Here is a 115,343-nt window from a genome sequence, read left to right as displayed (position 1 = left end):
ATGACTGGAAAACTGCTCCGCCACGACTTCCCACGAAAATGGGTTCAAATTGTAACTGAGAATATTTTTAAGAAAACCTCCATCCGTAAGCCAATAACAAACCGCAAGTCCTAGCAAACCAAGCAACAGGGCAAAAACACACACGCGAAAGGTCGTTTTGGGATACGCAAACAAACCAAAAACAGCGCACGCAATAGGCGCACTGAGTAAGGTTTGTTTGGCAAAAGCAGCCAGGACGAACAGAAACATAGCAAAATACTGCCCCGGCTCCCGCTTGCCCGAAAGAATGTAAACAGTGAGACCGGCATACATCAACAGCATTCCCAGCATATCAACACGCATGAGACTGGCCCATCCGATCACACTTCCGGTCGAAAGCACCAGAGCAGCGCCCAATGCACCGCTTGCCAAACGCCAAAGACTTGGAAATGAACTTGGAATGCTTCTGAAAATGAGCATTGCGATAACCGCCGCCAGTCCGAATGTGCTTACCAGCGACACACTGCGACCCGCTAGCAGTAGACTACCAGTCCCAAAACTGACGATTTTGGAAACGATCAGATACAAAGGCGGATATGGAAAAATGACATAGGGCAGCCTATCGAGTGGCTTGTAGGAGATTGCCAGATTGGTAACTTGCTGCGACATCCAAAGTGTATGCCCTTCGCCATAATCACGAAGCACCTGAACGCCCATCAGCCTGAGCTGAATGGCTAGAAACAACAAGCCGGCCAGCACAGAGCCACCGATTACACAAAGGCAAAAAATCCGCCCGGAAACATTATTTGAACGCTTTTTCATTGTTGAAGAATCTTCGCGGCGAGCATTCTTGCCCTGCTGATAGCCTGGTCCATATCGTAATATCGATATTCGCCCAGTCGTCCGCAAATTAGTGTATTCGGCTCCTGTTCGGCCAGTTGTGCGTATTTTTTGAATAAAGCGCGGTTCTCAGCGTCAGGGAAAGGATATTCGTAATGGTCTGGCGATCTAGGTGTTATCGTCTCTTCTCTGGTGAGCAGCGTGCCCGAAATTTGTTTGGCATTTTGTGGTTGGAGCATGTGTTTCCATTCCAATGTCCGGATATGAGGCCCGTTATGCAATTGTGGATTGTTGACCTGAGGCCAGGGCTGCGCATAATCCACATTCGGTAAATATTTATGGGAGCGCACTTGTCCGCGATATTGCAGCTTACCCAAACTAAACCCGAAAAACTCATCAATGGGTCCAGTAAAAACGAGCAAACGCCTTGCTTGAAATGCTTCGCGATTTTTCAGATAATCTACATTCAATGTCGTCGGAATTCCTTCCAGCATATTGGCCATCCAGGTTGCATAGCCATCGGTTGGGAGGCCTTGATATTTGTGGCGGCTAAACCGGGGATCATCGTCCGACCTGACATCAAATCGCTTCGCCAGGTCCGCCGATAACTGGCTGGCGGCCACGCCCCATTGTTTTTCACTATATCCTTTCACAAATTTTTCGTAGATCGCCTTTGGCATCATGGCCAGCGAAGCTTCTTCAAAATTACGCGGCACACCCTCATATCCCGGTTTCCAGGGAACACCGACGGACTTTCGAATGTAGGCTTCGTCGACGGGCCATTGCTCGTAAGCGTCGTCCACCCACGATTTCACCCGCGCTTCAAATCGGTAAAATGAGCTGAAACGGTTTACATAAGTCCAAAGTTCATCAGAATTGGTTCGAAAATAATGGGGTCCGTATGTGTGCATACGTATGCCGCTCGGGTGTAGCTGGTCATGCACATTGCCGCCACCGTGCGGACGCCTGTCAATAACCATAACTTCCCGGTTGTTGTCGGCCAGATGCCGGGCTATGGTTGATCCGGTGAGCCCGGAGCCAACGATCAGATAGTCAACTTTCATTGGATGCTTTTTGCCTGGTTGGTCAACATTACTTGAATATCGCGATACAATTCGATGGCTTTCTTGCCAAAAAGCGGAAGTTTCACACTTGGCTCGCCGCCATATCGCTCCCTGAAACCAATCGGAACATATGTGTGCGTGACCGATTTGTCTCGCCGCAGCAGGACAGCGAGCGCAACATTGGCGAGGTGAAAATCGCCAGGGATTTGACGAATAATGCTTTGAATAACCTCCGTTTGCATCAATCGGTAAGGAACATTGGCATCCGGACAGTCTACCTGAAAAGCCAGCAATAGCATTAACCGCAGTGTTTTGGTTACGATAATGCGTTTCCATCCATCATCGCGACTCGTTCTGATGCCCGAGATGATTAACGCCTGGTTGCGGGCTTGCCAAAAAGCCGCAAAATACCGCGGGTCACATTGCCAGTCGGAATCAATTTGAAGAACGAGGCGCGCGCCCAACTTGCTCGCGCGGTGATATCCTTCCAGACAGGTTTGCCCATGGCCGCGATTCGGCCGGGTTATGACGAGCAGGCGTTGTCCGAACTGCGCTTGTAACTGATGTAAAATTGCCAGCGAATTGTCGCGGGAGCCGTCGTCGATGGCCAGAATGACAAAGTTATGACACCACTTTTCCAGTTCGGGAATCCATTCCTGGATGACCTTCTGAATAGCGTCCTGCTCATTGTAAATCGGGATTACGACAGCGAGTTCAGGTGGTGTTGGGTTGGGGGCATGCGGGTCTAAGGCAGAATTCATTAAGAAGTTCCTGTTTGGTGCGTAACTCGAAAAACGTTAAGTAAAAGTGTGGCAAGCAACTTTGCGGAAATTGCATAGCCGCTCGCAATATAGTTTGAGGAAATTGAGACTATCCAGATTATTGCTGCAATGGTTGGTCAGACAACATTATATTTATTTAACGGTAAAATTTGGACCATTTCGCCGGTTCTACGGCTAGCGTTTTTCTTTTTTGCATCAACTATCCAATCTTCCAAATCATCGATTTGCCCAATAAGTTGATTTGAAAAGGTTTATTTATTTAGAAACAGCTCCTTGACCATTAAATAAATTGTTTGGAACAAAATCAGCCTTGCCGGCTTTTAAATGAGGGTGATGACCTAAATTGAACAATTTACTCAACTAGATAAAAGCAATGTGATAAGCACTGATTGTCATATTATTTTATTGAAATTATCCTATAATATGAGCTCAACGAAAGATCGTTTTTTACATTCGCCGAAGGAGAACATTAAAAATTTAGGTTGGCTGTTAACGGTCTGTTTTATAGGAATGACTTTTATCCCGAGATCGCTCGATCATGTGCTGTTTATGGATGGTCTGGCATATGCGGCCATCTCGAGAAACATGGCTTTCGGGCAGGGCACATTTTGGGAGCCGCATTTCGCCGATTCATTTTGGCTGCCTTTCAATCACTGCTCCTTTTTCTGCGAACACCCGCCATGGATGTTCGGACTCGAATCGCTATTGTTCAGGATCATGGGCGACACAACGGCCGTTGAGAATGTCTATAATGCCATCATATTGATTGCCAGCATGTGGCTGATTTATAGTATTTGGCAAAAGTTGTTCGAGCATAACAGTCAAATTAAAGATCAGGCATGGCTCCCGATTTTACTCTGGTACGGACTCAGAATTGTGTGGTGGAGCGTGCCGAATAATTTATTGGACACCACAATGGCTGTCTTTTGTCTATGTTCCTGCTATTTGCAATTGATAGCGATATCGGGTGACAAATTCAGACCCGGCTACTGGCTGCTTGCCGGGATTATGATCTTTTTTGCGTGCATGACCAAAGGACCTGTTGGCATTTTCCCGCTTGCATTCCCCGCGATCTATTTCTTGGTTTATGGAAAAAGCTTTTTCAAAACTGCTGTTTACGGCACTTTAATCGTATCCGCAGCTTTTATTGTTTCAATGTTCCTGATTCTCCAATATCCGCCGGCCAATTACTTTCTCAACAATTATTTTGAAGGACAAGTCATGGCGGCGCTCCTCAAAAAACGGGAGAAAGTTGGCAATGACTGGACCGCACATTTTCACCTGCTAAGGTTATTGATCATCAATGTCGTTCCGCATATTATGTTGTTTCTGGGGCTTATTGCAGGAAATCTTTATTTAAAAGTTGGACCAAATATGACTACTCAGACAAAAAAAGCAAGTCTTTTGGCATTTTTGCTAACGACCTCGGTTGTTCTTCCCATGCTGGCCAGTGTAAAGCAGGGTGATCACTATTTGTTGCCGGCTCTCCCGTTTGTCGGACTGTTTTTTGCAGCGTGCACGGTCGAGCTGCTTTTGCCAATAACATTAAAATTTTCTGCGGCAACACGCCTTTCATTTGTGGTCCTGTCCATGATCGCGGTGAGCCTGATGACTTACAGACTTGTATATCCCGAAACGGATCGCATGTTTGATATTTCAAAAAGGCTTTCCGAACACGTGCCGCCTAATTCCAAGATTTATCTCCCAGACAGAATCTCTAGTTATCCCGAAATCCACACAACTTTTCAGCGATACAGCCGCTTATCCATCGCCTACAATCCCAAGGAAACAAAATATCTCTTTTTCGAAGAATTTGACAATAGCATGCTCGATTCCATCAAGCGAACCAATGCATATCAGATTATTGACCTGGGGCTGAGTGCAACGCTCGCGATTCATAAGAAATGATGGAAAATCGCATCCATAAAAACATCCCATAAATTTCATTTTACCCGCCAATGAAAACATACCCGTCGGTTTAAACCGACGGAAATATAAAAACGTATATATATTAGCGGACATAATATTTTGGCCATTTATCGCTCGCCTTTTGGATTATGAAATTGTTAAATAGCTATTCTGTTAAAGTAGTTGTTATGGTAATTATTGAATTTTGCGGCGCAAAGTGACCGCATTTTTTAATTCATCCATCTACTATTTATCAAAATTTACTCCATGCATAGCTGCAAGAACCGGTGGACCTTTTCGGGGGACACCTTCAAAAAATCGCTCGCCTGCTTTGCGTTGATCTTATTGATTGGCGGCAACGGTTGGGCCAAAAATTCATTCGAAACGGAGGCGACAATGATGTCGTCGAAGGCAAATGCAGACCGCCAAGTTACTGGCAAAGTGACCGATGGAACTTCTCCGGAGGGATTGCCTGGTGTCAACGTCGTGATCAAAGGAAGCCAGACTGGCACGGTAACAGACGCAGACGGAAACTATACGCTCACAATTCCGGACGAGGGGGCTGTTTTGGTGTTTTCTTACGTGGGTTATCTCAGCCAGGAAGTGAATGCTGGAACTAAGTCGACCATTGATTTACAGTTGGTTGCCGATGCAAAAGCCCTAAGCGAGGTGGTCGTTGTCGGATATGGAACGCAGAAGAAAGTGAACCTGACTGGCGCAGTGGACCAAATAGGGCCGGAGGTATTTCAGAACCGTCCCATTCCCAACATTGCCCAAGGGCTTGTAGGGGCTGTTCCTAACCTCAATATCAGAATGTTGGACGGAAAACCGACACAATCGCCAAGCTTCAATGTTCGTGGGACGACCTCGATTGGACAAGGCGGAAGTGCATTGGTTTTGATCGATGGTGTGGAAGGTGATCCGCGCGTGCTGAACCCGAACGACATTGAAAGCATATCCGTACTGAAAGACGCTGCTTCCGCCTCGATTTATGGTGCGCGGGCTGCATTCGGTGTGGTGCTGATTACAACCAAAATGCCGGTTGAAGGCAAAGTATCTGTTTCTTATTCAGCCAATTACTCTATCAAAGCACCCACTGAGGTTCCTGATAACATCACCGATTCCTATCCCTGGGCTCAGGGGTTCAGCGATGCGTGGTCGAGATGGAATGACAATGGCAGCACACCCACGGCGATCAACAAAACGATCAGCTTTTCACCTGCCTATCTTGCCGAACTCAAAAGACGTTATGAAGATCCGTCTCTGCCGAGAGTAGAAGTGAATCCTACCACGGGCGAGTATCAATATTATTACAGCACAGATTGGTATAAAGAGCTTTACAAGAAGAATTTCAGCGCCCAGGATCACAACCTGTCCATTTCCGGCGGGAGCGAAAGGGCCACATTCTTGTTAAGCGGCCGTTATAATGGCCAAAGCGGTTTGTTTCGTTATAACAGCGATGATTATCAGATGTATAACCTGCGTGCAAAAGGAAGCATTCAGGTTGCACCGTGGCTTCGCATTGACAACAACACAGAATATTCGTCGCAGAAATATCATCAGCCACTCAATGTAGGAGAAGGCAGCGGAATTTACCGGAACATTGCCGATGAAGGACACCCGCTGGCTCCGCTATTGAATCCGGACGGAACACTTTCTTTCTCAGCAGCTTACACGGTTGGGGATTATTATCTTGCCAAAAGTGGGATTGACAACACGCAGCGGTTTTTGAAAAACCAGATTGCAGCGAAAGCACAATTTTTCGATAATGCATTGTCGGTGCGTGCCAACCTGACATTCCAGAGCACAGATATCGGCACCCAGCAAAACCGCGTTCAGGTTCCTTACAGTCGTTCAAAAGGCGTGATCGGTTACACGGGAACCAACACAAATGACATTTTGCAAAGAAAAAGAACGACCAATTACCTGGCGACCAACTTCTACGCTGATTATTCCAAAACAATTAATGAATCGCATAACTTCACATTGCTGGCGGGGATCAACTACGAGCAATCTGTGTACAACAACATTGCTGCCCAGCGCAATGGCATCGTCTATTCCGATGCCAACGACATTAACCTGGCATTGGGACAAAGCATTGTTACCAATGGTGGTTATCAGAAATGGGCGATTGCGGGCGGTTTTTTCCGTGTGAACTATAACTTCCGCGAACGCTATTTGCTTGAAGTGAACGGACGTTACGACGGCTCTTCCAAATTCCCGACCGATCAGCAGTGGGCGTTTTTCCCATCGGTCTCGGCTGGGTGGCGGGTATCGGAGGAATCTTTTTGGAAAGTGAGTCCAAAAGTGCTTTCTAATGTGAAATTGCGTGCTTCCTACGGATCGCTCGGAAATGGAAATATTGATCCGTATACATTTAACGAAAGGTTCTCGATTGGACAGTCGGGAAGGGTTATCAATGGAATCAGACCGCAGGCCACGCGCCAGCCGAATGTTGTTCCCGACGGACTTACCTGGGAAACTTCCACAACGGGGAACATTGGTCTGGAATTCAGCAGTTTGAACAAGCGCCTTACATTTGTAGGCGATATGTATCGCCGCTGGACATCGGATATGTTCACAGTTGGTCCGACAGTTCCAGCCGTGTTCGGTACAACTGTTCCAAAAGGCAATTATGCTGATCTGAAAACCTCTGGTTGGGAGCTTTCTGTAAACTGGGCGGATCATTTTACAATGGCTTCAAAACCATTCAATTACAGCGTGCGGCTTATTCTTGCAGATTCAAAAGCGATCATTACCAAATACAATAATCCCGACAAAAACCTGACCGATTATTACGAAGGCCAGCAAGTAGGGGAGATCTGGGGTTATCGCGTCGAAGGGCTTTTCAGGTCCCAATCGGAGATCGCGGATTCGCCTTCGCAGAGTGACATTCCCAATACGAACACAAGAAAAAATTACGTAGGAGACATTAAATTCAAAAACCTGGACGGTGACAATGTGATCTACCAGGGGCTCAACCGCGTAGGAAACTCAGGCGACAAAACCATCATTGGAAACTCCGAGCCGCGTTACACATATGGTGTCAACCTTTCGGGTGACTGGAACGGGTTTTTCCTTGCCGGACTTTTCCAGGGCGTGTTGAAACAAGACTGGTATCCGTCGTCAGAAGCGCGTTTCTGGGGACAATACAACCGTCCATACAACGCGTATCCACGCTGGCAGCAGGATAACATGTTCCGTGAGGAGCTTGGTAATTTCGATGCCTATCTGCCGCGTCTTGTGGGTTACACAGCACAGGGAGCCGGTCGCGCTTTGCAGGTTGCCAATGACCGTTATTTACAGAATGCTGCTTACATCCGGTTGAGAAACTTGCAAGTGGGTTACACCATTCCGGAGCGCATTGTTTCCAAGATCCATGCCAGCAATTTGAGGGTTTATTTATCCGCAGAAAACATCTGGACATGGTCGCCTATGTACAAATGGACACGCGATACGGACGTTACCAGCATTTACGGGTCCGACCGTGATTTGAGCGGAGGCACCAGCGGCGATGGCTATAACTATCCCATGTTGAAAGCCGTATCAGTGGGTCTGACACTTAACTTTTGATCAATTATGAAAACGACAAAAATATTTAACTATACATTGGCCCTGTTGCTGATAGGCAGCGCCAGCTCCTGCGATTTAACCGAAGTTCCTGTCGACACTGCAACCAATGAGGCCGTTTTTGGTTCGGAAGGTGGTTTGGATTTGTATGCCAATTCATTTTACGACTTGCTCCCCAGCACGGATGTAGGCGTGTTTCAGGACGATGATATTTCGGACCTTGTAGCGCGAAATGGAGTGGATAACTATCTGGCTCCAAATGCGCTAAGCCCGATTACGAGCAGCGGCTGGTCCTGGACGGAACTTCGGAACATCAACTATTTTATTGAGAACGCTGAAAAGAGCACTGTGCCAGCCAAAAACCATTATCTGGGCGTGGCTCGTTTTTTCAGGGCTTTGTTTTATTTTGATAAAGTAAAAAGATTCGGCGATGTGCCCTGGATTGATCAAACGATTCTTGTAACGGACGAAGAGGCCCTTTATAGCAAACGCGACGACCGGTTTGAAGTAATGGACCATGTGCTGGCCGACTTGAATTATGCAATCGAGAACATTACACTAACTTCCGATCCAAGCGTGACCCGGATCACGAAGAATGTGGCAAGGGCTTACAAAACGAGGATTTGCCTTTATGAAGCATCATTCCGCAAATATCACACGGAGTATAACAAGCAGGCAACTGCGAATGTGTGGTATGAGGAAGTTGTGAAAGAATCAAACAGCATTAAAGGCTTTACGCTGCATGAAGGTGTGTCGCCCGAACGTGCTTACCGCGAACTGTTTATTGCCAAAAGCGCTTTTCAAGACGAAACCATTCTTTCGGTTGCATTAAGCGCAAGTTTGCAGGTTTTTAGCTCTGCCAACCGCCGTTTTATCAGCCCAACTTATGGAAACCGCCCAAGCCTGACGCGCCGTTTTGTCAACACGTATTTAAATCTGGATGGAACGCCTTTTACAAGCAAAGCGGGCTATAAAACGACCACGTTTGCAGAGGAAGTTAAAAACCGCGATCTGCGTTTGAAGCAAACCATTCGTGTCGGAGATTACAAGAGAACAGAAAATGGCATTCCAGTCGTTGCACCGCCGAATTTCAGTCAAACTTACACAGGTTATCAGCCCATTAAATGGAGCTACGACGAGCGCTTTCCTTACGATGATGAGAGCCGGAACGACAATGCGCACATCATCATGCGCTGGGGCGAAGTGTTGTTAAACAAAGCAGAAGCACTGGCCGAGTTGAACAAAATGACCGCAGCAGACTGGACAGCAACCATTGGCGCGTTGCGCAAAAGAGCCGGCATCACCGGAGCAACGCTTACCACGGTACCAACCGTGGCAGATCCTTATATGGTTGCTTTTTTTGCAGGAAAGTTTACCAATCCCATCTTGTTAGAAGTGCTTCGCGACAGAGGCACGGAAATGATTTTTGAGGGCCTGCGTCCCGACGATTTGAGAAGATGGAAGCTGGGCGAATTGTTCCAGTCGGCGCCGATGAACGGAATGTACGTTCCTGCACTTGGTGAGTATGACCTCAATGGCGACGGAACCAAAGACGTGAGTTTTTATCAGGGAACGAAGCCAACTTCGACGACGCCGAACATTGCCTTTGTCGACGTTTCGCCTTCGACAGCTGTGGGAAGATTGCAGCTTTCAAATGGAACTTCGGGTGAGATCATCTGGAACCCCGGCGCGCGCGAATGGGCTGATAAAAAATATCTGTATCCGATCCCGGAAGCCGATAGAACAAGGAACCCTGCTCTTGGGCAAAATCCAGGCTGGTAAGCTATATTAGCAAAAAACATTTTTCACAATCATCCAAAACTACAATGAGCAAGATCACCCTAAGAGACGGAACTGAACTTTATTACAAGGATTGGGGCACAGGGCAGCCCATCGTTTTTCACCACGGCTGGCCATTATCGGGCGACGATTGGGACGGACAAATGATGTTTTTCCTAAGCAAAGGTTTCAGGGTTATCGCACACGATCGCAGAGGTCATGGCCGGTCTACCCAAACGGACAAAGGCAATGATATGGACACATATGCAGCTGATGTAGCGGAACTTGCAGGTGCGCTTGACCTCAAAGATGCGATCCACATTGGCCATTCGACAGGCGGCGGCGAGGTGATTCGTTATGTAGCCAAATATGGCCAGGGACGTGTGGCAAAAGCAGTGCTCGTGAGCGCTGTAACGCCGCTTATGGCGCAGACAGAAAGCAATCCGGAAGGCATTCCACTTGCTGTGTTTGACGGAATTCGTGAAGGCACGGCGACAAACCGCCCGCAATTTTTTCAGGATTTTACAATGGCATTTTACGGATTCAATCGTGAAGGTGCCAAAATATCGGAAGGCATTCGCCACAATTGGTGGCGTCAGGGCATGATGGGCGGAATAAAGGCACATTATGACTGCATTAAGGCTTTCTCAGAAACGGATTTTACAGAAGATCTCAAAAGTGTGGATGTGCCGGTGCTTGTCTTGCACGGTGAAGATGATCAAATCGTCCCATTTGAGCTGACGGCTGTGAAGGCTGCAAAGTTGCTTAAAAATGGCAAATTAATTTCCTATCCAGGCTTCCCGCACGGAATGCCGACGACCGAAGCTGCCACAATTAATGCGGATCTTTTGGCTTTTATCAATTCTTAAAAGTTAGCGAAGCTGAAATAGAAAAAAGCTGTCAATCTGATTGACAGCTTTTTTTGCGTCTGGCGAGTAAGCATTAAAATTGTTGCAATGCCAAAATCGGATGGAATGGTATTTTATGCGCCCTGCTGCTATTCATTATCAAGCCTTATGCACGGCTAACTTAACCTTTACGTCATGAAAATTTTGCTCTGGACCGACCTGAAACAGCCTTATCAGGATGAATTTATCCGCCAGCTGCCCGAAGACTCCGAAATTATGCTAAAATCGGAGCGCTCCGATGCGGATGTTGCCAAAGCACTCGATGATGCCGATGTGCTTGTGGGCAACCCACCGGTTGAAATCATGGAAGAATATGGGAAGAACCTTAAATTCTGGCAGTTAGAGAATGTCGGTTTCGAGCAATATAAAGATCTGGACTTCAAAGGCAAAGTGGCCAACATTGGTGACATGTCCGCAGCGCCCTGCGCCGAAACGATCGTTGCCGGCGTTCTGGCATTTTATCGCGGTGTGCACAGCATGGTCAAAAACCAGCTCGAAGCCAAGTGGGTAGGAGAGCAAATTGAAGAACAAATGTCAGTTTTAGGCGAAAAGCAAGTGATCCTGCTTGGCTCGGGAGCGATTGCCGTGCACGTATGCAAGTTCTTGGAAGCATTTGGCTGCTCCGTGCAGATGACCGCAAAAAGCGACCCGAAAGCTGACATTCATTCCTACGAAGAACTGCTCAAATCTCTTCCTGAAATAGATTTGGTCATTAATACATTGCCCGGAAATCTGGATAAATATGTTGGCGGTGACTTCTTTGAAGCGATGAAAGAAGGCGCTTTGTATGCCAATATCGGACGCGGCAACACAACCGACGAAGCCGCATTGATCGATGCACTCGAAAGCGGAAAGCTGATCGGCGCAGTGCTGGATGTCACCGAAACCGAGCCGCTTCCTCATGACAGCAAATTATGGAAAATGGGCAATGTACTGCTCACCCAGCACACCGGCGCTGCACATAAGGTGCGTGACCGCGATAAAGCCGTGAAATTCACCGAAAATATCAATGAATTTATAAAAACTGGAAAAGTTAAGGACGAGATTCAACTTTCTGACGGATATTAACAGTTTAATATCCTAACCAAAGTTGAACTCACATTAAATGATGAATTTTAAAGCAAAAAATATCCTGGTGGTTGGTGGAAGTTCGGGCATCGGTTTGTCGCTGGTTAAATTGCTTCATGAAAACGGGGCAGCGGTTTACGTCATTTCCCGGAACCAAAGCACCGAATTGCCCGATGGCGTCAAACAGCTGCAAGCCGATGTTACAGGCAACCTCGAATCGGTTTCCGCATTTTTGCCTGAGCAGTTGCATGGCTTGGTTTATTCCGTCGGCAGCATTAATCTCAAACCATTTAACAGGCTTTCGGCCGAAGACTTTTTGAATGATTATCGTGTCAATGTGTTGGGCGCAGTGCAGATCATTCAACATTCGCTCAGGCAACTGAAAGGTGCATTAGGCGCTTCGGTCGTTTTGGTCAGTTCTGTTGCAGCCAGAACGGGGATGCCTTATCATGCCAGCATTTCGGCCGCAAAAGGCGCGGTGGAAGGTCTCGCAATGTCACTGGCCGCAGAGCTCGCCGGGCAACGTGTGCGTGTGAATGTTGTCGCGCCTTCGCTCACTGACACGCCCATGGCGCAGAGCTTTTTGAGCACGCCCGAAAAACGTGAAGCATCCGCAAAGAGACATCCTTTGGCCAAGGTTGGTCAGCCCGAGGATATCAGTCAGGCCATTGCATTTTTACTGTCAGAAGAAAGCAGCTGGATAACCGGACAAGTCATTGGCATCGATGGCGGTCTTGGGAAATTAAGAACGCTTTGATGAGACAGATCACAAATAAGTTTTAATGCAAAAGCCAACAATAGCCGCAGCTAAAATGATGTAAGGCTCCTGCAATTTTTTAATGTAAATCAATGACAGGATTGTAATGACGGCGATTACGGCAGATGCAGTATCAACAATTGAGCGGGTGGCGATGACAAAAACTGAACCCACAAGCGCACCGACTACGGCTGCCGTAATCCCATCCACAAACGCTTTGATGCTCGTGTTTTTGGAAATCCTTTTGAAATAAGGCGCTGGCAAAACTGTGAAAACGAAGCAGGGCAAAAAAACGCCCAATGCGGCAACAGCGGCCCCGGCAAAGCCCGACACAAGAAAACCAATAAATCCAACCGTAATGACCACCGGCCCCGGCGTAATCATTGCAACTGCCACCGAATCAAGGAATTGCTGCTCATTGAGCCACCCCATTTCATTCACCACGCCAGCCTGCAAAAAAGGAATGATCGCCAGCCCGCTTCCAAAAACGAACGCCCCGGCCTCTGTGAAGAACAATCCCAGCTTGACCAGTTCTCCCGGATTATATTCCCAAAATCCAATGCCGGCCAAAAGCACGACTGATAGGCTTGTATTTCTTCGTTGCAGCCATTTCGGAGGTGCTTTTACAATCATATAAACGAGTCCGAGCAGGACAAAAAGCCACACTTCTTCTTTTTGTGTGACGGCAGTAACAACGGCCATTGTCAAAAAGAAGAGCCATAAGATCCACCTGCTTTTGATCGCTTCCGGTTCTATTTTACTGATTGATTTGATTGACAGCTTGTAACAACTCAATGTAATGATCCCGATCACGGCAGAGCCAACGCCGTAAAACACAGACTGCATCCACGGGAGTCCGCCGTAAAGTTTGTAAGCCATGCCCAGCAAAACCACCATAACAAATGACGGGAGCACAAAAGCGAGTCCCACGAGCGTGGCGCCCCACACACCGTAATGCACATAGCCCAGAAAAATGCCCAGCTGGGCAGCCAGAGGGCCCGGCGCAAGCTGTGCGAGCGCCAGGCCTTCACGATATTCATCCTCGCTGATCCATTTTTTTTCTTCCACCAAATCCCGGTGCATATAGCCGATAAGGGCCACCGGGCCGCCGAAACCGAATGTGCCAAGTTTTAGAAAATACCTGGTGAGGTCGGCAAGGCTGTATCGTGTTGTCTGGTTTTGCGTTGTCGTTTCCATTTACTAATGGGTTGTATGCGAGCTTTTTGGCACTTTTCCTAGCACGTCCAGCGCCGACCTGAAACCTTTGGCAAGCGTTGCAGCCGGTCCACGGCCATAGTAATGCAGGAATATAATCCGCGGATTTTCACCAAACATGTGGTTATGCAAGGCAACGACTTCCAGGTCGTTGGCGCGGAGCGCTTTGATCACCGTGTTCACTTCATCTTCCAGCATGGCGATGTCGCCCGCAATGTGCGCATTGTCCTTGTTGCCCGCAAAACTTGCCCAGGAGTTAAGCCCTATCGCAGCGGTCATTTCAGCGCCCATTGCCATCGCAGTGAGGTCGTCGCGGCCAACGGTGTACTTGTATGTGGGCCCGTTCACAACGCCGGTGTATTTCACAATTGCGTCAAGGGCCGGGATATCAAAAAGTTCTTTGCCGGTTGTTGTGGCAGCTGCGGCAGGTGCGGGTTGGTTGGCAGGAGAAATTTTCGCATCCTTAATTGTTGCGGCAAATTTTTTGGCCAAATCCTGAGGCGTCCCCATTCCGTGCAAATGCATGTAAAAAATGCGCGGCTGCTCGTAAAAGAAATGGTTGTGGATCGCGCCGATTTCAAGGCCATTCGCCTGGGCTGCCGAAATGAGCGGGTTCACTTCTTCCTCCAAAAGGACCGTGTCGCTCATTAGCACGGCCGATTTTCCGTCAAGCGTTTTTTTAATGGAAGCCCAGCCGCCGAATCCGAACGGGATCGGAACGGGTTCACCTTTCACGGTTACTTTCAGGTCGTTGCGGGGCAGCGGCGTTGTGTGGACGGCTTGTCCTTCATTGTAGTTCCCTTTTTTGCCTATGGCTGCTTCAATGGCGGCAATTTCGTCCGCTGTAAGTGCCGGTGTTTTTGCGACATTACTGGCTTCCGCTAGCGATGGTTTCAGACCTAACAAGTGGGCAGAACCCAGCATTCCGCTGGCGAGAAGCCAATTTCTTCGTGAAAAAAATCTTTCTGTATTCATTCTGTTTTTGGGTGGTTGCTTTTTAATCCATGCAAGAATAGCGCAACGAGCAATCAAAAAATAGAACGAAAATGACAGATTTGTACAAGGATTACTTTTTTGGGTAAATTTTTGATGAATTGCTCTGTAACATTGTTAATTTGAGCTTTCGCCGCCTGAGCTGGTTCACTGCATGAAAACCTCCAAAATCTTAATCGTTACAGCCGGAATCATTTCGATTCTTGTGCTGCTATTTTTTTTCCAAAAACTGAAATCTTCCGACATTCCTTCCGCGGATTCCCTCGACTCGTCGTTCCATGAACCGGTGATCGGCGTTTTTGAGCTGAATGAGCAGAGCCAGTCCAAATCATTCGCGCATTTTGCATTAAAGCTCGACAAGCAAGTCGACGAGTCTTATATCAATAAATTGCTTAACCAAATCCCGGAGGCGGAACACCTAATCATCACCATTTTAATGCCCGGAACCGACTATGCCTCGGCACCCAATGCGCTTAAAGATGTGAATAATGGTGATTATGATGCCAAGATCGAGGCGTTTTGCAGTGCGTTGAAAAAACGGTCTGGCAAAATTTACTTACGCTGGAATCCTGAAATGGAAGTTCCTGTGCAGCTTTATCCATGGCAATATCAGGCGCCGAAAGATTATATCGAAGCATTCAATCACTTTGCGAAATTGGCAAAATCGGTTTTTCCAGCAGTGAAGATTGTTTGGGGAGCGGCGGGTTATCCGGGCGCTGACGAATATTGGCCGGGCGCAGAATTTGTGGATTTTGCAAGCGTGACGATCAATGGGAAATCCGAATTAAAGGCAACCGCTTTTCCCGCCGTGAAAGACTTGGAGGTCAACATCAAACGGAAGATCCAGCGCATGCGAATGTTCGGAAAACCGGTGCTTGTATTGCATTCGGGAAATGGAAATGAGTCCAATTTGAAATCGGCGCTGGCAAAGGCTGTGGCTGAAACCCGCCGCGACGCCGCGTATTTATATCCTGTGGCAAGCAGCGCGCCGAGTGCAAAAAAAGATAGAGTAGGCGTGCCGCTAATCGGCGTTTATGATCCCAAGGAAATGCTCGTGAATTCGGAATTAGTGGGTGTTGAACACCTGTTTATTGACCTGGAAAATGTGCAGACCGGCCAGTTTAAGAAGGATTTCAGTGCGATCACATCCAGAAAGCACGACGCCATTTTAACCATTGAGCCATGGCGTGACCAGAAAGTCAGAAAGGATACAAATGTGCTTAATAATGTCGTGAACGGCATTTATGATCCTGAATTTGATGAAATTTATCGAATTATCGCAGGCAGCAAGCAAACGGTTTATTTACGTTTTGCACACGAAATGGAGATCCCGATCCACCGATATGCGTGGCAAAGTCAGGACCCGGCGCTTTACATCAAGGCATTTCGTTATTTCATGAATTTTGACAAATCAAAAAACAAGCATATCAAAAAAGTGTGGGGCCCAGCGGGTGACCGCGGTTCGATGGAATGGTGGCCCGGCGAAGACGTTGTGGATTACATCAGCATTGCCATTTACGGCTTGCCCGATAAAAATATCACTGATCCTGAGAAACAGGAGTCTTTCGAAACCATTTTCAATCGGAAAGCTTACCGGATGCGGCTCGCAAACAAGCCGCTGTTTATCACGGAGTTTGGTGTGAAAGGCCCAGAAGATTTTCAGCAAAAGTGGTTACTGAAAGCCGCCAAAGTCATTGGCGGACATCCGGAAGTTCACGGTGTAAGCTATTTCAATCTGGCCGATAACCCGAAGGTTTGGGGCAACATTCCGGCTCCTGATTGGAGCGTTAGCAAGGAGACTTTTCAGCATTTTGCAAAGTCTTTGTCAGAGAGCCGATGATATCTTGGGCTCTTCCAAAGGCGTGTTGAGGCTGGAAGTGATGATGTCAATCACCGTATCGCCCTTTAACACAAATAAATAGAGCTCATAACTCGCGGGGTTTTCAGGAATGTTAAGGGTCAGGGCCGGGCCTGTTCCCGCATCAGCTGTGGAGATGGGATTGTACAAATAATTCAGCTGCACCAGTTTCCACTCAAACTTCAAATCGGTCTGCATACTTTTTGCCAGCGTCCAACTTCCATTATTTTCAATGATGGCATAATAGTCGAGCTGAGCTCCGGCAAATGTTCCCGAAGCTGGCCTGAGGATCTTGATTTTGGGCGAAGTAAATGGTTTCACACCGCCTTTCCAGCGGGACGCAAGTTGCAGATAAGTGTTCTTTTTGCGGCCACCCAGATCTTTAATCGCGTCAAAACTCACCCGCTGCGAGGTGTGCACATCCTGCCAATTTGAGATAAAAACACCACTCGAGTCGTCTGGAATGTGTTCATAATCGTCAAAGGCAGCATAGCTGATAAAATGCGGAAATTTTTTTCGGATCGCTTGTTTCGGTGCATTGCTATTGTAAACCAAGCCATAAGAAGCAATTTCCGGAACAACCGATCGAATTTTGGCAACAACGGCTGGCGTCATCCGCGTGACTTCAATGTCCAATGTGACAGGCCGCTTTGGATCGGCTTTTTTTATTTGGTTAACCAATGTTTTAAGCCAAGCCACATAAGCATCCTGCTGACGTGTAAGATCGGACCGCCGATAATGTCGGGCTAGATTTTGAAAGACATCGTTTCCAAGGTTCCAGGAAATAATGTTTGGATTGGCTTTATGCTTGCTGACGGTGCGCAATATCGTTTCGGCAAGCGTTTCCAGCGTTTTTTTATCAGCTTCAAAATCGAGGTCGTCCGCGATCCAGAATCCGTAATATAAATTCATGGCCTGCTGATTTGCGACCCTCAGTATGTTGTGATCGTAAAAACTCGGACCGTAGAACTTTACAGTGTTAATGCCAATGTGCTTCATTTCACGAAAATCTTCGACGAGCTCTTGTTTTGTAAAAGCTTGATAATCATGCCGCCAATCGGACCCTTTGAGATAATTAATGCCGCGCGCTCCCTTGAATGAACTAACGGAACTAGCAGCCGAAGAAGAATCGAAATCGGGCATCGTCCATTCCTCATTTGCCGTAAAATATGCTTTTGACCTGTTTCCCGGTGTCGGCGATTCAGTCGTTACATGCGGTGTTTTTAATCTCGAAAATTTTTCTAAAAACTTAAACTCTGCATTGTAAAGCCACACGCCCAGCAACAGCAATGTCACGAGCATTGCGGTGCTGCGGAGGCCAGTGTAAAGTTGGTGCCTGAATATCCAGAAAATGCCTTTAAGAAACTTGACATGGCTCATCAATGCATTCAGTCTAGGATTATTGGCCCGAAGCAGCCTGAATTGCTGCTGCCGGCTCGCTGCGATAGTGAAGCACATGAACAGGCAATTGAGTCCTGCAAACCCGGCCATAACCAGATTGTAAGGGTTCCAGTCTGTGAGCAATCCGTAGCCAATCGCGGCAGCGGAAACGGCCAGCACAATGAGGTTAGGCACATTTAGCGGCCAGTTATTGGCTTCATTTCCGTCTTTGGGCGTTGGCACATAAGGCACTTTTTTACCGGCAAGTGTATATACAAAGCCAAGAATAAATATCCACCAGCTTCCGATCAGCAGCAATCCTCCCACCATATGAAAACCACGTTCTTCGTCCTCCATCACCCACCATTGCACGAAATGTCTGATCAGGACAATGGCCGCAATCAGCGGAAAAACAGCCAGACCAAATTGAGTAATGTCCATATGCATCGGGCTTGTGCCAAAACAGAGCGCAATGACCGGAATCAGGAAATTGATCAGATAAATGATCCCTGATAAATAATGCATCGGAATGATGCCGTAATGCAGCTTTTGTCGCCAGGTGAACTGGCTGAATAATTTCGGATAAGCCGTGACAAGCAGATCAAAAACGCCTCTCGACCACTTTAACTGTTGCTTGTAATAAGCAGAAAGCGTCGACGGCACCAGCCCCCGAGCAACGACTTCCGGAACGTAGACAGATTTCCAGCCTTTGGCGTGCAGTTGCATGGATGTGTGCATATCTTCCGCAAGGCCGGCGGCATGTCCGCCGATAGAATCCAATGCGGCCCGTCGGAATGTGCAGTTTGCGCCTATGGCCAGGACGGTGCCATATTTGTTCATGGTCATCATCATTGGCCCGTAAAACTGGTAAGTCTGCTGGGCCGCACCTTTGGCAATCAGGCTTTCATCGCTGTTTCTGTAAGCCTGCACGACCTGCACATAACCGATTTCGGGATTAGTAAAATGCGGAACAACGGGGTCGAGAAAGTCCGGAAGCGGAACATGATCCGGATCCAGAACGACGCATAACTCGCCTTTCGATTGTTTTAGCGCATTGTTAATGTTGCCCGCTTTGGCATTTATCTTGACTGTTCTCGTAACATGATGCACGCCGAGCTGTTGACAAAATTCTTTCAAAAAGGGATCATCGGCTTCATCGCACAAATAAGTTTCATGTGGATAAGTGATTGCCTTCACGGCCGTGAGCGTTTCAATGATCATGTCATAAGGCTCACCAGCACAGAATGTTGTAAAAATATCAACTGTGAAATCTTTGGTAAGCGGCGGCGTTGGCGGAACGGTGATGTGCAGATAATGATACCACTCGTAAAGCAATTTCAGACAGGTGAAAACGAATGTGACCATCAGCATCCAGTAAAGCGGCCCATTTCCGCGCACGGACGGGTCCAGCACATGATACAGAAAGAAGGCAATGGTCATGCATCCAATGAAGATCATCACCCGCAGGGTAATAAGCTCTCTTTTTGTGGGCGGGGTAATGGAGATGCGTTTCATTGATCGCTCACGACGTAAAAAGGCGTGTTACATGTGGCGAAGTTGCCATTGTAGTCTGATATTTTTGCAAAAATACGGTAAGGTCCGGCTCTCATAGGTGATTTGAAATGCGCTTTCAATGTGGCGCCGGAGGTGATCAGGCTATCAAGAGGCGCGAGTCTACGCGTGCTGTTTTGCCGGTTCTCTTTATACCAATCTTCACTAAAAATCTCCCATTTAACGGATCTAATGCTGTCGCTATCATGCATATTCAGCTCCGAAACCATCGCTTGTCCGGGTTTTAACAGAATGTTATCTGCCGCACCTTTTTTGTTGAGCAGCATGTAACGGATCTGGGGATAATGCTCTTTTGAAGTTTTGCCGGTCCACAAATATTCCATGATCGCCACTGGCTCAGATTTTCTGCCCGATTCGTCAAACATGCTGAACCACGTGTGGGTGGTTTCCTGCTTACTGCCCCAGTAAAATATGAAATGACCCAAAAAGCGCGGGTCTTCGACAGGCATCTCCTCTTGGTAACGGTGCAAGATAACGTCAGCCTTCTTTTTGCTCGGATTTTCAATAAAAGCGCCCCAGGCAGTGTTCGCGCTTCCTTCCCACGGCCCATCGGTTCCCCATTCCAGCAGCATGTAAGGCCCGTTCCAGAACCAGGAAAAGCCGTCCAGATCCTCCCTGAGCAGTCCAATCCTGTTGAAAATGTTAAATGAAATGATATCAATGTCGCAACGGAGCTGAATGTTTGCAATATATTTTTGATTTAAATTCAGAACGGTCGTCGTAATCGGGTGGTTAGGATCTTCCTGGTGGATCATGTCCGTGAGCGCATTAAATGCATCGTAAAAATGACCATAAGCAGGTTTAAAAGGAAAGTCAAGCTCGTTGCCCAGGCACCACATTAAAAGAGCGGGATGATTTTTCAGTCTGCTAATCAGTGTTTTAAAAACAGAAAGTTGCCTGGCTGCCTTGGCAGGATCATTGTACAGAGCCAGCTGCTCGCTGTTCTGAATGGGAAGGCCGACGATAACGGCAATGTTGTGCGCCTGGGCGCTGTCCAGGAGCTGTTGCAAATTAGTGGTGTCCCACACACGAAGCGCATTCCCGCCTGCCGCTTGCAACTGGCGAAAGTTCGACATTCCGCCTGCGCCCCGAATTTCGAAGGGTCTCCCATTACGCAAAAGAATATAGCCGCTGCCGGATTTCACGATGCGAACCGAAGCGGCAACATTCGTTTCTCTGTTTTTACAGCCTACGAAGCTGAATACGCCACACAGATGAAGGCTGTACATCAAAACGAGCGCAATGTTTTTTACAGGCAAAATAAAATTTGGGGACTTGAAGACAGAGAAATACTTAGGTTCGCAGAGGCTAATTAAGTGAAAATCCCTCAAATTTAAAACATTCGGCCACTGGTTAATGAGATAAAAGTTCGCAAAGTCTTACATAACTAGTTCTTGCTCCACCAAATGTTTCGGTTTGCATGCGTGTGCAAATAACTGCCGCCTTTGAAAACCGATTATAAAAGCCGAGGTCGAGATGATGCGCTTGCAGGTAAGTCAAAAAGTGCATCCCATGCCTCGCAATTACCTGGATATGCTTCGTAATTACAAGTTTCAGACGCCCGGTCGCCGCAATTTTGCAGCCCAAATCTATTAACAAAACGAAAAATAAAATGAATGCAAACAAAGCACTTTGGGAAAAAGGTGATTTCACTCGTCTGGCAGAAACAATGCGCGAAAGCGGAGCTGCACTGGTGGCAAAATTAGACATTAAAGAAGGTCTCGAAGTGCTGGACCTCGGCTGCGGCGACGGCACCACGGCCATCCCCGCCGCCAAACTCGGCGCAAATGTGCAAGGCGTCGATATAGCGACAAATCTTGTTGAAGCGGGAAACGCCCGGGTTAAAGCGGAAGGGCTGACCAACATTACATTTCGCGAAGGCGACGCGATCGATCTGCATGACATTGCAGATGAAAGCTTCGATCTGGTTGTGAGTATTTTCGGTGCCATGTTCGCGCCGAAACCTTTTGACGTGGCCAAAGAAATGTTCCGGGTTACGCGTCCGGGCGGCAGACTCGTGATGGGAAACTGGATTCCGGGCGATCCGACGCTGGTGGCTCAGATTCTGAAAGTGAGCTCTGCTTACACGCCCGCGCCGCCGGAAGGATTTATCAGTCCAATGCTGTGGGGTTTGGAAAGCAACGTGACGGAGCGTTTCGTAGCGGCCGGGGCGTTGGAAGAGAATATCTCGTTTGAAAGGGAAACATTCACATTCCAGGCGCCATTTTCACCTGCTGTGTTTTTGGACACTTTTAGAAAATATTACGGCCCGACGATGAACGCATTTGAAGCGGCAGAAAAAAATGGAAAAGAAGCTGATCTGCATCGTGAGTTGGAAATTTTGTTCGAAAACCAAAATCAAAGCACGGACAAAAACACGACCTCAATTCCCGCCACATTCCTCAAAGTAACAGTTCGTCGGTAAGCGAGTGTAAGTCAAAAGTCTGTTCCCATCTTGCACAAGCAGTTTGGTGAACAGACTTTTTTGGTTTGCCTATTTTGAGAAATGATTGCCAAATCAAAATTGAGATATTATCAGATTCTTTTGTATTTTAGCTACACTTCTTAACTGTACAAATTTCTCCACCTTTAAATCCTTACGACAATGAAAGTCTTATTGATTGCAACATTGGTATTCGGAATGCTTGTAAGTTACTCTGGAAATGCTCAAAGCCGATCCATGGCTAAGCAAGGTGAAAAGGTTTGGGTTTTTGTAAATACGATAAAAGCTGACAAGCGCCAGCAATTTGAGCAATTCCTCCATGAAGTCTTTTGGAAGGGTGCTGAAAAGCTTAATGCAGAAGATAAAAAAGTGTTTAAACAAACACGCGTTTTGCATCCGACGGCAGCAGAAGCGGATGGTAATTACTCCTATCTTTTTGTGATGGATCCGGTTATAGAGGGCGGAGATTATGATATAGAAAGTCTGTTAAAAAAAATGTATGGTCAGGCAAAAGCGAGCGAATATATTAAAGTTTTTGAGGATGCGTCAGCTGGTGAGCAAAAAGGATATCTGTTGACACAATCACAGGATTAAATTTGTTTTTACATTCGCCAAGGAATAATAATTGTACAATGCCCTTCAAACTGGAGTGGGTAATATTGCCTATTCATCTTCAAAAACAATTTGAGTTATGAATATTACATTGGAACAGGCGGAGGCGGTTATTGCAGCTGCGAAGGCGAAGGCATTAGAAATCAATACGTTGATGAATATTGCGGTTGTGGACAGCGGCACGAATCTGATCGCTTTTGCACATATGGATGAGGCTTGGTTGGGTTCTATCGACATTGCCCAGAAAAAAGCGCGGACAGCGCGTTATTTCAATATGAACAGCGGTGAAATAGGAAAACTTTCACAGCCCGGAGGCCCGCTTTACAACATTGAACATTCCAATAATGGGCTGATTACTTTCCCGGGCGGTGTGCTCATTAAAGATGGAAGTGGTCAGATCATTGGCGCTGTCGGCGTTTCAGGTGATACGGTCGACAACGACCACATTGTTGCGCAGGCCGGCGCTGATGCGATTCAATAAGCATCTCTATTAAGCTTTTTTTGAAGGTTTTGTAAAAAATGCCGACGCGTCCTTTCATTAAGGATCTAGCGCGTCGGTATTTTCTGTTAATTGCAGTGGCCTTGAAAACCCTGCATTACGCCTCCCGCATCAAATGAATATGACATCAGAAAGTCTGTATGATCTGTACAAAATGATGAATCTTCCGCTGGATGCTGTCGATCCCAGTTCTGGTTTTACAATCCACGCGTTGAGCGAAACGTTCACCGTTCTGCCCTTTCAATCCATCACTTACCGACCAGATTATTTCAGTTTTGTTTTTGTAAAAGAGGCGAGAGGCAAATATGTGATCGATGAAATGGATTTTCCTATCGAGCCCGGCACCATTTATTTTACCAATCCTGGGAATGTGCGGCAATTTGAATGGTATAGCATTGAAGACGCATTTTTAATTACATTCAAAGAGGCATTTTTAAAAGAGCATGTGCATCACGACGTGTTCAACGATTTCTCTTTCCTATTAACAGAAATCGTTCAGCCCAAAATATTGGAACAGTCTGAATTTGATGAAATTGAGGCCTTATATTGTCAGATTTACAAAGAGCAAACCGGACATTCGCCTTATAAAAACAAAATTATCGGCAGCCTGTTTGTTGTGCTGCTTTTAAAGATAAAAGAATTTTTCTGGCAGGATTACAATCCCATTTATGAGGGCAACCGCAGCTCATCCATTGTCAAAATATTCAAGCAGAACCTTGAAAACAGCTTTCGCGATCTTCTCAATGGCAGGTCGGATAAGGCTCCGCGGGTTCAGGATCTGGCCGCTTTGCAAAGTCTGCATCCCAATTATTTAAGCTCTGTTATCAAGTCAAAAACCGGCAAGGCAATCAGCGCTTGGATTGCGGATAAGACGATTGCAGAGGCCAAATCCCTCTTGCAGCATTCAACAACTTCCATCAAAGAGATAACCTTTTTGCTCGGGTTCACCGAAGCCACACATTTCAGCAACTATTTCAAAAAGCACACGGATCTTTCTCCCGCCGCCTACCGCAGGCAATATCAAAATTCGTGATCTTAGATATTTGTAACTAATGCTTTAAAATACGTCCTTTTTTCGCAGGCCGCTTGATGACCTTTGTTGTATCAATTTAAAACAAAGAAAACATGAGCAATCTGACAGAAAAAGTAATATTGGTTACGGGCGCTTCAAGAGGAATAGGAGCGGCAATCGCACACAAACTGGCGGCAGCAGGCGCAAAGGTGATCGTTAATTATGCCGGTTCGCAAGACGTGGCGGAGCAATTGGTCAATGAGATCAAAGGACAGGGCGGTGATGCGCTTGCGATTCAGGCCGATGTGAGCAACTCAGCTCAGGTGAAAGCAATGTTTGACACAGCCATTGCACATTATGGCCGCATCGATGTCCTGATCAACAATGCGGGCATCATGATTACTAAACTCCTGAAAGACACCACAGACGAGGATTTCACGCGCCAGTTCGACATCAATGTACGTGGCACATTCAACACCATGCGCGAGGCTGCGACGCGGCTGGCCGACAATGGCACAATCATCAATTTCTCAACTTCGGTGAACCGGATTATGCTCCCAGCTTATGGCACTTATGTCGCAACCAAAGCGGCCGTTGAACAACTTACAAGGGTGTTTTCCAAGGAGGTGGGCAGCAGGGGAATCAATGTGAATTCCATTTCTCCGGGCCCTACGAACACCGAACTTTTTACAAACGGAAAATCACAGGAAGTGATCGATCGCCTGGCTTCGCTTTCCGCTTTCAACCGCATAGGTGAGCCCGAAGACATCGCGCAAGTTGTATTGTTTTTGGCGAGTGATGAAGCCAAGTGGATCACTGCACAGAACATTGGAGCGAACGGCGGCATGGCCTAATCGCTTGTCGATCAGGGACATTTGTTCCTATTAATTTACAATTGAAATCAAACATGATGAATAGTTTAAAAAATAAAGTCGCAGTCATTACGGGCTCGGCGAGGGGATTGGGAAAAGCCATTGCGGAGCGATATGCAGCATTAGGCGCCAATATTGTCATCAATTATTCTCGTGATAAAGGCTCCGCGGATGAAGTGGTGAGCAATATCAAGGCAATGGGTGTGAAAGTGATCGCCGTGCAGGCTGATGTCAGCAAAGTTGCGGACATTGAACGGTTGTTTTCGGAAGCAAAAAATGCATTTGGAAAAATTGATATTGTGGTCGCAAATGCGGGCATAGAACTTGTGGAAACGCCCGTTGTGGATTTTACGGAAGAGCAATTCGATCATGTATTTTCGATCAACACCAAAGGCGCTTACTTCACCATGCAGCAGGCAGCCAGAAATGTGGAAGATAACGGGCGCATCATTTACATTGCTTCGAGCACAACTTCTTTTCCGGTTCCGGGAATGGCCGTTTATGGAGGAAGTAAAACCACACCGCGATATATGGTCGATATTTTGTCCAAAGAAATCGGCCACCGCGGCGTTACGGTTAACACCATCATTCCGTTTGCCGTAGACCATTCGGGGATTTTTGCCGAGCCGGACAGTTATCCCGATCTGCGCAAACAGCTCCTTGACAGCTGTCCGATGGGAAGGCTCGCCGAAGTGGAAGATGTGGCCAATGTGGCTGAGTTCTTTGCCAGCGACCTTTCCTCTTTTGTAAATGGCCAGCATTTGCTCGTTAATGGAGGCGCAACGAACTAAGCAAGCGCATTATTCATTGTGGATATTACTGACGTTTCTTAAAAATTATCCGCATGAACGAGATTATAATGCTTCCTGTCGAACACCAGGGCGAGAGTTTTGAGTTGCCATTAACGATCGTGCCGCAGGGATACACTTACCAGTTGCATATCGAGGTTGAGGGCAAGACATTGATTTTGGAGAAAGACGATCAGGGTGAATATCGGGTCATCGATATGTCTGGCGGTGAAGGCGAAAAGGTGAGCAAAGGCTTGATAGCGGCGATTGTGGCGACATTGGAAGCGCTTTGAGGAAGCAAGCGGAACGATTATTTTAAGGAAAACGCGGATCGGCTATGCAGCACATGCAAAGCCAATCCGCGTTCCAACTTATAATGATATCGAAATGCTGGATAGTCTTAAAGAAGATCTTAAAAAACATGTTATCGCACAACTTAACCTGGAAGACGTGTCCCCGGCCGATATTGACGACGACAAACCATTATTTCACAGCTCAGGTCTTGGCCTGGATTCCATCGATGCCCTGGAACTGATCGTCATGTTCGAACAGCATTATGGCATTGAGGTCGTCGAACCGCAGGAAAGCAGGAAAGCGTTTCAATCCATTTCATCCATGGCCGATTACATCCGCGAAAAACGAGGTTCTGCCTTGCACGAAACCGTTTCCAGACCATCATAACGGCTTGGAAACGGCATTAACATCTTATTCTTTTGTTGCCATCGCGTCCATCAGCACATAACGTCCTTTGTGCTTATCCGTTTCCAGGCGGGTGTTTACATCAATATACATGTAATGTGCGTCACCTTCGGGTTTTACGGGCAACCATTCCGGCAGGCCTTTGCCATTAGGGTTTGTTGTTTTGATAAAATTGGCAAAATATTCCTGCATTGTTGCGGACACTTTGTGATCATCCGGCGTCCATGCATACACTTTGTTCAGTGACAGATTTCCCATTGCATATTCGATTTCAGCAGAATGGACAGCGCCCTTTGGCAATGGTGCTTTTGCAGCCGCAGGCTCCGTGCTTTTCGAAACACCACCGGCAAGGTTAGCGGACACATTGCCCATTTCAGCATTCATGGCAGGGCGTGGACGGCCATATAAATAGCGGTAAACAGGCTTTCCGCCACCCGTTTTGCTTTGAATGTCAATCCATTTCCATGTGCCAAAACCAATGAAGCGATCGCCGGCTAGATCCGTTGCCACTTGCTCAACCTCAGCATCCGATGCGGCCGCATATTCCTTCAAAACCTTTTCAGCCTGTTCTCCATATAATTTTTGAACGGCTTTTGTATAGTTTTCAAGCGTCGGCGCTTCCTTGCCCAAAATCATGCGGTAATTCATTTCCTCTGAATTCCAGCCAGCCAGTAATGGCACTTGCGATTGTTTTCCAGCCTGGAATGTTTTCAAAGGAGGCTCTGGGAAAAAATAACCATCCACCGCAGACATAAATCTTGGAACACCTTGACCAGCCGTCGCTTTTAGTAATTCTTCGCCGGAAATCGAACGCATTTCAGCCAATGTTTTTTTGCCAACCAGCTCATTGAATTTCAAGCCCGCCTGCTCCGCCTGCACCAGTGGCACCGGGGGAAGCGTTCCCAAAACAGATCCGCTTTCACCAATAGCGGCAGAAAACAGATTTTTGGAAAGCGGAGAAGCCATCAATGCGCTCACTGACAATGAACCGGCCGATTCGCCCGCAATGGTAACGCGGTTAGGATCGCCTCCGAATGCGGCAATGTTTTGCTTAACCCAAGCCAGCGCCGCAGCCTGATCCAGATATCCATAGTTTCCTGAGGCGTGGTGCGGCGATTCTTTGGTAAGATCCTCGGAAGCGTAAAAACCGAAAACACCCAGGCGATAATTTACAGTCAAGGTCACAATGCCTTTTGTGGCCATGCTTTCTCCGTCATAACGACCTTCCGAACCGTCACCGGCAACAAATCCGCCGCCATAGAAATACACCAAAACCGGCAACTTTTCACTGGCAGACTTGGCTGGCGTCCAGACATTGAGATACAAACAATCTTCGCTCATCCCGTCGGAGCGGAAACCCATGTCGCCGAAAACGGCGTTCTGCATGGCGCGGGGGCCAAACTTGTCGGCTTTCCGAACGCCCTGCCAGTTTTTAACCGGTTGCGGTTCGCGCCAGCGAAATTCGCCAACCGGCGGTGCAGCAAACGGAATGCCTTTGAATGCCCTGATCCCTGAGGACTCGGTAACGCCTTCCACGGTTCCGTTCGCCGTTTTCGCTTGCGGCGACGTTGTTGCTTTTTTGGTCTGGGCAGTTGCGACCTGCATGATTTGCAATGCCACCAGCATGGTAATAAAGATTGTTTTCATTTTGAAATGATATAAGGATGCTGTTTTGGTAAAAGGAAAATTGTCAATTATACATTGTCTGATAAAGAAACAATGATAAAACTTTATTTCGACAATCTTTCATTTTTCCAATTTTACACCCGCTTGCTGATCTTATTCATGCTGATTTGCTTTTGCGAGCTCGATTTGAATCGGGGATCTTTGGCAGTTAGTAATTTCTGATGCTTGGTCACCCGGCCCTGCACGCGCTCGCGCCACATTCTGAAACTGCTGGGTTTCATTTCGCCGCGCATTATGGCAATAACTTGCTGTTCGCTTAATCCAAACTGCGCTGTAATTGCGTCAAAAGGCGTCCTGTCCTCCCAGGCCATTTCAATCACGCGGTCAATTTCTTCCGGTTTCAAAGTCAATTTTTTGTCAAGCATATCGATAAGTTTTTTCGTGCATCATAGCTATTAACACAACAAGCATAGATTTGGTTATGTATCCCCGTTTTTTGATCAGGACCTTTGCTTCTGCAAACTAATCAAGAAAGCATTATGAAAATCATTGTAACGGGTTCATTAGGACACATTAGCAAACCGCTTACACAAGCGCTCGTTCAAAACGGGCACGAAGTCACCGTTATCAGCAGCAACCCCGAAAGGCAGGAGGCAATCGAGTCACTGGGCGCTGACGCGGCAATCGGTTCTGTGAAGGATCCCGATTTCTTAATAAAAACTTTTGCCGGAGCAGACGCCGTTTATACGATGGTCCCGCCCGTGAGTTATTTTGATCCAAGCATTGACCCGGTGGGCTATTTCAGTAAAATTGGCAACCATTACGCTGACGCGATCCGTCAGGCAGGCGTGAAGCGGGTTGTGAATATGAGCAGCTGGGGTGCGCATCTGGATAAAGGCAATGGTGGCATTGCAGGAGCGCATTATCTAGAGCAAATCCTGAATGCGCTTCCCGAGGAAGTCCTGATCACCCATATGCGCCCCACTTCTTTTTATTATAACCTCTTTGGTTTTATTCCCGCAATCAAAAGTGCCGGGGTTATTGCCGCAAATTATGGCGGGGAAGACAAAACGGTGCTGGTGGCGCCGGAAGATATTGCAGCTGCCGTAGCAGAGGAATTTGAAAAAACACCTGTCGCAAGGAACATTCGTTACGTGGCCAGCGACGAGCTGACCTGCAATGAAGTTGCCCGGATTTTGGGAGAAGCAATCGGTCAGCCAGACCTGAAATGGATTGTGGTTCCGGGCGAGCAAGTTCAAAGCCGTCTCGAAGCAGCTGGTATGCCGCCGCGCATGGCCGCCAGCCTCGTGGAATTACAGGCGGGACATCACAGCGGACGCATTGCCGAAGATTATTTCCGCAACAGACCGGCGCAACTGGGAAATATAAAAACAACTGATTTTGCCAAAGATTTTGCAGCAGCTTTTCACCAAAAATAAACATATTGCAGCATGACTTCCGGACAGCCTTACCATATCAAAAATATCAGTGAGTTTCACCATTTTCGAAAACTCCCCGGGCCGGCGCATCCGCTGGTCAGTGTGTTGCAGTTTGAGGATATGAGAGAGCTGTCCGGAAACCATCCGCAAAGTTGGGTGCTTGACTTTTACGCGATTGCACTCAAAAGGAACTTCGACGCCAAGCTGAAATATGGGCAGCAAGTGTATGATTTCGATGAGGGGATTATGACATTCATGGCTCCCGGCCAAAAGATCGGCATTGAAGCAGGGCCGGATGAAGTCCTGGAACATTCGGGATGGCTGTTGATTTTTCATCCGGACTTTCTTTGGAACACACCATTGGCGAAGACGATCAAACAGCATGAGTATTTCGATTACTCGGTCAATGAGGCTTTGTTTTTGTCGGAGCAGGAGGAGGCAGTTATCACCGGCATTATGCAAAACATCCGTCAGGAATATCACGCCCGGATCGACCAGTTTACCCAAAACATCATCATTGGCCAGTTGGAAGTGCTGCTTAATTATGCGGACCGCTTTTATCAGCGCCAGTTTACCACGCGCAAGGCGAGCAGCCACGATATTCTGATGAGGTTGGAAACGCTTCTTTCCGAGCGCTTTGATAGCGGCACATTGTCGACCAGAGGGCTTCCGACTGTTTCGGAAATTGCCGCTTCACTGCATGTGTCGCCCAACTATTTGAGCGGCTTGCTGAAAACATTGACAGGAAAAAGCACGCAAAGCCATTTGCACGATATGATCATTGCCAAAGCCAAAGAAAAGCTTTCGGGAACCAACCTAAGCGTCAGTGAAATTGCTTACGAGCTGGGTTTTGACTATCCGCAGTCTTTCAGCAAATTGTTTAAAACAAACACCAATCTCTCACCCGTCGAGTTCCGGCAGTCGTTTAATTAAATGCTGAAAAATCTAATGCGGCGCGTCAGTTTCGATAATTATTTTGAAAGAAAGACCTGAGCAATGTCATTGCAACGCCATCTGATTTCAAAGGTGGCGACAGCGGATCTTTGACGAAAGTAAGGTGTTCTTGGAGGTGATCAAATTGCTGCGTGGAAAGCGTTCGATAGCCCATGAGCCAGTCAGAAAAAGATCGCTGCTGAATTTCACCCGCATACAACCGCACCAGACTTCTGTGCCGGTCGTCCTTGCTGATCTTTTCATACAGGCCTTCAACTTTTTCCTTCGGCCCTTCAAGCACTTGAATAATGCTGCCGTTACAGTAAAGCAAAACGCCCGTTATATTCAGTGACACATTGTTTGCGTGGCTTTGTTTTAAAATCAATGAAATCTCGTCATCAGTAAACAATCCTTTTGATGAACTCAGGTATATCAGGGAGTATTCCATTTATTTAGTTTAAAAATCAAGATCACAATTGAACCGGCTGAGACAAACCATTCCGAATCGAGCGTCAGCAGATGCGGTCCGGAATGGTTCCGGACCACAAAATAGGCAATTGCGCTGATTATCTCACCGCGGTTGCTTCAAGTTCAACTTTTAATGTCTCAAATAAGCTTGTCACTTCAAGCATTGTGACGGCGGGCTTCACATTGTGCCTCGCCACCCATTCCTGGAAAATATTGAAATTTGGCCAGAGCTCGGCGGTGGAAGTGGTGTAAATGTTAAGCCGAACAATGTTGCTGCATTGAAATCCCGCCTTGCTGATCACTTGTTCCAGATTTTTCAAGGCAAGAGTTAACTGTGATTTCATGTCCTCGTTACTCGAAATGCCTTCGGCGCTGATCGCCGTTTGCCCCGAAATATAGAGCGTGCTTTCCACATTTTTTACTTCGACGGCTTGCACATAACTGCGTTCGTCCTGCCATTTCCAGGGATTAATGATCCTTTTTTCCATTGCGTGATATTTGATTAAGCGCCATTGCAGGCGCGTTGTTTAAATTACACTGCAAAGTTTGGACTAAATCCGGCGATGGACTGTTGACAAACCGCACGATTTTAGAGTGACATTTATCACACTAAGAGGTGAAACGGCTCAGCGTTTCGCGCGAAACACCGAGATAAGCAGCAAGCTGGCTTTTGGGCACGCGCTGAATCAGGAGCGGATATTGTTTAAGCAGTTGTTCGTAGCGCGCTTGCGCATTGGAAGTGAGCCAGGAAATGATGCGTCGCTGTGCGCCCAGAAAGCCAAAATTTGCCTTTTCAAGAAAGAAGCGCTGCATTTTAGGAAGGGTGTCGCAAAGCTTTTTGTAATCGGCCAATGTGAGGCAAAGGACTTCCGTATCTTCCAGACATTCGAGCGACATCGTCGCTTCGGTCTGCGTGTAATAGGCGTAAAAATCGCTTTCCCACCAATTCTCCATCGCAAAAGACACAATGTGCTGCTTTCCAGTTCCATCCGTGTAAACGAGCTTTAATAGCCCGGACAGGATGAAATAGTGATATTTAACAGGCTGGCCTTCCTGGATGAGGAATTGGTGTTTCTTATATTTTTTGTTTGTAAAATGATCCGATATGAACTGAAACTCATCATCCGTCAGCGGAACAATCTGCTCGATATGTGCTCTCAGTTTTTCCTGCATCATTTAAATCCTGCATGATACAGGCGATCAAAAAGTTATTTGGCCAGCAAGCCTGGATATAGCGTCCCTTCTGCCGACGGGAAGTCAATTTTCAGCAATTTGGCGATCAGCGGGGCGATATCCTGCAATCCCATTTCAGGAATAACCGTGCCTTGTTTGATTCCGTTTCCGAAAACTACAAAACCAGTCTGGATTTCTTTTGAATCTGGGAAAAATCCATGCGTTCCGCCGCTTGCCGGTCTGATGAAATCACCCGTAGCGGCATTGTTGAATGTAAAACCCTGCTTTGGAGCGAGTGCCAGCGCAGCATTCGGATCGGCGCCTACGACATCCAATGCGGCGCGGTCTTTCACGTCAAACATTGCTTTTTGCGCAGGGGTTAATTTGTCAAGAGCTTGCTTTACAGCCTGCAAAGTCTTGGCGTCTTTGGGATCTTTCAAATGCAGGAAAGATGAACCTGCCGAGCCATGAAAGTAAGCTTTCCAGCCTGCCTTGTTATTTGGATCGTAAAGTCCGGCTTGTGCCAGAAGCAGGTTAGGCGCGATGGATGAATGTATGTCTACAAAACCGTGATCGCCCACAATAATGAAGGTCGTTTTGTCCTTAATGCCTGCTTTTTCAACGGCCTCCATGATGGACTTGATCCCGCGGTCAACGCTGGAAAGTGCTGCACGCACTTTGTCGCCGTCGCGACCTTCTTCATGCTCAAAATGATCAACCGCAACCAGATGCAGCGCTAAAAATGAAGGCTTGTATTTACGGATAATGTATGCGCTGGCGCGAGACAAATTGTCGTCGATTCCAAGATAATCACCGCTGAAATCAATTTCTTCCAGCTTGCCAACGGCATTATCCTGCACTTCTTCGAACAGGCCTTTTGGAAAAGAAGCGTCCGACAATGCGTGCATCATATCACGATCGCCGCCTTTGGTTTTGGGTAAATACCAATATTCAGGAATGTTATAATCAGCGGGTCCGCCCAGCGAAACAGGCCAGAACACGGAAGCCGTTTTCAATCCTTTTTCCTTTGCCGCACTGAAAATCGTGGGCACTTTGATGGTTTTGTAATCCCAGATCCATTTTCCGGTAACTTCCAGTGGCTCAGCTGGTGTGTTGTAATAAACACCGTGTTTGATCGGCTTCACGCCCGTCACAATGGTAGTATGAGAAGGGTAGGTTACAGTCGGGAAAACGCCGGTAACGCCGTCGGCATAGGAGCCGGTTTTCATTGCCTGCCGCAAATTCACCATCGACCAGTTTGGATCTTTGTAAAACTCAGGTCGTAAGCCGTCAATGCTGATCAGGATGACATGCGAATCTTGCGCAAAAAGGTTACCCAGGGATAAAAATGTAATGGTAAGGAGCGAGATAATTTTCTTCATTTCAATGGTTAATGTTGATCCTGAACAAGCAATGCGATGATTTGCGCAGCATCAAAAAAGGTTGTTTAAATAATAATAACGCCAAAACTAGGGGATCGATTTTCGGGGCGTGTTAACCAAAAGTTATCGTTACGTTAAGTAAAAGTTTCCGACTTAAAACGTCTACCGTTGCAATCGTCGCGCATTCAACGGGCCAGCGCTTTTGCACAGTAATATTTGAAAAAATCCATCAGTTAAATAGACTACATCATTTAGCTTTGCCCGAAATATCATTTGCAGTTTTTTTGATTAACTGTCTGAGGCTTGAAACACATTTATCTGGTTGCCTTCTTTACATTGCTTTTTACAACTGGGAAGCTCGCCGCGCAATCGCCGGACACGTTACGGCGGGAGCTTACAGTTGATTTCGAAGCGCGGCCACGTGCAGAATATCGCGACAATTTTATGTGGACAGCTGCCGATACGATCATGCCGGATTTGTATGTGACGCAAAGGAACAGACTGAGCATTACTTACCGGAACAACTGGCTTCGCCTGCACGCATCTCCGCAGGAAATCCATGTTTGGGGCGAACCTGGGCGTTTTTCACAAATCGGCAACCTTAATTTTTTTGAGCTGTATGCGGAACCCAATATTTCCCGGAAAATTTCCGTCCGGGTGGGCCGACAGGCATTGTCACTTGATAACGGGCGCATATTTTCAGCCGCGCCCTGGGGCCAGCAAAGCCGCGCGCATGAAGGCGTCCGGTTGTTTTATAAAGGCAAGTTGGAAACCGATTTGACCATTGCGTTCACACGGCCATATGCCAAGGACTTTGATCCAGCTTATTCCCCGGTTTCGGCGCACACTTACAAATATCTTTTTGTCCACCATTTGAAATACAAATTCGCTAATCAGCTGACCTTGACGACCATTAACGCCATGGATGTGTTTCGCCGAACAACGGGCGACAAGCAATATTACGAGCGGATTACCAATGGCGGCAGGCTGGAATACACGCAGCGCTGGTTTTACGCAACGGTGAATGCGTATTATCAATATGGCGAAAATGCGGCTTCCAAAAAGATCCGCGCTTATTACATTCAACCAGAAATCAGTGCAAATACAAGCCGCACATTGTTCAGGCTGGGTGCTGAAATCCTGAGCGGCAATCGGCTCACGACTGCCAAAGAAGTGTCAGCGTCGTTCGTGCCGTTGTATGGCGTTGCCTGGAAATTCATGGGGAATATGAACCTGTTTACGCGTTTTCCAGCCGATGTGAATGATAAGGGGCTTGTTAATCCTTACTTGTTTGTCATTTACCAGGCCAGCAAAAAGCTTTCATTAAGAGGCGATGCGCATTTGTTTTACACGCAATATCCGTTGCTGACCGAGGGAAAGGAGGCGAATGGTAAATATCTCGGTTTCGAAAGCGACTTGTCGTTGAATTACAAGCCTGTGAAGAACATTGAGATCATTTACGGATTCTCTTTCACTTTTGCGGACAAGCGGATGGAACTGCTCAATAAGGTTCCAGATGCGGGTAAGATTCCCGTTTGGAGTTATCTGATGGTCTCATATGCACCGCGACTTTTGGCACGAAAATGGTTAAGCGCCCGCTGATGGTAAGGCGTCTTTTCCAGTTAAAACATGGTGTTCAGGGTGATGTGGCAAAGAATTTTGGCATAAGAGACTGGAAAAGTGTCGCCGTCACTATATTTGCCAACCAATCCGATGCGCGTAACGCTAATTTACATATGGCTCGTTATAACCATTCTGCCGACTTTCAGTCAGTGGGGGACAATCGCGTATTATCACATTAATAAGGATTACATCACGCGCGTGCTTTGCGAAAACCGCGATAAGCCGCAGCTGCATTGCGACGGACATTGTTTTCTGGCCAAAAAACTCAGAGCACAGGAAGAAAAAAAGGATAAGCAAACCAGCGAACGCGTCCAGAATTTACCCTCATTGCAGCTTTTTGCATCTCCGCTGGCCTCTTTTAATTTTTTATCAAACATTGTTGCTCAGCATCAGGAGCTGAACTTTCCTTACAACCGCGCTGCCTACCAGGCTCCGCTCTCGATCGTCGTTCCCCCGCCTTGCGCATAACCTCCACAATGCGTTACCGATTTAAAAGGATGGCCTTTGCTAGTCCTGGTTTTGCGCATTTATTTTTACTTAAAGTCTTCATTATCAAAAAGTCGTAACTGACCGCGCCTTTCGGAGCTTCCGGAAAAAGGCGTGTTCTTCAATGTATATCCGAATGAAATTTATATATCTGTCGCTGTTACTGGCATTGCTCGGTAATGGACTTGAATCCATCGCCCAAACCGAGGCGGGGACATTAAACGGGCGCATTGTTAACGCCCAGGATGAGGCGGTCGTGGGTGCTTCCATCACTTTTCAAAACACAACATTAGGCACCACAACCGACGCCGACGGCCGCTTTACCTTGTCCGGCATAGCCCCGGGATCTTACATTTTAAGCGTTTCCAATGTGGGTTACACTGCTCTTTCTCAAAGTATTAAGGTTTCGAAGGGGAAAAATCAGTTTCTCAACCTGCAACTTTCCGAAAGCAAGCAGGAATTGAACGAAGTCGTTGTCAGCGCGGCCAAGAGCGCCTATAATGTGCCGTCGTCCAGCAGCTCCACGCGATTGGACGTGCCATTGCTTTCCACTCCGCAGTCCGTCCAGGTGATTTCCTCAGCTGTGCTGCGCGACCGGCAGGCTTTCACTTTAAATGAGATCGCGGGCACATTCACGGGCATGAAAGCCAACAATGGAAATGGATCTTTTCAAATGCGCGGGTTCACGGCTTACTCGCCCAATGATGCCAGTTTTCTGCTTTACAACGGCATTCGTGGAAATCTTTTTTTGTGGAGCCAGCAGCCACTTTTGTATAACATTGAATCCGTAGAGTTGCTTCGCGGACCTTCCGGTGCATTGTTCAGCGAAGGTTCTCCGGGCGGTGTGGTTAATTTTATTACCAAAAAACCTTTAACTGAAAAAAGGGCGAATGTTGATTTATCGCTGGGGAGCTGGGGATTCGGGAGGGGATCTGTTGACTTCACTGGGCCGGTTTCGGCCAACAAAAAGCTTTTATATCGCGCTACAATCGGCTTTGATCGCTCAAAAAGCTTCCGGGATTATCAGGAAAAAAAGAATCTGTTCATCGCTCCATCGTTGACCTATCTTGCCAACGACCGGACTTCACTAAACCTTGAACTCAATTACGCATATTCAAAAGCGGTTCAGCAATACGACAACGGGAGTTTCATTTTATCGCGACCAGACGGCACATTTGATTTCAATTATTATCCCAATAACCTGACAATCCAAAGCCCAACGGATTATGGAAAAACGCAAAACGCATCGGCTACGCTGACTTTCAATCATCAAATCAGTCAAAATCTGAAATTGACGGTTGTGGAGCGCGCGGTGCGCAATGTGCTGGATTACACAGATCACATTCCTGTCGGCCGGATTCGCAATGACTCCATCAGCAGAGGATATCAGGATTGGGAAACAGACCGGTTCAGTTTGCAAACGACTGCTTTTGCAACATATGCAGCGAAAACAGGCTCGCTCGGTCACCAGCTCATTGTCGGAACGGATTATAACCGCTATGGCTGGACGCAAAATGACTATCAATACAAGTCGTCCACACGCATTTCCATTCTCCATCCCGATTACACCGGAAGCATTCCCGACGCCTCGGCTCCTGCGGAAGAATCGGACGATAACAAGCGGATTACCAACCTGATAGGTGCTTACATTCAGGATCAGGTAAGTGTGGGTGACAAATTGAAAGTGCTGCTTTCGCTGCGCTATGACAGTTACAACGGCAAGGAAACGCCATTATCCGACAGGGACGACAAACAGGGCGATGAACTGCAAACTTCGGGCTGGATTCCGCGTGTGGGACTGGTTTATTTGCCGGTAAAAAACGTTTCCATTTACGGGACTTTTCTCAAATCTTTTAATCCGCAAACCTCCAACAATGCACTTGCAGGCGGCCCGTTTCCAACGCGGCAGGCAACGCAGTATGAAGTCGGTTCCAAAGCAGATTTGATCAGCAACCGTTTATCGACGACATTGTCGTTGTATCAGATCAATTATGCCAACATTCTCACGGCTGCACCGACGGAAACGAACTCGCACCGGCAAGCAGCCATCGACGGCACGCGCAGCAGAGGCGGGGAGTTCTCGGTTGTAGGCAACCTGAACAGGCTGAGCTTGATCGCCGGATATGCGTTTAACGAGCACGTGCTGGTGAGCACGAGCACTTATGGTAAAAAAGGCGACCGCTTTGCCAATGCGCCGAAACATCAGATCAACTTTTGGGGAAAATACGCGCTTCCTTCCAACGCGCTGAAAGGCCTGGGAATCGCGGCGGGCATTCGTTATGTGAGCGATCAGGTGGGTTTGCTGAGCAATCAGAATTTCATTTTCCCATCTTACACAGTTGTGGATGCGGCAATTACGTATTCCCGCAACAGATATCAGGTTCAGGTTAATGCGTATAATTTAGCCAACAAACATTACTTCACGGGAAGCCGGTCGGGCGTGACAACCGCTGGCTTGGGTGATCCATTGAATGTGCGGGTTGGCGTTAGTTATCAACTCTGGTGAGCCTTAACGCGGATTTGATATGAAAAAAATCAATCGAAGCTTGTTCAGGCTTCATAGCTGGCTCGGGCTCATTTCGGGCGTTTTTCTGATTTTGCTGGGATTAAGCGGCTCCGTTCTGGTGTTCCGAACCGAGCTTGACCAGCTTGCAAACCGGGAATTGCTGCATGTCGCCTCTGCCGGATCTCAAAAGCTGCAGGAGCCATTAATGCGTTGCTATGAAGCCATTACGAACCGTTATCCAAACCTGGACGGCATTGCCTGGCTCAATCCTGATGCCGGGCCGGGCGATGCTTACAATTTCAGGATATATTTCAATGATGCACGATTAATGACCTACGATCTGGCCTTGATTTCATTCAACCCTTACAACGGAGCCATTCTGCGCGAAGGGCCTGCAAGTCAGTTCACGCCAAGCCTGATCGAATGGTTGTTCCAGTTCCATTTCAGCTTCCAATTGGGAATGCCCGGCGCAGCTTTGACCGCGATCTTCGGCCTCACAATGCTCCTTTCGCTCTTGACGGGCGCCATTGTTTACAAGAAAATGATTTGGAAAGTGTTGACATTTCAGATTTCGATCAAACGCAAAAACTGGCGTACAATCAGTTCGGATTTGCATCGCATTGTGGGCGTTTGGTCGTTGCTTTTCAATGCGGTTATTTTCTTTACAGGCTTCTGGATGAACATGTTTGCTTTTGACGGCAAAACCTGGGAGAAGGAATTAATGGCTGGCAAACCGAACACATTGTTTTCCATATCAGCCGACCAAATGTATCGTAATGCACTGCAAGCGATGCCGGATCTGGAACCGACTTACGTTTATCTGCCAACCCAGCCGGAGCGGAAATTTGAAGTAAGAGGCTATGAAAAGGGGCAATGGAAACTCTGGGGAGCAGGAAATTCGGTCCGGATGGATCAGCAAACGGGAGAGGTTAGCCAGGTTAATCGCTTGAAAGACAAACCCATGGGTGAAAGGATGGAAGCGACCTTCCATCCTTTACACGTTGGGAATTTTGGCGGGGTTGCTGTAAAAGTGCTTTATGTGATCATCGGGCTCACGCCCGGCTTGCTGGCAATTACAGGCTTTCTGCTCTGGTGGCGCGGGGTCGGCAAAAACAGAAATTACTTTTTCTCAACCCTTACCACTTGATTTTCAATGGGTTTTACTGTTCCCAGGTAAGCAAATATGGCAGCGAGATCTTGCTCCTTCATGCCTGCGTACATGGTCCACGGCATCGGCGTGTTCACATCTCCGGGAGCAAGTTTGGGTGAAACATAACTGCTGTCTGCATAACCTTTGAAACGCGCTACAAAAACGTCTTTGGTCCAGTTGCCGATGCCCGTTTCTTTGTGACTCGTAATGTTGGGTGAGCGCATAATGCCGGTTGGACCAGCGAATTCCATTCCGCCGCCGAACTCGGTTCCGGGGATCACGCTGCCTTTGTCCGTCTTGCTGTGACAATCCACGCAGCCTGTCGCGGTGATGAGATATTTACCATAAGCAACCTGATCCGTCTCCGAAGGCCGGGTGGTAAAAGTTGCTTTTTGCGGCATTGTGTTAATGATAAAATTAACAGGAAAATCGGGTTCTGCTTCCGGAATGTCCTTTTTCACGGGTTTCAACTCACGAATGTAAGCGATGATAGAATAGACATCTTCCTGATCAAGCTGGCCAAAACGGTGATAGGCCATAACCGGAAACAACGCTTTTCCATCCTTGCTGACACCGGTTGTGACGGCACGGAAAATTTCTCCGTCCGTCCAACTGGCTAGTGCATAGGGTGTGATGTTTCGTGCATAAAACTTGCCCGGAAAGCCCATATCCTGCGTAAACGCCTCGCCGCCAGCTCCAAAGTCACCCGAAAGCGGGCCTGCATAGCGCGACCAGTCGCGCGTGCTGTGGCAGTCCATACACACAGAGACGTGGTTGGCCAGATATTTTCCGCGTTCAAGTCGGGCGGCTGTTCTTTCGATTTTAATATCCGGAGCAGCGCCTGTATTCGGCAGGGCCGCCTTTACGTAAATCATCGCTGCGGCAATCAGAACGAGGAGGCCGGCAAAAACTTTACCGAGACTTTTCAATGCTTTCATCGCAATGTTTCTTGTTATTTTTTAGTAGGAGAGCTTGCTGATGGTGCCGTCCTGATAGCTCAGCAACAAGTAGGTGGTGTCACCTGCACGAATGATGTCGGTTGGTCTTGAAATATCGCCAAGAAGCGTTTTGCCATTTTCGTCGAGCACCCTGCCGGTTTTTGCTCCAAAGCCCATTTGTCCGAACACGCCGTGTTGAATAACGATCGGTTTGTTGTTTACCGAAAGTGTAATGCCTGTCAATGTGGTGAATTTGGACTGATAAGTGCTAACATTACCCAGGTTATCCACCTGGAAAATCTTTGCAGCATCTGGTGCGAAAGGAAATCCGGTTAATGAGCTTAAAAGGAATTTGCTGCCATCGTAAACAATGCCGGTTGGCACAGTCTCCACCCCCGCTGCAACGTCCGGAAAGTGCGCAAACAAGCTTAATGTGCCGTTTGATTTGTCTCTCTTAATAATTGCGTTACTTCCCGAATCTACAATGTATAAATGATCATCCGGTCCAAAAGTAAGATCGAAAGTGTTCGCATTGAGCGGGTTGGTCAGGGCCAGACTTCTGGCAAATGTTCCGATATCCTGCGAGGGAATGTCGGTCAGCTTGATGGGAGCATCCCCGGCTTTGAATGAAGCAATGTCGGCCGTGTAAAGTATGCCGTTAGCCCCATGCAGGAAGTACAATTTGCCTTTGTGAAAAAGAATGTGCCCGATTCCCTCGGTCGATCCTTCCTTGGTAATCGAAGCCAATCCGGTTACAAATGTTGTTTTAGAACCGGATGGTGTAATCATGGACACGCTGCCATCATTGTTATTATTGCCAGTCCCGGCCTCGGTCACCCAAATGTTATTATGGTCGTCCAGCGTCAGCCCGACCGGTGATTTCAACCCACGTACAATTGTTTCAGTGGAAAAAGATTGCGGTTCCGGAAACGGTTGCAGGTGATCGGTGCAGGAAAGGACGTAAAGAAAGATCAATAATGTTGAAAGTGAGAAAATCGACTTTTTCATTTTTTTGGTTGAATAGAGTTTATTAATAATTACAAAAACCTCGGAGAACCGGGGTTGAAGGGCGAAAAGAATGCAGCGTGGCAATGAAAACAAGTAAGGCAGGAAATGTAGCGTTTCTTCATGCACCGTAGGATTTAGGAATGCTGAGCAACTGGAAAGCCATTAAGAAAAGAAATAAACGTTGAGTAAATACAGCACAAAAGAAGGCAACTAGCGGTCACAGCGCAATAGCAAATTCTTGCTATATCGTTGATTTTGATTTACCTTATCCCCCTTATTTAAATATCTGATCTTAAAAAAATGACACTTTGGTTTGATCCAAAAATCAGATTTTAGAGTATTTTGATTAACTCTTCCTACAAATTCGGTCTGTCTCTGCATGCAGCGCAAAACTTTAAAGCTCAACGTCCTTCGTTTACCTGGAAAAATTCACTGTTTTGGATTCCTTTTCTTACTGTTCCAATGTTGTATTTACACCTGCTTTGCCCAGGCGCCGCAAACGCGGGTGAACATTCAGCTGCTGGGACCGGAGCAGGGTTTGCCCAGCCGAAACACGCGTTCCCTTGCCCAGGATGGGCGCGGTTTTATGTGGATGGGAACCGGTCAGGACCTTTGGCGATATGACGGTTATACATTTCAAAACTTCACAGACATACTGACCCGCTCCATTGGCGGCCGCACATTGATTAACCAGATCAGAACGGGTCCGAAAGGAAATATCTGGGTGACGCACAACAGCGGCATCAGTATCATAGACCCGGTAAGTCTGAAATGCACCACGATAGACCCTGCACGCAACTGGAAAGGGATCGATTCGAAACAAAATCTGGATATTTTTTTTGACAAAGAGCAAAACGGCTGGGTGGCGATTCCACGTGGGAAGCTGATTAAACTCGGGAAAGATAATCTACCGGTAAGTCTATATACGCCGCCCGCTGATTCTGCGCAGGGACCCGCCATTGGCAGTCAGGTCACACAATTTTTTGTTGATGGTCAAAACAACAGATATGCGCTCAATGACAGTAGTTTTTTGGATAAAATCAGCGAGGAAGCGAAGCTTATCCATCGTGTCAATTTGTTGAATAAAGATCTCATAACGAAGAACTTTCGGGTCTTCAGCGTAGTGCAGTTCAGCATGGACACATTGACTATTTACTACGAGCACAGAAGCAGCAGAAAAATCCGGACGCGCAAATATTCCTTTAACAATCAAGAGTTTGGCTCGTTGAGAGACGCTGACACTCCGCTTGCCCCGTATTCCATTTATCCAGATAAAAAAGGACATACATGGTACAAATCATCCGAGAAAATTGGCCTGTTAAACAACAAAACGGGCGTCTTCACGGACCTGACAGCACGGCTGCAACAGAAATCGGGTGCGAGCATTTACTTTTTCGCCGCAATGCTGAGCGCCGATGATAGCTTTTGGATTTCGTGCATGGACGGGCTTTTCAAGATCACATTGACGGAAGAGGTTTTTAAAAAGTATTTGAGCATAACACAGGAAAAACCCGGAGACATCGGCAGCAGCATTCGGGGCATTACAGAAGACAGTTCGGGAATGATCTGGGTTTGTTCTTATGGTTTTTATCGCGATGGAATTCCTTATTTACTGCACCAGATCAACCCGAAAACAGGGCTGAGCCGGCATATGGTGTTGCATCGCCCCAAGAACATTCCGGGCGACAATGTCATTCCTTATAAAGTGCTGTTTACCAAAAATGAGGTTTATGCCGTCACAGATGGCACGCAGTTCATTAAAATCGATCCCGAGACCGAGCTTTATTATCCGGTCGAATTTCCATTTGTCAGCGGCCGTGGGTTTACTTCTTTTTACAAACTGAATGACCGGAAATTCTGGCTAGGAACGTGGGGCGGCATGGCGACAATCGATACGCGGGACATGAAACCCGTGCTGCTTAACGACCGGGTGGGTCCATACGTTAAAAATGTGCGCGTAAACAATTTCATGACGTGGGCGCATAACTGCGTTCTGGTGAGCACGACGAATGGATTGTATGTTTTAAATCAGGACGCAACCATTCACGAACATTACGGACAGGATGCAAAAGACAAGATCCGGCTCCCTGCATCCGAAATATTTCACACGGTTTGGCATGAAAACGCATTGTGGGCGGGATCAGCAAAGGGGCTTATCCGCATTGATACGATTCGGAAAAAGGCCCAGCTCTTCACAACGCAGGATGGGCTGCCGGATAATAACATTTATGCAGCATTGCCCGATGCGCGCGGAAATCTGTGGCTAAGCACCAACAAAGGCTTGTCGCGGTTCAACACCCGGACGCAAAAATTCCATAATTACGGCATTGCCGATGGACTTCCGCACATGGAATTCAATCATGGATCTTATTTGAAAACAAAAGATGGAACGCTCTATTTCGGCGGGTTAAACGGCATCGTCGCGTTTAATCCGAACGAGCTCGATTTGAGTGAAAAAAAGGAAAGCGTTTTGCGGCTGATCTCGTTTTCTAAATATGCCGCGGACCGAAACCAGACCGACACGGTAACAACACACCAGCCAGGCCAAAAGATCGTTTTCAACCCCAGCGACCGCCTTTTTGCATTTGCATTCATGAGCCCGGATTATGAAAATACAGCATTGAACCGGTTCCGCTATAAACTGGAAGGCTGGGACGATGATCGGTGGCATATGTTCGAAAATGGAAATAAACTGCTTTTCAACAGTCTGCCTGCTGGAACCTACAACCTCAAAGTGCAAGTCTCCGTGGCGGGCGCCGATTGGAGTAACAATGAGTGGCAGGCGCCGATCCGGGTCATGGCGCCCTGGTATAAATCGCCATGGTTCTTCGTGCTCAGCATTGCATTTGTGGTCATTGTGCTTTATCTTTTTTATCAATATCAGCTCCGGCAGGTCTTGCACATTCAGCAAATCCGCAACGGCATCAGCGCCGACATGCATGATGAAATTGGAAGCACGTTAAGCAGCATTACATTTTACAGCCAGGCACTTTTAATGCAGATCGAAAAAGCAGAGCATCAGCAAGTTGTGCAAAAGATAAAGGAGAATGCGCAGCAGGTTCAGGAAGGATTGAGCGACATTGTTTGGAGCGTAAAAGCAGGCAGCGATGAAATTGAAGATGTGTTTGCGCGCATGTTCCATTTTGGGAGCGCCTTAGCAGAATCGAAGGGTTTTGCCTTTCAATTTGATACGGATGCGCAGCTAGCCAATGTGAAGTTGGACATGCAAACACGCAAAAATCTTTACCTGATATTCAAAGAAGCCGTAAATAATGCCGCCAAATACGCACAGTGCACGACGGTTGAAGTGCAGACAAAATTTGAAATGGGCAAGACCAAAATGGTTATCAAAGACGACGGAAAGGGATTTGATCGTGCAACCGCAAAAAAAGGAAATGGCCTGACCAACATGCAGCAGCGTGCAGCCCAGATGAAAGGTCAGCTCCTGATCCAGTCCGCAAAAGACGTCGGGACGATTGTCACATTGACATTCTGAGCCTGATTAGCATGACAAATATTTGCTATATTATGCGAGCTTGTGAGTCGCTAATTTTAACCCATGGCATCAAGAATCATTATTTTCGACGATAATCAGGAAAGATTAAGCAGCGTGGCCATGCTGCTCAACCTTTCCGCAGACTTCACGTGCACCGGCACATTCCACAATGCAAGCAACCTCATAGCTGATATAACAAGTTCAAAACCAGAGCTTGTGCTCATGGATATTGACATGCCCGGCATCAACGGCATTGACGCAACCCGGCTCATCCGAAAGCATTTCGGCGCATTGCCCGTGCTCATTCAGACCAACTTTGAAGAAGATGAGCGCATCTTTGACAGTCTCCGGGCAGGCGCCAACGGATATCTTCTCAAAAAAACAAGCCCCGAACGATTCCTGGAAAGTTTGAGCGAAGCCCTCGAAGGAGGCGCGCCCATGACCGGCAGCATTGCCTCCAAAGTGTTACGCTATTTTTCCGCCGAAACGCAGGCCAAAAAAGATTACCATTTAACCGAGCGCGAAAAGCACATTCTGGGTTTTTTGGTGAAAGGTTACAGTTACAAAATCATCGCATCGGAATGTGGGATCACTTACAACACCGTAAACAATCACATTCGCAACATCTACGACAAGCTTTATGTCAACAGCGCAACCGAAGCCGTAAGTCTGGCGATTAAGGAAAGGTTGGTGTAAACATGGCATGAAATTTATATAGCGGGGGGATCTTGACTAAAACTGGTTTTGATCTTGGCATTGACGCGCCTGCTTTCATAAAACCTTCATGAACACTAACCACGATCCGCATACAAGTTCACCCGGTCCCGTTGAATTCGCAGCTGCCCAGGCGAAGTTTCAATTGCTTACCATGCTCACCAAAGATACATTTTACAAGATGAGCGTGGACTGGGGCATCATGTATAACCTCAACAGTTTTGAGTTTTTAGAAGAGACATTGGCGTCAAATAAGGATTGGTTTAAACAATACATTCCGCCTTTTGAGCAAGCAAAAGTGACCGCTGCCATCAACGAGGCCATTCATAAAAAAAGCATTTTCGAGCTCGAACACCAGGTTTATCAGGCCGATGGCGGCGTTGGCTGGGTGATTTCCCGGGCTATTCCGCTCATTGATGAGGACGGACAAATCGAATCATGGATCGGCATTGCACGCGATATAACGAAGCATAAGCATACAGAAGAAACGCAGGCGCGGCTCCGGGATGTTGTGGAGGCAACGAAACAGGCAGAGCGCGCATTACGCCAAATTCAATTCCGTCAGCGGGCTATTTTAGAGAGCGCAAAAGACTACGCGATCTTAACGCTGGATATCGAACGTCGGGTCACCAGCTGGAATGCCGGGGCCGAAAGCATGATCGGTTACTCGGAAGACGAAATCATGGGACAGCTGGGTGACGTCTTTTTTGTGCCGGAAGATAGGGCAGAAGGAGCGCCCGAGGCGGAAGCGGAAAGAGCGCTTCGGCTTGGCCGGGCCGAGAACGAACGCTGGCATATGCGGAAAGACGGTTTGCGTTTTTATGGTTCCGGAGTTTCAACTGCATTGCTCGATGAAGCCGGCAATGTCATGGGAATCTTGAAAGTAATGCGAAACCTCACAGCCCAAAAGCAGGCCGAGGAGGCACTTTTGGAAGCCGACCGGCGTAAAGACGAATTTTTGGCATTATTAGCCCACGAGCTGCGCAATCCAATGGCGACCTTGTCTAACACGTTGATGTTATTGGAATTATCCGATGGGAAGGAAGAGATCCTGCCACTTGAAACGGCGCTTCCAATGATGCGGCGGGAGATGGGGCAGCTTGTGCGGCTGGTTGATGACCTGCTGGATGTAAGCCGCATTAATCAGGGTAAAATATTGTTGAAACTCGAACGCCTTGATCTGACGAAGCTCGTTGAAGAAGCCCTTGAAGCCATTCGTCCGCTGATCGATCATGCACAACGCGAACTTGTTGCAACATTGCCCGACGACCCCATTTTCCTGGAAGGCGACGCGACGCGGCTTACCCAGGTCATCCGAAACCTGTTGACCAACGCCAGCAAATTCTCCCATGAAGGCGGACACATTTGGCTTACATTGGCGCGAGAGGATGATGGTGCGGTGCTGCGCGTCAAAGATGACGGAATTGGCATCCCGCCTGATCAATTGGAGCGTATTTTCGGACTTTTTACCCAAGTGGATGCGTCCCGTACGCGCTCGCAGGGAGGGTTGGGATTGGGTCTGACGCTTGTCAAAGAATTTATTGGAAAGCATAACGGGGAAATAGAAGCGAGCAGTGCGGGCCTCGGAAAGGGCAGTGAGTTTATTATTCGTTTACCACTTCAAATCAACAGTTAATGAGCCAGAACATAGATAAACCGGATAGCAAAGTGATTTTGGTTGTAGACGACAATAGGGATGCAGCGACGACACTCGGCATGTTTTTAAAGGTGAAGGGCTATCAAACTCACACGCGTTTTAGCGGACAAGATGCGCTGGATGCTGTGGAAGCGCATAAGCCAGACCTGGTGATACTTGATTTGGCAATGCCGGATATGGATGGTTATGAAACCGCCACGCTCATTCGCGAAAAGCACGGGCAGTCGCTGTCCATGATCGCTTTATCGGGTTACGGGCAGGAGGAAGACAAGCGGCGGACCGCGGAAGTAGGATTCGACGCACATTTGGTCAAACCCGTTGATTTTAAGTCCTTGATGGATATGCTTGACAATGTGCTGAAATAAGCAATGCACCCGACATTCAAAATGAAACTGGCGCATTATGATTATCAAATGCGCCAGTCGGGAAAAAGTCAGAATTATGCCAGCTGAAATTATTTCGCAGCTTGTTTTTCAGGCTCGCTCAGATCAAGCCGATAAATTTCCATGATGTTTTCAAGCAACTTTTTGAAGTCAATCTTTAAATCGATCAATTGACCGGAATGTACATCAAACACCCAGCCGTGCACGGTAAGCCCGCGGTCGCGCTGCGCTTTTTGCACTTCTGCTGTTTTGATAACATTAATACATTGTTCTTCAACGTTCAATTCAACCAATCTTTTATAACGCGCTTCCTCGTTTTCAATGGCCGACAATTCTTCTTTGTGCGTTCTGTAAACGTCACGAATATTCCTCAGCCAAGGATTCAAAATCCCCAAGTCGCCCGATTTCATGGCCGCCTGCACGCCACCACAATAGTAATGTCCGCAAACCACAATGTGTTTCACTTTCAGGTGCACCACAGCATAATTGATCACCGACATGACGCTCAGGTCCGTGTTGGGAACCATATTGGCAATATTTCTTAATATAAATGCTTCACCGGGCGCCACGCCCATTAATTCCTCAGCTGAAACGCGGCTGTCTGAGCAGCCAATGTAAAGGATATCAGGGGTTTGTCCTTTTGCCAGATTGCTGAAATATTCTGGTTCTAAATCTAGCTTTCTGTGGACCCAGTCTTGATTGTTTTGAAAAATTTTTGCGATATCCATTGTTTAAGGTTTGGTTAAGAAAATTGCGTTAAGTGAACTGATAGCATCGCAAATTAGTAAAATCTTCACGAGTTGAATAAAAATCAGCACATTCGAAGCGAGATTTGGGTGAAACGACTGGACGTTTGAAATGATAATTTTTTTCCTAAATTTCCAGAAACCTATTGACACGTAACGTGTCAGTTTGTATTTTCCACAAAAATTCACACTATAACAATGAATAAAAGTCAGTTAATTTTCAACATTCGTATGGAAATAGCAGCAGTAAGACAGGCACTTAGGGATTCGGATGAAGCAGCATTGACAGCAAGCCAGGTGGATGCACTTTTGGATAGATTGAGTTACCTGCTGGGAATTCTCAGCGCATTGGAAGATTGATGAAGTGGGAATGGATGATAACCTTATCAAATATGAAGACAATAGAAAAAACGAATGTTGATGATATTTTGCAAAGAGCAGATGCACTCATCAAAGAAGGGAAGGACTTTTTGCTGAGTGAGGGAAAGGTCTTGGAACTGGCCGATTGGCTTACTATCGCCGAATATGCACAGAAATATAATGTTACAACGCAGCTGATTTCTAAGTGGATAGAGCGGGGCGTGATTACAGAAAACGATTACGTTGAAGTCGGCAAATTTGGGAAGAAGCTGGTGCGTGATGTTGCCTATAAGGCATGAGACAACGACGTTTTGAGCACTTAGGGATTAAGAAAGTGCAAGAAATATCCCAATTCTGAGTCAAATCACCCTTGGCACGATATTCTTATTGTCTGGAATCTCAACAAAACAAAAAACACGTTATGGCAACATTAGGTGATGCAACCGGAGTTCTTAATGATCTTATTGAAATTAATAACGACCGTGTAGCAGGATTTGAAAAAGCAATCGCAGACATCCAGGACGAAAATATTGACTTGAAGCAATTGTTCCAGGGCTATGCTGAACAAAGCCGCAAAAACGGTCTGGAATTAGCTGCAATAGTTGGCTCAGCCGACGATATTGAAACAGGCAACAGCGTAAGCGGAACTTTGCACCGCGCTTGGATCGACATTAAATCTTTATTCGGCGGCAGCGACCGCGCAAGCATTTTGTCGGAAGCCGAACGCGGTGAAGACGCAATCAAAGAAGCTTACGAAGATGCATTGGCAAGCAATGACCTTCCAGCATCTGCAATTGAAGTGGTGAGAAGTCAGGCGCAAGGAATTTTTGCTGCACATGACGAAATCAAAGCTTTGAGAGATATCGCAAAAGCTTAATTCAAGCAAAACATAAGTAAGAGCCGCCTCGAAAGGGGCGGCTTTTTTGCGTTATCAACCTTATGACTTTGTAAAGTTACAATTTTGCAAAATGAGGATAGGGAACGCAGTTAGCCTTCCGAAATGTACCCTACGAGCGTTAGGTTAGGATGCTCCCTAATAATCTCAATGATTGTGTCAAAATAAGTTTCTCCGGTGCCATTTTCGAGCCTCACAAGCTCTTCCTCAAAATGCTTTTTGTTAAAAGGTGAATCCGGTTTGAGCTTATCCATATAATAGTTTCTTGTCGTCGCAATGCCCAGCGCTTCGCTGCTTTTATCAATGCTGAGCCATACAATCTCTGCGCTGTCAACATTGCGTAGCGCACCAAATCCTCCATAAAGCAGATCATTGAAAGCATCGAGACTATTGCCGATCTTCCAATCTTCATCAGCCATGAAAAGCCTGTTGATCTCTTCGTAAAACGACGCAATGTCTTGAATGGAGTTGCCGTTGATGATGAATTGCTTGCTCATGATTCGCGCCCATTGAACCGTGGATAACAAAAGAAACATTGCAATAACCGGCTGTTGAGGCAGTGGCGCGCGTCAGGATTTAGCAAGCGAAAGCAACTTTTTTCCACCAGTAACGATCAGGAAAACGATTAGTCCCGCAACCAGCCCAAGTCCTAATTCCTTGATGATGGACGGCAGATTCGGAAAAATGTGGTGAATGTATTCAATGTTGTGAATGAAAATTCCACCCGAAACAAGCAGCAATGCAACCGTTCCGACAGCCCCTAAAATTTTGATTAAAACAGGAAGCGCCTTGACCAGCAAGTGGCCAAGTTTCGAGAAAATCCCTTTGTCGTTCGATTTTTGAATGAGCTTGCGACCAGCATCGTCCATCCGGACAATGAGCGCCACAATGCCGTAAACGCCAACAGTTGCGAGCAAAGCAACAGTGGAAACTGTCAATATTTGTGTCGTTAAATTTTCGTCAACCACACTTCCCAAGGCGATGATTACGATTTCGATGGACAAAATAAAGTCTGTTGTGATAGCAGATTTAACCTTTATTTTCTCGTTGTCCTCATTCAACTCACCATTTTCCTGAATGACCGAATGTTCTTCTTTGGGATGATGGAAAAAATATTCAATGATCTTCTCGACACCTTCATATGCGAGGTAAAGGCCTCCCATAATCAGCACGTAATTAATGGCTGCGGGTAAAAAGGCATTGAGCACCAATGCGATCGGGACGATAATGAGCTTGTTGACGAGCGAACCTTTTGTAATGGCCCACAAGACGGGGAGTTCGCGTTCGGATAAAAATCCAGTTGCTTTCTCTGCATTCACTGCGAGGTCATCACCCAGGATGCCCGCCGTTTTTTGCGTCGCCACCTTTGTCGCAAGCGCGACATCATCCATCAGAAACGCTATATCATCTAAAATTGCAAAGAAACCCGACGCCATATTTTTGTTTTACCTGTAAATTTCACTCAAAAAAACCAATCCGTTGCCTTTAAAACAACTATTCAGGCGCTTTTTGTCGCTTTGGTCCGCTATTCGGCCGGTGCGGACATTGCTATCAAAACAGCACCGCCGATAATCAGCACGGCACCTGCAACCAATTGCCAGGTGATTTTTTCCTTTAAAAATATGATTGAAAGAATGACCGCAATCACCAATGATGAACGCTCCACGGTTGTCACGTAAGATGCTTTTCCCAGCGATAACGCCTTGAAAGAGAACAGGGTAGAGAGGGAAGTAGCAACCCCCGCAAGCGACAGCAGTATCCAGGTTCTGGTCTCGATCTGATTTATTTGTGAAGATGTTCCTTGCCATGCGACCACGATCCAGGTGATCGTAACGATGAAGAGGGATTGAAGGGCAAAAGCCAGACTGGAGTCAACATTTTTTAAACCTGCCTTTGTAAGAACTGTAACCAATGCCGCCGAAATAGCAGCCAAAATTGCCCAAACCAACCACATATTTGCTTCCCGAATTTTAATTTATCTTGTTCAATATCAATACAAAAGCAGCGTCCGACCTGCATTTGATGTCTCAGTAGAGCCAGTTCCCTATTTTTGGATGGGAGCTGCTTCCGATCGATGACTCCAAGTAAAATATTATACCATGGGCTTAACGCCTTCCTCAATCCAACTTTCGCCGGACTTCGCTGATTAATCTTGAAAATTCTGATTTGCAGAATTCTTTGTCCACTTCTCAGTGCGTATGTGCGCAAATGTGGAAAAAACTACACGACGCCCTGAGCTGCTGATGGCCTCTGCTGGTTGCAAAGCGGGTTTTAATATTGGAATAGACTTTTAGTCAAAAAGCCCCCTCATTCGAAAATAGCGCATTCCTTTTTGCTTTGAATATCATGCACACCAAAGTAACTATGATGAGACGTTTGTTTTGAAAATACGCTTCGATGTTGCGACAATCCACTGTCACCGAAAGGAACATTCCGGACACTGTTGATGAATTCAATTGTCGGTGCGTATGGTAAAAGCGGTTTAACTGTTTCGCAAAGCGACCTGTTTGGTTGCAAATTGGCTATACGAAAAAACGTTTTATGGTCACATTAAAAAGTAATTAAAAGTTGTTTGAGCAACTAAGGCGTGATTTTTTGATATTTGTATGGTTATACGCAATACAGATCACGCATATATGCGGAGTTCGTGTGCGAAAACCCTTTTCAATACGCTTTATAGTATGCTTAAAATCCATCAAAACCAGAAAAGTGTGGGACTTGCAGCGTCCCTGCTCAGCCTCGTCCTGATCATTGCCTTGCTCTACACCTTGCAAAGTGTTCTTGTTCCGTTAATGTTCTCCATTCTGCTGGCTATTTCGCTATTTCCGATTGCGAGGTTTATTGAGAAATACAAGTTCAACAGGGTCACCGCATCGTTATTGGCTGTGCTCATTGCCATCATTCTCATCGGCGGCCTGGTCTGGTTTATCGTCCACCAGGTTTTGATTATCGGTGCAAATGGAGATGACATGCAAGTTCGCTTTGTGCACATTCTGGATACGATTCGCCATTGGATCACCATTCGTTTTGGCGTAGAGGAAGGACAAATCACAAAACAAATCACCACATTCACCAACAGAGTCGTTTCCAATGCGGGCGCTATCGTTGGTGCAGCATTTGGTTCGGTAGGGAGCATTCTGGCAGGAGTGGTTATTGTCCCGCTTTTCACGTTCTTCCTTTTATATTATCGCGATTTTTTCCGTGAATTCTTTTTTCACGCATTTATCTCCACACCCAAGGAACTGGTTAGTCAGGTTTTGGACAAAATTTACTATGTCGTTCAAAGTTACCTGGTCGGCCTTGTCACCGTGATGGGCATTGTCGCCATTCTGAACACGGTCGGTCTGCTTGTGCTTGGCATTCCCTATGCGTGGTTTTTCGGCATTCTGGCTTCCTTGCTGATGCTGTTGCCTTACATTGGGATAGCAATCGGGTCGGTGCTTCCTGCATTATTTGCATTGGCGACCAAAGATAGCGCCTGGTATGCAGTCGGCGTTATTGCCTGGTTTCAGGTTGTGCAGTTCCTTGAAGGGAATTTCCTGACCCCGAATATTGTGGGCGGAAAAGTGAGTATTAATCCGTTAATGGCGCTGGTGGGACTGCTTTTGGGCGGAATGCTTTTCGGACTGGCCGGTTTAATATTGGCAATTCCAATGACGGCCGTTTTAAAAGTGGTGTTCGATGCTATTCCGTCAATGACGGCATTCGGGTTTCTGATCGGAGAGCCGGAGCAATATCATTTAAAGAAATTTTCAGGGAAAATTCTCATGAAACGCTGGAAGATAAATAATGTTCCGGCGTCCAATGATGCGTAAGAGTTCGCTGCAAAAGCGGCTCTTTCAAATTAGTGCGCGTGTCTATGTTTAACAATTTATAATAGAATGAAGAAGGGACATCATGTCGAAGCTCCCACCCCCTGGGAGAGGTTAATGGGGATGCTTTACGTAGAAAGAACCACAATCAACTATATTTTCATTTACGCCATGCTCATCGGCCTCATCGGGTTGACGCTTCCACTGGGCACAACGGCGGTTTTCAATTTCTTGTCAAACGGTGCATTGTACAGTTCCACGTATATCCTTATCGGTGTCGTGCTGATGGGTGTTGTCGTCGGCGGGCTTTTGTTGATTGGTCAATTGACACTGGTGGAAGTGATTGAGCAGAAGATCTTTGCGAAAGCGACATTGGAATTTGCCTATCGTTTCCCAAGAATTAAAAGGGAAGAGTTGACCGGTGAAAATCCCCCGGAGTTGGTAAACCGCTTTTTTGATGTGATCACCATTCAAAAAGGGCTTACAAAATTGCTGGTCGATGTTGTCGCTTCCACAGTTCAAATCTTTTTCGCGGCCATTCTGCTTTCGTTTTACCACCCGGTTTTCATCGTGTTTGGCGTCTTTACGGTGCTTGTGATCCTTTTAATGCTTGCCCTTTTTTACAAAAGAGGTGTCGCTACGAGCATTGACGAATCAGAATACAAATATGAAGTGGTGGCTTATTTGGAAAAAGTCGCGGCCAATCTGGACGATTATCGCTATCAGCCTGATCAACTCAGGAAGGTGATTACAGAAACCGACAGGATTACGTCAAAATATCTGAAAGCAAGAAACGCACATTTCAGAATCCTTCGAAAATTCTTTGCCAGCTCCGTTGTTTTGCGGACATTTCTCATGGGTGGCCTTTTGTTAATGGGTTCCTATTATGTAATTGAGCGCCAAATGACACTCGGACAATTTGTGGCGGCAGAGGTTATTATTGTTCAAATCAGTTACGCTGTTGAAAAATTTATGACAAGCTTGAATACAATTTTTGATATGGTCACCGGCAGTGAAAAACTGGCCGTCGTTACAGACCTGGAACTGGAAGAAAGTGAGGTGGCAAATGGCTATTAATGCAGCTGAAAAAGGGAAATGGGAGGCAATGGGAGTCCTTTCCCAACATGAAATTCTGAAAACGCGAGGGCCTAAAATGCTGGGCAGAGTGATGCTCGCACTGCTTTTCGTCTTTGTTATTATTTTATTCATGCCCTGGCGGCAGACCATTCCAGGGCGCGGCAATGTTACTGCATTGCGGCCGGAAGACAGGCCGCAAACGGTTCAGAATCAAATAGGAGGGCGCATTGAACATTGGGCAGTCCGTGAAGGACAGCACGTAAATGAAGGCGACACCATTCTGATTATCTCAGAAACCAGCCAGTCATATTTTGACCCGCAACTGCCTAAGCGCCTTGAAGAACAGCTTGCCGCCAAAGCCGGGAACGAAGCCGCAGCCACGCAGAAGATGGAAGCAACTTCTGCGCAAATGCGTGCATTGACCAGAGGACTTGCCATAAAATTGAACTCGGCTGAAAACAAAGTGCATCAGGCGGAAAACTATGTCAAGATTGATAGCGCTGATCTCGTGGCGGTGCAGAGGTTTTACGAAATCAGCAAGTCGCGGCTGGCGCGTTACGAAGCCGGTTATACAAATGGGTTATTCTCTCTTACCGACATTGAATCGCGCAGGTTGAAGTTGCAGGAGGACAATGCAAAGGTTATCAGCCAGCAAAACAAGCTCAACAACTCCATCCAGTCACTGCTTAATGCGCGCATTGAACTGGATAATATCAGAGCCGAATATGAGCAGTCGCTGGCAAAAGCGCAGTCCGAAATGAGCTCCGCACTTTCCAGCAAGGTCAGCGCGCAGGGTGAGATTGCCAAGTTGCGCAATGAGATTTCCAACACGACCATTCGTCGCGGATTGTATGTGGTGCGTGCGCCGCAAAAAGGATTTGTGGTAAAAACGCTGAAAGCGGGCATCGGGGAGAACATTAAAGAGGGCGAATCCATAGCAACATTGCAACCCGAGGCGCCGCTTGTTGCCGCCGAGATCTATGTCGATGCAATGGATGTTCCGCTGATTTTGAACAATAGTGATGTGCGTCTGCAATTTGAGGGTTGGCCTTCGGTTCAATTTTCGGGATGGCCTTCGGTTGCAGTCGGGACTTTTGCGGGCCGCGTTTCTGTGATCGATTTGGTAAGCAGCGAGAGCGGGAAATATCGTCTGCTCGTGAGGCCTACCCTGCCTGTCCCCGATAAAGATCAGCCCTGGCCGAAACAGTTGCGCCAGGGATCGGGCGTGTATGGTCGGGTTATCCTCAGGTCAGTGCCGGTTTGGTATGAAATATGGCGGCAGCTTAATGGATTTCCACCAAGTCTGGAAGCTGAGCCAGCAGTGCAGGTTGGGGCGAAATAAATGATAAAAGTGATGATATAATACTAATAATGAAGCTTTTAAGGAAAATTAGACAAATGCTCGCTTTGCTGTTTCTAATCGTTGTCGGCCTCTCAACCGGCCATGCGCAAAGCGACACAATTAACACCAATGCCCGCATTTTTGCCCTGAAAGATTTGGAGGAAATTGTGCTCATGCATCATCCCATTGTCAAACAGGCGGGACTTTTGAGCGAAGAGGCGAGGGCGAAGGTCCAGCAGGCTTGGGGTGATTTTGATCCAGCATTGAAAAGTCAGTTTGCCAGAAAAACATTTGGCAACACGGAATATTATAACAATTGGTCTAATGAATTAAAAGTGCCATTGTGGCTTGCAGGAGCGGATTTGAAGATCGGTTATGATCGCTTCGTCGGGACTTACACGAATCCTGAAACGCGGACCAGCACGCCCGGACTGGCAGGACTTGGTCTGAATATTCCCATCGGACAAGGCTTGTTGATCGATGCGAGGAGAAATACATTGAGACAAGCCAGAGTGATGGTCGACTACGCAGAGGCTGAGAAGATTAAGCAGATTAACAAGGTTTGGTTTGATGCTGTCAAGGATTACTGGAACTGGTTTTATGCTCACCGGCAATATGCATTGATCCGTGATGGCGCGGATCTGGCATATACAAGATTTTTGGCAGTCAAAAATCAGGCTTTGCTCGGAGATAAGCCCGCAATAGATTCCGTAGAAGCAGCCATTACATTTCAGGAAAGGAGCTTGCAGCTTGCCAAGATCAAAGTGGAGCTGAACAATGCGCGCCTCGTTATGTCAAACCACCTTTGGAACCAACAGCAGGAACCGCTCGAACTGCCCGACAGCATTGTGCCGCAAACCACCGAGCCAGCTGTCACGGCCGTTTACCGGAATCAACTTGAAACATTGCTGGGCAATGCAGCCAGCACACACCCGGAGCTGATGGCCTTGAAAAACAAGGGTTTACAACTTCAACTGGAAAGAAATTACAGGCGGGAAATGTTGAAACCCAAGCTCAGTGTCAGCGCATCATTGATCACCAGCCGCACGGATTTCGGCTCCTACGTTCCGGAATATTACGACTTGCAATGGAACAATTACAAAATGGGCGTAGACTTTTCCTTTCCGCTGTTTCTCAGGGCGCAACGTGGAAAATTGCAGGAAATAAAAGTGAAGCAAATGTCATTAAAATACGATGTGCAGCAAACCGGCCGGGAGATCAATACAAAAATCCTGAGCGCATACAACACATTGCTCGCATATGAATCGCAGCTCGCCATTCAAACACAAAGCATTGAAAATCAGCAGATCCTGCTCAGTGGAGAGCTCGCCAAATTTGAACTCGGCGAAAGCACGCTGTTCCTGATCAATAGCCGCGAAAGCAAATTGATCGATATGAAGATTAAACAGGCGGAGCTTGTGGCCGGATATCAGAAAGCAGTTGCGGAACTTTACTATTCTGCCGGGGCAATTTCGCAAAGGTGACGTGACAAGGAATTGCAGCAAGCCTGTAAATTAATGATCCCGTAAAGATGAGGTAACATAGGCGCATTACCTTGGTAGGTTTTCCAAGTTTTCCGTGTCAATGAAGCCTAGTTTGTTGTTGCATGTTCCCAAAATTATCCGTTTGTCTCTCCGCTTGGTTTTGGCATTGCTGCTCATGCCCACATTGCACACACAAGCGGAATCGGCGAATAAAATAAGCCTTAGCAGCCCATCTGAGCCGGATTCTGTTTACAGAAAAATCAGGCGATCGCTTGACAATGCATTGAAGAAAAAGGATTTCGATAAGGCGGCCTTGTGTTACCAGCAGATTGGCGATATTTTGTTTGAAGAAGGCGCGCTTTCCCAGGCACTTTCCTATTATCATAAAGCTGATCCCTATTTTTCCAAAAATAAAAATCCCGTCGATCTTGGAAACAACCTGAACCGGATTGGCAGAATTTACTTCAAAAATAAGCGGAACGAAACGGCGCTCAGTAATTTCCGGGAGGCGCTGACCTTGTTTAAAACCAAGCGCTATCACAAGGGAATCGCGGAATCTTACGGTTACATTGGCCAGGTTTTTGAGCAAAAAGGCGCTTATGACAGCTCCTACATTTATCAGGAACTCGCATTGACGGAGTTCAAAAAGCTGAACGACAAAAGTCAGATCGCATACACTTACTCGAGCATCGGGAGCATTTATGAAGATCAGGGCAAATTCCAGATTGCGTTAAAATACTTTTTGCAAGCACAAAAAATCATCGGCGAGTTGTCGGCGAACATTGAACTGGCCGCAGTGCTCAACAACATTGGTGACACTTATCGCAAGATCGGCAATTATCAGCAAGCATTGATATACAGCAAAAAAGCCGAATTATTAGCCGCCCGACTGCACGATAACCGACAGCTTAGCAGCGCACACCGCGACCTGGCCAAAACTTTTGAGCAGCTGGGCCAATTTGACAGTGCGTATTTTTACAGCGAGAAATCACGAATTGCATATTCCAAAAGCTATAACACGGATAGTGAGCAGCGATTGAACCTGTTGCAGACTGTTTTCGACGTTCAGCGTAAAGACAATGAGATTCAGCAGCTTGAAGATAAAAATCGCATTAGCCAGATATTAACGATTTCAGTATTGATCATCAGTTTGTTGGCGACGTTTTTAGGAATCAGTTTGCTAAGCCGACAGCGTTTGAAAATCAAAAACAGCAAGGCTTTATATGAAACGCGCCAGCAGGCGATGGAGCTGGAATTGCATAACAAGCATTTGCATCAGGAAGGTTTGAAGGCAGAATTGGAACTGCGAAGCAAAGAACTGACCAGTTTGACATTGAACATGATCAAAAAGAATGAATTGCTCGATGAACTCAAAACCAAACTTGCAACCATTGTCAAAGACGACAAACGCGATCAGCGGCGGGAGCTGAAACAGCTCGTTGAGTTCATAGACGTTAACAGCAATCAGGACAAAAACTGGGAAGATTTCCGGATCGTTTTTGAGCATGTCCACAAAGATTTTTCAGAAAAAGTAATGAAATATTCTGCGGCGCTGACCGCAACGGACATTCGTTTTTTGTCCCTTTTAAAAATGAACCTCAATTCCGCAGACATCGCAACAATGCTTGCCGTTTCGCAAACCAGCTTGCGTACAACGCGTTATCGCTTGCGCAAAAAACTCCAATTACAGGAAGACGCCAGCCTGCAACAATTTGTGCATAACCTCTGAAATTCTCCTTTTTCGAGCCTAATGTTAACAGTTTACGCATCTGTTAACACAAAGATAATGGCAGCGAGTGAAGGGATCAACACATTGATTTTCAGTCTATTAATCTTTATTTTTTTACGATGTAGACGATCTGTTAACGCACATTGAACGCTTGTCGACGTTTTGCAACATCCGATCATTAGCTTCCTGATTTTTCATGGTGACCTTTATATGGCCAGGCAAAAACTGAGTCTCTCACCATCGAATTGATTTAAAAAAAATCGCATGAAAAAAATCTTACTACTGCTCCTATTATTTGCAATTCCGTCCGTAGGCTTCTCGCAAAGTCTGATAACCGGGCGCATCATCGACGACAATAACCTGAGCTTGCCGGGCGCAACTGTGAAAATTGAAGAGTTGTCCCGCGGAACCGTTTCCGATCAGAATGGAAATTACACGCTCATCGACGTGCCCAATGGCGCTTACAATTTGACGGTGACTTACATTGGCTACGAAATTTCGAAGCAAGCCGTAACCATTGCCGGACAAAACGTAAAAACGAACTTCAAGCTGAACCTTGCAGACAACAACCTGCAAGCTGTGGTCGTGACAGGAAACCGTAGCGCCACGCTGAAAGCATTGAACCAGCAAAAGAATTCGGACCGGATCGTGAATGTCATTTCCGCCGATCAGGTTGGGCGTTTTCCTGACCCTAACATTGGTGACGCACTGAAACGCGTGCCGGGAATTTACGTGCAGCTGGATCAGGGCGAGGCTTCGCTGGTGAGCATCAGGGGAACGGACCCATCTAAAAGTACGATCAACATTAACGGATCAAGCATTGCCGGAACGGGCGAAAATCGTGCGGTTGGGATCAGCGCAATTCCTGCGGATATGGTTCAGTCTGTTGAGGTTACCAAAGCGATCACGCCGGATATGGACGGCGATGCGATTGGTGGTGTAGTAAATCTGGTGACCAGAAAAGCGCCTTTTGCCAGGTTGCTTTCTGTCACTGCGGGAACGGGTTACAGCGACATTGTGCAAAAACCTGCTTACAATGCCAATGTGGTTTTTGGTGATCGCTTTTTGAAAGATAAAAAACTGGGTGTAATGGCCTCTGTTTCTTATTATCGGCAGTTTCTGGGCTCGGATGATCATCAGACAACCTGGGAAGATGTGAAATGGGTGGATCAGAAAACCTATTTTATGCCGCGCTTTCTGAACATGGTGCAAAACAATCTGGAACGGATCAGACAGAGTTACACGGTGGGCATTGATTACAAACTCAATGCAAAGAACACGCTAACTTTCACTGGGATTTACAACAAATACAACGACTGGCGCAAAATTTCAACCCTAAAAGTGGATGATATTGGTGCAGGTTACCCGAAAAACTGGCAGCGTGCTGCGGGCTGGGAGGGAAACCGGAAAATCACGGATGCGAACAATGATTACATTGATGACGTCGCCGGCGTTCCTTACCTCAATATGGAGAACGATCCGAAACATCCGGTTTACCAGCCAGAACTGGAACGCCACATTGAAGGCGGTTTAAATAACAGAAACGGAAGCCAGATTGTACAGAAAATCATCAATTTTGGATTGGAAGGCGAGCATATTTTGGGAAAAGTGAAGGTAAACTGGAAAGGCTCTTATCTGAAAAACGTTACCGACCGTCCCGATGTGATCGAGCTGGAACTTGAAAGTGAGAATGAGAAAAGCGTGCAAATGGATTATACCAATCCACGATTTATCAAAGCAAACAATGGATTTGAGATCGAAAACATTCTTGAAAACTTAAAGGATAAGCCTTCGTATCGTGCCGATTCGGCCGACACCTGGTATATGGACAACTTCACAGGCACCGACAGACGCGCCAGCACGAATCAATATCTGGCGCAGGTTGATATCTCTGTTCCGTTGGTGGAAGGGAAATTTAGTAACATCCTGAAATTTGGTGGGAAATACCGTGGGTTGACATTGACAAACGAAACGACCAGACGCGTTAGATGGACCCCGCAGATTGATCCTGCATTGCGCGCCAAATATGATGCTGAACTAGCCGCCGGCAAAAATCCAAAAGTTGCGGATTACGTGGGCTGGGCGCCATTCTGGTCTGGATTTGCGAACAATTCAACCAACATCAGCAAAACGCTCAACATTGAATCTGATTACAATGTCGGCAATGCAGGCTCATCTGAATGGGTTTCCAACCTCAACAAAAGTTATTACGGAGACACCGAAGACTTCATGCTGAACCGCGTTTATCAGGATGTTTTGGGAAATAATTACTATGGTGATGAGGCGATTTCGGCAGGTTATATCATGTCAACGCAAAACTTCGGAGACAAGCTTTCGCTTATCTTGGGCGGTAGGGTTGAGCATAGCTCGGTGAAATATGAAGGTTACAATTACAATGTTAGGGCGGATTTCATTCCTGCCAAACAATCTACGAAATCGGAATTCCTGAACTTCATGCCTGCATTCCTTGCCAGATATGCACCGACAAAAAACCAGGTTTACCGGTTCGCTTATACGAGCACCATTTCACGTCCCAATTACAAAGACATTTCGCCCTACGTCAGCGTGAACGTGCGCGACAAAGTGATCAGCCAGGGTAACCCGGACATTAAACCCACGCTTTCTAACAATTTCGATCTTTTGGGAGAGTTGTACACGGGCAATACGGGCCTTGTTTCAGCAGGTGTGTATTTCAAAAACATTACGAATTACAGGATTACGTCAAGAGATCTGGTGCCGTTCAGTGAGGTTATCAATGTTGCAGAATCGCCTGAATCCCTTCTGGAACAGGGCGCTAACCCTGCAACCGTTGCTTCTTACAAAACGGATTACGACAAGTTGAAGGCAAGCAATGGAAACCTGGAACGGACACGTCCGGGCAATGGCGGAACTGCCAACATTCTGGGCATGGAATTCTCTTTTCAACAAGGTTTGTCGTTCTTGCCAAGGCCACTTAACAACCTGACATTGTACTCAAATTATACGCACAATTTCATTTTTGTGAAAAAAGGCGAGCCGAAATTGCCAGGAACCGCGAAGGACATTTTGAACTTGTCACTCGCTTATGAAGTGAAAAAATTCAATGTGCGTTTGTCATATAACAACACTTCCGACTTTGTAACCATTCTGGGAACAGATGCCAAAGGAGATGTTTATTACGATAAGGCACATTACCTGGACGCAAGCGTGAACTACTTTATTACACCAAAATTGTCGCTTTACGTGACCGCAAACAACCTTTTGAACCAGGATCAGCGCCGTTACCAGTATAAACCGGAGTACACTTACTCTTCGCTTTACACAGGTGCAACGGCGACAGTTGGTTTGAAATATAATTTATATTGATTATCGAACAGGGTAATGTCGTCAAGGCATTACCCTGAGTTGACTTTAAGTTAAGCATGAAAAAAACTATCGCCGTAATCATCGCCGTTTTGGGCTTCGCATTCCTTTCGTTGAAGGTTAGCGGGCCGGGCGATTCATCTATCGGCGTTGATCATACATTGCGGAGTTTTAAGACTGGTGTAGATGATTTTATTAAAACAAATGAACAACTATATGTAGCGATTGATGGCATAAATGCAGATTCTGCGTCTGTGCTGACGGCCCGGAAAGCGTTGAAAGACTGCCGTCGGAGTTACAAGCGCATTGCGTTTTTTACTTCCTATTTTTTCCCAAGTGAGACGCGCTTTTACAATGGTGCGCCCAAGTTTGAAGTGGAAGAACCGACATTGGAATTGGTTGAGCCCATGGGTTTGCAGCAGATTGAAGCCCTGCTTTTTGAAGATGATGTGCTTGCAGGAAAAAGTGATTTGCTGGTGCAATCGGAGGCCATGTTAACTTCCGCAAAGGACATGCATGCATTGCTTTTTGGCATTAAAATAAACGATGCGCAGATACTGGAAAGTGTTCGCATTGAGCTGATCCGCATTACCACATTGTACATTTCAGGTTATGATGCGCCGATGCTGAAAAGTGGAATAACTGAAACTTTGGAAGCAACGAATGCCTTGCAGAATGTTTTGAAACCTTATTTCAATGCAAATCCAGAACTTGGCAAGCCGCTTGAAAAACTGCTTTCCGGTTCAGAGATCTACTTAAATGCTCATCAGGATTTTGATTCATTTGACAGAATGCAATTCCTGACCAGGTTTGCCTTGCCGATTCAAAAGGAATTTGGCGACTTCGTTTCCAAACTTGGATTGGTGATCAATACAACACCATATCTGAACTATGAAGCTCCTCACATTTACAGTAGAAATGCGCTGAAAAACTGGGATGATCACGGAACGGATTCAGTTCAGAAAAAAGCGTTGGTGGATCTGGGAAGAACATTGTTTTTCGACAAATCACTTTCCGGCAATGCTTCCACGAGCTGTGCAACTTGCCACCAACCCGGGAATTATTTTGCAGATCAGCTACAAAAAAGCCCGTCGCTGGTGCGCGATTCCGTGTTGAGGCGCAACACGCCGACGCTCATGTATGCAGTCTGGCAACATTCGCAATTCTGGGACGGACGTGTGGCAAACCTGCAAGATCAGATCCATAACGTATTTCTCAATCCATTGGAAATGAACGGGAATGCGGCCGAATTAAACGGGAATGTGCTGCAAAAAGAAGAGTATAAAAAGCTGATCAACACTTCGTTTCCCGGCAAAAATGTGCAGGATCTGGGAATCAGCGAGGCTTCCGAGGCGCTGGCCGCTTTTGTAAAACAGCTTGGTACAATGGATTCACCATTTGATCAGTATGTCGCTGGTGATCAGACGGCATTAACGGACCGCCAGGTTAGTGGCTTTAATCTATTTATGGGCAAAGCGCAATGCGGAACCTGTCATTTTCCACCCTTTTTCAACTCATTGCTGCCTCCGCTTTTTGACATTTCGGAAGTGGAAGTGCTCGGTGTTCCGGTTCATGATGATTTTGAAAAACCCGAATTAGACGCAGATTTAGGCCGTTTTGATCTGTATAAAATGCGTTATTACAAAGGCGCATTCAAAACGCCAACCGTCCGCAATGCAGCCAAAACGGCGCCCTATATGCATAACGGGTCATTGAAAACATTGGCCAAAGTCATTGATTTTTATAACAAAGGCGGCGGGAAAGGCCTCAAACTGCCCGTCGAAGATCAGACCTTATCTGCAAACGCATTGAATTTAACGGAGCGTGAATCCGAAGACATTATTTTATTCCTCGAATCCTTAACCGATTCAAAACCTGAAAATCAGAATTTCTCAAATTAATCAAACATGAAAACAGTTAAAGCTTTACTTTTTGCATTACTCCTTCCATTGCTGTCGCTTGCGCAGGAAACGCAGCCTGCTGCAAAACCCGTTGCCAAGAAAAAAGGCCCTTTAATGGGAATCCAGGCAGATTTGCTGCGCGGCCCATATCTGCAAATGGCCACGCCAACGAGCATGACCGTTCGCTGGAGAACCAATGTGTATGACCGCAGCCGCGTGAAATATGGTTTGACAAGTGATAATCTGGACATGCGCGCAGACGACTCGACGCTGGTTAACGAACACATTGTCACATTGAAAGACCTCAAACCATCCACAAAATACTTTTACACCGTGGGTAACCTGGCGGACACGACTTTGCAGGGCGACGAGGAAAATTATTTTTATACATTCCCTGAAACGGGCAGCGAGCAACTGGTGCGCATCGCCGGCTTTGGCGACTGCGGGAATAACTCAATCAACCAAAGATCAGTGCGGGATCAGGTGATCAACTATTTGGGTGATAAATATCTGAATGCGTGGATCTTAATGGGCGATAATGCCTATTCTGACGGCACGGATGCGGAATTTCAGGCCAAGTTCTTTAACCTTTACAAAGACAATCTGCTGAAAAAATATCCCTTGTATCCGGTGCCCGGAAATCACGATTACCACGATTTCAACTCGTCGCCTGCCAATGATCAGAACAAAATTGCCTATTATCAAAACTTCTCGCTTCCAACCCAGGGAGAGGCTGGGGGAGTCGCTTCCAACACCGAATCGTATTATTCGTACGACATTGCCAACATTCACTTTCTTGCGCTCGACTCTTATGGTCCGGATAAAAAAGGAACGCACATTTATGACGAAATGGGCGAGCAGGTGGAATGGGTGAAGAAAGATCTGGCGGCAAATCAAAACAAAAAATGGGTCGTTGCTTACTGGCACCATCCTCCTTACACCATGGGCTCGCACGATTCGGACAAGGAATCGTTGTTGGTGAAAATCAGGGAGAATTTTATCAAAACCCTTGAAGATGGCGGCGTGGACCTGATCATTTGCGGACACAGCCACGTGTATGAGCGCACCAAATTGATCAAAGGATATTACGGAAAAGAAGCGGATTTCGATGCTAAAAAATATGAATTGAGCTCATCCACAGCATTATATGACGGCAGCAAAAATTCGGCTCCATATTTGAAAAGCAAAAGCAACACCAATGGCACTGTCTACGTTGTGAGCGGGTCGGCGGGTGCGCTGGGCGGGCATAAGGAAACCTGGCCGCACAATGCGATGTATTATTCTAACAATGAAGTGGGCGGCGCGGTCATGCTGGAAGTGGAAGGAAACAGGTTGGATCTGAAATGGATCTGTTCAGACGGAAAGATCGGCGACCACTTTACCATGATGAAGGACGTGACCAAAAATGATGAAAAAACCTTAAAACAAGACAAGCAGCTTACCAAGTAATTCAATAAAAACAATGAGCCGGTTCCACAGGAGCGGGCTCATTGTTTTTATTAGGTTAATTAGTTAAGACTTTGTTTTTTGAAAAAAACAGGCGTGACGCCAACTTCTTTCTTGAAAAGTCTCGAAAAATAAGACAGGTTTTCGAAACCCAGTGTGTAAGCAATTTCTGAGACGGTGCTGTCTTCTGACATGAGGCGGTTTTTGGCTTCCGAAATCAGATAAATGTGAATGTGTTCCAGCGCCGTTTTTCCGCTTTCCTGTTTCAAAACGTCGGTCAAATATCCGGCTGAGATCGCCAGCTTTTCAGCCATATAATGCACAGATGGAAGTCCTTTGATCGTCAGAAACCCGCTTGCAACATATTTGTCCATCTCCTCGATAAACTTGCTGACAGTTTTACCTGAAATTTCAGAACGGTTAATGAACTGTCTTCTGTAAAACCGCTGCGCATATTTCAGCATCGTGTCCACATTGGCTAAAATGATCTCGCGGCTGAATTCGTCTTGGTTGTTCTGATATTCGTTTTCGATTTTCCTGTAAAGCTCCCAGATCGTCGTTTCTTCTTTTGCAGAAACGTGCAAAGCCTCATTGGTTTCATAATCGAAATAATGGTATTTTTTGATTTCGTTATGCAGATTGTGACCATTCAAAAAGTCTTCGTGAATAAACATCAGAAAGCCATCTTCCTCCAAATGCAGGTTCCGCATCTCAATGATCTGTCGCGGTTTGACAAACATCATTGAACCGCTATCATGGTCGTATTTGGTGCGGCCATAGCGAATGACGCCGGATTTTAATTTTTTAAATCCAATCATATAAAAATCGCTCGTAAAAGCCTCCGCGCCGATTGAACACGCGCCATTGCATTGATAAATGCTGAACAAGGGATTTTCATTAGGCGGAAAGCCATTGTCCCTGTGCAATTCGCTTAGCTTTTTGTAATGTTTCATCGTATATACGTAACACAATCTGCGTCAATTAGTTTGCAGATTGTGTTACAGTTGTTTTATTTAATTCAATGACCGTGTGCTTCCGTGGAAACCTCTTTCCAGGCTTCAAATTCAGCCAGCCGTTCGCTGTAAACTTGTTTTACGCCGGGATATGCAATTTTTCCCAACAAAAAGTGAAGCGGAGGATTTTCGGCGTCGATCAATTGCAAAACTGCATTTGTAGTCGCTTCCGGTTTGCCCCAGCTATCCGGCGTCGCGCCTTCGGCAAATGCTTGCTTAATAGGAGCATAAACTTCGTTGGGCTCTGTTTGCACCGCCGACGCACCCGACCAGTCTGTTGAAAAACCGTTGGGTTCGATCAAGCTCACTTTGATGCCGAAGCTTTTTACTTCGCTCGCAAGCGTCTCGCTCAGACCATTAACCGCATATTTGGACGCATTGTAAATTCCCAAAACCGGAAGCGTAACCAGTCCCAGGAAGCTCGAAACCTGAATAATGTGCCCGCTTCCCTGTTCTCTCATGATCGGGATAATGGCCTGCGTTACCCAAAGCAAGCCAAAAAAGTTGGTTTCCATTTGCGCCCGTGCCTGCTGTTCCGTTGTTTCTTCAATGGCACCGAACAAGCCAAAACCTGCATTGTTGATCAGCACGTCGATCCGGCCAAAATGTTTGTTCGCATGGTTTACTGCTGTAAAAACGGCTTCCCTGTCATTCACATCCAGCCTGATCGGCAGGACGGCATCACCATATGTTTGAACGAGGTCGTTCAGGTCTTCAATGTTTCTGGCAGTTGCAGCAACTTTGTCGCCACGTTCTAAAAGTGCTTTTGCCCAAAGTTTGCCAAAGCCACGAGATGCACCGGTTATTAAAATAGTTTTTGACATGATGTTTTGATGTTTAATACACTGCAAATGTATGGCGGACCCACGGCGCACCTTTGACACAGAATCGGGGATCTTTGACACAAAACCCATGTCCCGTTGAATCAATCTCTTTACAATATGTTAACAATGTCTTAATCCTGATCGATGGAAAATGGTCGACTTTTGCAGCTTTATTTTAAAAAACCACTATCATAATGCTGAAACGATTTCTACTATTATTTCTTCTTTTTGCCATCTTTGGAGCTTGCGTATGCAATGATGCGCTCGCCCAAACGACGCAGGCGTCGATCTCAGGGACTATTGCTGACGACAAAAACATGGAATTGCCTGGCGCCAATGTGCAGGTGAAAAACGAGTCTACGGGTTTTACAACGGGGACTTCCACCAATGCAAAAGGCGAATATGCATTCAAAGAATTGCCTTTGGGCGGTCCTTACACCATTATTGCTTCCTTCGTAGGCTTCGGAGAGCAGAAGCAAACGGGTTACATTCTTCACCAGGGAGACGCGATCAAGGTCAAAATGACCATGAAAGAGACGGATCAGACACTTGAAGTTGTTCAGGTTGTGGCTTCCGGGATCAAAAACAAAATTGAAAACATTGGTGCATCCACAGCCATTTCAGCCAAAGACATTACGCGTTTGCCTGTAAATGGCCGGAATTTTACTTCGCTAATGGACCTTTCGCCACTGAGCAAAGGCGGTAACATTTCGGGTCAGCTGGGATCGTCTACCAATTACACCATTGACGGGATGAATGCTAAAAACCCGACTTCTGCGGGTTCAACCACAAGCAGGAGCGGAGCGCCTTATTCGATTTCTATCGAGGCTGTTCGTGAATTCCAGGTGGTTACCAACCAATATGACGTGACTTATGGCCGCAGCGGCGGAGGAACCGTGAGTGCGGTAACAAAGTCAGGGACTAACAAACTGAGCGGAAGCGCATTCAATTACAGCAGAGCCAATTGGTTATCAAGTCCTTACGACATTCGTGGAAATAAGTTGAACACGACTTTCTCAACCAATCAGTTCGGGTTCTCTTTGGGCGGACCGATTATCAAGGACAAACTGCACTTTTTCGTTGCGTGGGATCACCAGCAGGACACACGTCCATTTGTTATTGCTGACATTGTTACGCCTGCGGACGAAAACAGGTTTAATGTTACGAGAACAACTTTGGACCGTTATGTTGACATTGCGCGCTCCAAATATGGCGTTGCCAACACGCCTCAGTATGGAACATTTGATAAATCCCGCGGGTCCGATGCCGTTTTTGCAAGAGCCGATTGGCAGATCAATGGAAAAAACCTTTTGACGATCCGCGACAACTATACAAACGACAGAAACAAGCTTGGCTTGCAGGATAACACGTCTATCAACATTTATGAATCAACCGGAAACGACTACAATGTTGACAACAGCTTGCTCGCGTCACTGCGTTCGTCGATTAACACGCGCTTGACCAATGAGTTGAAAGTGCAGCATTTGTATACGCATCAAAAAAGCAGCCCGGGCGATCAGCTTCCGTCTTCGAACATTCCAAGAGCCATTGTTGAGAACGTAACTTCAACTTTGAGCGATGGAACGTCGAAGTCGACCAACATTCAGATGGGAGGCCACCGTTTTGCGCAGGAAGGATTTACCAATAATGTGATTCAATTGGTTGATAACCTGTATTACAACACCGACAAAGTTGAATACACATTCGGCATTGACTTGATGTACACGCGTTCGCATTCCACTTACGGCAGCGAGGTAAACGGCAGGTTCCATTACACAGTAGACGCAGCGGCTGGCAAGACGGCTTTGGATAAATTCGAAGCATTACAGCCTTATCGTTATTACCGCGAAGTGCCGTTGATGGATGACTGGTCTGTAAATGGCAACATCATGAATGCTGGAATTTATGGCCAGATGAAAACAAAATTGGCGGTCGGTCTTGACATGGTTGCCGGGTTGCGCCTTGATTACGCACATTACCCGACTTCACCCTTGAATCAGACCTTGTTTGATGAGTTGCAAATCCGCACCGACCACAGACTGAAATCATTCGTGGTGCAGCCGCGTCTGCAATTTACTTGGGACGTGAATGAAAAACATACCGACATTATCCGCGTGGGCGGTGGTATTTTTGCTTCCGACATCAACAATTATGTGTTGATCAACAACCTTACATTTGACGGAAAACACCTGGCCACTGTGGACGTTCGCGCCCCGAATATTCCTACGCCAGATTTCGCCGCTTACCGCAACGATTATGCAAGCATCCCAAGTCTGGCTGCTTTCCAGTTGCCAACGATCAATACAAATGGCGCCGATGCACGTGTGCCCGTAATGTATAAGGCCAATGCTTCTTACAGCCATTATTTTACGGATAAGTTAAGAGTTGGCGTTGCCGGTTATATGACGCTGGGTCGCAACAACTACTTTTATGTAGACAGGAACATGGCTGACGAACCATTTTTCCGTCTGGCAAATGAAGACAACCGCGGCGTGTTCGTGCCATTGGCTAGCATGCCTGCAAATGGAGCAGGAGATTGGCTTCAAGGTCGCAAGAGCACCAAATTTGGTCGCGTGCTGGAATTGAACAGCCAGGGCAAAGTGAACACATTTGCTTTCGTAGCCGATGCAACTTACCAATATTTCAGGGATGGGGAAATCACGATGAGCTACACTTACAACGATACGAAAGACAATACATCGTACAATGGTAACGTAGCAAATACGGCAACGCTTTCACTTCCTGTAAAAGACGATCCCCGCGATTTGAGCCAGATGAGTTATTCGGATAACCATTTCCGTCATAAAATTGTGTTCTACGGTTCTTTGCCATCTTTCTGGGGAGTTAATGTAGGCGTTCGCTATTCAGGACTGGGCGGAACGAGATATACATTGTTGTCGGGAGCTAACAGCAACGCGGATTTCGTAGCAGGACAAAATGACCTTGCTTTTGTATTTGATAAAAACGATCCAAGTGTGCCTGAGAACGTTAGAAAAGGATTGCAGGCGATTTTGGATAATCCGCTTGCCAGCCAGAGCGTGAAAGATTATATCACCAAATATTCAGGAAAAATGGCCGAGCGTAACGGTGGGATTAACGGCTTTTACGGCGTTTTTGACTTACGGGTTACCAAGCGCATCAAGATCGCGGGAAGCCACGGCATCGAGCTGTCAGCGGATATATTTAATGTTGGTAACTTGTTGAACAAGGAATGGGGAACGAACGAATCATTGGGCAGTCAGGCGCTTTACGCACTGGGCATCCCGGCTTCCGGAACAACTCCTGCTGTTGCTGGATTTGACAAAGCCAATCAGAAATTTGTTTATCGCGTAAACACCGCCGGTGTGGTTACACCATCCGGAAACCCTTACCAGTTCCAGCTTGGTTTGCGTTACAGTTTTTAATGAAACAACGCCTTGACTCATGCTGACTTTACAGGCATGACTGGAAAATTGCTTCTTATTAACTAACATTAAAAAGTTTGACTGCCGACCATCCAGGCAGTCAAACTTTTTTGCTTTGTTACCTTCCCTGATTCGGACGCAAATGCTAAAAAACCTTCAAGCGACTTGGTTCTGGCTAAGTTTTTGTAGCAAATCGCGTTTCAAAAATCCCGCTGAGACGGTTCAATCCGAAATTCACATTTCAGTTTTGCGTATATACACGACGGTTGCAAAAGTTAACATTCTGGCAATGCGGCGTTTAGTAATTTTGTGAATATCCGATTTCAGTCGATGTATCTAAGCAAGAGAAAGCAATTGTCAGCAAAAATTTTCTGAGCAATATGGATTGGTATGAAGATGAAGTGATCAGAGTTGAGAAGGAATCGGAAAAACTTTCGTTCGAGCCTGAGACGATCTTTTACGGAAGTTCGAGCATCAACCTCTGGGCGACATTATACGATGATTTTGAGGATATTAAGCCCATTAATTTAGGTTTTGGCGGATCTACACTCGCGGCATGTTCCTGGTTCTTTGACCGGATTATGGCTCAGATCCATTCCGCTAAAACGATCATTCTTTACGCCGGGGACAATGATCTTGGCGATGGGCGCAATCCCATGGAAGTGTGTCTGTATTATCGCCAGCTCCTCGCCCAGATCCGAAAGCGGTTCGGTGACGTTCCTTGTTACTTTATCAGCATTAAACCGAGTTTGCAGCGCTGGGAAATCATTTCGCAGATAAAGACGGCGAACAGACTGATTCGTGACGAGATCAGCACGGATGCAAACCAGCATTACATTGATATTTTCCCCGGAATGCTGGACGAACAGGGCACGCCGATCAGGGAATTTTTTGAGCAGGATGGGCTGCATATGACCCCATTGGGCTACGAATTGTGGAAAATAACGATCAAAAATGTGTTAAAAGCTGCCGGACAATGATTAGTTCGATTACCACCTTACCACCCACTGCAATGGAAAGAGCGTATCAGAAATGGTTTAGCCCTGCACTGAACAGGGACATGGAAATGCTCGTTTTTGGATCAAAAGGAATCCCGATTCTGTTTTTTCCAACGAGATCCGCGCATTTTTATGATTTGGAAAACTGGCGCATTATCGACGCGTTACGGGAACGGATCGCCGCCGGAGAAATCCAGGTCTTCTGCGTTGACAGCATTGATCAGGAAAGTTTTTATTCCAATAATCCGCCCCATGAGCGGATTTTGAGACATTTGCAATATGAGCGTTATATTTTGCACGAGGTTATTCCTTTCATCAAAGGGAAAAACAAAGCAAAGCAGCTGACCGTTGCGGGATGCAGTCTGGGCGGATATCACGCAGTAAATATTGGCTTGAAACACCCAACGGTCTTTAATAAAATTGTTGGCATGAGTGCGCGATACGATCTCACCAGACCCCTCGTCTTCTTTGCGGACCTTTTTGACGGTTACTTCGACGATAACATTTACTATAACATGCCTAATCATTTCGTTCCGGGCATTCGTGATCAAAAATTGTTGCAGCAATTGAACGAAATTGATATTACATTGGTGGTCGGCCGCGAAGATTCCTTCCTGGCAGACAATGAGCGGCTGAGCAGCGCACTAAACCAGATCGGCGTGCCGCACAAGCTGTTTGTTTGGGAAGAGGAAGCGCACAGGCCGCGTTACTGGAGAGAAATGGTGAAGTTGTATTTTTAGCCAAAAGGATTGTTTCAAAGCGTTTTGCCTTCGTCGTTCTTAGTTTTATATAATACAAATTGTCAAAAATGCTCCTCAAAAAAACCTCTGTTCCTTTACTAATTGCCCTCTTTTTAATCAATTCAGCTTTCGCACAAAACAGCAAAAACAAAGCGCTTTTCGTGATCGTCGATGGCATTTCTTACGAGCAGCTTAAAAAAGTTCCTACGCCCAATCTCGATGCAATTGCCAAAGTGGGCGGCATGACGCGCGCTTACGTAGGTGGCGAAAAGAATGCATATTCCCAAACGCCAACAATCTCGGCCGTGGGCTACAACAGCCTCCTCACCGGCACGTGGGTCAACAAGCACAATGTGTGGGATAACGACATCAAGGAGCCGAATTATCATTATTACACGATATTTAGGTTGTTCCGCGAAGCTTATCCTGCCAAAAAAACGGCAGTATATTCCACCTGGCTCGACAACCGTACCAAGCTCATCGGAACCGACCTGCCTCAAACAGGAATGATGAAAATGGATTATTTCTTCGATGGCTTTGAAACAGACACCATTAACTTTCCGCATGATAAAAATGCTCAGTATATCAGCAAAATTGACGGAAAAGTGGTCGACGAGGCAGCGGCAAACATTAGAAGTGACGCACCCGATCTATCATGGGTTTACCTCGAATTTACGGACGATATGGGTCATCGTTATGGAAACAGCCAGCAGTTTTCTGATGCGATAAAAAGAATGGATCTGCAAATGGGGCAGCTTTGGGAGGCGGTGAAGGAAAGGCAGGACAAGCACGGCGAAAACTGGCAAGTGTTTATCACGACAGATCACGGCCGTGCAGAACCGTCCGGCAAGGGACACGGCGGACAATCCGACGCTGAACGCAGCACATGGATTGTAACCAATGCAAAAGGTCTCAACAATTATTTTACGAAATCGGCACAGAACAAGACCATCCCCGCGATCGTCGATATCATGCCAACCATGGCCCGGCATCTTGACTTAAAAATCCCGAAAGAGCAATATTTCGAACTCGACGGAACGCCATTGACTGGTAAAATTTCCATCACGGACCTGACTGTAAAAAAAGAAGCTGATAACATTAATCTCAGCTGGACGCCTCAGGAAAAAGACGGCGAAGTGAAAATATGGCTCTCGACCACAAACAAATTCAAAACCGGCGGCAACGACCGTTACATGCTCATGAAGCAGCTGCCCGTTATGGACGGAAAAGCGACGCTTGATGTGAGCAAGCTTCCGAAAGGATTTTACAAGATCGTTGTAGAAGGGAAATACAACGCCGCTAGCCGCTGGATTGTGGAGTAAATAAAAAAGACGAAGGCTGCTCACTGTGAGCAGCCTTCGTCTTTTTAGAAATCTTATTTTTTAATTCTGATAAAACTTCACAGTTCCATCGCCTTCATTACTAGTCACTAACAAGCCTTTGCCATTCGGACTTTTATCCGGTGCAACGAAAAGAACACCTTCCGGTGCGTCGCCTGTTTTAATGATTTGGAGAAAAGTTGGCGCCGTTGGATTGCTTACATCATAGACAGCAATCGCATCGACACGTTCAAGTGCGATGAAGGCAACAGGCTTATTGTTGATGATGCCAATTGTAACACCTTCTGGCTCAACGCCCTTGTCGTCGGAACGATCGTCATCATAAATCCCGGCTTTGATTGCTTCCGCTTCCAGCGAGCTTCCCGAATCAAACACCAGTTGCCCTGTAACAGCATTGAAAATGCTGAATCCACGGCCTCCGAAGCCGTAAAGCACATCGTAATCGCCATCATTGTCAACGTCGCCGCGCGTGCTTGTCACACGCAGACGTCCCAGATTTTCAGGTTTTTGAAGCGTAACAGCATCCGGAAAAGCAGTTGCATCAAGCACAAGTGTACTCACTCTTTTTTGTTCGTCAAATGCAGAATATTCGCGGGCGTCGCCTTCATTTGCCGTGATTAGATACGACGAACCGTTAGTAGAAAACGGCGCGATTGCATCCGGAAGATAGAACGATTTTACAGGCCAGGTTTTCAACTCCGTTTTGCTATCCTTGTCACTCGCATCCATTGCATTAGCCAGCTTGCTGATGTCCTTTGTACCAAGCGGGTGCAACTTCAAAATCGTCCCAGTTACCAAGTCCAGCTCAGCAATGCCGTTGTTTTCTTGCAGCGTGACAAATGCTTTTTTAGAGTCACTCGAAATGGCAACATATTCTGGTTCAATGTCTTGTGCAAAACTCGCACCCGGTCCGTAAACGCGGAAGCCGTCCACTGCCAACTGATTGTACGAAGCAGCAAAAGCAGCAAAATTGAGCGTTTTGACACTGTAATTATCCGTCACATCACTGATGGAAACAGAACCATCCGGGTCAACCGTGTAAGCCGCATTAGGCTCGCCTTCGTTTGCCGTTACAATGTATTTGCCATCCGGACTGAAAGTAACCATGTCCGGCAACGCACCCACTGTGATTTGTTTAATAGTGGCCAATGTGCTCGTGTTCAGCACAATAACGCTTCCGTTTGCCTGCTTGTTCGTTGCTTCCAGCGCAATCGCCAGTTTGCCTTCCGAAACCGCGACACTGTTTGCAACACCTCCCAGCGAGGAAATGTCAATGGATTGCAATTTGGTCACAGTCGGGAATGCAGAAAGATCCGTAACGTCCACTTTTGCAGAGGATTCATTGTTAACGGTAAATAGTCTGCGCGAAGCAGGGTCATAAGCCGAGATTTCAGAAGCAGCAGCTCCACCCAGGTCAATAGAGGCAACTTCTTTAAAAGAAACAGGCGTTTCCGGATTTTCCGGAAAATGGTCGGTGCAGCCATGCAGAGCCGCAGCCACCAGCATTAATGCAAGTAAATTTCTGTTTTTCATCTTTGCGTAGTAAGTGATAAAAAGCAAAAATAGCCAGCAGCGAAGTGGAAGGAGGAGGATGATGAAAACTTAACAATATGATAATCTAGGCTTTAACAGCCAGTATTCTCACTTTTTAGTTAAGGTTGTTCGTCTTTCAGCCTGGTAATGATGCAACATTATGTTGTGTCAGTCGTCTTTGCGTTACAATCGCCGTCCGGCGACGCATTCGAACAAAAGCCATGATATGAAAAAACCGTTATTAACCCTGATTGTGCTGGCGGCAAGCATTGGGCTCGCATTTTCCCAGCAATTTAAAGTCAAAGGCGTGCTTGCCGATTCAGCCACAAATAAGCCCGTCGAATTTGCCAATGTCGCATTGCTTCAAAACGGGAAAATCCTGGAAGGGACGACCACCGACGTCAACGGCGCCTTTGAATTCGGCAAAGTAAATCCCGGAAAATACAGCATTCAGGCTTCGCTGATCGGTTACAAAACGAGAGATTCAGACAAGTTCGAAGTGAAGTCCAAGGACATTGACCTGGGCAGCATCAGCGTCAGCGCGGCTGTCCGGAACCTGAACGAAGTGACAGTTTCAGAACAAAAATCGCTGTTCGAAGAGCGTTCGGATCGCATGGTTTACAATGCTGAGAAAGACATCAGCATTCGCGGCGGCGACGCGACCGATGTTTTGAAAAAAATCCCTTCGGTGGCGGTGGATATAGAGGGCAATGTGCAATTGCGCGGAAGTGCGAACATTAAGGTGCTCATTAACGGAAAACCTTCGGCAGTTGTGGCGCGGAGCGTTTCAGAAGCGCTGAAACAAATTCCCGCTGACATTATCAAGCAGGTTGAAGTAATCACGTCACCTTCTGCAAAATACGACGCGGAAGGCACGGCGGGAATCATCAACATTATCACCAAAAAGAATGCATTGAAAGGAACTAGCGGATCGGTGAGTCCCAACTTTGGACAATGGAACAACTGGCCCAATGCAAGCATTAACCACCGCAACAAAGGCCTCACGCTCACGGCGAACGGAGGTTTCAGTAATTGGCGGAACAAACGCGTAATGAACCAATTACGCACCATCACCGATGCCGACACATTAACTTTTCAAGATCAACAGCAGTGGGTGAAAGGAAACGGGAAAAACTTTTACGGGAGCATGAATGCGGACTGGGATGTTGATTCCTTAAACCGGATCGGCGCCGGCATCAACTATTACGACGGACGGAACACCAACGGATTTGACATTCAATTTGAGGAAAGTCGGCAGGGGATTGTAAGCGAATATTTCCGGCGGAACATGAGCCGAACTTATGATTGGTCGGGGGCAACGTTCAATCTGGACTACACGCGGCTTTTTAAAAAACCAAAAAAAGAACTGACCCTGCTCATGATGTACGCCTTCGAAGGTGAGGACAGTGATTATTGGGCTAATGTTCGAAATCGTGAAGAACAAATTTTCTACCGGGAAAAAAGCTACAACATTAATAACAACAAGGAAGGCACATTTCAGCTCGATTTCACAAATCCACTCGACAGCATTAGCACGCTCGAAACGGGGGCAAAGGCAATTTTCCGCCAGATTTTGAGCGATTACCGCATTGCCAGCGCTCTGGATGGCTCTACGAATTTTAATGATATGCCTGAACTTGCCAATGTGTTTGACTATAACCAGCAAGTTGCCGCTGCCTATGCGGTTTACAGTCGCACGCCGAAGAAGCATTGGGGCATCAACATTGGTGCGCGTTATGAGCATACATTTATCAAAGCCAATTTTCTCAATGGTACAAGGCCTTTTTCAAATGATTACGGAAATTTTATTCCGAGCGTGAGCCTTTCGCGCAGTCTGCCCAAAAATCAGCAGATCCGACTCAGTTATTCGCAGCGCATTCAGCGTCCACAATTTTACTATTTGAATCCGTATGTAAACCAGTCCGATTCCAAAAATCAATATGGCGGAAACCCTTATCTTAGCCCGGAGCTAACGCATTCTGCCGAAGCCAATTACAGTGTGTCCATTGGTCCGACAAGCATTAACGCAGCATTTTTTCTTAGAAAAACCAAGAATGCGATCGAAAGCATTAGCTCTGTGGACAGCAGCGGCGTTTTGACGCAGATTTTTCAAAATGTGGCCGAAAACGCAGCTTACGGCTTAAATCTGAGCGCAAACACCAAGATCATCAAGCAATGGACGGTCAACGGCTCGCTCAATGTGTTTTATAACGTGCTCGAAAGCGCCGAGTTGAAGACGCGCAATGCGGACTGGATGTATCGCATCAACCTGAATTCGACGGTTGATTTTGGAAAGGGTTACAAAGCGCAGCTGTTCGGATTTTACAATTCGCCGCGGGTGAATCTTCAAGGAAGAAACGGGGGCTTTGGTTTTTACAATATTGTATTTCAAAAAGAAGTGTTGAAGAAAAAGGGAACAATCGGCTTCGGTTATGACAATCCGTTTAACCGCACGATCAGCTGGCGCAACGATTTTACCGGCTCTAATTTTGTGCAGGTTCAGGATGTTGCAATGTATCGAAGAGGCTGGCGCATCAATCTGAAATATGAATTTGGTAAAATGAATGGAGCGCAACGTGAGAAAAAACGGATTACCAATGATGACAAAAAATCTGGCGATGGCAATAATTGACCCCAAATAGTTTGCGAAAGTGAGGAATGACGAACTAATTGAGTAATATACATGCTCGTTTACGAAATAGTTGAGTTTCTCATTACCTAACAAGATGTAGAGGCCTGCATGTGCTGAATGGTGACAATCGGTTGCTTGGATTCAGACATTGGTTCTACTGCAAACACTATGAATAACATTTTGAAGATTGTTCACCTGGACGATTCGGTGGGCGGTGTGATTACAGTGAAGCATGCACTAAACAAGAGCAAACTAAACACCGCTATTTGCGTCGCCGCCACCAAAGAGCAATTTGCGGCTGCTCTGGCGGATTTTTCTCCCGATATAATTCTTTCTGAATACGCGTTGCAGGGGCTCCATTGCTCTGACGCCATCGCATTGTTGCAGGAGAGCGGACTTCAAATTCCTTTCATCATTGTTTCCAACGCCATCTCGGATGAGATGGCGGAAGCGCTTCTTAGCATTGATGCCGATGATTATGTGTTAAAAGATCAGATCGGCCGCCTCCCTTTTACCATCACCAAAAGTCTCGAAAAATTCCAGATCAAGCGAGGCCAGCAGGATTTGCTGGGACAGCTGACCAATAGTGAAAAAAGATTTCGGACGCTGATCGAAAATAGCATTGACGCCGTGCTCGTCCTGAATGCGAAGGCCGAGCCCATGTATGTGTCGCCAGCCGTAAAGAATGTGCTTGGATATACGCCACAGGAAGTCATGGACATGAACATTTTCTCCATGGCCCATCCCGACGACATGGCCGAACTGCCCAAGGTGATGGAAAAAGTGATTGCTAACCCAGGCGTGCCGATCCAAGGACACACCGGAAGGATGCTGCACAAGGACGGCAGCTGGCGATGGATTGAAGCGATCGTCACAAACCTGCTCCACGAGCCCACAATTAACGGCATTGTGGATAATTTCAGGGACGTCACAGACAAGATAGTCAGCCAGGCAAAGGAAAAGGAAGCCGACGAAAGGGCGCTGAAAGCACTTGAAGAGAAAAACTATATTCTGGAAAGTATAGGAGAAGATCTCATCGCTTCCAACAAGCGGCTCGAACAGTTTTCCTACATCGTTTCCCACAACTTGCGCGCCCCGGTGGCGAACATTATCGGGCTCGGCGCGCTGCTGCGTGAGGACAGTTACCCGTGGCAGGTGAAACAGGAATTTCTCGACGGAATTGTAGAAAATGTAAAAAGACTGGACGATATTATTCTAGATCTGAATGCGATTTTACAGATAAAACGGGAGGTTAGCGAGAAACGGGAAGCCGTTGATATGCAGCAGCTTGTTAATGACATCCGGTCGAGCATTCAGCACATTGTCGACAAGGAAAAAGTGGCAATAGAAGCCGATTTCAGCGATATTAATGAGATTTATACATTAAAAAGTTACCTGCACAGCATTTTCTACAATCTCATTATGAACAGTATAAAATATCGTCAAAGAGATTTAAGCCCGGTTATCCGTATCAAAAGCGGACTTGCGAATGGTCAGGTAATCATATCCGTCGACGATAACGGCTTGGGGATTGACCTGGCCAAAAAAGGAACGCAGCTTTTTGGCTTATACAAGCGATTCCATCATCATGTGGAAGGGAAAGGCATGGGTTTGTTTATGGTCAAAACGCAGGTGGAAATGCTTGGCGGAAGGATCGCAGTGAACAGCACGGTGGACAAAGGCACTGCATTCCAAATTGAGCTAGGTGCGGATGCCTGTCAAATTCCAGCCTTATGAAAGTTCCTTCCCAATTTATTGTTGTGGATGATGATTCGGTCAATAACCTGGTCTGCCGATACACGATCGCAAGCTTTGCGCCCGCAGCAAGGATTCAGCTTTTTACAAATCCGGGAAAAGCGCTCGCATCGATTGAAACGGAGTTTGGCGACGAAGCTGAGGACTTGAACGCGACACTTTTTCTGGATATCAACATGCCGGAGATAAATGGCTGGGAGTTTTTGGATGCATTCAGCTTGTTCCCGGAAAAGCTTCGTGCACAGATCAATATCATCATTCTGTCATCTTCCATAGACCCGGAAGACCTGCGCAATGCTGAAAACCATCCGCTGGTTCGGGGCTATTATTCCAAACCGCTCAGCAAGGAAACTTTGCATCAAATTTATAACGTGAACAACGAAAGAGCCTGAAAACATTGGGCGCTCTTAGACCGATCATTTAAAAAAAAAACCGACCGTCGCTTATGCATTTAGCGACGGTCGGTCTGGCTTTTAGGGAATCAATTGTTCTGCACGGAGCTTTTGAAACAGGTTAAAGAAAGACTCGCGCGTATCCTGATAAACCGTGAAACCGAGCTTGCGGCTTTTGGCCATATCGGTCATCACTTCCAGCGGGCGGCCCAGGTCAAGATCGGTGTGCCAGGCTGAGGCGAGGCGATTAATGTCTGCTTCTTGCAAATGGTATTTGGCAGCCATTTCTTTCCAAAGCGGTCCATCATGCGCGATTTCCGTTTCAAGCGGATGAATGGTGCCGTCGAAACCGGCGGGCTCAACCTCAAACCACCCTGCAATTTGCTTCCATAACCAGCTCCAACGAAACACATCTCCGTTGGCAACGTTGAATGCCTCGTTATGCGCGGCCTCGGTTGTAGCAGCCCATATCATTTGCTCAGCCAGCACGAGCGCATCCGTAACATCCGACAAGCCATTCCATTGCGCAGCAGAGCCGGGAAACTGAAACGGCCGGCCCGTTTCCTTGCAAATGGAAGCGTAAACTGCCAGCGTGCTTCCCATATTCATCATGTTGCCAACCGCTTTGCCGATCACCGAATGCGGGCGATGAATGCTCCATGTAAAGCCGTCGCGCGCTGCGGCAGCATACACTTCGTCTTCCTGGGCATAATAGAAGTTTTCAAGATCAAGTCGTGGATGCTCCTCACGCACAGGCGTTTCGGGCAATGTGCCTGCCTTTGCATAAGCGTCGAATGGCCCCAGATAATGTTTCAGTCCGGTTACCAACGCAACATGCTGAACGGCGTTTTTAGCAGACAGGCTGGCAAGCAAGTTGCGGACCATGGCGCCGTTAACGCGTATATTTTCGGCTTCGGTTTCATTGCGCATCCAGCTTGTAAAAAATACATGCGTTGGCGCAATGTCACGCAGTTTCGCAGCCAGATCGTCCGGATCCATCAGATCGGCCGCAACCGGAACGAGGCCGGCAACATTTGTATTTGGATTTCGCGCCAGACCATAGGTTGTCCAGCCTTTTTCAATCAGTTTTTCAGCGAGATTACTTCCGGTAATTCCAGTCGCCCCAACCACCAATGCAATATTGTTCATCGTCTCAGTTTTTATAACTCTTACCCGGAGTCTGAGACAAAGATACCGCTTTGGTTTCCCTAATCTCCTGCCACTTCGAGAATCTTCTTTGCAGCGCGGACATCGTAATCCGTATCCTGCTGGTTTGTTTTCAAAAGTGCCCTGATATTTTCAAAGGCAGGCTTGGCTTTGGAGCCAATGGTTTCCAACACATTCAGTGCCTGCACACGCGCCATCTGGTTTTCACTTTTCAGAGCTTCGCTTAGTGCCAGCACCGATGCATTCGTTTCGCCAAATGCAAGCAATGCTTCCGCCGCGGCAATGCGAACTGTAACTTCGGGATCATTTAACAGCGTTTGTAATTTTGGCTTGGCAGCCGCCGCTTCATTTTTGAGAACGATCGTTCCAATTACTGCCCAGTAACGGACAACAGCATCATTGTCACTTAATCTTTCGATCAATTTAGGGAGCTGCGACTTGTCTCTTGAAGTGGCAATATCTGCTGTTTCAATGACTTTGTTCAATGCATACTTTCCGCTCTTTGCATAGTCGCGCAGGAGAGTGGTTGCAGCGATTTTGCTGAGCATTGCTTCGGGAATAAAACCCACATCCTGCGATGCAATGAGCCAGTCGTGGTTTGCTTTTCTGAGTTTGAGCAATGTGTCCTTGTATTTCGGATCAGCGGCAAGGTTGTGAATGTTATGCGGGTCATTCTCGATATCAAACAATTCCTCAGAAGGCTTTTCCTGCCAAAATTTCTTTTGATCATCATTTAACCTGCCAGCCTTAAACTCCGCTTCCCAGGACGGCATGGAAGGCGCTTTCCACAGATATTCAAGATGTTGCGCGTAAATTTTATGCGGCATGTAATTGCGGATGTATCTGAATTTCTTATCCCTAACCGTCCTGGACAGGTCTGTTCGCTCATCCATTCGGCCTCGGAAACCATACGCATACGCACGTTCAATTGCTTGCTTTTTGCCCAAAAATGCCTTGCCCTGCATGTAGGAAGGAATGTCAAGTCCTGCTATGCTTAACAGGCTCGGAGCGAAGTCAAGGAATGTGACAATGCGGTCCGTGACCGTGCCCGGGTTGCCAGGCGCGAGGGCTTTGAATTTTTCAGGAAAGCGAATGATCAGCGGCACGCGCAGCCCCGATTCGTAAACAAACCTTTTGCTTCTCCCTAAGATCCCGCCATTATCGCTGTAATAAAAAACAATTGTGTTTTCCGCTAAACCTTCGGCTTCCAATTCTTTCAAAAGCGCTCCCGCCTGCCGGTCCATTTCTTCCACTTTGTCATAATATTGCGCCCAATCGTGCTTCATTTCAGGCGTTTGCGGATGGTAAGGCGGAAGTTTAACCTTTTCTGGATCATGCTTTAATTGCGCCGCGGGAACAGATGTATGAATGCCACTTTCGTGCGAAACATTCAAATTATAAACCGCAAAGAACGGCTGACCTGCCTTCCGGTTTTTGTAAGTCGCCTTCCCGCTCGACTCGTCCCAGGCTTCAAGCTGGTCGGTTGTGTTATAGTCCTTTTTCGCATTGTTTGTCGTGTAATAACCCGCTTCACGCAGAAAACGCGGGAAAAATTTGACCTCATCGGGAACAGGATAAGTGCTGCGCATATGCTCGGTTCCCATCGAAGGCGGATAAGTGCCCGTAATGAGCGTGAAACGCGAGGGGGCGCACACGGGAGCAGTTGCAAATGCATTTTTATACAAAACACCCTGTTTGGCAAAGTTGTCAAGGTTCGGCGTCGTGGCAAATGTGTCGCCATAGCAACCCAGAAAAGGGCTGTTGTCTTCACTCACAATCCAGAGAATGTTGGGCTTATCCTGTTGTTGTGCACGGGTTTTTACACCAATCAAAAACAGCAATAAGATGAGTAAGAATCGATTTGTCATCATGTTAATGTGGATTAGAAGGGCCCTTTGGCATTGATATGATCTGCTTTTTTCGCGCTGCCGGGCATTTCACCGCGCTTGTCTTTTGCGGCTGTCGGCTCGCCGGTTTCACGGTCATACCAGTCGGGGGTAAGGTTTTCGGGCTCCGTGTCGCCGGTTTCATCCTGCCATTGTTTCAGGATTTTGCGCAGCTCAGTAATGGGCGCAGCGTAGGTTTTGTTTGCAATTTCGTTTCTCGATTGCAGCGGGTCTTTGAAGTTGTCAAAGAATTCTTCGGCTGGTCGCGGCGTGAGAAATGCGTCATTTTGCAGCAATGTCAATGTGCCCTTTTTCTTGGCCGATTTCAATGCCAGGGCGGAAGCACTTTGATTGGCATCGATCGGTCCGCCATTGTCCAGTTCTGTTCGTTTGTTGATCACATACAAAAAGTCCCTTGTGCGCACCGAGCGCTCATAAGCGGCGTAATCGTGCCAGTTGTGTTCAGCGAAGACATATTTTCTGAACGCCTTTTCGGGAGTTTTAAACAATTCTGCAAAACTTTGCCCCTGAACCGATTCAGCAGGTTTAACGCCCGCGAGTGCCAGCAATGTGGGTGCAATGTCGATGCTGCTGACCAGACTTTCTGTTACAAGTCCAGCCTTGATCCCTGCGGGCCATTTGACAATAAATGGCGTTTTTACGCCCGCATCGTACAATCTGGTTTTGCTTCCCGGAAAAGCCCGGCCGTTGTCGGCGGTGAAAATGATCAATGTGTTTTCAGCGATGCCCTGGCGTTGCAGTTCCTTTTCCAGTTCACCCACATAATGATCCAGGCGGGAAATTTCATTGTAATAAAATGACAGATCTTGCCTCGTTTCCTTCGTGTCCACCAGCGTCGGCGGGACAGTAATTTCAATTTCGGGATCGTGCTGCGGGCCTTCTGTATTGGTTGACCACGGTCTATGTGCGTCATAAGGAGCCAGCCAAAAGAAAAAAGGTTTGTCTTTCGGCCTGAAATTGAGCAGATTAACCCATTGCAGCTCACCACCTTCGCCATTCGCATCTTTGTCGACCAGCAACGTGTCATAAGCCCGTTTCGTGGCCAGACCTTCATGCCATTTTCCAACCAAAGCAGCATAATAACCTTTTTGTCGCAGCTGCTCGGGGAAGAATGTGAGGTGCTGGGGCAGGGGAGCGTGCAGCTCTGCCGCGCCCGTGTTATGCGGATATCGGCCGGTTAAGATGCTGGTCCGGCTGGGGCTGCATGAACTGGCCGTCAGATACATGTTGTTGAATTTGAGCCCATTGCGCGCCAGCTTGTCGAGATTCGGCGTTTTGATCTTGTTGTTGCCATAAGCGCCAATGTCGTCCCAGCTGATATCGTCGCCGATGATGAAAATAATGTTAGGCGCACGCTGCGCATTTGTGCTCCCCAATCCACCGGCAAGGAAAGTTGAGATTAGAATGACGAGTCGGAAGTAAATCTTAGTCAATGATATTCTACTTAATTGATAGACAAAGTAAAATTACTGGAAATTAATTAACAAATTCGATCATGGTGAAGCCGAATAATTTATTTGCATCGTCACCCAACCTTCTCCGTGGAGATTGCAGTTTATTTTATTGACAGGATTCACCTGCCATTCATTATTAAACTCAAATCTTTTAGCCATGAAAAGAGAAATCGTTGCGTTGCTCATTGCATTGTTTTTCGTGCAGCTTGTTGCTTGCGAGCGAAGTGAAATTGAAAGCGAAGCACCCACACCCTCCAAAGTCCGCGCCAGTGCTGATAGCGCCGATAACGGGAATTCGCGCATCGAAACCGCCAAAACGACGGGCATTAAACAGAAAGAGCCCACGCAATTCACGCTCGTTGATGGAAAAAGTCCTTATGTAAAGTGGCGCGTCGTTCCTCAACAAGTTGTCGAAAATCAGGGAGTAAAAAGCATTATTTATTTCCAAGAGGCGGGCAAATATCGCGTTTTCGCTATCGACAGCATCGGGACGGACACGGCTTTCATTGATGTGGAAGTCACGAACGAAATCTACACCCGGCCCGATTATTCCCAAAAAATTCAGGACAACGACGAGCTCATCGTTACGCCCCGCACATTCCCCGACTCAGCGAATTATCTGGATTTGCAGATTACGACGAAAAATGCATATAACTGCCAAGAAAATGTACTGCATCTCGTTAGAACACACACGGGCAGTTTGTACATGTGTGAAGTTGCTGGCGTCGATGTTCTCTGGGACTGCACACCCGGTGAAAAACAGTCAAAAGCGACATTTGTAGTAGATTATAACGTGAATGATGGTGCGACTGGCGACATCAGCATCACCTTTAAAGGCAAAATTTTCAAAGGCACATTTAAACGAAACGGGCGGGGTTACACCTTCGAGTGGCCTTATGATAATGGCATAACATTCACAACGAAATCCATTTAGAAACGCCAGCTTCATGCAATGAGCCATTTAGAATCGCCGGTTTGTGATCAATATTCATTTGGATAACCTTGAAACCATATTGGCCGGGTGTCGGCGCAGGGACCGCCAGAGTCAGGAAAAGCTCTACAGGCGATTTTACCCTGCGCTGTTCGCCTTATGCAGGAATTTTTTTGAGGAAAAACACGATGTGCTCACCGCGCTCAACAACGGAATGTTAAAGGTGTTTCAGCATATCGACCAGTATGATCCGGAGAAGGGTGAGTTTTTCAATTGGATGTACACAACCGTTAGAAATGCGGCACTCACATTGCTGCGCGACCGCAAAATGCAAGCCTTTGATTATGTTGAAATTGATGAACAAATGGGCTTTGAGTCTGCGGAAAACCCGCTGGATGCATTGAATGCGAGCGATATACAAATTTATCTGGCGCAGTTGCCCGTTGCGACGAGAAGGATATGCGGATTGTTTTATTTGGATGGGTTTTCGGTCAAAGAAATTGCTGAGGCGCTCGAAATCAGCGACGGCACGGTCAAGTGGCATTTGAGTGAAAGCCGGACCAGATTAAGATCTATTTTTAAAAAGTCACTTCGTTAATGCTGTGAAAAAGAAGAACGAAAATATCGACAAATATCGCCACGACCGGCTGCCGGAACCCGAGATCCCGGCTGACGACGCATGGGCTCAAATGGATGGGATTTTGAGTGCCGTTCCAACACCGGTCCATGATGCTGGCGTGGTTGCGAAATTGTTGAAAATCAAATGGGCCTTACTTTCTGCAAGCGCAGTAACAATCGTTTCTGCAATTATTTTGATCAAAACGACGCAGGTTTTGCCGAACGAAAAAGCAGCAAATTCAAGAAACGATACGAGTGCCGTTATTACTGAAAATGAAGTTGCAATTGATCAACCAAAAGATTTTGCAAAGCCAACCGAAACGGAAAAAGACGCGACGATCCAGCTCGAAGCGGCTGCTAAGCCCGAATCCAACCTGGATTCTCAACCGGAGATTGCGCGGAATGGAAGTGTAACAGTGAAGTCACCATTAAGGAAAGAATTTGCAAAACCTGAATCAGTTAATCAGCCAAGGAAATCGATTGTCTCGCCCCGAAAATCATCTGGTGAAAGCGCGCGGACTCTTGATAATCAGCGAAATCCGAACTTAGTTTCAAACGAGGAAGGGCGCTTCACCGGCTTCAATGCGGATAAGTCAGGAAACGAGCGTGGGCGGAATGTTAAGGAATCAAATGGCACTGCATTGATTGATTATGCAGATCATGCAGCCAATCTGAAATCGTCAATCCCTGACGCCGCAAGGGCGACTTTTGAAAAAAAACCGACACCTGAAAGCCGCAATGTAGCATTGCGCTTGCTCCGGCCAAAGTCTCAAATTGTAAACGCTTACGAACGCTTAACATTCACAATCAAAATACAAGCGCCTGAACTTCATGCTAAATTGGCCGCTGTTAAAATGAAAAGCGGGCGCATTCAATTTGGCCCGGAATGGGGAATGACGAGTCCGCTGGCGAAGACGAATTATTTGTTTGCAGGCCGGGATAGCGTCAACAAACCTGCATTGCTGCTTATCCCAGGCATTTTTGTTTCCAAAAGCTGGCAGCAGCACGTGGTTTCATTTACTTTTTCTCCTTATCAATCCTACTTTGGCAATGGAAAAATCGTGGTTCATGCTTTGGACTCGATCACGGCCAATGACTCTTTAAAAACCCATAACAACAAGCGCCTGATGAAAGCCTCAGGCATGAATTTCAGTCTTTATTATCACTTCCAGGCAAGCAAGATTTTCGCCTTGGGCGCGGGCGCATCATACAGTATTTTTTCTAATGCATTGGTCAGGAACGAGATACAAAACTATGAAGGGAGAATTCTTCCCGGAGCACTTTCCACTTTGACCAAAAAATCCGGATTAGCAGAAAATATAAATCCCCGCCTTTTTGCATTGAAGGCAGGGATCGTTTTTACGCCCGGTCGTTTTCAGGTTGGACTGAATGTCGTTGCTCCGGTCACAAGTGTTTCACGAGACGTTGAATTTCCATTGAAATCGCTGAATGGGCAGCTTTTTTTAAGGTTCAATTGCTTTTCCCGATGATATCTTCCCATTTGTAATAATGAAAAACCTTGCCCTCGGACATCACCACAAAAAGTCCTTTGGGGAATTGAGCGGATAAGGCAACATTAGTCACATCCGAGCCGTCGCTCTGATCAGCCGCGACCTTGACGATTTTGACCAGCTCATGCGCGTGTGGATCGGCTTGCGAGCCTTCTCTTTTAAAAATGTGAAATTTGTCAGCGCCTTGGTCTGAAACGAGGATATAGCCCGTGTTAGGGCCGGTTTTATAAATAGAAATTCCTTCGTTATCTTCCGTAAAGCCCTTGTTTGGAATCAATGTCAGTTCCGTGTCGCTGCTGTCCGGATCTGCATAATATTTGCGGATGCCCACCTGTTCATCGGAATAATAAACGTAGCCCATTTCATTGTCGACCGCAATGGACTCGATCTCTTTTTTGCCGCTGTATTCACCGAATTTGCGAACGAGTTCCGCCTTAACATTGCCTTTTCCATCGTCTGCGAGTCTGTATTGCCATAAATAACCTGCTGCCGGACCAGTTTTTCGGCCCACGATTGCGAAAATCGCTTTGTCGGACGGACGCGTGTAAAGCGCAATGCCCATGGGTGCCTGCGCCGAATCACCTTTGAAAACTTCCATGCCGCCCGCGTCCACCACTTTCATATCAGGCAAGCTAAAAATCCGGATTTTGTTTGCCTCTCTTTCGGTCACCACAGCAATGTCCGTGGCCTTGCCCGACAGCATTAAACCGTAAGCAATGTCCACATTGTTGGGCCGTTTCAACTTGATAAACTTGTCTCGCTGAATTTTTCCTGCCAGGTCAAACACATACAAGCCACCGTCAGCATCTTTATCGGTGCCTATAATGAGGCTTTTTGACGGGTCTTGCGGATTAATCCAAATCGCAGGATCATCCGTATCATGCACAACCGAATCTGTAACGATAACCGGCCGAACAACCGCCGAATCCGTAGATGTAGAATCCGTCACGCCAACGACAGATTGATTTGAAGACTGATTATTACAGCTCAAAAGGCCAATTAAGGCAAACAGGAAAAGGGCAAAATGCGGACGCATCAACAAAAATTTCTTGGTTAAACAAATCGTGGAGCTTCGTAATGTTTTCGTCATCATACTATTTTTATCAATCCGCAAAAGTCCAAGAACAATGTTACTCCCGAGTCAGGGGAGTGTTATGATATTGTTATGGAATGCTGGTCGTCTTGGCCGAAGTATTTAAGTAAGACTGGGATTAGGACGAAAGTTACTGCCGGTTTATAAAAATCCATATTTTTGGCTTATTGAGGAAACCCGTTCACACCGATCTGATATGAGATTGAGCAACTTGTTACAAGCCAGCATTTTATTGCAATTCTTTACGATCCAGGTTGTATTCGGACAAGATACAAAAGTCAATCTTTCCGCATTATTTGACACCTTGCATGCACGCCGGAATTTCGACGGTTGCGTGTTGATTGCCAGGAAAGGGGAAGTTATGTTTGAAAAGGCTTATGGCTTGGCTGACGAGGCAAGTGCTCGGCCCATTAATACGAAAACGCTTTTCGAACTGGCTTCTGTCTCCAAGCAATTCACGGCAATGGCCGTAATGCAGTTGAAGGCAAAGGGATTACTCGCTTATTCTGATTCTATCCAAAAGTTTTTGCCCGGATTGCCATATAAAGGCGTCACCATTCGCGACTTGTTGGTTCACACCGCGGGCATTCCTGATTTCCTCGGTTGGGATGAGGCGGATCTGGATGTTTCGAGGGTCAATACAAATGAAGACATTTTGAAAGAGCTTCCTGCGAAATATCCATCTGTTGCCTTTCCAGCGGGCACTCGCTATGCCTATTCCAATACAAATTATCTGCTGCTTGCGTGTATTGTAGAAAAATTGTCAGGCATTCCAATTGCAGAATATCTCGACAGAAATGTTTTCCAACCGGCAGGAATGCTGGATACAAAGGCCTATTCCAGAAGGTCTGCGTCCACAAAACTCGCAAATTATGCGAACAGCTATTTTTGGGATCCAGCCGCGCAATGTTATGTGCATATGGATAGCGTGGCCAGTTATGCATTGCATATGGATGGCATTGTAGGGCCATATGGCATTAGCAGCAATGTGGGAGATTTGTTTCGATGGGATCAGGCGCTTTATACGGAAAAGCTGCTGAGCCGGGCCGAACTTAGGGAAGCTTTTCAACCAAGTTTATTAAAAAATGGAAGAGATTTAGTAAAAACGCCATCTGGCATGATCTCTGGTTTTGGCTGGGAAATTATCCCTGATCCCGATTCCGGATCACTGGAAATGTTTCACTCGGGTGGTTATGGTGGCTACGCTAATCTGATCGTGAGAAATACGGGCAAAAAGGAAACGGTTATTTTGCTAAGCAATCACAAAGCAATGGTGGATGTTTACGCTATTATGACCGCCATTGATGACATCCTAAACAATGCCCCCGTTGCCATTCCCGACCGGGTTATAAATCCTAAATCGGTTCCAACCAAGGCGGCACAGCTCGCGACCTTCGCTGGAAATTACGCACCGACTGTTGCGCCCGGGTTTAAATTCAGGATCAGAATAAAAGGCAACCGACTTTATGCAAAAGCGCAAGATGGGATTGAGTCGCCCATTTATGCGGCCTCGGCTGACACATTTTTCTTTGCAGACGCAGATGCCAAAATCAGGTTCAGTAAGGACAATAATGGCAAGGTCGAAAAGCTCATTTTGATTCAAGATGGTCAAGAAACACCGATGCTCCGGATTGATCCTGTTCCAGCAATTCCACATAACCTTCCGTCCCATTAACTGTTATCCACTGACCGTCTTGGATGCGTTTGGTTGCGTTTTCTACGCCTACGACGGCTGCGAGGCCGTATTCCCGGGCAATTACGGCTCCGTGTGTCATGAGGCCGCCGACTTCTGTGACCAGGCCTTTGATGGAAACAAACAAGGGTGTCCAGCTTGGATCGGTGAATGCGGTCACGAGAATATCACCTTCTTCGAGCTCGGCATCTTCCATATTCAGGATCACCCGCGCCCGTCCCGAAACGATTCCGGAGGAAACGGCCAGACCTGCAATGGCTGTCGGCGGCAAATCTTTGTGCTGATATGAACCTGTAATGATCTCACCCTCAGAAGTGATGACACGCGGCGGCGTCAGCTTTTCGTAATGCTTGAATGCTGCTTTGCGTTCGTTAATCAATGTGTAATCTGCTTTATTACTGCGGACGACTTCGCCAAGCTCTGTCAGCGACAGAGAATAAATGTCTTCTTTTTCCTCAATCACATTGGCATTTACAAGTCGCTCAGCTTCTTCGAGTAACGCCTTTTTGTAAACGTAAAGCCGGTTCACCATGCCATATTTCGGATATTCGCGATAGCCAGCGAGATTGCGAATGACGTTTATCATTTGTTTTGTCTCTGCTATTTTTAACTCACCGTCAGGCAATTGCTTCAACCGGCTAAGCAAATCTTGCTCTTTTTGAAATGCCTCCGTTTTGCCTTGCTCAAATTTCTGCAGGCTTGCATTCGGCTCAAAGTTTTTAATGTGATTGAGGATAATCGGAATGAGTGTGGCGGGTTTTTCGATCCAGCGCGTTCTGGTAATATCAATTTCCCCGGTGCACCGCATGCCATATTTGTCAAGAAAAGACTGGATCGCATTGTATGCTTCCTTTCCACCGTTGACATTTGTCAAATTTTCTAAAAACGCATCTTCCTTAACCTGCTGCAAATGTGCAACCACATCCGGATAGGGGCGGATCACGTCTGCAACGTCCAAAAGTGCCAGACCCATTTCGGACGTGACATTATTGGGCACGGATTGCGAAAGCGTGTCTGCCGCATTCTTTTCCCCTAACCATTCATTCATTTTTTCATTGATCCAAGCCGCAGCATCAAATGCAGCGGTTAACGCACGGAACATTCGCGGATCAAACAAAATCTTTTTGAATTCAGGCAGATCTGCCACGATGAAGTCGATCAATGCGGGGCCGGATTTTATTTCAATCTGCTGTTTTACGACTTGGAGCGTCGTTTCGCTGAGTTTGATCAGGTCAGCGACGACTGTAAAATCTGTTACAACAGCGGTTTTGGAAGCCGGGGAGGCCATGTTTTGGACATTAACCGGGGCGTCGGTCTCTGATAATTTTATAAAATTTTCCCGCGATAAAATGGTCGTAAGTGCGTCTCTTACAAGCGGATCAGATTTGCCGAGCGTGTTGAAAAGGCTGTCTCTGCCGTCAGTCGAGGCCAGCATGGACGTTACGTCCACAAACAACCTTCCTGCCGCGATCCGCATGGAAATGCTGTTTAGTAAAAGCCAAAAAGACAAGCCCAGCGGCTTCATGGCGTCGGTCATCATTTGCTGGTGGCCAACGGAAACATAAACGCGCGGGATTATCTCGGTGTCCTGTGCATTGTTTTCATTCGGAATGGGAAACAGGGTGGTGATGGGTCGGCTCTGGACAACGTGAAACGCGCCTTTAACCAAACACCATTCAATATCCTGAGGCTGACCAAAATGCGACTCGATTTTTCGTCCTGTTTGCGCCAGCGCTAAAATCTGTGCATCCGTTAATGTCTGTGCATTTTGAAGCTCCGGTGCAATGTCGAATTCCTTAGTTCCGCCTTCTTTCAACGCTTGAATGGCCAGTTTTTTAGTCGATATTTTCTTTTCAACGATGTTGCCGTCACGCACTTTGTAATGATCCGCATTGACAATCCCGGACACCAACGCCTCGCCCAATCCGAAACTGGCATCAATGGACGAAATTTTCCTATGACCACTGACAGGATCAGCAGTAAATAAAATGCCCGCCGCTTCCGGAAAGACCATCTTTTGAACAACGACCGCAAGCTGGACATCGCGATGCCCATAGCCATTTTGAATGCGATAACTCACAGCCCGATCTGTAAAAAGCGAGGCCCAGCATTTGCTTATATGCGGCATAATCGACTGTAAACCAATGACATTCAAATAAGATTCCTGCTGTCCGGCAAATGAAGCCGCAGGCAAATCCTCCGCTGTGGCGCTCGATCGAATCGCATATGCATGGTCTTCGCCCAGTTTTGCAAGCTGACTTCTGACCTCATTTTCAATGGCAAGCGGGATCGCCGTATTTTCAATGATTTGCCTGATTTTTGCACTGATTGATGCGATTTCTTGCCGGTTATCAGCCCTTAACCCGCCTAAATTGTCAAGAAGCAGATCAAATGTTTTATTATTCGCAATGATCTCATTATAAGCATTCGTCGTAATGCAAAACCCCTCAGGCACCCGAATTCCCTCGATCAAGGACAACGCTCCAAGATTAGTGCCTTTGCCGCCGACCGCAGCGATTTTGTCTTTCTTAATGTCTTGAAAAACAACCGTGTATGAAACCAGATCTGTCATTTGTTTTCCCATTTAAGATTTCTTGCTGTTGAGCTGCACTGTCGTTTCATTCATTATTCCAATGGCTTTTTGGAAGTAAGCTTCAATAACCGCGCATTCTGATTCCGAAAATGTGGCAGTCAACTGCTCCGATTTTTCCCTGAAATCTGCATAAAGCGGCGTTAGCAGTGCCATGATTTTGTCAATGTCCGGTTCAATGATCACCTTCCGTCTGTCGTTTTCCGCAAAGCGCCTTTTTACCAGATCTTTCTTTTCAAATCTGTCGATCAGCCCGGTTACTGCGCCGGTGGTCAAGCCCGTCAATGTCGCGAGTTCTCCCGCGGTCATTTGACCTTTCTCGATCAGAAATCCCAAATATTTGTGGTCGGTGCCTGTAAGTCCGGCCCGGCGGCCAACCGCTTCATGCATTTGAATCGAAGTGTAAGCATATTGCTGGCTCAGCTTCCTGATTCGTTTGATCAACTCATCACTCATTTTATCTTATCTGGTAAATATCTTAGCAACAAAGATAAATGAGAATTGGTGGATTTTACAATTGAACACGTCTAAAATGTCACTCAGCGCACGAAATCGCGCCAAGTAAATTTTGAAATTAGCTTGGAAGTGTTCCATCGGCGAAATACATTTGCGCATTAATTATATTTTGTCTAAATAAGCTTAATGAAAATTCTTCTATCAATTTCGATTTGTATCCTCCTTTCGGCCCAAGCCTTTGCCCAAACCGGCAAGGTGAAAGGAACGGTCATGGACAATGCCAAATACGGGCTGCCCGGCGTGAATGTGCTTATTAAAAACACCACCAACGGCACGCAAACGAGCGACACGGGGTATTTTGAATTAGCCAATATCAATGATGGAAATTATGTGCTGTCAATCTCATCGGTAGGTTTCAAAACCAAAGAAGTGCGCTTCACCATTGCACAAAATGAGGTGGACCTGCAAACGATAACACTTTACGCAGGCGACGAAATTTTACGCGAAGTGGTTGTTGAAGGCGAGCGCGAAAACAAATTTTCGCGCAGCAAAACGGCTTATGTTTCCAAATTGCCTTTGCGCGATTTTGAAAATACACAGGTTTACAGCACCATTACCAACTATTTATTAAAATCCCAGATCGTCACCAATTTCGATGACGCATTGAAAAACGCGACCGGTGTTGAAAATTTGTGGACTTCCACGGGCCGGGGCGGCGACGGAGCGGGTTACTTCTCGCTGCGCGGATTTGCGGTTCAGCCGAAACTGGTCAATGGCCTTCCGGGTCTTACGAATGGAACGATCAATCCGGCTAACATTGAGCGCATTGAGGTTTTAAAAGGGCCCTCGGCAACGTTGTTTGGAAACGCGGTGAGCTCTTATGGTGGGCTTATCAATGTGGTCACAAAAAAGCCTTATGTCGGGACCGGCGGTGAACTTTCATTTACAACTGGCTCATTTGGGTTGAACCAGATCACGGGCGATTTCAACACGGCGCTTAACAAGGAAAAGAATCTTTATTTCCGGCTGAACACATCTTACGCGACGGAACGGAGCTTCCAGGATGCCGGTTTCAGAAAGTCCTTTTTTGTAGCGCCGTCGCTTTCTTACAAAGTGAACAACAATTTGTCGTTTTCCTTTTATGGCGAAATTACGCAGGCAGAGCAAACGAATCCAATGTTTCTCTTCCTGAACCGCAGTGCGCCTACGCATTCGAAAAATCTGAAAGAGCTCAATTACAACAACAAACTTTCATTCACGAGCAATGATCTGACATTGCAGAACCCGACGCAGAACTATCGTGTAGAAATGGATTACAAGCTTTCTGACCAATGGGAGTCACAGACTTTGGTCTCGAAAAGTGCAACTTCCACGAAAGGATATTATTCCTATTTGTTTGATTTTGGCGTTCTGGGAAATGACACTTATTCCAGATATTTGAACAAACAAAATGAATACACAGGAACGTCTGACATTCAGCAAAACTTCATTGGTGATTTCAGATTGGGCTCCATGAGAAATCGCGTTGTTATCGGGCTAGATTATTTCTCGGCGATTTCTACGAGCAACGGAACGGGTTATGCATTCTACGGCAATGTTACGCCTGAGGGCGGTTCCAATGGTGATGATCCTCTTACGAAACCGATTGAAAAAAGGGATTATCCGCTATCCACTGCTGCTGTGGATGCTGTTTTGGCGACTCAGCCTGTGGCCAATTCCAAGTCAAAATACAACATTTACAGTGCCTACGCATCGGATGTTTTGAATCTGACAAACAACTTGTCCGTAATGCTGGGCCTTCGTCTGGACCATTTCGACAATGGTGGCGATGTAAAAACTGCGGAAGACGATTACAACCAAACCACATTGTCGCCCAAGTTCGGAATTCTGTTCCAGCCGGTTTCCGATAAGGTTTCTGTTTTTGCCAATTATCAAAATGGCTTCACAAATGTTGCGCCGTCGCTCGTTGGAGATCCGGATGAAGGCCCGCAAAGGATCAAAACTTTCAGACCCGAGCAGGCTAACCAAATTGAGTTTGGGATCAAGACCAACATCATTAAGAACAAGCTGAATGCGACGATCAGTTATTACGATATCCGTGTTAAAGACCAGGTTATCACCGACCCGTCATCGCCTTTCAACAAAATTCAAGGCGGTCAGATTTACAGCAAGGGTTATGAGATTGAAATCAATGCAAATCCTGTCGCCGGCTTGAACATCAGAGGCGGTTACAGCAATAACGACAGCAAAACGACCCGATCAGACAACACCGAAATTTTGGACAAGCGCCCGCTCGACGCAGGTTCGAAACACACTTATAATGCGTGGGCAAACTATGAAGTGACGGGTGGGAAGTTGCAGGGCTTCGGCATTGGCGCGGGATTTAATGGCGCGAGCGAGCGATATGCGATCAACTACGCTTCAACGGGCGACTTCATGCTTCCGGCTTACACGGTTGCCAATGCATCGCTTTTTTACCAAGCCGAAAATTACCGCATCGGCTTGAAGCTGAACAATGCTTTCAACAAAGAATATTATAAAGGCTGGTCAACCATCGCGCCACAAACACCACGCGCCTTGCTAGCGAACATTACGTATAATTTCTAGCGATTTATATTCAGAGAAGTTCATGCTGTCCCATCCGCTTGCGGGTGGGACTTTTTTGTTTGCAATAGTCCGACTCGCCCAAACGAATGGTATTTTATTTTGACGATTTATAAGTTATACCAATAAAATTCCATGTAACTCGCTATCGACAAACGAAAATTTTGTAAAATCTTTTAATCTGGTTGTAATTGTCAAAACAATATATATTTTTGCGCAATACATTTTACCAACCTAACTACTATGAGAAAAAATCTACTCCTTTTACTGGGGGGGCTAATGCTGCTTTGTGGCCAGGCCTATGCCCAGAGCCGTGAGGTGACCGGCACAGTTACCACCCTGGACGACGGCTCGCTTTTACCGGGTGTCAACATTTCCCTCAAAGGAACCAACCGAGGCACCACGACCGACAGCCAGGGAAACTACAAAATCGCGGCCGATCCCGGCAGCACGCTTGTGTTCAGTTTTATCGGTTTTTTGAGCAAAGAAGTGAGTGTTGCAAAAGAAACAGTGATCAATGTTACATTGGTCAATGACGCCACCGAACTGCAAGAATTTGTCGTTACATCGCTGGGAATCAACCGGGAAAAAAAGGCATTAGGATATTCCGTTCAGGAGATCAATGGTGAAAAACTGACACTCGCGCGTGACGCTAACATTGGAAATGCATTGGCTGGTAAAATTGCCGGTGTGCAGGTTTTAGGACAATCCGCCGCAAAATTTGGCTCGCCGAGCATCCGTATCCGCGGCATCAATTCACTTACCGGAAGTGATCCTTTATATGTTGTAGATGGCACGCCGACGGATATCAGCATGGTCAATATGGACGACGTTGAGTCATTGACCGTTCTCAAAGGACCGTCAGCAACGGCGCTTTATGGAAATCGCGCTTCGGCCGGAGTCATCGTCGTGACTACAAAACGTGCGAAATCAGGGGAAACTTCGCTGACTGTTAACCACAGCTCCACAATCGATCAGGTTTCGCTGCTTCCCAAATATCAGAACGAATATGGCGGTGGTTATTCGCAGGAATGGGAAACGTTTGCATTCAATCCTGCCATTCACCCCGCTTCATGGTCCGCATTTGATGGACAAAAGATCCTGGATTACTCGGCAGATGAAAGCTGGGGACCTAAGATAGACGGTTCTCTGCACAGATCAGCTGCTTCGTGGCAGCCCGGCGAAGGCTTTGGTAAGGAGACACCTTTCAGCGCTAACCCGAACAACGTCCGCGATTTCTTTGAAAAACCGATCAGCCACAACTCCAACATTGCTTTTTCCAAGGCTGGCGACGGCTATGCTTCACGGATCTCATACACCCACATTACCAACAACGGGATCGTTCCAAACAGCAAGCAAATACGCGATTACGTTAGCGCCAGAAACTCCATCACATTTGCCAAGCGTCTCGTGGCCGATCTGAATGTCAACTATACAGGCACCAAAACATTGAATACGCCAGCTGACCGCTATGGATCAACGGGTGGGACGAGTCCGGGCACCAACTTGTTTGGCGTAGGAAATGCAACATTGAATGGCTATAACCAGACCATCGGATCATTCAACCAATGGTTTCAGCGTCAATTGAGCATTGATGATTTGAAAAATTACAAAAATCCGGATGGCACATTCCGCAGCTGGAATATCGGCGGGCCGCTGGACCCAAAACCCAAATACTGGGACAGCCCTTACACCCAGGTTTACGAAAATACCAACGTGAGCCGCCTGCAACGCATCTTTGGTGATGTAGGACTTACTTATAATATCACCGATTATCTCAAGGCAACTGGTAAATTTCGCCGCGATTACGGCACTTATGTGCAAAGCGGCCAGGTTGCAGCAGGAACATTGAATGCGGGCGGATTGGGCGCTTATTCTTACCTAACAGGGGTCAATCTTGAAAACAATTTCGAAGGATTGGTAAGCTTCGACAAGACTTTCAACAAGATTTCTGTTTTGGTCAATGCAGGTGGAAACATTCGTTACAACCGCACAGAAGGCACATTGCAGGCAACAGTAGGCGGGTTAACAACGCCGGGTTATTACAACATCGGCGCTTCGAAGGACCGGCCTTTGGCTGCCAATTATTTGTTTGAAAGAAAAGTAAGGAGCGTTTTTGGTAACGTCAGCCTGGGTTACAACGACTTCCTGTTCGTGGAAGGATCGCTGCGCAATGACTGGTCGTCCACGTTGCCGGCATCCAATAACTCGTATTTATATCCTTCTGTTTCAGCAAGTTTGATCTTCTCTGAGTTCGTCCCAACCAATAATGTTTTCTCTTTTGGAAAGCTGCGCGGTGGATATGCCCAGGTTGGAACCGATTTGGGACCTTACCAAACTGCGCTTACTTACGGCGTCGGCGCAAACTATGGCAGCAATCCATCCATGTCTTTGCCTGGAACATTGCCTAACTCCGCTTTGAAACCGGGTATGTCATCTTCTTATGAAGGCGGAATTGACCTGAAATTTTTCAGAAACAGGATCGGATTGGAGTTCACAGCTTATAAGAATAACAACAGCAACCAGATCATTCCGCTTGCCGTGGCATCCACCAGCGGTTACAATAATGCTGTTGTGAATGCAGGTCTGATCACAACAACAGGTTTGGAACTGCACATATCTGCAACGCCGATCAAAACGGATGATTTCTCGTGGGATCTGGACCTTAATGCGGATCGCAACCAATCCAAAGTGATTGAATTGACAGAACAAAGCCGCAACTATCAGCTCGACGGGCCACAATGGAGAGCATTGACGCTGAATGCACGGGTGGGAGAGAAGTGGGGAATGCTGGAAGGCGTGGGCATTAAAAAAGATGCGAATGGCAGAAAGGTCGTTTACGCGCCAACTCCGGAAAACATTGAAGCCGGAACAGCCGGACTATATGTGAAAGAGAACAATGTGAACCTGGGCAATGTGCTTCCAAAATTCAAAGGTGGATTTGTTAACTCGTTTCAATACAAAGGTTTCAATCTGCAAGCAAGCACGGATTTTGTCGTGGGAGGGAAATTCTTCTCGGTGACGCGCATGTTCAATGCCTATTCAGGACTCTCGGCTGAAACGGCTGGAAACAACGAGTTGGGCAATCCAAAACGCAACCCTGTGGATGAAGGAGGCGGCGTTCTTCTGGATGCCGTGACAGAAGATGGCCAGCCCAACACTTACCGCGTAGACACGCAAAACCTTTACGAAAACTGGCTTTACGCGCTGAACGAAAACTGGATCTACGACAAGACTTATGTGAAGCTGCGCGAGCTTTCGATTGGCTATAAAATCCCGAACAGGTTTTTGGGCAAATACGTAAAATCAGCCAGCGTTTCCGTGATTGGGCGTAACCTGCTGCTCATTTACAGCGCCATAGGCGGTGGAATCGACATTTCGGAAACAGAGACATTGTGGTATGAAGGCGGTCAGCTGCCTCCGGTCCGCTCAGTTGGGGTTAACCTTCGATTGGGTTTCTGATTTCTTTATTCAACATTAAAAATCATCAATCATGAAAAAATATTGGCAAAAACCACTCGCCACCGTTATGCTCGCCGCAGCATTGGTGGGGTGCAGTGATTTCGAAAACATCAATATAAATCCAAACAGTCCGTCGTCCCCAAGCACTGCCGGTCTGCTCACCGGTGTCATCCGGAATGTCGGCACAATTAATGCGCAAGTAGGGCCCGGTGCGGCCAACATTGTGCCTGCCATGTACGTGCAGCAGTTCGGCGATGTTACTTACATTGAGGACTCTAAGTACAAAACGATCAATTTCAGTTACAATGGCTGGTATGCGGGTCCACTGGCGAACTTGCAGCACATCATTGAGCTCAATACAAAAGAGGACACGAAAATCAGCGCAGCAGCTTTTGGCTCAAATAACAACCAAATTGCCACTGCAAGGATTCTGAAAGCGTATTTCTTCCAATGGATTACGGACCGCTGGGGCGATGTGCCTTACTCGGAAGCGCTGAAAGGAGATGGAGATTTCACGCCGGCGTTTGACAAGCAAGAAGCGATTTACACAGATCTGTTCAAAGAATGGAAAGAAGCGGCAGCCCAGTTTGACGGCGGAAAAGCGTTTCAGGGAGACATCCTTCTAGGAGGCAACACAGCCCAATGGAAGAAATTTGCCAATTCCCTTCGCCTGATCGCGGCTTTGCGACTTTCAAAAGTTAAGCCCGATCTGGGCAAGCAGGAGTTTGCAGCGGCGCTGAAAGATGGTGTTTTCACGGCAGGGACGGATAATGTGCAGTACAAATTCCTTTCCGAATCGTCCAACGAAAATCCTTTGTACAACAATTACACAGTCAATAACAGAAAGGATTTTGCTGTGAGCGATGTCATGGTGGATTATCTTAAAAAGACTGCTGACCCAAGATTGCCGTTTTTGGCGGCGAAGAATATTTTGGGTGAATATGTAGGTGTTCCTTACGCGGTCGGAGGGAAGAAGGCGCAGGATGTTTCGTTGATCGGCTCCATTTTGTCACAGCAAAACTCTGCCGTGAATGTGCTGACTTATGCACAAGTTCTCTTTGCACAGGCAGAAGCAGCGAAACTTGGCTGGACAACGGACAATGCAAAAACGCTTTATGAAGCGGCCGTTCAAGCATCATTGCAGCAATGGATGGGCGCAAGTTACACGGAGGCAGCCTACAAAGCCTTCATCGCAAAGCCGGAAGTTGCTTACACAGAGGCGACTGCGCTCGAAAAAATCGGAACACAACGCTGGATCGCGCTTTATTTTCAAGGAACAGAGGCCTGGTCGGAGTGGAGAAGGACGGGTTATCCGGTGCTTAAACCGGCGGCAAACACATTGAATGGCGGCACTGCCATTCCGAGAAGGCTGGCTTATCCCGTTACAGAAAACACATTGAATCAGGAAAATTACAAAGCCGTCGTTGCCTCGCAAGGCGCTGATGATCATTATACAAGGGTTTGGTGGGACAAACAGTAAAGTTTGTAAAACAGTCATTATGCTGAGCGAGATGAGCAATTCATCATTCAGCAAACCACACTCATAATTGAGTAGATTTGTTATGTTAGTGCACTAACAGGCAGGTGTTTCACCTGCCTGTTTTTTGTGTCTTTAAACCATTTATATTGCAAATCGATATGATGCTTAAAGAAATTGACGCCTACTTTTACAACAAACCCGAACCGGTAGGAAGCTATCTGGCGTCCCTGAGGCATTTTGTGCTGCATGACCGGGCAGATGTCACGGAAGCTTGGAGATATTCAATGCCGTTTTATCTGTGTAAGGGAAAGCGGTTTTGCTATATATGGACGGACAAAAAAACCACCCATCCTTATCTCGGCATTGTAGACGGAAACCGCATCGATCACCCTGCATTGATTGCTGAAAAGCGTTCGCGAATGAAGATTTTAAGACTCGATCCGGAGGAGGATATGCCCATAGATTTGATCAGAGAAGTCCTGGAAATGGCAATCGCTATTTTGTAATTTTTCGTAAGTTCGATTTATAATTCAGCAAGTAATTATTTTGCACGTTTCATCGACACAATTTTAGATAAAAATGAAAGCATCAAATAATAAGATCCTGATAACTGGCGGCGCGAGCGGAATTGGCTTTGCAATGGCAGAACGCTTTGCTAATGAGCAAAATACGGTGATAATCTGTGGTCGCCGGGAAGCGGCATTAGCCGAGGCCGCCGAGAAAATTCCGGGATTGATCACCAGGCAATGTGACCTTAGCTCCGAGCAGGACAGGCAAGCATTGTATGACTGGATTGCCACGGAACATGGCGACTTGAATGTTTTGGTCAACAATGCAGGCATTCAGAACTGGATGTCGGTTTCGGATTCTGATTTTTATCAAAGGGCAAAGCAGGAAATTACGACGAACATTGAGGCTCCTTTGCATTTAACTTCCTTGTTTTTAAATCTAAAATCATTGGAAACGGTGATGAATGTGACTTCCGGGCTGTCTTATGTTCCATTTACAAAAGTGCCCGTTTACTCAGCCACAAAAGCGTTTTTCCATTCCTTTACAACTTCGCTTCAATATTTATTAAAGGATAAAAATATTGAAGTCATTGAAATAATCCCCCCGGCCTTGAACACCGACCTCGGCGGAAAAGGCTTGCACGACCACGCGCCACCCGTGAGCGAATTCATCGAGGCCATCTTTAACCAGCTGAAAGAAGGAAGAACAGCATTGACCTTTGGATTCAGCGAAGCCCTGAGCAAAGCAGGACAGGAAGTGCTCAGGCCAATATTTTCACGGCTTAATCCTTGATTTTTTTTGAATAAGCCCAACCTTCGCGCTCAGTCGGCGATCCTTCAATGCTGTTAACCCCGCATGTTTCCAATCGCATTTAATCCCATATACAAATATCCGGTGCCGGAAGGGCACCGGTTTCCAATGGACAAATATGAACTGCTGCCGCAACAGTTGCTGCGCGAGGGCGTTGCGGAGCATTCCGATTTTTTTGATCCGGAAATGGTTGATATGCAGGCAGTTTACGCTGTGCATGACCGGGATTATGCAGATCGCATTGTGGCAGGAAAGCTGAGCAAACAGGAAATGCGGCGGATCGGTTTTGAGCAAACGCCGTTACTGGTGGAACGCGAGCGGCGGATCACAAACGGAACGATCATAGGCGCGCTTCGTGCTTTTGAAACCGGCATTGCATTCAACATTGCAGGCGGCACGCATCATGCCGGGAAAGGTTTTGGAGAAGGATTTTGTATTATCAATGATCAGGCGGTTGCAGCGCAATATCTGCTTGATCATCAGAAAGCAAAACAAGTGCTGATCGTCGATCTGGATGTGCATCAGGGAAATGGCACGGCAGAAATTTTTGCCAATCAGCCGCATGTGTTCACTTTTTCGATGCATGCGAAAAACAATTATCCTTTTAGAAAAGAGAAAAGTGACCTGGACGTGCCGCTGGAAGACCGCACCGACGACGCAACTTACCTGCGTATATTGGCGGATGTTCTTCCGGGGCTCGTGGAGCAAGTGCGTCCTGATTTCATTTTCTATCAAGCCGGGGTCGATATCCTGCAATCGGATAAGCTGGGCAGGATGTCTTGCACCATTCAAGGCTGCCGCCGACGCGATGAAATGGTGATGCGGCTGGCCGAAAAGCATAACATTCCGGTGCAATGCAGCATGGGAGGTGGCTATTCTCCGCAGCTCCGCACAATCCTTGATGCCCATGCGAACACTTACAAGGTTGCGAGGCAGGTTTTTTGACACATTGTCTTGACAGAAAAACGAATATTTTTTATTTAAATAAATCAATTAGCAGTAACTTTCATTGATTGTTAGTTGATTTAAATAATGCGTTGGATGGTTTTGCACTTAATGTGAGATGCTATGAAAACTTTCGTTTGCGCCGTCATTATCAGCCTGATCAACTGCGCAAGCGCGCTGTGCCAGGAAGCGAAAACGCATCAATATTATTCTACTTCCCGCGTAACGCTGAGGGTCCTGGATAAAGAAACATTCCAGCCCATTGAAGCGAAGATCCTCGTTGCCAGCCAAAGCCCGGGAAGCCAGATTGCCCCGGTTTTTGAAGACAAAGTTTACAAATATAGGCTTCCTCTGACCGACACATGCACTTTTTCCATTTACGCGCCAGGTTATGAAATGCTGAATGAGTCGCTTCTTGCCAATGAGATCAATGGCACGGAAGTGTTTTTTCTTACGCCGAAAGAGGTGGATAAAAGTCCTAAGCCCGAGGTCGTGGCAACAAATGCTGTACATGCCCACAAGCCGATTCTTCATGAAGACATTACATCGGTTCTTTATTTCAACCAGAGCAATACAAATATGTCAGGCAGGTCGCAGCGGGAGCTTGAACGGGTTGTGGATTTTCTGAACATGAACGAAAACTTGCAAATTGAGCTCGCAGGGCATACGGACAATCTGGGAGATGAGGAAAAGAATATGCTGCTTTCCTGGGATCGCGCGGATGTGGTTAAGCAACATTTACTGGAAAATAATATTTCACCTGCAAGGATCAAAAGTAAAGCTTTCGGCAGTGCAAGGCCCGTTGCGCCCAATGACAGCGAGCGAAACCGGCGGTTTAACAGAAGGGTAATTATCGAAATGTCGCCTGCGCATTAAATTCAATGCAGGCTAATATGACCAAGCATGGGAAACGTGAAATTATACAGCCAGATAGCGACGGCAATCCTGATTTTTATTTCACCACTATTTTTTCTGGATGGCTGCATTGAACCCTTTTCTCCACCGGAAATTAATTCGAATGATCACTATCTTGTCGTTGACGGGTTTTTCAATGCAGGCGGAACTGACACCAGCCGCTTCGAGTTGCGGAGGACACAAAAGGTAAACCAAACCACCGAACCTTTCATTGAAACAGGCGCGTCCATATCCGTGGAAACGGAAGCAGGAGAGACATTTGCCTTTACTGAACCTGCAAAAGGAATGTATATTTTACCGCCGCGGAATTATGATATGGCCGGGAAATACAGGATCAGGATCGCCACCAAAGACGGTCAGGAATATCTTTCGGAATTTGTAACGGTCAGCCGCACACCGCCCATTGACAGCCTTACTTACAAACTGGACGCCGCGCAGAATGCAGTCGTTTTTTATGTTAACACGCACGATGCGACCAACAGCACGCAGTTTTACCGGTGGAAGTTTGACGAAACTTGGGAGTATGACGCAACTTATTATTCCGCTTTGGAAGTGGTCAATGACACAGTTGTGCTCCGAAAGCAAAATATTAACAAGTGCTGGGGCAAAAATAAGTCTGGCAGTATTTTGTTGGGGAGCACGGTGCGGCTGAGTCAAGACATTATCAAAAATCTGCCGCTGAACATTGTCCCGATTTCAACCAACCGGTTTTATATCAAATACAGCATTCTTGTAAAGCAATACGGGCTTTCGCGGCAGGCCTTTGAATACTGGACAGATCTTTCAAAAACAACACAAGGGACAGGCAGCTTGTTTGATCCGCAGCCGTCGCAAGTTACCGGCAACATTAAGAACACGGGCAATCCGAAAGACCGTGTTTTTGGCTATTTCAGCGCATCAACCGAGGCAACCAAACGGCTTACCATTGCGCCGAAACTGGGGATTTTTCCCAGGTGCACTGAGCCTGACACGATTCCGCTGGCTTGCGGCCGGAATGGAGAAGCTTGTGCTTTGAACACGCCTAATTTGCTGCTGTCTTACTGGGGCATCCGTGCGGATTCTGTGCTGGTGGGAATTGAATCATGCGCAGATTGCCGGACAGCGGGAGGAACGACTGACCGGCCTAGTTATTGGTAAAAAGCCTTGCACACGCTCAGTATGCAAGGCTTTTGAACTGAAAATTAAACTTACCGTGTGGCGGTCAATGTGAAGTCCGTGCCCACGTCGTCTGTTGCATTGATGATGATTTTCTTGCCTTTGATTTGAGCAACCCTTTCTCCGTCGTAAACCAGGTCAATGGTGCTGCCGTCTTCGGACAGTTTGATATCGTTGACATCGTAAACCATGAAGTCGTCACCCGTAGATTTTGAGCGAATGTCAAGCTCGGCGTCGACCGTCGTTTCAGTTTTTCTGGTGATTTTAATGTTGCCTTTCAAATCGCTTTTGTCAGCAGGAACCGTCTGACCGTCGAATTCAAGTTCGGAAAAAGTATAGGTTCCTGAAACCTTCGTTGCGAGGTCCGGCGCTGGCTCATCTTTGTCTTTTTCGCAGGAAGTGATTGTAATGCAAAGGAGCAGCAATGCCGCCAGATGTTTGAGATTGAATAAATTTTTCATAGCTGAATGATATATATTGTTTGATGCCCAAAAGTATTATCACTTCGACGATCACGAAACGGGCTGTCGCATAGACTGTTCCAAAATTGTATTGAATTGATCAGATGGCGTGATAAATTGTGGCATGCTTTTACTAGCAAATTCAGTGACTGCGATCCATGTAGGAGGCGGCGAAATACAATCAAATTGAAAACATGAGCCAACTGCAAGTAAACATTCTATCATATAACGCAATCAGCGAATTGCCTGATTCCTGGTTAAAAACAGACTATATCAACCTGCTGAACACCATGGATTATGGCGATGTGGGTGAGATTCAGGATGCTGAAATCAAAGAAATGTGCATGATGTCGCTGACGGACTTTGAGCCTGACGAAGCCGCAAAACTCGTTCTGGATTATGTCATCGGCGAGCGACTTACGGCGGGTCAGATAGAGAATTTATCGCACGAGATTCAGACAGAAAAGTTATGGGAAGAATATCCGGTGCTTGAATTGCATCCCGATTTGTTTCGCGCAACGCAATTGCTCCACGATGCATACAATGGGAAGTTTCCGCGCACCGAAGCCGTTCAGTTTACCATGGAAATACAAGGCGATCTGTCGGTTCTGGAACAAAATAAAGAAGCCGTGATCGTACGGATTTTAGCCGGAGGCATTTCAGACCGAAGCCTGATCAACCGCCTGTTTTCAGATCAGCTCGCCGGGGCGAAATTTAATGAGGCCAAAACCATTTTATGGAAGCTGAATGAAGTTTCAAAAAGCGAAAGTTCGGTAACCTACGACATTGTCAGCTCTGCATATTGGCTCGACGAAGTGAAATATGTGGATGCATTTGAAGTCAATGTCGAAGCGGATTTGACGGAAGATGAAACGGAAGAATAGGAGGTTTATGCCAACTTCGCGCATGGATTCCCTGCGCGAAGTTGGCATTTTTAAATAACATTAAGCCAGCTGACGAATCACTTTACACGGATTCCCGGCGGCGAAAACATCTTGCGGAATGTCTCTGGTCACGACGCTTCCTGCGCCAATGATTGTCCGGTCGCCGATGGTTGCGCCCGGACAGATTACAGCGCTGCCGCCTACCCAAACATCTTCGCCAATTACGATCGGCTTTGCATATTCCAATCCGGACGCACGCTCTTTGAAGTCAATGGGATGCGTGGCCGTGTAAATCTGCACATTAGGCCCGAAGAGCGTCCGGCTGCCGATGGTGACGGGCGCAACGTCCAGCACAATGCAGTTAAAATTGAAAAACACCCTTTCACCCACAAACATATTATAGCCGTAATCGCAATAAAACGGCGGTTGCAGCCATAAACCCTGCAATGCATTCGGAATAAGCGCCTTTAAGATTCTGCCGCGCTCTTCAACCTGATCTTCCGCCGAGTCATTTAACTGTTTGATAAGCAGGCGCGTCCGAAGCCGGTCAGCAACCAGTTCCGGGTCGAGGGCATCGTACAATTCCCCGGCGATCATTTTCTCTTTTTCCGTTCTCATAATGTCACTCGTTAAGCGGTGAATGTGCCCAAGTTGTGCATTATTTATTTAGCACGAAAATAAAATTCCCCGCACATCAGGACAAGCTTCCTGGCATGCGGGGATATTTAGGAGTTAACTAAACCTGCATGATTACTTTGTAACTTTTCCGAGTGGCCTCACGTGCTTGCCGGTGCGCTGCTGCAAATCGTCGCCCAGATCTTCACGAGCAGCTTCGGCAATTTTTTCTAACTGCGCGACAATTTCAGGATATTGCGCATAGACGTCATAGCGTTCGCCCGGGTCGCGTTCCAGATTATAAAGCGCCAACGGGATTGCATGATCTTCCGGCGCTGGTCCCGGCTGACCGTCTTTCCCCGGTACCTGACCCTCATACGTGCGACCCGGATGTGAAAAAACGAGTTTCCAGTCATCCTTGCGAACCGCTTCCAAACTGTTTTTTCGGTAATAATATAGGAAGTTTTCGCGTGGCTTCCGGGTGTCGTCGCCTTTCAGCAAGTCTACGAAATCAATGCCGTCTATCTGCTCTTTCGGTAATTTTGAGCCGGTTAGCTTGGCCAATGTTGGGAGAATGTCAATGTTGGACAAAAGTCTGTTCGAAACTCTTCCCGCAGGCACGACACCCGGCCAGCGGATCATTGCCGCCACGCGCTGCCCGCCCTCGTATGACGTTCCTTTTCCTTCGCGGAAACCACCCGATGAGCCTGCATGATCGCCATAATTGAGCCAAGGACCATTGTCGCTGGTGAAAATTACAATCGTGTTATCATCGAGCCCCTGCGCTTTCAGCTCCTTCATAATTTGCCCGACCGACCAATCCAGTTCGGTCAGCACGTCGCCGAAAATCCCGCGCTCACTTTTGCCTTTGAAATTGGCACTGGCAGCCAATGGAACATGCGGCATCGGATGCGGCACATAAAGGAAAAACGGATTCTTTTTGTTGCGCTTAATGAAGGAAACGGCCTTTGCTGTAATGGTGGGCGTTAGTTCGCTGGCATCACTGAGATCTTTGATTTCCTTCGCAGGTTTGTTCCCGTCGATCCAATGAAGTGGCGGATATTGCGCCTGCTTCTGCCAGGGATGCAAAGGCCACATGTCATGCGAGTAGGGGACTCCGTAATATTCGTCAAAACCTTGTTTCAATGGCAGGAAGATGGAATCGCTTCCCAGATGCCATTTTCCAAAAATCCCTGTTGCATAGCCGTTGGCTTTCAGCAATTCGGCAATCGTTTCTTCCTTGGGATTGAGTCCTAGCCCCTGTTTGGGCCCAAATGCGCCGTAAACGCCCACGCGATTTGGATAACAACCTGTCAGCAAAGCAGCGCGGGAAGCACTGCAAACGGCTTGCGCCGCCAGGAAGTTGGTAAACCGTGTTCCTTCCGCAGCCAGCTTGTCAATGTTAGGCGTTTTGTAACCCAATGCGCCCGTTACGGTCAGGTCGCCGTAACCCAGGTCGTCAATGAAAAACAGAACCACGTTAGGCTTTTTGACTGCTTGTTTTGGAATGAATGCAACCAAAAATGCAGCAAAACTCAGGGCAACAAATGGGAAAAGAATGATCTTTATTTTTTTACTAAAAAACATATTACCAGCCTGGGTTTTGAGTTAATGATGGGTTCAGATCCCTTTCTTTCTGCGGAATGGGCCAAATATAATGACGACTTACATCAAATGTTTTGTTCACCGCCACAACTTCGACGGTCTTCAATGCGCCGCTCGCGTCTTTGTAAGTGATGCCGTAAACAGGACCGGGAATCACTTTTTCAGCTGTCTTCCAGCGGCGAATATCAAACAAATGCTGACCTTCAAATGCGAGCTCAACCGTTCTTTCGCGACGCACAATTGCTCTTAATTCCGTTGCGGATGTGGTTTTGATCGAAGGCTGTTTTACGTCTGTTCTGCCGTTTCTGACCAAATTAATGGCTGCTAAAACACTCGCATCAATTTGTCCCAACTCAATTTTTGCTTCCGCGTAAGTCAGCAAAACCTCTGCATAACGGAGCAAAATGATGTTCAAACCGCTGTTAACCGGGTTGGCGAAATCGTCGGCGCTAATGTATTTTTTAATGTTAAAGCCGGTCGTGGACGCAATGTAAGTGCTGCCGATCGCGTCCGCAGTTCCGCTTGTAGGCTGCGGCTTGAATGCAATGCCGCTTGGCAACACATCGCCTTCCAGGAAGACGGAATATTTGAGACGTGAGTCACGATTTGCATAAGGGGCCGCCGGATTATAGCCGCTGGTGGCGTCGGTGATGAGCTTTCCGTCCAATGTTTCATAAGTGTCAACCAATGCTTTTGTGGGCACATAAGTGCTTTGGCTGTTTTTCTGACTGTAAGGTGCGAGCAGTGCGAAAACATTGATCGGATAAGTGTCTTTGATAAATTGTCTGTCGAACAAAACCTCCTTGTTGTTTTCAGCAGCGTAAGTAAACAACTTTTCATAAGATTCATACAAGCCATAATTGCCCGATTTGATCACTTTATCAGCTTCTTCGGCGGCTTTGGCATAACGGCCCGCATACAAGCTGGCCCGGGCAGCAAGTCCCAAAGCTGCGCCCTGCGTTACGCGTCCTTTGTCACTTGCCGGATAAGTTGCGGGCAGCAGAGCAGCCGCTTCGTTCAGTTCTTTGTCAATAAAATCCCAGATTTCGGCCACAGGTGCTTTTACCAAAGTCCTGCTTTCGTCAATAGTCAATGCGGAAGTCACCAAGGGAACATCGCCATAGAAACCGGCCAGTTTAATGTATTGATACGCCCGCAGCACTTTCGCTTCTCCTTTCAGCTGGTTGATCAGCGCCGTGTTTGTTGACGCAACTTTATCGACATTCTCCAAAAAATAAGAAGTCGCGCGGATGCCGCGATATGCTCTTTTCCATTCATTGTAAATCTTTGAGCTCGTGCCGTCGTAGGTTCCAAGTTCCACATAAGCCTGCACGTCAAAGTTCTGATTCGTGTGCGCGATGTCGGTCAATGCGTCCCAGGAAATGACATTTGTGCTGTCGAGGTCGGTGTATAAACTGTTTACAGCCAATTTCGCATCTTGTTCGGTTTTCCAAAAGCCGTCAACGGACAAGCGGTCGTTGGGAACCGTGTCCAAAAGATCATTATCGCAGGAGACAAGTGCAATGGATGCAATGCCGAGCGAAAGGATCATGTATTTGATTGAATGTATTTTCATGATTTTAAAGTCAATGGTCTTGAAATGATCAGAATTGCAGATTCAAACCTGCTGTGTAAAGGGCCGTTTGCGGATAATAAACAGCGCGTCCGGAAGGGGCTTCGGGGTCCAGGTTCCACTCGTTCAGTTTTGAGATGGTGAACACATTGGTTGCGGAAACATACACGCGAATCCTGCTTAAATGGATTTTTTGAGAAACAGTTGCCGGCACATTGTAAGCCAGCTGCACATTTTTCAAGCGCAGGTAAGAGCCGTTCAGCACGAGGCGGTCCGATGTGGCAACATTGCGTAAATCGTATTTGACCGGTCGTGGGAAGCGCGCGTTCGGGTTTTCGGGCGTCCAGTAATTGTTGGTGTAAATTTCATGCGTGAAACCTTCTTGATTTCCCATTTCAGCCAACGCACCGGCCAACCGCGAATTCACTTTTGCGGCGCCTTGGAATAAAATGTTCAGGTCGAAATTTTTGTAAGAAAAGTCGGCATTAAGCCCGAATGTGTATTTTGGAAACGAGTTGCCAATGGCAGTCATGTCATTCGCATCAATCTTCCCGTCGCCGTTCAGATCCACATATTTAACATCGCCGGGTTTGGTGTTGGCCGCATAGGTTGCCTTGTATTCAGTGATTTCCTGTTGTGTTTGGAACAATCCGTCCGTTTTATAACCCCAAAGCGTGTTGATAGGCAAGCCTTTTTTGATAATGTAACGTGGGTCAATGTCCGAACCAGTCAGGTAAGGGCCTGTTCCTTTCAGATCGGTCACTTTGTTTTCATTAATGCTCAAATTCCCGCCAACATTATAACGGAAACCGTCGCTCGAAGGCGTTCCGCGATAGTTCAGGCTGAATTCCCAACCCTTATTCTGGACAGAACCAGCATTTTGCGGAGGCGCAGTCAAACCGATTGTTGCCGGAATGTCCAGGTTCAGCAGAATGTCGTCTGTTTCTTTGTTGTAATAATCAACAGTCAGGTTTAAGCGTTTTTGTAGGAATGCAGCATCCAATCCAATGTCTAGCTGCGTCGTTGATTCCCAGCCAAGATTTGTATTTGCCAGCGTATTTTGGCGGTAACCTTGCACGGGCAATCCACCGAAACTGTATCCATTCGCCGTCAATGCTGTCACGTAACTGTAAAGGTCAACCGATTGATTTCCAGTAATTCCCCATGAGCCTCTGAGTTTTAGATCATTGACTGCGCTTTCAAGTCCCTGCCAGAAATTTTCTTTTGAAATGCGCCATCCGGCTGAGAACGAAGGAAAAAAGCTGTATTGTTTTGAACCAATAAACTTGGAAGATCCGTCATAACGACCATTGACTTCAACCAAATATTTGCCATCATAATCGTAATTCACCCGCCCGAAAAACGACCGCAAACCATAAACTGCGTCTTTTCCTGCGTTGGTCTTGGTGCCGTCATTCGCTCCCTGGCCAATGGAGCCAATGTCATTGTTATAAAAGCGCTCGCGGTAAGCAGAAAGGAAAGTCTGCGTATTGCCAATCTGGGAATATCCGACCAATGCCTTCAAATTGTGGCTGCCAAAGCCTTTTTCATAAGTCAGCAAGTTGTTGATCGTGTATTCGCGGAGCGTATTGCGGACCTCCGTCAAGCTGTTGTTGGCAATGGTTTTGGTAATGTTTGTGTTTTTGTCCGTGTTAACGTAAGAGTTTGTGTAGTTTTTTTGTTGGGTAAAAAGCCCGCGCCCCGCGATTTGTGTCGAGAAAGTCAAGCCTTCTGTCAACTCAAAATCTGCTTTGACAAAACCAGCCAGATAATCCGTTTTTTGTCTCGACTGTCCGCCGATTTCCAAAAACATCAACGGATTATTTCCCTGCGTGCTTAATCCGTAAGTTCCATCAGGATATTTGGGAACTGCCCAAAGCGATCCGTGGAAGAAGTTGTTGAGCGGAGCATCAGGGTTCGTTGTCGGACTTTCGGTGCTGTTATAGCGATAATTAATGTCCGCGCTGATCCGGATTTTCTTGCTGACATCATAATCCGTGTTTAGCCTGAACTCGCCAATTTTATTGCCAAAATTTTTGATCACACCATTCTGATCCTGGTAACGGACACTAAGTCTTGTGCGCAAAGCTTCGCTTCCGCCGGCGATGGACAGGGAGTGATTCTGCTGGGGAGCAGTGCGCAGCAATGTCTCAAACCAAGTGTTTGCAAAGGGATATTTTTCACGGTCCGTCGCATTGACATAAGCCTGGATTGATTCTTCGGTGAAACGGGCCGGAACCGCCGCCCCTGCATTGGTGTAAGCCGCCACTTGCTCGCGCATGTAAGCTTCCAATCCCATCATTTTCGGCACATTGTTTGATTTTTGGAGCGCGTAATAACCGTGGTAATCCACCTGCACTTTGCTTCCTTTCGCCCTTTTTGTGGTGATTAGCACAACACCATTGGTTGCCCTGGAACCGTAAATCGCGGTCGACGCAGCGTCTTTTAAGATGGAAACAGATTCAATGTCATCGGGATTAATGTCGCTCAGCTGTTGCTCAATGCCATCAACAATGATTAATGCGTCGTTTTTACCAAGGTCATAACCGCTTGTGCTGCTGCCATTGATGTTGAATGTCGTGATCCCGCGAACGCGGATTGTGGCATTGGATTTCCCGGGCGATCCGCCCAGATCATTGACAGCAACTCCGGGCATTAAGCCCTGGAATGATTGCTGCACATTGGAAACAGGCCTGCGCGCAACGTCTTCGCCCGTGATGGTTGACACGGCATTGGTCAGACTGTTCCGCTTTTGCGTTCCATAACCCACTACAACAAGCTCGTCCAGTTGCTTGGTGTCCGCGGCGAGTTGAATGTCGACAACGCTTCTGCCATTCAATGGCGTCTCCTGAGTTGCGTACCCGATCCCGGAGAAAACAAGGATAGCATTCGCAGGAACGCTCAGTTCGTATTTCCCGTCCGCATCGGTGGAAGTGCCTGTAACTGTATTTTTTACAACGATATTCACACCCGGCAAACCGCCTTTATCGGTTACGCCTGTGACTGTTCCTGTAACCGTAACATTCTGAGCAAAAGCATGTAAGCTCAAAAGAATGCATGTAGACAGGAAAACCCATTCCCTGACTTTCGGGATTGACCTTGATAAATTTTTAATCATTTTAGAACGTGGATTATTTAAATTGGATCTGCTAAACTCATGAAGCCGACATAGCCTATGAAATTGATAGGCAAAGTAAATTACATATCACCGAAATACCAAGGTGGAGCGCTTATTATCGCCTGGATCGGGAGATTTTACGAGTTAATCACATATTATATGTGAATGTTCCAGTTCCATTCCGGAGAGCATATGCGCGAGGATCGGGGCACATTTTTCACGGCAGGAAGGATAAAATTCGCGGTGCTTCCAAAACGCAGATTTTGGGGATTGGCCCCACCAAAATTCTGCGATGGCAAGCGGTTTCATATTTTGCTGAAAAGCATATTGAAGCAATTTGGGCGCGGCACATTCACCCGCGCCAGCTGGCGGATTCTTATAACCAGCATCAGAGAATATCTCACGAAGGCTCTTTTGCTTACCAGTCTGGTTAAGAAAATGATATTGGTCAAAAATCTGGTTTTGAAGCGTTAGTGAATGCGCTTTCCGCATGACTTTGAGTTCTCGGATTTGGGTTTCGAATGTTCCCAATCTCTCCGCTTCCAGCATGCTGATCTCGTCATTAATTCTTGAAAGCTCCGTCATTCCAGCATTCAAAAAACCTCCCGCTGCAACGCCGTCGAACAGAGGCGGGACGAACCTGGAATGATGATTCGCGCCAGCGAGCTTACCTGAAAATGCAGACAAATATCCAATTTCGTTTTGCTCCGTCTGAACGACCAGCACGCCAAACATTTTTCCAATAATGTTCACTTCATCATTGGTTAAGCCAAAATTATGCGCCCAATCCTGTTGATTTTGCACATGTGCTTGCAACATTGAAACGGCTTGCGAAGTGAGTGGATGGGGACTTTTGGCAAATGGCGTAGGGAATTTTTTTGGCAAGGCATCATATGCTAACGTCTTTTCAAAAGGCGTAAAATAAGTGTCAGCAGTAAGAATTGGGAGATTTAACAAAAGAAATCGTGTCGAAGAAAATCTGAATTTGGAGAGAGGGCCCGGGGAAAGGACCGGCCCCGAAGGGCCAGCCCAATCATAACGTTGAGTATATTCATTTGAAATAACAAATAGTTTTGTAACCGATCATTAACATATAAAAATACTTCTACTCTTTCTTGTAATAGAAATAGTGAATTGATTTAACGGTCATTTTATCGCGCCACGTGATAAGTCGGATCGTCAACAATGTTCACGGCGATGACGTCCTCGGCATTGATCAAAAGTTGGCGGCAGTCGGGGCTGAGGTGTTTTAAAAGCACTTTTTTACCTGCCTTGTGATAACGTTCGGTGATCTTGTTCAGCGCCTCAATTCCCGACATGTCGGCGACGCGGCTTTCAGAAAAATCAATGATCACCTCTTTCGGATCAGACTGGATATCGAACTTTTCATTGAATGCTGTAACGGACCCAAAAAACAGCGGGCCGTAAATTTTGTAATGCT

Annotated in this window: 91 protein-coding genes (2 of these 91 only partly in view); 56 read left to right on the top strand and 35 right to left on the bottom strand. The window is 46.8% G+C overall.

Translation table 11 applies throughout. From position 1 onward, the window contains the following. The 3 genes in view from LZG73_RS07270 to LZG73_RS07260 are tightly spaced (each overlapping or abutting the next) and all read right to left on the bottom strand, a layout consistent with a single transcriptional unit that may run on beyond the window. Window positions 1-801, bottom strand: partial view of a hypothetical protein gene (locus LZG73_RS07270; protein WP_233847208.1) — the 5' portion only. It extends 726 nt beyond the left edge of the window; only the first 801 of its 1,527 coding nucleotides appear in the window; the start codon lies at window positions 799-801; its stop codon lies beyond the left edge, outside the window. Beyond that, complete coding sequence (locus LZG73_RS07265) at window positions 798-1,883, bottom strand: FAD-dependent oxidoreductase (protein WP_233847206.1); 1,086 nt, start codon at window positions 1,881-1,883, stop codon at window positions 798-800. The genes LZG73_RS07270 and LZG73_RS07265 overlap by 4 nt, the downstream gene beginning before the upstream one ends. Beyond that, on the bottom strand, window positions 1,880-2,644 hold the full coding sequence (locus LZG73_RS07260; protein WP_233847205.1) for a glycosyltransferase family 2 protein: 765 nt from the start codon (window positions 2,642-2,644) through the stop codon (window positions 1,880-1,882). Before LZG73_RS07260 ends, LZG73_RS07265 begins: the two co-directional genes overlap by 4 nt. A gap of 444 nt (window positions 2,645-3,088) precedes the next feature. On the opposite strand from LZG73_RS07260, the gene LZG73_RS07255 reads away from it, so the two are divergent. From LZG73_RS07255 to LZG73_RS07230, 6 genes are all read left to right on the top strand, one after another. Beyond that, the gene (locus LZG73_RS07255) at window positions 3,089-4,573 is read left to right on the top strand and encodes a glycosyltransferase family 39 protein (RefSeq protein WP_233847203.1); all 1,485 of its coding nucleotides are present in this window, start codon (window positions 3,089-3,091) and stop codon (window positions 4,571-4,573) included. 267 nt (window positions 4,574-4,840) lie between these two features. Next, window positions 4,841-8,146, top strand: a complete 3,306-nt coding sequence (locus LZG73_RS07250) for a TonB-dependent receptor (protein ID WP_233847201.1) — start codon at window positions 4,841-4,843, stop codon at window positions 8,144-8,146. Window positions 8,147-8,152: 6 nt separating this feature from the next. Continuing rightward, complete coding sequence (locus LZG73_RS07245; RefSeq protein ID WP_233847199.1) at window positions 8,153-9,925, top strand: RagB/SusD family nutrient uptake outer membrane protein; 1,773 nt, start codon at window positions 8,153-8,155, stop codon at window positions 9,923-9,925. Between the two features lie 44 nt (window positions 9,926-9,969). Beyond that, window positions 9,970-10,791 (top strand): alpha/beta fold hydrolase, encoded by an 822-nt coding sequence (locus tag LZG73_RS07240; RefSeq protein WP_233847197.1) that lies wholly within the window; start codon window positions 9,970-9,972, stop codon window positions 10,789-10,791. 174 nt (window positions 10,792-10,965) lie between these two features. Further along, window positions 10,966-11,898 (top strand): NAD(P)-dependent oxidoreductase, encoded by a 933-nt coding sequence (locus LZG73_RS07235; protein ID WP_233847195.1) that lies wholly within the window; start codon window positions 10,966-10,968, stop codon window positions 11,896-11,898. A gap of 37 nt (window positions 11,899-11,935) precedes the next feature. After that, complete coding sequence (locus LZG73_RS07230) at window positions 11,936-12,655, top strand: SDR family NAD(P)-dependent oxidoreductase (RefSeq protein WP_233847194.1); 720 nt, start codon at window positions 11,936-11,938, stop codon at window positions 12,653-12,655. Between the two features lie 9 nt (window positions 12,656-12,664). On the opposite strand, the gene LZG73_RS07225 is transcribed toward LZG73_RS07230, so the two are convergent. Together LZG73_RS07225 and LZG73_RS07220 are read right to left on the bottom strand one after the other, a co-directional pair. Then, a complete protein-coding gene (locus LZG73_RS07225; RefSeq protein ID WP_233847193.1) occupies window positions 12,665-13,852 on the bottom strand; it encodes a chromate transporter in 1,188 nt (395 codons plus the stop codon). A gap of 3 nt (window positions 13,853-13,855) precedes the next feature. Continuing rightward, a complete protein-coding gene (locus tag LZG73_RS07220; protein ID WP_233847192.1) occupies window positions 13,856-14,845 on the bottom strand; it encodes a DUF1259 domain-containing protein in 990 nt (329 codons plus the stop codon). 172 nt (window positions 14,846-15,017) lie between these two features. Between LZG73_RS07220 and LZG73_RS07215 the strand changes: the two genes are divergently transcribed. Continuing rightward, a complete protein-coding gene (locus tag LZG73_RS07215) occupies window positions 15,018-16,703 on the top strand; it encodes a hypothetical protein (protein WP_233847191.1) in 1,686 nt (561 codons plus the stop codon). Here the strand turns inward: LZG73_RS07215 and LZG73_RS07210 are convergent. After that, a complete protein-coding gene (locus LZG73_RS07210; protein ID WP_233847190.1) occupies window positions 16,689-19,616 on the bottom strand; it encodes a glycosyltransferase in 2,928 nt (975 codons plus the stop codon). The genes LZG73_RS07215 and LZG73_RS07210 overlap by 15 nt on opposite strands. After that, window positions 19,613-20,932, bottom strand: a complete 1,320-nt coding sequence (locus LZG73_RS07205) for a glycoside hydrolase family 2 TIM barrel-domain containing protein (RefSeq protein ID WP_233847189.1) — start codon at window positions 20,930-20,932, stop codon at window positions 19,613-19,615. Before LZG73_RS07205 ends, LZG73_RS07210 begins: the two co-directional genes overlap by 4 nt. Window positions 20,933-21,285: 353 nt before the next feature. On the opposite strand from LZG73_RS07205, the gene LZG73_RS07200 reads away from it, so the two are divergent. The 8 genes from LZG73_RS07200 to LZG73_RS07165 all read left to right on the top strand — a co-directional run bounded on the left by LZG73_RS07200 (window position 21,286) and on the right by LZG73_RS07165 (window position 26,580). Further along, on the top strand, window positions 21,286-22,098 hold the full coding sequence (locus LZG73_RS07200) for a class I SAM-dependent methyltransferase (RefSeq protein ID WP_233847187.1): 813 nt from the start codon (window positions 21,286-21,288) through the stop codon (window positions 22,096-22,098). A 180-nt stretch (window positions 22,099-22,278) separates the two neighbouring features. After that, window positions 22,279-22,710: a hypothetical protein gene (locus LZG73_RS07195; protein WP_233847185.1), complete on the top strand. Its 432-nt coding sequence runs from the start codon at window positions 22,279-22,281 to the stop codon at window positions 22,708-22,710. Between the two features lie 97 nt (window positions 22,711-22,807). Then, window positions 22,808-23,209, top strand: coding sequence for a heme-binding protein (locus LZG73_RS07190; RefSeq protein WP_233847184.1), 402 nt, complete (start codon window positions 22,808-22,810; stop codon window positions 23,207-23,209). A gap of 133 nt (window positions 23,210-23,342) precedes the next feature. Then, window positions 23,343-24,260, top strand: coding sequence for an AraC family transcriptional regulator (locus tag LZG73_RS07185; RefSeq protein WP_233847183.1), 918 nt, complete (start codon window positions 23,343-23,345; stop codon window positions 24,258-24,260). A gap of 92 nt (window positions 24,261-24,352) precedes the next feature. Then, complete coding sequence (locus LZG73_RS07180; protein WP_233847182.1) at window positions 24,353-25,093, top strand: SDR family oxidoreductase; 741 nt, start codon at window positions 24,353-24,355, stop codon at window positions 25,091-25,093. A 53-nt stretch (window positions 25,094-25,146) separates the two neighbouring features. Beyond that, on the top strand, window positions 25,147-25,902 hold the full coding sequence (locus LZG73_RS07175) for an SDR family oxidoreductase (protein WP_233847181.1): 756 nt from the start codon (window positions 25,147-25,149) through the stop codon (window positions 25,900-25,902). A gap of 53 nt (window positions 25,903-25,955) precedes the next feature. Next, window positions 25,956-26,192 carry a hypothetical protein gene (locus tag LZG73_RS07170; RefSeq protein ID WP_233847180.1) on the top strand — a complete coding sequence of 79 codons (237 nt, stop codon included), beginning with the start codon at window positions 25,956-25,958 and terminating at the stop codon, window positions 26,190-26,192. Beyond that, a complete protein-coding gene (locus LZG73_RS07165; RefSeq protein WP_255697030.1) occupies window positions 26,167-26,580 on the top strand; it encodes a phosphopantetheine-binding protein in 414 nt (137 codons plus the stop codon). The genes LZG73_RS07170 and LZG73_RS07165 overlap by 26 nt, the downstream gene beginning before the upstream one ends. A 24-nt stretch (window positions 26,581-26,604) precedes the next feature. On the opposite strand, the gene LZG73_RS07160 is transcribed toward LZG73_RS07165, so the two are convergent. Further along, a complete protein-coding gene (locus LZG73_RS07160) occupies window positions 26,605-28,245 on the bottom strand; it encodes a carboxylesterase/lipase family protein (protein WP_233847179.1) in 1,641 nt (546 codons plus the stop codon). Window positions 28,246-28,358: 113 nt separating this feature from the next. Further along, on the bottom strand, window positions 28,359-28,649 hold the full coding sequence (locus LZG73_RS07155) for a TIGR03643 family protein (RefSeq protein WP_233847178.1): 291 nt from the start codon (window positions 28,647-28,649) through the stop codon (window positions 28,359-28,361). A gap of 114 nt (window positions 28,650-28,763) precedes the next feature. On the opposite strand from LZG73_RS07155, the gene LZG73_RS07150 reads away from it, so the two are divergent. Both LZG73_RS07150 and LZG73_RS07145 read left to right on the top strand, forming a co-directional pair. Then, window positions 28,764-29,663, top strand: a complete 900-nt coding sequence (locus tag LZG73_RS07150; protein ID WP_233847176.1) for an NmrA family NAD(P)-binding protein — start codon at window positions 28,764-28,766, stop codon at window positions 29,661-29,663. Between the two features lie 12 nt (window positions 29,664-29,675). After that, window positions 29,676-30,596 carry an AraC family transcriptional regulator gene (locus tag LZG73_RS07145; protein ID WP_233847174.1) on the top strand — a complete coding sequence of 307 codons (921 nt, stop codon included), beginning with the start codon at window positions 29,676-29,678 and terminating at the stop codon, window positions 30,594-30,596. A 25-nt stretch (window positions 30,597-30,621) separates the two neighbouring features. On the opposite strand, the gene LZG73_RS07140 is transcribed toward LZG73_RS07145, so the two are convergent. The 4 genes from LZG73_RS07140 to LZG73_RS07125 all read right to left on the bottom strand — a co-directional run bounded on the left by LZG73_RS07140 (window position 30,622) and on the right by LZG73_RS07125 (window position 33,619). Beyond that, complete coding sequence (locus LZG73_RS07140; protein WP_233847172.1) at window positions 30,622-31,044, bottom strand: BLUF domain-containing protein; 423 nt, start codon at window positions 31,042-31,044, stop codon at window positions 30,622-30,624. Window positions 31,045-31,162: 118 nt separating this feature from the next. Then, window positions 31,163-31,552: a RidA family protein gene (locus tag LZG73_RS07135; RefSeq protein ID WP_233847171.1), complete on the bottom strand. Its 390-nt coding sequence runs from the start codon at window positions 31,550-31,552 to the stop codon at window positions 31,163-31,165. A gap of 121 nt (window positions 31,553-31,673) precedes the next feature. Continuing rightward, on the bottom strand, window positions 31,674-32,240 hold the full coding sequence (locus tag LZG73_RS07130) for a Crp/Fnr family transcriptional regulator (protein ID WP_233847170.1): 567 nt from the start codon (window positions 32,238-32,240) through the stop codon (window positions 31,674-31,676). Between the two features lie 32 nt (window positions 32,241-32,272). Then, on the bottom strand, window positions 32,273-33,619 hold the full coding sequence (locus LZG73_RS07125; RefSeq protein ID WP_233847169.1) for an alkaline phosphatase family protein: 1,347 nt from the start codon (window positions 33,617-33,619) through the stop codon (window positions 32,273-32,275). Window positions 33,620-33,922: 303 nt separating this feature from the next. Between LZG73_RS07125 and LZG73_RS07120 the strand changes: the two genes are divergently transcribed. From LZG73_RS07120 to LZG73_RS07105, 4 genes are all read left to right on the top strand, one after another. Continuing rightward, window positions 33,923-35,221: an alginate export family protein gene (locus tag LZG73_RS07120; protein ID WP_233847168.1), complete on the top strand. Its 1,299-nt coding sequence runs from the start codon at window positions 33,923-33,925 to the stop codon at window positions 35,219-35,221. A 111-nt stretch (window positions 35,222-35,332) separates the two neighbouring features. Continuing rightward, window positions 35,333-35,710 carry a hypothetical protein gene (locus tag LZG73_RS07115; RefSeq protein ID WP_233847167.1) on the top strand — a complete coding sequence of 126 codons (378 nt, stop codon included), beginning with the start codon at window positions 35,333-35,335 and terminating at the stop codon, window positions 35,708-35,710. A gap of 154 nt (window positions 35,711-35,864) precedes the next feature. Beyond that, on the top strand, window positions 35,865-38,234 hold the full coding sequence (locus LZG73_RS07110; protein ID WP_233847166.1) for a TonB-dependent receptor: 2,370 nt from the start codon (window positions 35,865-35,867) through the stop codon (window positions 38,232-38,234). A 19-nt stretch (window positions 38,235-38,253) separates the two neighbouring features. Continuing rightward, window positions 38,254-39,381, top strand: a complete 1,128-nt coding sequence (locus LZG73_RS07105; RefSeq protein ID WP_233847165.1) for a PepSY domain-containing protein — start codon at window positions 38,254-38,256, stop codon at window positions 39,379-39,381. Here the strand turns inward: LZG73_RS07105 and LZG73_RS07100 are convergent. Together LZG73_RS07100 and LZG73_RS07095 are read right to left on the bottom strand one after the other, a co-directional pair. Beyond that, window positions 39,354-40,322, bottom strand: coding sequence for a cytochrome c (locus tag LZG73_RS07100; protein ID WP_233847164.1), 969 nt, complete (start codon window positions 40,320-40,322; stop codon window positions 39,354-39,356). The genes LZG73_RS07105 and LZG73_RS07100 overlap by 28 nt on opposite strands. A gap of 21 nt (window positions 40,323-40,343) precedes the next feature. Continuing rightward, window positions 40,344-41,330 carry a ScyD/ScyE family protein gene (locus tag LZG73_RS07095; RefSeq protein WP_233847163.1) on the bottom strand — a complete coding sequence of 329 codons (987 nt, stop codon included), beginning with the start codon at window positions 41,328-41,330 and terminating at the stop codon, window positions 40,344-40,346. 379 nt (window positions 41,331-41,709) lie between these two features. On the opposite strand from LZG73_RS07095, the gene LZG73_RS07090 reads away from it, so the two are divergent. The 4 genes from LZG73_RS07090 (at window position 41,710) to LZG73_RS07075 (ending at window position 47,562) form a co-directional block, all read left to right on the top strand. Next, a complete protein-coding gene (locus LZG73_RS07090) occupies window positions 41,710-44,826 on the top strand; it encodes a two-component regulator propeller domain-containing protein (protein ID WP_233847162.1) in 3,117 nt (1,038 codons plus the stop codon). Window positions 44,827-44,889: 63 nt separating this feature from the next. Beyond that, window positions 44,890-45,522, top strand: a complete 633-nt coding sequence (locus LZG73_RS07085) for a response regulator transcription factor (protein WP_233847161.1) — start codon at window positions 44,890-44,892, stop codon at window positions 45,520-45,522. An 88-nt stretch (window positions 45,523-45,610) separates the two neighbouring features. After that, window positions 45,611-47,176, top strand: a complete 1,566-nt coding sequence (locus LZG73_RS07080; RefSeq protein WP_233847160.1) for an ATP-binding protein — start codon at window positions 45,611-45,613, stop codon at window positions 47,174-47,176. Continuing rightward, window positions 47,176-47,562, top strand: coding sequence for a response regulator (locus LZG73_RS07075; RefSeq protein WP_233847159.1), 387 nt, complete (start codon window positions 47,176-47,178; stop codon window positions 47,560-47,562). Before LZG73_RS07080 ends, LZG73_RS07075 begins: the two co-directional genes overlap by 1 nt. A gap of 89 nt (window positions 47,563-47,651) precedes the next feature. Here the strand turns inward: LZG73_RS07075 and LZG73_RS07070 are convergent, their stop codons facing one another. Next, window positions 47,652-48,308 (bottom strand): carbonic anhydrase, encoded by a 657-nt coding sequence (locus LZG73_RS07070; protein ID WP_233847158.1) that lies wholly within the window; start codon window positions 48,306-48,308, stop codon window positions 47,652-47,654. Window positions 48,309-48,524: 216 nt separating this feature from the next. Here LZG73_RS07070 and LZG73_RS07065 point away from each other — a divergent pair, with 216 nt between their 5' ends. The 3 genes from LZG73_RS07065 (at window position 48,525) to LZG73_RS07055 (ending at window position 49,563) form a co-directional block, all read left to right on the top strand. After that, window positions 48,525-48,686: a hypothetical protein gene (locus tag LZG73_RS07065; protein ID WP_233847157.1), complete on the top strand. Its 162-nt coding sequence runs from the start codon at window positions 48,525-48,527 to the stop codon at window positions 48,684-48,686. 32 nt (window positions 48,687-48,718) lie between these two features. Next, window positions 48,719-48,985, top strand: coding sequence for a hypothetical protein (locus LZG73_RS07060; RefSeq protein WP_233847156.1), 267 nt, complete (start codon window positions 48,719-48,721; stop codon window positions 48,983-48,985). A gap of 122 nt (window positions 48,986-49,107) precedes the next feature. Next, the gene (locus LZG73_RS07055; protein ID WP_233847155.1) at window positions 49,108-49,563 is read left to right on the top strand and encodes a PA2169 family four-helix-bundle protein; all 456 of its coding nucleotides are present in this window, start codon (window positions 49,108-49,110) and stop codon (window positions 49,561-49,563) included. Between the two features lie 110 nt (window positions 49,564-49,673). Here the strand turns inward: LZG73_RS07055 and LZG73_RS07050 are convergent, their stop codons facing one another. From LZG73_RS07050 to LZG73_RS07040, 3 genes are all read right to left on the bottom strand, one after another. Beyond that, window positions 49,674-50,078, bottom strand: coding sequence for a ribonuclease inhibitor (locus LZG73_RS07050; protein ID WP_233847154.1), 405 nt, complete (start codon window positions 50,076-50,078; stop codon window positions 49,674-49,676). Window positions 50,079-50,150: 72 nt separating this feature from the next. Continuing rightward, complete coding sequence (locus LZG73_RS07045) at window positions 50,151-51,017, bottom strand: DUF808 domain-containing protein (protein ID WP_233847152.1); 867 nt, start codon at window positions 51,015-51,017, stop codon at window positions 50,151-50,153. An 89-nt stretch (window positions 51,018-51,106) separates the two neighbouring features. Then, the gene (locus LZG73_RS07040) at window positions 51,107-51,535 is read right to left on the bottom strand and encodes an EamA family transporter (RefSeq protein ID WP_233847150.1); all 429 of its coding nucleotides are present in this window, start codon (window positions 51,533-51,535) and stop codon (window positions 51,107-51,109) included. A 727-nt stretch (window positions 51,536-52,262) separates the two neighbouring features. Here LZG73_RS07040 and LZG73_RS07035 point away from each other — a divergent pair. From LZG73_RS07035 to LZG73_RS07000, 8 genes are all read left to right on the top strand, one after another. Beyond that, window positions 52,263-53,396: an AI-2E family transporter gene (locus LZG73_RS07035; RefSeq protein WP_233847148.1), complete on the top strand. Its 1,134-nt coding sequence runs from the start codon at window positions 52,263-52,265 to the stop codon at window positions 53,394-53,396. A 66-nt stretch (window positions 53,397-53,462) separates the two neighbouring features. Continuing rightward, the gene (locus LZG73_RS07030; protein ID WP_233847146.1) at window positions 53,463-54,470 is read left to right on the top strand and encodes an ABC transporter transmembrane domain-containing protein; all 1,008 of its coding nucleotides are present in this window, start codon (window positions 53,463-53,465) and stop codon (window positions 54,468-54,470) included. Continuing rightward, window positions 54,460-55,812 carry an HlyD family secretion protein gene (locus LZG73_RS07025; protein WP_233847145.1) on the top strand — a complete coding sequence of 451 codons (1,353 nt, stop codon included), beginning with the start codon at window positions 54,460-54,462 and terminating at the stop codon, window positions 55,810-55,812. The genes LZG73_RS07030 and LZG73_RS07025 overlap by 11 nt, the downstream gene beginning before the upstream one ends. A gap of 29 nt (window positions 55,813-55,841) precedes the next feature. After that, window positions 55,842-57,296, top strand: a complete 1,455-nt coding sequence (locus LZG73_RS07020) for a TolC family protein (protein WP_233847144.1) — start codon at window positions 55,842-55,844, stop codon at window positions 57,294-57,296. A gap of 100 nt (window positions 57,297-57,396) precedes the next feature. After that, the gene (locus LZG73_RS07015; protein WP_233847143.1) at window positions 57,397-59,025 is read left to right on the top strand and encodes a tetratricopeptide repeat protein; all 1,629 of its coding nucleotides are present in this window, start codon (window positions 57,397-57,399) and stop codon (window positions 59,023-59,025) included. A gap of 264 nt (window positions 59,026-59,289) precedes the next feature. Continuing rightward, a complete protein-coding gene (locus tag LZG73_RS07010) occupies window positions 59,290-62,370 on the top strand; it encodes a TonB-dependent receptor (RefSeq protein ID WP_233847142.1) in 3,081 nt (1,026 codons plus the stop codon). Window positions 62,371-62,426: 56 nt separating this feature from the next. Continuing rightward, on the top strand, window positions 62,427-64,268 hold the full coding sequence (locus tag LZG73_RS07005) for a cytochrome-c peroxidase (RefSeq protein ID WP_233847141.1): 1,842 nt from the start codon (window positions 62,427-62,429) through the stop codon (window positions 64,266-64,268). Between the two features lie 6 nt (window positions 64,269-64,274). Next, window positions 64,275-65,717, top strand: a complete 1,443-nt coding sequence (locus LZG73_RS07000) for a metallophosphoesterase family protein (protein WP_233847140.1) — start codon at window positions 64,275-64,277, stop codon at window positions 65,715-65,717. 59 nt (window positions 65,718-65,776) lie between these two features. Here the strand turns inward: LZG73_RS07000 and LZG73_RS06995 are convergent, their stop codons facing one another. Both LZG73_RS06995 and LZG73_RS06990 read right to left on the bottom strand, forming a co-directional pair. Beyond that, window positions 65,777-66,667 carry an AraC family transcriptional regulator gene (locus tag LZG73_RS06995; RefSeq protein ID WP_233847139.1) on the bottom strand — a complete coding sequence of 297 codons (891 nt, stop codon included), beginning with the start codon at window positions 66,665-66,667 and terminating at the stop codon, window positions 65,777-65,779. Window positions 66,668-66,732: 65 nt separating this feature from the next. Further along, the gene (locus LZG73_RS06990) at window positions 66,733-67,551 is read right to left on the bottom strand and encodes an SDR family NAD(P)-dependent oxidoreductase (RefSeq protein WP_233847137.1); all 819 of its coding nucleotides are present in this window, start codon (window positions 67,549-67,551) and stop codon (window positions 66,733-66,735) included. 194 nt (window positions 67,552-67,745) lie between these two features. Here LZG73_RS06990 and LZG73_RS06985 point away from each other — a divergent pair, with 194 nt between their 5' ends. The 4 genes from LZG73_RS06985 (at window position 67,746) to LZG73_RS06970 (ending at window position 74,015) form a co-directional block, all read left to right on the top strand. Then, entirely contained in the window at window positions 67,746-70,955 is a 3,210-nt protein-coding gene (locus tag LZG73_RS06985) for a carboxypeptidase regulatory-like domain-containing protein (RefSeq protein ID WP_255697029.1), read from the top strand. A gap of 380 nt (window positions 70,956-71,335) precedes the next feature. Continuing rightward, on the top strand, window positions 71,336-71,935 hold the full coding sequence (locus tag LZG73_RS06980; protein WP_233847135.1) for a GDSL-type esterase/lipase family protein: 600 nt from the start codon (window positions 71,336-71,338) through the stop codon (window positions 71,933-71,935). After that, window positions 71,932-72,693, top strand: a complete 762-nt coding sequence (locus LZG73_RS06975; RefSeq protein WP_233847133.1) for an esterase family protein — start codon at window positions 71,932-71,934, stop codon at window positions 72,691-72,693. The genes LZG73_RS06980 and LZG73_RS06975 overlap by 4 nt, the downstream gene beginning before the upstream one ends. 68 nt (window positions 72,694-72,761) lie before the next feature. Continuing rightward, on the top strand, window positions 72,762-74,015 hold the full coding sequence (locus LZG73_RS06970) for an alkaline phosphatase family protein (protein ID WP_233847131.1): 1,254 nt from the start codon (window positions 72,762-72,764) through the stop codon (window positions 74,013-74,015). Window positions 74,016-74,075: 60 nt separating this feature from the next. On the opposite strand, the gene LZG73_RS06965 is transcribed toward LZG73_RS06970, so the two are convergent. After that, entirely contained in the window at window positions 74,076-75,566 is a 1,491-nt protein-coding gene (locus LZG73_RS06965; RefSeq protein ID WP_233847129.1) for a choice-of-anchor I family protein, read from the bottom strand. A gap of 226 nt (window positions 75,567-75,792) precedes the next feature. Here LZG73_RS06965 and LZG73_RS06960 point away from each other — a divergent pair, with 226 nt between their 5' ends. The 3 genes from LZG73_RS06960 to LZG73_RS06950 all read left to right on the top strand — a co-directional run bounded on the left by LZG73_RS06960 (window position 75,793) and on the right by LZG73_RS06950 (window position 80,345). Continuing rightward, window positions 75,793-78,198: a TonB-dependent receptor domain-containing protein gene (locus LZG73_RS06960; RefSeq protein ID WP_233847127.1), complete on the top strand. Its 2,406-nt coding sequence runs from the start codon at window positions 75,793-75,795 to the stop codon at window positions 78,196-78,198. Window positions 78,199-78,366: 168 nt separating this feature from the next. Continuing rightward, on the top strand, window positions 78,367-79,935 hold the full coding sequence (locus LZG73_RS06955) for a PAS domain S-box protein (protein WP_233847125.1): 1,569 nt from the start codon (window positions 78,367-78,369) through the stop codon (window positions 79,933-79,935). After that, complete coding sequence (locus LZG73_RS06950) at window positions 79,932-80,345, top strand: response regulator (protein WP_233847123.1); 414 nt, start codon at window positions 79,932-79,934, stop codon at window positions 80,343-80,345. Before LZG73_RS06955 ends, LZG73_RS06950 begins: the two co-directional genes overlap by 4 nt. A gap of 81 nt (window positions 80,346-80,426) precedes the next feature. Here LZG73_RS06950 and LZG73_RS06945 read toward each other — a convergent pair whose 3' ends face one another. From LZG73_RS06945 to LZG73_RS06935, 3 genes are read right to left on the bottom strand one after another with little or no spacing between them, the layout of a single operon-like run. Continuing rightward, window positions 80,427-81,494, bottom strand: a complete 1,068-nt coding sequence (locus LZG73_RS06945) for an SDR family oxidoreductase (RefSeq protein ID WP_233847121.1) — start codon at window positions 81,492-81,494, stop codon at window positions 80,427-80,429. Between the two features lie 59 nt (window positions 81,495-81,553). After that, the gene (locus LZG73_RS06940; protein WP_233847119.1) at window positions 81,554-83,383 is read right to left on the bottom strand and encodes a sulfatase-like hydrolase/transferase; all 1,830 of its coding nucleotides are present in this window, start codon (window positions 83,381-83,383) and stop codon (window positions 81,554-81,556) included. Window positions 83,384-83,394: 11 nt separating this feature from the next. After that, entirely contained in the window at window positions 83,395-84,852 is a 1,458-nt protein-coding gene (locus LZG73_RS06935; protein WP_233847118.1) for a sulfatase, read from the bottom strand. Window positions 84,853-85,030: 178 nt separating this feature from the next. Between LZG73_RS06935 and LZG73_RS06930 the strand changes: the two genes are divergently transcribed. Genes LZG73_RS06930 through LZG73_RS06920 form a run of 3 tightly spaced genes read left to right on the top strand, consistent with a single transcriptional unit; the run spans window position 85,031 to window position 87,912 of the window. Beyond that, window positions 85,031-85,807, top strand: a complete 777-nt coding sequence (locus LZG73_RS06930) for a hypothetical protein (RefSeq protein WP_233847117.1) — start codon at window positions 85,031-85,033, stop codon at window positions 85,805-85,807. A 43-nt stretch (window positions 85,808-85,850) separates the two neighbouring features. After that, window positions 85,851-86,402 carry an RNA polymerase sigma factor gene (locus LZG73_RS06925; protein WP_233847116.1) on the top strand — a complete coding sequence of 184 codons (552 nt, stop codon included), beginning with the start codon at window positions 85,851-85,853 and terminating at the stop codon, window positions 86,400-86,402. A gap of 4 nt (window positions 86,403-86,406) precedes the next feature. Then, window positions 86,407-87,912, top strand: a complete 1,506-nt coding sequence (locus LZG73_RS06920) for a hypothetical protein (protein WP_233847115.1) — start codon at window positions 86,407-86,409, stop codon at window positions 87,910-87,912. Here the strand turns inward: LZG73_RS06920 and LZG73_RS06915 are convergent. After that, window positions 87,893-89,026 (bottom strand): phytase, encoded by a 1,134-nt coding sequence (locus LZG73_RS06915; protein WP_233847114.1) that lies wholly within the window; start codon window positions 89,024-89,026, stop codon window positions 87,893-87,895. The two genes, LZG73_RS06920 and LZG73_RS06915, sit on opposite strands and share 20 nt — an antisense overlap. A gap of 196 nt (window positions 89,027-89,222) precedes the next feature. On the opposite strand from LZG73_RS06915, the gene LZG73_RS06910 reads away from it, so the two are divergent. Next, window positions 89,223-90,701 (top strand): beta-lactamase family protein, encoded by a 1,479-nt coding sequence (locus LZG73_RS06910; RefSeq protein WP_233847113.1) that lies wholly within the window; start codon window positions 89,223-89,225, stop codon window positions 90,699-90,701. Here the strand turns inward: LZG73_RS06910 and ppsA are convergent. Both ppsA and LZG73_RS06900 read right to left on the bottom strand, forming a co-directional pair. Then, complete coding sequence (gene ppsA / locus LZG73_RS06905) at window positions 90,616-93,303, bottom strand: phosphoenolpyruvate synthase (RefSeq protein WP_233847112.1); 2,688 nt, start codon at window positions 93,301-93,303, stop codon at window positions 90,616-90,618. The two genes, LZG73_RS06910 and ppsA, sit on opposite strands and share 86 nt — an antisense overlap. After that, window positions 93,304-93,765: a MarR family winged helix-turn-helix transcriptional regulator gene (locus tag LZG73_RS06900; RefSeq protein WP_233847111.1), complete on the bottom strand. Its 462-nt coding sequence runs from the start codon at window positions 93,763-93,765 to the stop codon at window positions 93,304-93,306. Window positions 93,766-93,951: 186 nt separating this feature from the next. On the opposite strand from LZG73_RS06900, the gene LZG73_RS06895 reads away from it, so the two are divergent. The 8 genes from LZG73_RS06895 (at window position 93,952) to LZG73_RS06860 (ending at window position 105,628) form a co-directional block, all read left to right on the top strand. Beyond that, window positions 93,952-96,372 (top strand): TonB-dependent receptor, encoded by a 2,421-nt coding sequence (locus LZG73_RS06895; protein ID WP_233847110.1) that lies wholly within the window; start codon window positions 93,952-93,954, stop codon window positions 96,370-96,372. Window positions 96,373-96,612: 240 nt separating this feature from the next. Then, complete coding sequence (locus LZG73_RS06890) at window positions 96,613-99,831, top strand: SusC/RagA family TonB-linked outer membrane protein (RefSeq protein WP_233847109.1); 3,219 nt, start codon at window positions 96,613-96,615, stop codon at window positions 99,829-99,831. A 31-nt stretch (window positions 99,832-99,862) separates the two neighbouring features. Beyond that, window positions 99,863-101,311, top strand: a complete 1,449-nt coding sequence (locus LZG73_RS06885) for a SusD/RagB family nutrient-binding outer membrane lipoprotein (protein ID WP_233847108.1) — start codon at window positions 99,863-99,865, stop codon at window positions 101,309-101,311. A 158-nt stretch (window positions 101,312-101,469) separates the two neighbouring features. After that, on the top strand, window positions 101,470-101,817 hold the full coding sequence (locus LZG73_RS06880) for a DUF1801 domain-containing protein (protein WP_233847107.1): 348 nt from the start codon (window positions 101,470-101,472) through the stop codon (window positions 101,815-101,817). A gap of 73 nt (window positions 101,818-101,890) precedes the next feature. Further along, window positions 101,891-102,613 carry an SDR family oxidoreductase gene (locus LZG73_RS06875; protein WP_233847106.1) on the top strand — a complete coding sequence of 241 codons (723 nt, stop codon included), beginning with the start codon at window positions 101,891-101,893 and terminating at the stop codon, window positions 102,611-102,613. A gap of 63 nt (window positions 102,614-102,676) precedes the next feature. Next, window positions 102,677-103,576: a histone deacetylase gene (locus LZG73_RS06870; RefSeq protein ID WP_233847105.1), complete on the top strand. Its 900-nt coding sequence runs from the start codon at window positions 102,677-102,679 to the stop codon at window positions 103,574-103,576. 123 nt (window positions 103,577-103,699) lie between these two features. Next, window positions 103,700-104,452 carry an OmpA family protein gene (locus tag LZG73_RS06865; RefSeq protein WP_233847104.1) on the top strand — a complete coding sequence of 251 codons (753 nt, stop codon included), beginning with the start codon at window positions 103,700-103,702 and terminating at the stop codon, window positions 104,450-104,452. A 27-nt stretch (window positions 104,453-104,479) separates the two neighbouring features. Beyond that, window positions 104,480-105,628 (top strand): DUF4249 domain-containing protein, encoded by a 1,149-nt coding sequence (locus LZG73_RS06860; RefSeq protein WP_233847103.1) that lies wholly within the window; start codon window positions 104,480-104,482, stop codon window positions 105,626-105,628. A 50-nt stretch (window positions 105,629-105,678) separates the two neighbouring features. Here LZG73_RS06860 and LZG73_RS06855 read toward each other — a convergent pair whose 3' ends face one another. Beyond that, window positions 105,679-106,107 carry a hypothetical protein gene (locus LZG73_RS06855; protein ID WP_233847102.1) on the bottom strand — a complete coding sequence of 143 codons (429 nt, stop codon included), beginning with the start codon at window positions 106,105-106,107 and terminating at the stop codon, window positions 105,679-105,681. Between the two features lie 194 nt (window positions 106,108-106,301). Between LZG73_RS06855 and LZG73_RS06850 the strand changes: the two genes are divergently transcribed. Continuing rightward, window positions 106,302-106,991, top strand: a complete 690-nt coding sequence (locus LZG73_RS06850; RefSeq protein ID WP_233847101.1) for a hypothetical protein — start codon at window positions 106,302-106,304, stop codon at window positions 106,989-106,991. A gap of 60 nt (window positions 106,992-107,051) precedes the next feature. On the opposite strand, the gene LZG73_RS06845 is transcribed toward LZG73_RS06850, so the two are convergent. The 6 genes from LZG73_RS06845 to LZG73_RS06820 form a co-directional block, all read right to left on the bottom strand. Beyond that, the gene (locus LZG73_RS06845; RefSeq protein ID WP_233847100.1) at window positions 107,052-107,609 is read right to left on the bottom strand and encodes a sugar O-acetyltransferase; all 558 of its coding nucleotides are present in this window, start codon (window positions 107,607-107,609) and stop codon (window positions 107,052-107,054) included. Window positions 107,610-107,741: 132 nt separating this feature from the next. Then, complete coding sequence (locus tag LZG73_RS06840; RefSeq protein WP_233847099.1) at window positions 107,742-109,193, bottom strand: sulfatase; 1,452 nt, start codon at window positions 109,191-109,193, stop codon at window positions 107,742-107,744. Window position 109,194: 1 nt separating this feature from the next. Further along, window positions 109,195-110,787 carry a RagB/SusD family nutrient uptake outer membrane protein gene (locus LZG73_RS06835; RefSeq protein ID WP_233847097.1) on the bottom strand — a complete coding sequence of 531 codons (1,593 nt, stop codon included), beginning with the start codon at window positions 110,785-110,787 and terminating at the stop codon, window positions 109,195-109,197. A 28-nt stretch (window positions 110,788-110,815) separates the two neighbouring features. Next, window positions 110,816-113,902: a TonB-dependent receptor gene (locus LZG73_RS06830; protein WP_233847095.1), complete on the bottom strand. Its 3,087-nt coding sequence runs from the start codon at window positions 113,900-113,902 to the stop codon at window positions 110,816-110,818. 144 nt (window positions 113,903-114,046) lie between these two features. Continuing rightward, complete coding sequence (locus LZG73_RS06825) at window positions 114,047-114,859, bottom strand: pseudouridylate synthase (protein WP_233847093.1); 813 nt, start codon at window positions 114,857-114,859, stop codon at window positions 114,047-114,049. Window positions 114,860-115,053: 194 nt separating this feature from the next. Beyond that, window positions 115,054-115,343, bottom strand: the final stretch of a protein-coding gene (locus LZG73_RS06820) for a SulP family inorganic anion transporter (RefSeq protein ID WP_233847091.1). 1,240 nt of this gene lie beyond the right edge of the window; 290 of the gene's 1,530 nt are visible here — the last part of the coding sequence; its start codon lies off the right edge, out of view; its stop codon occupies window positions 115,054-115,056.

The organism is Dyadobacter sp. CY326, from assembly GCF_021390515.1.
In the GTDB taxonomy this organism is placed as follows: Bacteria; Bacteroidota; Bacteroidia; order Cytophagales; family Spirosomataceae; genus Dyadobacter.
Note: the sequence above shows the minus strand (reverse complement) of the source record. Positions and strands in the feature narration are given on the sequence as shown.

Bases quoted from the DNA above. Each gene is read 5' to 3' on its own strand.
- LZG73_RS07265 (WP_233847206.1), bottom strand. From the start codon at position 1,883: ATGAAAGTTGACTATCTGATCGTTGGCTCCGGGCTCACCGGATCAACC.
- LZG73_RS07260 (WP_233847205.1), bottom strand. From the start codon at position 2,644: ATGAATTCTGCCTTAGACCCGCATGCCCCCAACCCAACACCACCTGAA.
- LZG73_RS07255 (WP_233847203.1), top strand. From the start codon at position 3,089: ATGAGCTCAACGAAAGATCGTTTTTTACATTCGCCGAAGGAGAACATT.
- LZG73_RS07250 (WP_233847201.1), top strand. From the start codon at position 4,841: ATGCATAGCTGCAAGAACCGGTGGACCTTTTCGGGGGACACCTTCAAA.
- LZG73_RS07245 (WP_233847199.1), top strand. From the start codon at position 8,153: ATGAAAACGACAAAAATATTTAACTATACATTGGCCCTGTTGCTGATA.
- LZG73_RS07240 (WP_233847197.1), top strand. From the start codon at position 9,970: ATGAGCAAGATCACCCTAAGAGACGGAACTGAACTTTATTACAAGGAT.
- LZG73_RS07235 (WP_233847195.1), top strand. From the start codon at position 10,966: ATGAAAATTTTGCTCTGGACCGACCTGAAACAGCCTTATCAGGATGAA.
- LZG73_RS07230 (WP_233847194.1), top strand. From the start codon at position 11,936: ATGATGAATTTTAAAGCAAAAAATATCCTGGTGGTTGGTGGAAGTTCG.
- LZG73_RS07225 (WP_233847193.1), bottom strand. From the start codon at position 13,852: ATGGAAACGACAACGCAAAACCAGACAACACGATACAGCCTTGCCGAC.
- LZG73_RS07220 (WP_233847192.1), bottom strand. From the start codon at position 14,845: ATGAATACAGAAAGATTTTTTTCACGAAGAAATTGGCTTCTCGCCAGC.
- LZG73_RS07215 (WP_233847191.1), top strand. From the start codon at position 15,018: ATGAAAACCTCCAAAATCTTAATCGTTACAGCCGGAATCATTTCGATT.
- LZG73_RS07210 (WP_233847190.1), bottom strand. From the start codon at position 19,616: ATGAAACGCATCTCCATTACCCCGCCCACAAAAAGAGAGCTTATTACC.
- LZG73_RS07200 (WP_233847187.1), top strand. From the start codon at position 21,286: ATGAATGCAAACAAAGCACTTTGGGAAAAAGGTGATTTCACTCGTCTG.
- LZG73_RS07195 (WP_233847185.1), top strand. From the start codon at position 22,279: ATGAAAGTCTTATTGATTGCAACATTGGTATTCGGAATGCTTGTAAGT.
- LZG73_RS07190 (WP_233847184.1), top strand. From the start codon at position 22,808: ATGAATATTACATTGGAACAGGCGGAGGCGGTTATTGCAGCTGCGAAG.
- LZG73_RS07185 (WP_233847183.1), top strand. From the start codon at position 23,343: ATGAATATGACATCAGAAAGTCTGTATGATCTGTACAAAATGATGAAT.
- LZG73_RS07180 (WP_233847182.1), top strand. From the start codon at position 24,353: ATGAGCAATCTGACAGAAAAAGTAATATTGGTTACGGGCGCTTCAAGA.
- LZG73_RS07175 (WP_233847181.1), top strand. From the start codon at position 25,147: ATGATGAATAGTTTAAAAAATAAAGTCGCAGTCATTACGGGCTCGGCG.
- LZG73_RS07170 (WP_233847180.1), top strand. From the start codon at position 25,956: ATGAACGAGATTATAATGCTTCCTGTCGAACACCAGGGCGAGAGTTTT.
- LZG73_RS07160 (WP_233847179.1), bottom strand. From the start codon at position 28,245: ATGAAAACAATCTTTATTACCATGCTGGTGGCATTGCAAATCATGCAG.
- LZG73_RS07155 (WP_233847178.1), bottom strand. From the start codon at position 28,649: ATGCTTGACAAAAAATTGACTTTGAAACCGGAAGAAATTGACCGCGTG.
- LZG73_RS07150 (WP_233847176.1), top strand. From the start codon at position 28,764: ATGAAAATCATTGTAACGGGTTCATTAGGACACATTAGCAAACCGCTT.
- LZG73_RS07145 (WP_233847174.1), top strand. From the start codon at position 29,676: ATGACTTCCGGACAGCCTTACCATATCAAAAATATCAGTGAGTTTCAC.
- LZG73_RS07140 (WP_233847172.1), bottom strand. From the start codon at position 31,044: ATGGAATACTCCCTGATATACCTGAGTTCATCAAAAGGATTGTTTACT.
- LZG73_RS07135 (WP_233847171.1), bottom strand. From the start codon at position 31,552: ATGGAAAAAAGGATCATTAATCCCTGGAAATGGCAGGACGAACGCAGT.
- LZG73_RS07130 (WP_233847170.1), bottom strand. From the start codon at position 32,240: ATGATGCAGGAAAAACTGAGAGCACATATCGAGCAGATTGTTCCGCTG.
- LZG73_RS07125 (WP_233847169.1), bottom strand. From the start codon at position 33,619: ATGAAGAAAATTATCTCGCTCCTTACCATTACATTTTTATCCCTGGGT.
- LZG73_RS07115 (WP_233847167.1), top strand. From the start codon at position 35,333: ATGCGCGTAACGCTAATTTACATATGGCTCGTTATAACCATTCTGCCG.
- LZG73_RS07110 (WP_233847166.1), top strand. From the start codon at position 35,865: ATGAAATTTATATATCTGTCGCTGTTACTGGCATTGCTCGGTAATGGA.
- LZG73_RS07105 (WP_233847165.1), top strand. From the start codon at position 38,254: ATGAAAAAAATCAATCGAAGCTTGTTCAGGCTTCATAGCTGGCTCGGG.
- LZG73_RS07100 (WP_233847164.1), bottom strand. From the start codon at position 40,322: ATGAAAGCATTGAAAAGTCTCGGTAAAGTTTTTGCCGGCCTCCTCGTT.
- LZG73_RS07095 (WP_233847163.1), bottom strand. From the start codon at position 41,330: ATGAAAAAGTCGATTTTCTCACTTTCAACATTATTGATCTTTCTTTAC.
- LZG73_RS07090 (WP_233847162.1), top strand. From the start codon at position 41,710: ATGCAGCGCAAAACTTTAAAGCTCAACGTCCTTCGTTTACCTGGAAAA.
- LZG73_RS07085 (WP_233847161.1), top strand. From the start codon at position 44,890: ATGGCATCAAGAATCATTATTTTCGACGATAATCAGGAAAGATTAAGC.
- LZG73_RS07080 (WP_233847160.1), top strand. From the start codon at position 45,611: ATGAACACTAACCACGATCCGCATACAAGTTCACCCGGTCCCGTTGAA.
- LZG73_RS07075 (WP_233847159.1), top strand. From the start codon at position 47,176: ATGAGCCAGAACATAGATAAACCGGATAGCAAAGTGATTTTGGTTGTA.
- LZG73_RS07070 (WP_233847158.1), bottom strand. From the start codon at position 48,308: ATGGATATCGCAAAAATTTTTCAAAACAATCAAGACTGGGTCCACAGA.
- LZG73_RS07065 (WP_233847157.1), top strand. From the start codon at position 48,525: ATGAATAAAAGTCAGTTAATTTTCAACATTCGTATGGAAATAGCAGCA.
- LZG73_RS07060 (WP_233847156.1), top strand. From the start codon at position 48,719: ATGAAGACAATAGAAAAAACGAATGTTGATGATATTTTGCAAAGAGCA.
- LZG73_RS07055 (WP_233847155.1), top strand. From the start codon at position 49,108: ATGGCAACATTAGGTGATGCAACCGGAGTTCTTAATGATCTTATTGAA.
- LZG73_RS07050 (WP_233847154.1), bottom strand. From the start codon at position 50,078: ATGAGCAAGCAATTCATCATCAACGGCAACTCCATTCAAGACATTGCG.
- LZG73_RS07045 (WP_233847152.1), bottom strand. From the start codon at position 51,017: ATGGCGTCGGGTTTCTTTGCAATTTTAGATGATATAGCGTTTCTGATG.
- LZG73_RS07040 (WP_233847150.1), bottom strand. From the start codon at position 51,535: ATGTGGTTGGTTTGGGCAATTTTGGCTGCTATTTCGGCGGCATTGGTT.
- LZG73_RS07035 (WP_233847148.1), top strand. From the start codon at position 52,263: ATGCTTAAAATCCATCAAAACCAGAAAAGTGTGGGACTTGCAGCGTCC.
- LZG73_RS07030 (WP_233847146.1), top strand. From the start codon at position 53,463: ATGAAGAAGGGACATCATGTCGAAGCTCCCACCCCCTGGGAGAGGTTA.
- LZG73_RS07025 (WP_233847145.1), top strand. From the start codon at position 54,460: ATGGCTATTAATGCAGCTGAAAAAGGGAAATGGGAGGCAATGGGAGTC.
- LZG73_RS07020 (WP_233847144.1), top strand. From the start codon at position 55,842: ATGAAGCTTTTAAGGAAAATTAGACAAATGCTCGCTTTGCTGTTTCTA.
- LZG73_RS07015 (WP_233847143.1), top strand. From the start codon at position 57,397: ATGAAGCCTAGTTTGTTGTTGCATGTTCCCAAAATTATCCGTTTGTCT.
- LZG73_RS07010 (WP_233847142.1), top strand. From the start codon at position 59,290: ATGAAAAAAATCTTACTACTGCTCCTATTATTTGCAATTCCGTCCGTA.
- LZG73_RS07005 (WP_233847141.1), top strand. From the start codon at position 62,427: ATGAAAAAAACTATCGCCGTAATCATCGCCGTTTTGGGCTTCGCATTC.
- LZG73_RS07000 (WP_233847140.1), top strand. From the start codon at position 64,275: ATGAAAACAGTTAAAGCTTTACTTTTTGCATTACTCCTTCCATTGCTG.
- LZG73_RS06995 (WP_233847139.1), bottom strand. From the start codon at position 66,667: ATGAAACATTACAAAAAGCTAAGCGAATTGCACAGGGACAATGGCTTT.
- LZG73_RS06990 (WP_233847137.1), bottom strand. From the start codon at position 67,551: ATGTCAAAAACTATTTTAATAACCGGTGCATCTCGTGGCTTTGGCAAA.
- LZG73_RS06985 (WP_255697029.1), top strand. From the start codon at position 67,746: ATGCTGAAACGATTTCTACTATTATTTCTTCTTTTTGCCATCTTTGGA.
- LZG73_RS06980 (WP_233847135.1), top strand. From the start codon at position 71,336: ATGGATTGGTATGAAGATGAAGTGATCAGAGTTGAGAAGGAATCGGAA.
- LZG73_RS06975 (WP_233847133.1), top strand. From the start codon at position 71,932: ATGATTAGTTCGATTACCACCTTACCACCCACTGCAATGGAAAGAGCG.
- LZG73_RS06970 (WP_233847131.1), top strand. From the start codon at position 72,762: ATGCTCCTCAAAAAAACCTCTGTTCCTTTACTAATTGCCCTCTTTTTA.
- LZG73_RS06965 (WP_233847129.1), bottom strand. From the start codon at position 75,566: ATGAAAAACAGAAATTTACTTGCATTAATGCTGGTGGCTGCGGCTCTG.
- LZG73_RS06960 (WP_233847127.1), top strand. From the start codon at position 75,793: ATGAAAAAACCGTTATTAACCCTGATTGTGCTGGCGGCAAGCATTGGG.
- LZG73_RS06955 (WP_233847125.1), top strand. From the start codon at position 78,367: ATGAATAACATTTTGAAGATTGTTCACCTGGACGATTCGGTGGGCGGT.
- LZG73_RS06950 (WP_233847123.1), top strand. From the start codon at position 79,932: ATGAAAGTTCCTTCCCAATTTATTGTTGTGGATGATGATTCGGTCAAT.
- LZG73_RS06945 (WP_233847121.1), bottom strand. From the start codon at position 81,494: ATGAACAATATTGCATTGGTGGTTGGGGCGACTGGAATTACCGGAAGT.
- LZG73_RS06940 (WP_233847119.1), bottom strand. From the start codon at position 83,383: ATGATGACAAATCGATTCTTACTCATCTTATTGCTGTTTTTGATTGGT.
- LZG73_RS06930 (WP_233847117.1), top strand. From the start codon at position 85,031: ATGAAAAGAGAAATCGTTGCGTTGCTCATTGCATTGTTTTTCGTGCAG.
- LZG73_RS06915 (WP_233847114.1), bottom strand. From the start codon at position 89,026: ATGATGACGAAAACATTACGAAGCTCCACGATTTGTTTAACCAAGAAA.
- LZG73_RS06910 (WP_233847113.1), top strand. From the start codon at position 89,223: ATGAGATTGAGCAACTTGTTACAAGCCAGCATTTTATTGCAATTCTTT.
- ppsA (WP_233847112.1), bottom strand. From the start codon at position 93,303: ATGGGAAAACAAATGACAGATCTGGTTTCATACACGGTTGTTTTTCAA.
- LZG73_RS06900 (WP_233847111.1), bottom strand. From the start codon at position 93,765: ATGAGTGATGAGTTGATCAAACGAATCAGGAAGCTGAGCCAGCAATAT.
- LZG73_RS06895 (WP_233847110.1), top strand. From the start codon at position 93,952: ATGAAAATTCTTCTATCAATTTCGATTTGTATCCTCCTTTCGGCCCAA.
- LZG73_RS06890 (WP_233847109.1), top strand. From the start codon at position 96,613: ATGAGAAAAAATCTACTCCTTTTACTGGGGGGGCTAATGCTGCTTTGT.
- LZG73_RS06885 (WP_233847108.1), top strand. From the start codon at position 99,863: ATGAAAAAATATTGGCAAAAACCACTCGCCACCGTTATGCTCGCCGCA.
- LZG73_RS06880 (WP_233847107.1), top strand. From the start codon at position 101,470: ATGATGCTTAAAGAAATTGACGCCTACTTTTACAACAAACCCGAACCG.
- LZG73_RS06875 (WP_233847106.1), top strand. From the start codon at position 101,891: ATGAAAGCATCAAATAATAAGATCCTGATAACTGGCGGCGCGAGCGGA.
- LZG73_RS06870 (WP_233847105.1), top strand. From the start codon at position 102,677: ATGTTTCCAATCGCATTTAATCCCATATACAAATATCCGGTGCCGGAA.
- LZG73_RS06865 (WP_233847104.1), top strand. From the start codon at position 103,700: ATGAAAACTTTCGTTTGCGCCGTCATTATCAGCCTGATCAACTGCGCA.
- LZG73_RS06860 (WP_233847103.1), top strand. From the start codon at position 104,480: ATGGGAAACGTGAAATTATACAGCCAGATAGCGACGGCAATCCTGATT.
- LZG73_RS06855 (WP_233847102.1), bottom strand. From the start codon at position 106,107: ATGAAAAATTTATTCAATCTCAAACATCTGGCGGCATTGCTGCTCCTT.
- LZG73_RS06850 (WP_233847101.1), top strand. From the start codon at position 106,302: ATGAGCCAACTGCAAGTAAACATTCTATCATATAACGCAATCAGCGAA.
- LZG73_RS06845 (WP_233847100.1), bottom strand. From the start codon at position 107,609: ATGAGAACGGAAAAAGAGAAAATGATCGCCGGGGAATTGTACGATGCC.
- LZG73_RS06840 (WP_233847099.1), bottom strand. From the start codon at position 109,193: ATGTTTTTTAGTAAAAAAATAAAGATCATTCTTTTCCCATTTGTTGCC.
- LZG73_RS06835 (WP_233847097.1), bottom strand. From the start codon at position 110,787: ATGAAAATACATTCAATCAAATACATGATCCTTTCGCTCGGCATTGCA.
- LZG73_RS06830 (WP_233847095.1), bottom strand. From the start codon at position 113,902: ATGATTAAAAATTTATCAAGGTCAATCCCGAAAGTCAGGGAATGGGTT.